Source organism: Pantoea sp. nfd-35, from assembly GCF_056892255.1.
On sequence record NZ_CP122403.1, the window covers coordinates 3,739,508 to 3,854,850 of the forward strand.

Sequence of the window (115,343 nt, forward strand, 5' to 3'; positions counted from 1 at the left end):
GAGCAGCGACGCCAGCGTACGCCTGAGTGCGGCACAGCAGTTACAAAATGACGCCGCCGCCGATCTTCTCCCGCTGATTACGCAACGCCTGAGCCTCGAAAAGGATGCGCGCGTGCATGCCGCGCTGGCGATGGCGGCGGCCAGCCTGCAACTGTCCAGCCCTCAACCCATGGTTCGGCTGCGGGCGGTGAAATTGCTGGGCGAGTCCGGCGATCCTAACACCCAGGCCAGCCTGCAACGGCTGACCCAGCCCACAGTGGAGCCCGATGAAACCGTACGCGAGGCGGCAAAAGAAAGCCTGCAACAGATTAAAAGCCGCCTGATGTGGGGCGATCTGTTGGGCCAGGCGTTTAGCGGCCTGTCGCTGGGTTCGATACTGCTGCTTGCCGCCCTGGGCCTGGCGATTACCTACGGCCTGCTGGGCGTGATCAATATGGCGCACGGGGAAATGTTGATGCTGGGTGCCTACGCGACCTGGATGGTGCAAAACCTGTTTCAGCAGTTCGCGCCGCATTACATCGGCTGGTATCCGCTGCTGGCGCTCCCGGTCGCCTTTGGGTTAACGGCGGTTATCGGTATGGCGCTGGAGCGCACCATTATCCGTCACCTGTATGGCCGTCCACTGGAAACCCTGTTAGCCACCTGGGGCATCAGCCTGATGCTGATTCAGCTGGTGCGGATGCTGTTTGGCGCGCAGAACCTTGAGGTTGCGAACCCCGCCTGGCTGTCCGGCGGATTGCAGGTGCTGCCGAATCTGGTTCTGCCCTGGAACCGTATTGCGGTCATTCTGTTCGTGGTGTTTGTGCTGATCCTGACCTGGCTGCTGCTGAACCGCACGCGGCTGGGGATGAACGTGCGGGCGGTAACGCAAAACCGGGCCATGGCCGACTGCTGCGGCGTGCCAACAGGCCGAGTCGATATGCTGGCTTTTGGCCTGGGCTCCGGCATCGCCGGGCTGGGCGGCGTGGCCCTGTCCCAGTTGGGAAATGTCGGACCGGAACTGGGCCAGGGCTACATTATTGACTCTTTCCTGGTGGTGGTGCTCGGCGGTGTGGGGCAACTGGCCGGCACCGTCGTGGCTGCGCTGGGGCTGGGCATTCTCAATAAAGTGCTGGAACCGCAAATCGGCGCGGTGCTGGGGAAAATCCTGATTCTGGTCATGATCGTGCTGTTTATTCAAAAACGTCCGCAAGGGTTATTTGCGGTGAAAGGAAGGGTGACTGACTAATGACGCAACCCATCTCCTTACGTCTGGCTCGTCAGGCCCCGCGCCTGACGCTGGGTATTGGCGCACTGGTTACGCTGATGCTGCTGATCATGCCATTTCTGGCGCTGCTGCCGGCAACCCATCCGCTGGCGATATCGACCTATACCTTAACCCTGGTGGGTAAAATTCTGTGCTATGCGGTGGTCGCGGTGGCGCTGGATCTGGTCTGGGGTTATGCCGGTTTACTCTCTCTGGGACACGGCCTGTTTTTTGCGCTGGGCGGCTATGCGATGGGCATGTACCTGATGCGCCAGGCGGCGGGCGACGGCGTACCGGCCTTTATGGCCTTTCTCTCCTGGGATCGGCTGCCGTGGTTTTGGGCGGGCACCCAGCATTTTGCCTGGGCGCTGTGCCTGATTGTACTGGTTCCCGGCCTGCTGGCGCTGGTCTTTGGTTTTTTCGCCTTCCGCTCGAAAATTAAAGGGGTTTATTTCTCCATCATGACCCAGGCGCTGACCTATGCCGGCATGCTGCTGTTTTTCCGCAATGAAACCGGCTTTGGTGGCAACAACGGCTTTACCGGCTTCACCACCCTGCTGGGTTTTAATGTTACCGCCACGGGCACGCGCATCGGCCTGTTTGTCGCGACGGTGATATTGCTGTTAGTCAGTTTAGGCCTGGGTTTTGTCCTGGCACGCAGTAAATTCGGCCGGGTGCTGACGGCGGTCCGCGACGCGGAAAACCGTCTGATGTTCTGCGGTTACGATCCCCGTGGCTTTAAGCTGTTCGTCTGGACGCTGTCCGCCGTGTTATGCGGCATGGCGGGCGCACTTTATGTGCCTCAGGTCGGCATTATTAATCCTGGTGAAATGTCCCCCACCAACTCCATCGAAGCCGCTATCTGGGTCGCACTGGGTGGACGCGGCACCTTAATTGGCCCGCTGCTGGGCGCCGCGATTGTTAACGGCGCGAAGAGCCTGTTTACCGTTGCCTTCCCCGAGTACTGGCTGTTCTTTCTGGGGATGATGTTTATTCTGGTCACGCTGTTTCTGCCGCGTGGCGTGATTGGCTTACTCCGCCGGAGAAAAGATGACTGAGCACCCGTATACCCAATCATTTCCCGCCGATCGTCATCGTGTTCAGCGCGATCCGGTGCTGCAACTGGAAGCCGTCACCGTCTCTTTTGATGGCTTTCGCGCCCTGTCCGATCTGTCCTTACAGATAGGCGTGGGCGAACTGCGCTGTGTGATCGGCCCTAACGGCGCTGGAAAAACCACGCTAATGGATGTGATTACCGGTAAAACACGACCGGATAAGGGCCGGGTCATTTACGATCAGGATAATGACCTGACCAGCCACTCCCCCGTTGAGATTGCCCGTCGCGGTATCGGACGCAAATTTCAGAAACCCACGGTGTTTGAAGCGCTGACGGTGTTTGAAAATCTGGAAATTGCCCTGAAAACCACCAAAACCGTTTGGGCCAGCCTGCGCGCACGGCTTAACAGCGAGCAGCGGGATCGGATTGACGAGGTCCTCGTCCTGTTGCGGCTTACGGGTTCGCGTCACCGCCAGGCGGGCCTGTTGTCGCATGGACAGAAACAGTTTCTTGAGATCGGCATGCTGCTGGTGCAGGAGCCGCACCTGCTTCTGCTGGATGAACCTGCGGCCGGCATGACCGATGCGGAAACCGACTATACCGCCGAGCTGTTCCGTAGCCTGGCAGGGAAACACTCACTCATGGTGGTTGAACACGACATGGGCTTTGTGGAAACCATTGCCGACTACGTCACGGTTTTGCATCAAGGCAAGGTGCTGGCGGAAGGTTCGCTGCGCGAGGTTCAGGCCAACGAGCAGGTCATCGACGTTTATTTGGGGCGCTAAATGTTACAGGTATCTGAACTGCATCAGTATTACGGTGGCAGCCATATTCTACGCGGCCTGTCTTTTGAGGTAAAAACAGGCGAAATCACCTGCCTGCTGGGCCGTAACGGCGTGGGCAAAACCACGCTGCTGAAATGCCTGATGGGATTGATTCCGGCCAAATCGGGTGAGGTACGCTGGCAGGACAAGCCGATCGGGACGCGCAAGCCGCATCAGCGCGTGCAGTCCGGCATCGCTTACGTGCCACAGGGCCGCGAAATTTTCCCCCGTCTCACGGTTGAGGAGAATCTGCTAATGGGCCTGTCCCGCTTCTCCGCCTCACAGGCCAAACAGGTGCCTGATGAGATCTATCAGCTGTTTCCCGTGCTGTTCGACATGAAGTCGCGGCGCGGAGGCGACCTGTCCGGGGGACAACAGCAGCAGTTAGCGATTGGTCGCGCGCTGGCAAGTCGTCCGCAGTTGCTGATCCTCGACGAGCCGACGGAAGGGATCCAGCCGTCGGTGATCAAAGAGATTGGCATGGTGATCCGTCAGTTGGCGCAGCGCGGCGATATGGCGATTCTGCTGGTTGAGCAATTCTATGATTTCGCCGCTGAGTTGGCCGACAGCTATCTGGTGATGTCGCGCGGCGAGATTATCCAGCGCGGTCGTGGCAGTGACATGGAGGCGGAGAACGTGCGCGGTCTGGTCGCCATCTGACATCTCCTCCCCGGCAGGCCAGATCGCCTGGCCTGCCTTCACGTTGTACGTGAAGCGTGTTGAATGTTTCTCCCTCGCCCCGCCCGATACAACCTGCCCGAAAAGGCTTCCCTGACGCACGTTCCACGCGTGTTTACCCCGTTAGCCTGCAATTTCTTTAACAATAACGCTGTAGACATCTTGTAATGATTAACAGTAAAGGCAATAATTCTCATTTGCATTCAATGTAAATAACTTGTTCTTAACACCAATTTTCGCTCCTTTCCTCTGTCGGGAGCGGCGTATCTACCATTTGTAAGGGATAAACAATGAGAATGCCTTTCTGCCGGAAACGGTTAGCGTTGCTGTGTTCCATCGCCATTGCCACACCTGCAGTGACCTTTGCCGCCAACACGCTGGTGGTCACAGCAAAGCCCGAAGAAACGTCGACAACCCCGACAGAAGGCTATACGGCGACCGTCAGTAAAGGCGCAACCAAGACCGATCGTCCGCTGATCACCACCGGGCAGTCAGTCTCGGTGATCACGCGCCAGCAAATGGACGATCAGGGTGCGATGGATGTGAATCAGGCGCTGAATTACACTGCGGGCGCCTTTACGAACTTCGCCGGTGCGGCCACCCGCTACGATACGGTATCGTTGCGCGGTTTCCACGGCGGCGACGTTGATAATATTTTTCTGGACGGCCTGCGGCTGATGAGCGATCCGGGCAGCTACAACGTGCTGCAGGTTGATCCCTGGTTCCTCGAACGCATTGACGTGATCAAAGGCCCCTCTTCTGCCCTGTATGGCCAAACCGTTCCCGGTGGATTAGTGATGGAGACCTCTAAGCGTCCTCAATATGCGCCTGAAGGACATTTCCGTCTGTCCACCGGCACCCATAACACCAACAGCGCCGCATTTGATTACACCAACGCGATCAACGATCAGTGGGCTTTTCGTCTGACCGGCATCACGCGCAACAGCGATACGCAGTACGATCATACCCGCGAAGAAAAATATGCGATTTCGCCCTCGCTGCTGTGGCAACCGGATGAAGATACGTCACTGCTGTTACGCGCCTATCTGCAGAAGGATCCTTCCGGTGGCTATCACAGCGCCGTGCCGGGTGATGGCAGCATAACCGAGCATAACGGACGTAAGCTCAGCACCGGTTTTTATGACGGCGACAGTACACTGGATCAGTTCAAACGTCGCGAGCAAATTTACAGCGCGGAGTTCGCTCACCGCTTTAATGAAACCTGGGCCTTCCGCTCCAATGCCAGCTATTCCCACTCCAATGTCGATTTGGATCAGGTTTATCAGGCTGGCTGGGATTCTCCGCAGTCTGAACTGCTTAATCGCTACTATTCCGGTTCACGTTCTTCACTGAATGCGTACGCGATCGATAATCAACTGGAAGCCGATTTTGCCACGGGTCCGGTAGATCATAAGGTCGTACTGGGCGCGGAATATCATCAGTACACCAATGATTTGCGTGATGCCAGTGGCTTAGCCAGTCAGCTTAACGCGCTGACAGGCCAGGCCGTGGGGACGAATCCGGCTTACGTATTCCAGAACTCACAGCGCCGTTACTACCAAACCGGTATGTATCTGCAGGATGAGATGAAATGGGACAAGTGGCATCTGGATCTCTCCGGCCGCTACGATCGGATCGTGTCTGAAAACAGACAGTACAGCACGGATACGCAATATCGCCGTCAAGACGATCACGTCAGCGGTCGCGCGGCGCTGCTCTATGCATTTGATAACGGTATCTCTCCGTATGCCAGCTACAGTCAGGCCATTACGCCGCAATCGCTTTCCGGACAGGACGGCAACCTGCTGAAGCCGACCACGTCTGAGCAGTACGAGGCCGGGATTAAATACCAGCCCGTGGGCACGTCCGATCTCTACTCAGCAGCCGTGTACGACCTGACGCAAAATGATGTGGGTAACCGCGTGGTGGTAGGCTCTTATTACGAACCGGCCGGGAAAGTGCACTCTCAGGGCCTCGAACTGGAAGCCCATAATCAGCTCACTCCGCGCCTGAGCACGCTGGCGAGCTTTACGCTCAACCACGTGCGCTTCAAAGATTCTATCGACGGTAACAACGGTCATACGCCTTACGTGACGCCCAACTCGATGGCTTCCGCGTGGGCGAAATACCAGTTTGATGCCGGGATCAGCGTAGGTGCAGGCGTCCGTTACATTGGTCGGCAGTGGGCAGACAATGAAAACACCACTCGTCTGCCTTCCGCCACGCTGTTTGATGCCTCGGTACGTGCCGATTTAGGCGTCTGGAACAGCAGCCTGAAAGGGGCTTTTGTGCAGGTTAACGCAAATAACCTGACCGATCGCGACTATGTCTCCGCCTGCTATGGCACCGGCTTCTGCTACTGGGGGGCTGAACGCACCATCGTTGCCACCGTCGGCTACGATTTCTGATCCTTCCCACAGGCGGCACCTGGCCGCCTGTCTCACCTCAGGCCGTTACGGTGCTGTGTCGCCGCTGTTTTTCGCGCAGAAACGACCGCACCAGTGCCAGCCATAACAGCCCGCACAGCAGATTAATCAGGCTGAACCAGGCCGTTCCGCCTCCGAAGTACGCCGCTTTCACCGCCTCAATGCCCAGCGCAAACACCACCATACTGACCATCCCTAACATCGCCGCGACGCTGCCCTTGCCCGCCCGGCTGGAGAACAATGTCAGTCGGTACAGCCCGGCATTCACCATTCCGGTGCCGAATCCGTAAAGGCTCAGGCCCGCCGTCAGCCATGCCGCGTTGCCTGCATTGATAAAGGTGCCAACAGCGGCCACCGTCAAACCCGCCATAATCGGCCAGGCCCCCAGCCGCAGCGGCTGTTCAACCGGCAGACGGCTGGCAAGCCGCCCCAGCAGCAGATTTCCGGCGATCATCGCCAGAAAGACCGGTAACTGGAGCAGCGCATAATCCATGCGGCTCAGTCCCAGATCGTGAATCAGGATAACGGGAGAAAGCGCTACCCAGGCCAGACAGGGAATCGTCACCAGGCCGATGGCCAGTGAACCGCACATCACCTGGCGATCTTTTAACAAGGCGTAATAGCCGGCAGCCAGGGACTTCAGCGACACGGAGGTGTTTCTGTCGCCCGCCGTTTCCGGCATCGAGAGCCACAGGCCCGTCAATGCCAGAGCAGACAGGGCGGCAAAAAACAGAAACAGCGTGCGCCAGTCCGCAACAGCCAGAAACGCCGTGCCCGCCAGCGGCCCGGCCAGCGGTGCCAGCAGCGCCACGTTAGCCATCAGCGCCATCATCTTTACGCTGAGCGCTTCGTCAAATGCCTCCTGAATGGCGGCATAACCGACTGCACCGATGAAACACAGGCTGATGCCCTGAAGAAAGCGCAGCAGGATAAACTGCCCAATGCTCTGCACCCAGTGGGTTGCGAGGCAGGTCAGCATGAAAAAGGCAACGCCTGCCAGCAGCACCGGACGTCGTCCCAGCTTGTCGGATAGCGGGCCCAACAGCCACTGCAGCAGCATGCCGCCCATCAGGTAAGCGGTCAGTGACGTGGAGACCCACTCCGGACCCACGTGAAATGCCTGCGTGACCAGCAGCATGCCTGGCTGAATCATGTCGTGCGCCAGATAGGTGGCAAACTCAAATAACACCAGCGATAAGGGGAACAGGAAATGTCGACGCGTGAGGCGCGAGACCGGTTGAAAAAGAGCCATCGTGAATAATGTCCAGAAAAACGATAAAAAACGCGGTCGCCTGAGCGACCGCGCTGATGTGAAAGGAGGTCATTATCCCGTTACCGCCATTTGGCGATGGGATTCTCCAGCGTACCGGCAAACTTGAGGTTTTCTGCAGGATCGGACAGGTTAATCATCTGCTGATTGTTCGCCAGTTGCAGGCGATTCAGGCAAGAGCGGGTGAATTCGGGCGCAAACATATCGTAGCGGGCGAACTTACTGGCAAGCTGCGGATGGGCCTGCTGATAGTCCTTGACGCACTGCGCCACCCGCTGCCAGAACTGGGTTTCCGACAAGGTATCAGACTGATGCAAAATCGCGCTGATAAAGCGGAAAATGCAGTCGAAGACATCGGTAAAAATCGACAGCAGCTTCAGATGTTCAGGCACGTCCACCGCCAGCCGCTGCACCTTTTCAGGCAGAACCGCATCCGGATTCATCACCGCAATCTCCTCGCCGATGTCCTTCATGTAGGCGCTGACCGGCACATTGTTTTCCAGCAGCAGAATAAGGTTCTCACCGTGAGGCATAAACACCAGATCGTGTTGATAAAAGCAATGCAGCAGCGGGCTGAGATAGCAGTTCAGGTAACGGTCAATCCACTGTTCCGCTGGCAGCCCCGAATCGGCGATCAGCGCCGGTAATAACGGCTGCTGCTGATGATCGACATGCAGAAACGCCGCCATGGTCATTAAACGCTGGCCAGGCTGCAGGTCAGTGACCGGATTATCACGCCACAGGGCCGCAAACATTTTCTTGTAGGCAGAGTCGCCTTTGATCGCGCGTTCGTAATGTCGGTTGTGATAGCCCACTGCGGCCACTTCACGCAGGATGCGGAAATCACAGCGCTGGAGCCAGCTATCGTTTGCCACCAGCGTTTCCAGCCATTCGTTAATCGCGGGCGTGGTCGCCATATAGTAAGGCGAAAGACCGCGCATAAAGCCCATGTTCAGCACCGACAGCGCCGTTTTCACATAGCGTTTCTGCGGCTGGCTGCGGTTAAAGAAGGTGCGAATCGACTGTTGAGCCTGATAGTGGTCCTCACCGATTCCGAGATAAATAATGTCCTGGTTAGCAATATCCGCAGCAAACACCGTCAGCAGTTTATTCTGCCACTGCCAGGGATGGACCGGCATCAGGATATAGTCTTCGGCAACGACGTCTTTGCTCGCCAGCTGAGCGGCGAACTGGTCGAGGGCAGCCTGTCCTAACTCCTCCTGCAACAGCCGCGCATAGCTCAGCTCACTGATGCTGGAGAAGTGAGCATTACGTCGATGCACGGCGACCCAGATCAATCTCACCGGCGTCGCCGCCTCAGGCGCATAAGCGAGATAATCGCGTGCATCAAAACCAATACGGCCGTTATTGGCGACAAAGCAGGGATGCCCTTCCGTCATCGACGACTCCAGGGTCTGGAAGTCCGCCTTCACCAGCGCCTGGCTGTCTGGATTGTTCTTCTGCAGTTTAAACACGCTACTGCACAACGTGCTGCTAATCTCTTCCATATAGGTCGCCAACAGCGCCTGAGGGATGCCGATTTGGGCATTGAACTCTTCAATAAACTGCAGCGCATCCAGCGGTAAACGGTGGCCGTTTTCCTGTTTTTGCAGGGAAGCCACATCGATTTCCCAGTGGTCAAGCGCCAGCCGTTGTGCGGAAAAAACATATTCTGATTCGCCATTCGGCACGGCCAGCTGGTAACGGCCACTGCCGACATCAACAGGGGTGATCAGCTTCTCGTGCGCAAATTCGGCAATGGCTTTGCGAATCAGTAAACGGTTGGCCTGCAGCCAGTCATGTCCGGTGAGGTGTGAACCGTTCAACAGCGGTGTGGTGTTATTCATAAGTGAATCCTGCAGTAGGGCCTGCTGATAATCATCGCGCTGGCAGAAAGCCAACCAGGCCGTTTTATGTCCCATATCAATGGTGTGCTGATAGCGAAAACCCGCACGTTTATTCAGGCGATGAATTTTGTCATTGCGCACGTCCGGCTCGACCACCACGCGGTTAACCTCGGGGCGGCTGAACATGTAGTCCATGACCGTGCTGAACACCTGCCAGCTAAACTGGCTGACCGGTGTCACCGCGGGCGCGATCAGAATATGCATGCCGTAGTCGTCTGGCTGGGCGGGATAATGCCTGCCGACCTCATCCTCACTGGCACGATAACATTCGATAAGAAACGCCGGTTCGCCATCGCAGCAGCCGATTAACGCCGCATGGGGATCTTTTGCCGTCAGCTGTTGATAGAATTCGGCGACCTGCTCTGGCGCGTGATCCTGCATTCCCCAGAAGCGGGCGTAGTCGCGCGTGACCCAGCGGTGAATAAGCCTCACATCAGCGGGCAGCAGGGGACGAAGAGTAAACTGACCCGCTGGACGGGCCGCAGTGAAAAGTGTGGACTGTGACATATTAGTGTTCCGTTTGGGCCGGGAAAGTCTGGAAGGCGATTTGACGCTCAACGGGATAAACTTCCCGCCCGGTGAGTTCACGCAGGAGCACCGAGTTGCGATAGCAGGCCATGCCAAGATCCGGCGTCACAAAACCATGCGTATGCAGCTCCGCGTTCTGGACGAAGACCTGGTTGTGCAGGTCGATACTGTAATTGCGCTGGACGTCGTAACGGCCCTTCTCATCCCAGCGCAGACGCTGGCTGATGCCTTCGATAAACATCGGCGGGCGATACTGATAACCCGTTGCCATGACCAGGCCCTGAGTACGACGCGTGTAAGCACAATCCTGTTCCTGATGATGCAGCGCGAGTTCACATTCACCGCCTGGCAACCAGCGCATACCGGTAAGTTCAGAATGGGTGAACAGGTTAACGTCCAGCGCGCCATCCAGTTGCTTGACGTACATCAGGTCGTAGATGTCGTTGATTAACGTGCTGTTAATGCCTTTGTAGAGATTTTTGTGGCGCGCGTTCAGCGCATCGCGCTTCTCCCCCGGCAGCGCGTGGAAGTAGTCGACCCATTCTGGCGAGGTCATCTCCAGGGTCAGTTTGGTGTATTCCAGCGGATAAAAACGCGGCGCGCGGGTGATCCAGTTCAGCTGATAGCCAAACCGATCGATGTCCGTCAGCAGATCGTAATAGATCTCTGCAGCGCTCTGCCCGCTTCCCAGCACGGTGAGGGTGCTTTTTTTCTGCAATTCCGCTTTGTCTGCCAGATACTGGCTGGAATGGGTGAAACGCGACTGGTGCGGTCGGCTGCACGCCGGCAGCCAGGCGGTGGGTCCGGTGCCCAACACCAGCTTACGGGCCAGCCACTCTTGCTGCTGACCCGTGAGCGTATCCACCGAGCGAACGCAGTAACACTGTCGGGCATCGTCGTAGCTTACATAGTCTACGCGCGTGTTCCAGCGTAAATTACTCAGCTGTGAACAGGCCCACTGACAGTACTGGTTGTACTCTTTACGCATCAGGAAGAAGTCTTCGCGAATGTAAAACGAATAAATTTTCCCTTTCTGTTTCATATAATTGAGCAGGCTATAGGGATTGGTGGGATCGGCCAGCGTCACCAGGTCAGCCATAAAGGGCGTTTGCAGATGCGCACTCTCCAGCATCATGCCGGTGTGCCAGTCGAATCCCGAATTTTGATCCAGAAAAATCCCCTTCAGCCCCTCAACCGGTTCGCTCAGGCAGGCCAGGCTGAGATTAAAAGGACCGATACCAATACCGATAAAGTCATACACCTGGTTGTTCATTGCACCGTTCTCACTGGTTAGCCACGGGTAATGTCACGTCACGCGCCTGTTCTCGACCGTAATGGGCAATCAGGGCGATCACATCTTCAATGTCAGCCACCGAGGTGGTGGGATTCAGCAGGGTAAATTTCAGGTACTGCCGCCCCTCCACTTTGGTCCCGGCAATCACCGCATTACCGGATCGGAACAGCGCCTTGCGGATACCGGCGTTGATGGCATCCAGCTGTGCGGGATTCATGCCAGGGCGTGGCACGAAGCGGAAGATTTGGGTGGTCAGTTCAGGCGCATGCAGAACCTCAATCGCCGGATGGGCGTTCAGCCGCTGATGGGTTGCCTGAGTCAGCGTCAGAATGGTATCGAATGCCTCACCCAGTGCAGACGGCCCCATAATGCGTAAGGTCAGCCACATTTTCAGCGCGTCAAACCGACGCGTGGTCTGAATACTTTTATTGACCAGGTTTGGCGTCCCTTCCTGCTGGGCGCTAAGCGGATTGAGGTAATCAGCATGGTGCGTCACATGGCTAAGGTGCTGTTTCTCGCGCACAAAGAACGCGCCACAGCTTACGGTCTGGAAGAATGACTTGTGGTAATCCACCGTCACCGAGTCGGCTTTTTCAATGCCGTTGAGGCGCTGGCGATGCTGTTCGGAAACCAGGAGGCCGCAGCCGTATGCCGCGTCGACGTGCATCCAGATGCCGTGCTGCTGACAAAGTTTCGCGATGCTTTCCAGCGGATCGATACTGCCGAAATCGGTGGTGCCGCTGGTGGCAACGACGGCGATGGGGATCAGGCCCTGCTCATGACAGCGCTGAATCTCCTGCTCAAGCTGCACGCTGTCCATGCGGTAATGGTCGTCATACGCTACCGGGATGACCGCATCGTAGCCCAGGCCGAGAATGGCCATCGATTTCTGGATGCTGAAGTGGCTCAGTCTGGAGGTCAACACGCGCCATTTTGCCGCATCGGCAGGCAGGCCCTGATGTTTGATCAGGTGGCCCGGATGATGTGCGGCGCACCAGCTGTCGCGCGCCAGCAGCATCGCCATCAGGTTCGACTGCGTCCCGCCGCTGGTAAAGATGCCGTCTGCGCTCGCAGGCAGCCCGATGCGGCCCAGCGTCCAGTCAATCACCTTCTGTTCTATCAGCGTTCCGCCCGCACTCTGGTCCCACGTATCCACGGAGCTGTTGACTGCCGCCATGATCTGCTCGGCCAGCAGAGACGGCAGTACGACCGGGCAGTTAAGGTGCGCCACGTATTTGGGATGGTGGAACCAGACGGCATCGCGCAGATAAAGCGTCCGCAGCTCTTCCAGCGCGGCCTCGTTATTTCCCAGCGGCTGGTCAAGATCGACAGCGCTGAAAGCCGGAGCCAGCTCGTGGGGCAGAATACCGCTGAAGGGCTTTTCAACGCGCTGAACGGTGCTGGAGATCAGCGCCAGCGCCTCTTGCGTTTGCTGATGCCACGCAGGGATTTGCGCGTCGTTAAAGATAAAGTCCTGAGCAGTCAGGACCTCATCAGGCAGATGTCGGCGAGGCACCGACAGATTTTGCTTACGTAACACCATATCCTGTTCCTTTGTTAAAGACGTAGGCCGCCCGGCCACCGTGAAAACAGGGCAGCAGCATGCGCCAGACCGCGCGAGTCAGTTCAGATTCAGTAACCTTTAGCCGAGCTGGCTAACCCATGAGATCAAGAAAATTAAGAATTTATTTTTAAAAAAATCATTAAAAACTACATTTTATGTGGTTAATTTGCATTAAATATGCGCTTTTTAACGATAATGACAACATTAATAATAATCATTATCATTCAACTTTTAAAAGGGTAAGCATTCTCATAAAGGTGGCTAATGTCTTTTTATGTGATCTTGATCACATAAAACAGCTTATATTCGGCGCTGGAAGAGGAAGAGATGGCGAAAATCACCTCCATCGGTGCGAAAACAAAAGAAGAAGGGCTCTCAGCCGGGCAAAAAACAGGAGGCGTGACGGCGGGGTTCTGATATGACGCGGCATATCGGTGTGTTTATCCGGTCTGAAGAGGCTGGCTTCAGTAAGAAGCCAGCGCGAACGAAGATACCGACAGGCTATCCAGCGCGTTTCGCCACAGGGATTATCCGGGGCGCATGACGCTCCCGGAATCCCAGGGGAAAAAGACGATGCGGTAACAACAGCCTGTTTCACCCGGTAAGGTTGCGACCCCGAAGCGTCGCCTTACGGGTTTTACAGCAGACCGGTTTCGACCTGAAAATGGCGCTGCTCGCCGGGCATCAGCACGATTAACGTTCCGGCGCGCGTTGCCGCAGCAAAGCCTTCGGGACGGCAGGTGGCAGGCAGCACATAGGCAGCAACCTGTTGATCCGCATTATGCAGTATCCAGCGCGTGGCATGTGGGAACTGTGCAGTGGAAAAGCGGGTCATCAGGGCGTAACCGTCCGGAGAATGGAGTTCAAACTGAACGTTCTCCCCGTACTGCGTCAGACGATCGGCAAAGAAGACAATCTCTGGATCGTACATCTCGGGTTGATCCAACCGGCGTAAAGCGGCGGGATCGCCGGCAAGGGAAGCGGTAAAAGCGGTCCATTGCGGCGTGGGCCGCACATGTGCCGGTAGGGAGCGGCGCAGCTGAAATGCCTCATCCGGTATCGTCTGCCTGAACTGCCCTTGCGCCACCCACGCGCTGTTGATGTGGCACATGTACTGCAACGGCATCGGCGCGCCAGCCAGGTTGGTGACGCTCATCTCCAGCACCAGTCGTGCCTGACTGGCCCCTAATCTTACCGCCGGAGCCGCCCGATAGTGGTGACCAAACCCCTTGATGTATTCGGTTTCGCCCTCCACCGAAAGTCTGTCGCCCTCCAGCACAATCCATGCTGTATCCATGCGTGCGCAGGCCATTTCGCCGTGCAGCGCGTGCGTGTCTTCCGCAGCAGGGCAGCCATTCGCCAGCAGGCCAGAGTGAAAGGCAAAGCAGCCATAGGTATCGATAATCGAATCACCCGGCAGCGGCTGTTTAAAGCGATGTCCCATGGTTAATGCGCGGCCGTCAAAATTCACGTCCCACACCATCTGGCCCAGAAACGGCAACACAATTACCGTGCCCCGTCGGTTGTGAATGCGAATGGCTTCAATGCCCGCAGGATAACGAAACAGCTCGACGCTGAAGTCCTCGCTCTCCAGCAGCAGGCAAGGCGTGTAGGTGAACTGTTCGCGACAAAGCGGTAAACGGGTTTTCATCGCCCCTCCTCCGCCAGGTTTCCGCTAAGGCGAGGCTGCTTTTTGTGGCGCAGCTCGCCCCAAAAATAGAACCCAACCCATGCGAAACACAGCAGCGACACGCCGAATGCCAGCTGCATCGATCCCAGGTGATCGGAAACAAAGCCCTGCAGCGCGGGCACAAAGGCCGCACCCACAATGGACATCACAATAAATGCTCCCGCGACTTCGGTGTATTTACTGTCAACGGTCGCGAGCGTCCCGGCATAGATCGTCGCCCAGCACGGGCCAAACAGCACGCTGACAAACACCGCGGCGTAGACTGCTGTGAAATTGGGCACCAGCATCACGTAGCCCAGCGTTGCGATGCCAAGGAGTGAAAAGGCGATAAGCACTTTCTCTGGCCGGAAACGCGTCATTAAAATGTTGGCGACAAACTTGCCAATAAAGAAACAGATAAAGCTGTAAATCATAAAGCTGGATGCCTCGCGCTCATTGGCAGCTCCCAACGTAAGCGCCAGACGGATGGTAAAGGACCACACCGCCACCTGCATACCGACGTACAAAAACTGCGCCAGAATACCGCGTTTAAAATGGCGATTTTTAGCCAGATAGCGAAAGGTTTCCCCCAGCGTTGGCAGCGATTTTTCGTTGCTTTGCGGCTTGCAGCGTGGATAGCGGGTGAACATAAACAGCAGCATGACAACCACCAGCACCATCACCAGATATTTATAGGGTTCCAGGGTATGTTCCAGCATGGACAGGCGGAAAGCATGCGCCTGCGCCGCCGTCATGTTTGCCATTTGCGTTTCCAGGCTTTCTCCATCCTGAAACACCAGATATTTTCCCAGCACAATGCCCATCAGCGCCCCCACCGGATAAAACGTCTGACTGATGTTAAGACGCAGCGTGGCATGCTGACGCTGTCCGATCATTGAGCTGTAGGTGTTCGCCGCCGTCTCCAGAAAGCTTAACCCAATGGCAATGGCAAAAATCGCCGCCAGAAACATGGTGTAGGTTGCCATATGCGAGGCGGGATAAAACAGCAGGCAGCCCAGGATGTACAACGCCAGACCGGCTAATATAGCCAGCTTGTAACTGGTTTTACGGATCACCAGCGAGGCAGGAATCGCAATCAGAAAATAGCCGCCGTAAAAGGCGCTCTGCACCAGGGCGCTGGCAAAATCGCTCAGGGCGAAAACGCTTTTAAACTGCGTAATCAGAATGTCATTCAGGCTTGCCGCACAGCCCCACAAGGGGAACAGGCAGGAAAGCAGAATGAACTGGAACAGCGGAGTCTTATTTAGATAACCGTCATTTTGCTGAACAATGTTCTGGTGCATGGCTGTACCTCACTGAAGGTCAAGAAAGCGCTGAAATTCCGCTGTATCAGGATAAGAACGTTGTGTGCCGCGCGCCGTCACGCTACAGGCCGCGTAGGCGGAGGCTTTGGCCATCGCCGCAGGAATATCGCCCGTTTTCACCAGTTCATGAGCGAAGCAGCCGATAAACGCATCACCCGCACCGCTGGTATCCACTGCCTTAACCGGCACAGGCGCAACCTGGTGCTGTGTCTCTCCGGTCATCCACAACGATCCGCGACTGCCCAGCGTAACGATCAGGTTTTTCAGGCCACGTTTCAGCAAGGATGCACCGGCCAGCCTGACGTCATCATCCGTCCCCACCGGCATCCCGGTAAGAATTTCCAGCTCCGTCTCATTGGGCATAAAAAAGTCGCACTGGCAGGCATAGCGGATATCCAGGTCTGCCACGGCGGGCGCAGGGTTGAGGATGACGCGAATATCATGCTGACGGGCAAAATCGATAGCGTAGTACACCGTTTCCAGCGGAATTTCGAGCTGAAGAATGATCAACCGACAGCGTTTCAACGCATCACCCGCAGCATCAATATCCGCCGGCTTGAGGTGCTGATTCGCGCCTTTGATAATTAAAATGCGGTTTTGCGACTGATCATCAACAAAAATGGGGGCCACGCCGCTGGAAACCCTTTTTTCGGTTGTGACATAACGCGTATCCACGCCCTGCTGTTGCAAATTAGCCAACGTGGTGGGCGCAAACAGGTCATCGCCGACTTTACTGACCAGCATCACCTCGCCACCCAGTTTTGCTGCCGCCACAGCCTGATTGGCCCCTTTTCCCCCACAGCCAATCGCAAAATCGGGTGCCTCAAGCGTCTCTCCAGCTTTAGGAAAGCTGTTGGTATAGGTGATTAAATCCACCATGTTTGAACCAATAACGGCGATATCCATTTTTCCCCCGGTAATGAACAGCTAAAATGTTATAAAAATAACACTATCAATTCACCGGCGTTTAATATGTGATAAATTTCACATTTAACGTGACAAGATTCCGCGATATATCGGATTTCTCGCCCTCAAGATGTTACTATTATAACAAAGCAAGCTATCTGAACGGCGCGTTATTCTTAGCTTTAGTGCAGGTTTGCGGGGTAATAACATTGCGGGTAAGATGAAAAATCTTACCCGGTGAGCACGCAACACCTTATATTTTTTGAAATTTGTCACAGCCTCAATAAAACCACGGCGATTTCAGGTAAATTTAATTGCGCGATAACAATGTGACAGGCACTGACGTATGACGTCTTCTTCAAGGAATACAGGTTCAGAAATGACAATGGAAACCCGCCGCGACGAACGCATTCGCAAACTGGCTCTGGCACTTAAGCGCACCGATAAATTACATCTGAAAGATGCCGCACAGCTGCTGGACGTCTCCGAAATGACCGTGCGTCGGGACTTAAGTGAACCGACATCGAGCGTGGTATTGTTGGGCGGTTATATTGTGAGCGATCCCCGAAACCACGCCGGACACTATTTCATCTCCGATCAACATGGCCAAAATGCGGCCCGCAAGCAGCGGCTCGCTCAGGCAGCAGCCAGCCTGATTAGTGAAAACGACACGGTGTTTTTCGACTGCGGCACCACCCTGCCCTATGTCGTGGATGCGATTCCGGATGAGCTGCCCTTTACCGCCATCTGCTGTGCCATGAATACCTTTCTGGCGCTGAAAGAAAAACCCGCCTGCAACGTGATCCTGAGCGGCGGGGAATTTCATGCAGACAATGCCTTATTCACGCCCGTCGGCGGCCATTCCATTCTGGATGACCTGTGTCCCAGCCTGGCGTTTATCTCTGCGGCTGGCGTAGATCGGGATCAGGGAGCGACCTGCTACAACCTCAACGAGCTGCCGATGAAACACCATGCCATGCTGCGCGCCCGCCAACGTATTTTGGTTGCCGACAGCAGCAAATATGGCAAAGTGCTGCCCGCGCGCATTGGCGAGCTCGTCCGCTTTGATTTACTGGTCAGCGACAGCGCGCCCGAACCCGCCCTGCGTGAGTGGTTAACCCAACAGCACATTCCCGTCCGCCTTCCCTGACGCTTTTCTGTCACGCGGCGGCAACAGGCAGTTGCTAAATTCTCGTCGCGGACAGCAGACGCGCTGCGCTAAGGCGGCCGTTTGCTGCTCCGTCTGACAGCGGACACAAATCAAACAGTTACGCCCGACTGTGCGACTGCGCGGAATTATCCCGGCGCATCGGCTGTGAATAGGCGGCGAAAAAGGCTAAACTTCGACATCATCCAAACGACAAACAGACCCAGAGGCTCAATACAACGTGGCTCAATTCGTCTATAGCATGCATCGCGTCGGCAAAGTAGTTCCGCCCAAGCGACATATTCTCAAGAACATCTCCCTTAGCTTTTTCCCCGGCGCGAAAATTGGTGTACTCGGCCTGAACGGTGCGGGTAAATCTACGCTGCTGCGCATCATGGCCGGTATTGATAAAGATATCGAAGGTGAAGCTCGCCCACAGCCCGGTATTAAAATCGGCTACCTGCCACAGGAACCGCAGCTTAACCTTGAGCACACCGTGCGCGAGTCCGTTGAAGAAGCCTTGTCCGAAGTGGTTGGTGCGCTGAAACGTCTTGATGAGGTTTATGCCTTATACGCTGAAGAAGATGCGGATTTCGATAAGCTGGCTGCCGAGCAGGGACGTCTGGAAGAGATCATTCAGGCACATGATGGTCATAACCTGAACACGCAGCTGGAACGCGCCGCCGATGCCCTGCGCCTGCCGGACTGGGACGCAAAAGTCGCAAACCTGTCTGGTGGTGAACGTCGCCGTGTCGCGCTGTGCCGCCTGCTGTTGGAAAAGCCCGACATGCTGCTGCTGGACGAACCGACGAACCACCTGGATGCCGAATCTGTCGCCTGGCTGGAGCGCTTCCTGCACGACTTCGAAGGGACCGTGGTAGCGATTACGCACGACCGCTACTTCCTGGATAACGTTGCTGGCTGGATTCTGGAACTGGACCGCGGCGAAGGTATTCCGTGGGAAGGTAACTACTCCTCATGGCTGGAGCAGAAAGATGCCCGTCTGGCACAGGAAGCCTCTTCCGAAGCCGCACGTCGTAAATCCATCGAGAAAGAGCTGGAGTGGGTACGTAAAGGGCCAAAAGGCCAGCAGTCTAAAGGCAAAGCCCGTCTGGCTCGCTTTGAAGAACTGAACAACACCGACTACCAGAAACGTAACGAAACCAACGAGCTGTTTATTCCGCCGGGTGCCCGCCTGGGTGACAAAGTGCTGGAAGTCAGCAACCTGCGTAAATCCTACGGTGACCGCGTTCTGATTGACGGCCTGTCGTTCTCCGTACCGAAAGGCGCCATCGTCGGCATCATCGGCCCGAACGGCGCCGGTAAATCAACGCTGTTCCGCATGATGTCCGGTCAGGAACAGCCGGACTCCGGCGAGATTGTGCTGGGTGAAACCGTGAAGCTGGCTTCTGTCGATCAGTTCCGTGACAGCATGGATAATGCCAAAACCGTATGGGAAGAAGTCTCCGGAGGTCAGGACATTATGCGCATCGGCAACACTGAAATGCCAAGCCGTGCCTATGTCGGACGCTTTAACTTTAAAGGCGTGGATCAGGGCAAACGTGTCGGCGAGCTGTCCGGTGGTGAGCGTGGTCGTCTGCATCTGGCAAAACTGCTGCAGGTTGGCGGCAACATGCTGCTGCTCGATGAGCCAACCAACGACCTGGACATTGAAACCCTGCGCGCGCTGGAAAACGCCCTGCTTGAGTTCCCTGGCTGCGCCATGGTGATCTCGCATGACCGTTGGTTCCTTGACCGTATCGCGACCCACATTCTGGATTACCAGGATGAAGGCAAGATCGAGTTCTTCGAAGGTAACTTTACCGAATACGAAGAGTACAAGAAACGCACGCTGGGCGCGGATGCGCTGGAGCCGAAGCGTATTAAGTACAAGCGTATTATTAAGTAACACAGGGGCGGCAGCGATGCCGCCCTTCTCTTTTCTTCAGTGATAGAATTCGCGAAACACTGGCGACTGCAACGCAAATTCAATGTACTTCATCAGCGCAGGTGAGTTCAGTTTTCGGCTGGGATACACCAGCCACAGTTCATTCCCCTCCATTTCCCATTCCGGCAAGACCTGCACAAGGCGCGCATCATGCATCTCTCCGTCGATTAAAAAGCGCGGCAGAAGCGTAATACCGGCACTGCCCAACGCAGATTCGCGTGCATACAGTAAATTGTCAGTGAGGTGTGCAGGCGGGAGCAGCCAACGGTGATACTGATCGTGCCGTTTTAGCACCCACTCGTTCCAGGCCCGGTGCGCAATGCAACGGTGCGCGGCTAACTGCTGAGGATGGGTCACCGGAGGATGCTGATCGAGATAGGCTTGCGCGGCCACCAGCGAGCGCTGGCAGTAGCCAACGCGCCGACCAATCAGAGACGACTCCTGCGGCTGGCCAGTGCGCAAGGCCAGATCAAAACCGTCCTGCACCAGATCGCGGATATCATCCGAAATGGAAATATCCAGCGTCACATCCGGATAGCGCCGTAAAAACGCGGCGTTGCAGCGGGCCAGTAAGGTTGCGCCAATACCCGCCGGGCTGGTAATGCGCAGGCGACCGCTGGGATTTTCCCGCAGACTGGCAATAGCCTGCTCAGCACGTTCGCTGGCCTGCATCATCTCCTGGCAATGCAGCAGGTAGCGTTCGCCCGCAAACGTCAGGTTTAACTGGCGCGTGGTGCGGTTTAACAGGCGAATGCCCAGCCGCTGTTCAAGCTGGCTGATGCGCTGACTGACGCTGGATTTGGGTAAGCCCGCCCGTTCTGCCGCGGCGGTAAAACTGCCACACTCTGCCACTAACGCAAACAGCGCCATATCCTGCCACTGACGAAACGCCATTGTTCACCTCAGACGAACACGCTAATAACGATTGTCCATCTTATCAGTATCGCCTCAGGGTTCTACACTTGAGAAAACACTACAGGAGATAAACCATGTCTGTTCGCGCGATTGCCGTCGATCCCGAAAACCCAAAAAACTTCGTCGAAATTTTTCCAGAAACCCTCACGCCTGGCGAATATGACCTGCGCGTCCAGGTGAAAGCCGCCTCGGTCAACCCGGTGGATACCAAAGTCCACAAAGGGGCGATCAAAAATGGTTTACAGGTGCCGCGTATTCTTGGCTGGGATGCCAGCGGTGTGGTACTGGAAACCGGCAGCAAAGTCAGCGGCTTTAAGCCAGGCGATGAGGTTTACTACGCGGGCGATATTACCCGCCCGGGCAGCAACAGTACGGAGCAGTTGGTCGATTCACGCATCACCGGCCACAAACCGAAAACCCTCGACTGGGCGGCTTCTGCCGCTATTCCCCTGACGGCGCTGACCGCATGGGAAGGCCTGTTTGAACGGCTGGATATGGCCGCCGCACGTGAAGATCAAACACTGCTTGTCGTGGGCGGCGCTGGCGGCGTCGGTTCGCTGGCCATTCCGCTGGCAAAAATGCGCAGCAAAGCCAAAGTGATTGCCACCGCCTCACGGGGAAGATTCCGCCCAGTGGTGCCGCGATCGCGGGGCAGACCTTGTCATTAACTACAAAGACATGGTTGGGGAGCTGGAAAAGCACGGTATCAAACAGGTCGATTATATTTTCTGCCTTAACGACACCGACGGCCATTGGGAAACCATGAGCCAGCTCATCGCCCCTCAGGGCCATATCTGCACCATCGTCGAGAATGAACATCCGCTGTCGATGGATCAACTGAAGTTAAAAAGCGCCGCACTGCATTTTGAGTTCATGTATACGCGCAGCATGTACAACACGCCAGACATGGCGCAGCAGGGTGAAATCCTCAATACCGTCGCCAGCCTGCTGGACGAAGGCAAGCTGCAAAGTACACTCAACGAAACGCTTCATGGCCTGAGTGTGGAAACGCTTCAGACCGCTCACCAGCGCGTGCTGGAAGGCCATATGCGCGGCAAGGTTGTCATGGTTTACTGATCACTCGCGGGTGCCAGACAATAGGGGCACCCGCGTACGGTTATGTTACGGGGAAGCCGAAGCCTGGCTCAGCGTTGCCGTGAAAACCTGAGGATTCCCCTGATCGTCCAGCGCGGTAAAGTTAAGGCTGCCCTCACCTGTGGCTAAAGGCGGCGCATCACCCATGAGGGGATACGCTTTATGGGTGAAAGGTGCCAGCGTTTTATCCCCGTCCAGATAAACGGGATAACGTTTCCCCCCTGCCGTCACCGTCATTTTTCCCGGCGTAAAAAAGTAACGGCTATGATTCATGGCCTGAATAAAAAACTGTCCCTGCTTTTTTCTTACCTGAAAGGTGACCGCGTTTACCCGTGCCGCAAAGGGCGTAATGTCCGTGAACGGCCGGTTAATCACTTTAAGCTGAGTGTTCAGCGCCATGCTGATCTTGTCGTTGTCCGCCCGTAGCGTGCTTTTTTTCACTGCGCTGATCTCGTAAAGATTGAGCCAGTAAAGGGATTCCCGATCCTTTGGCAGCTGTGCGGCCAGCTCGGTGCGCAGAACCGCAATCTGCTTTTTTTCCTCTTTATTCAGCGTAAAAACGCCGGGAAGCGCAACAAAGGGAAAGGCTTTACTGCCGGGTGATCGTTCCGGTGAACCGCCGTCTATCCAGGTCTGGATCAGTACAGGCGCGTCACCACTGTTGACCAACAGCAACGGAATTTGTACCTCGCCAGGATGAAAGATGAGCCGGCTTTGCTGTGGAATCACTGCGGCATGGGCATGAATCGCGATAGACATAACTAACCAAAAAAACGTTTTCATGTTATTGCAGCCGAATAAGGATGGATGCGGTCGCATCGACACGGCCCGCCGTCACTGTTTGACCGGGAATCTTTGCAAGACGGGCACTGAACGTACGCTGGTACAGCTTTTCGTCACTCTGCTGGCCACCACTGATAACCTGCGCGTCTTCCAGTACCGGCCGCCAGCCCGCATTACTGCTGAAGCTGCTCCAGCTCAAAAAGGAGACAGGCTGACCACTGGACGTCTGTAACTGAATGCCGACGCCTTTTGCCAGTGAAGGATCGCTGTCATAGCGATCGGACACCAGGTAGCGCGAGATACCGCCTGCCGTCGTCAAACTCAGTTGCTCGGCCTGCAGCCAAGCCGCGTAACTTGGCTGGAAGCCCAGTGACAGCTGACCTGAATGAATACCGGAAATCTTGTCTGTCCCGTCGGCACAGGCCAGCGTAATGCTGAGCGGTGCCGTCACGCTCTGGCCTTCATTAAGCCCATTAATGCTGATGCCGGGGAAAATGACGTTTGCGGTATAATTTTCTACCCGGCAGCCCTGGGTCATATTTTGCGTCAGGGTGGCGACCGGCGCGGTATTCATCCCAAAGGCCATATAACGTCCGGAACCCCAGGTTTCAAAATGGTTCCAGCTGTCCTGACCCGCTTCGGGCACATTCATTCCCGGCCCCATAAACACCACATAGCCATTGGGCTGATTACAACTGTATGCGCCGGTATAATTATCGGCTGCCGCCCAGGGGCAGCCCCATGACGCGTAACCGGGCGTGCGGTTGTTGCTGTCGGTACGAATGAGCTCCGCGCTGATGGGGCTGAAATCGCGCCCCCTGATCTTGATTTTGTTCCCGTCTATCTCATACTGCGTGAGCGGCACTTTTTGCCAGATACGGGTAAAAGGCTTACCGCTGCGCACGTGAACCAGCTTTAATGCGGTAAAAGGAAAATAGGTCTGGAAATAGTTGTTCCCCATGTCCCAGGCACCGCCAACGTTGCTGTCACCGTTGGTGGCGAAGACTTCAAACAGTTGGTCTTTATCAGCAAGGTCACACTCGTACAACACGCGATCGGGATTGTTGTTAGCCACAGACGGCACCACCCGAAACACCGAACGGGCCAGCACGGTGCCGGCGGGCTGATAGCGAAGATTCATTAATCCGATATTGCCGAAATTCAGGGGCGCACCACAGGCATCACAGCCTTGATCGACCGGCTGTATACGCGTGCAGGTCGCGTGAGCCGGGAGCCACACCGTCCAAAAAAATACTGTTATTACCGCTAAAATGCGCTTCATCATTTATACCTCAGATTCTAAAAACGACAGACGGCATCCGCGTAGGTGATCACCGCATCGGGCTTGGGTTTCGGGATGCGGTAATCAATTAAACAGGATGACTGTGCGCCCTCTCCCCAGACGGCCTTCAGTTGCCCCTGAGTTTTAGCCACCCGCAACCAGGCATTGCCGCCCTGACCAAATGTCCCCACCCGATTGCCCGACGCGTCCAGCAGATCTGCGCCCATCGGCACCGTGTTATCGCGATTGGTGCGGGTCTTTAACATGAGCGGATAACCGCGTAAGGTTCTGAACGACACCTTCACCATCGCACCGGCATAGGGCGCGACGATTTTCTCGCTGTCCTGTATCTCAACATGGCTATCGCTGCCGCCGGCTCCCAACGAAATCCGGTTGTAGTGATAGGGGTTAAGCGACGGCACCAGGGCATAGCCGAAGCGGTCGATCTCGGTACCCTGGCTGTTGAGAACGTGGGCGTTCCTGGCGCCTTTCGCTTCGACAAGGGCGAAGGTGTCGCCGAGATAATTGCCCAACGTCACGCCGCCGCTGTGGATCACTGCTGCGCCCATCGCGTTAACGGACATCTGGTTAAACCGCGAAGAGGTCGATGCGGTACCGGTCACGCTGGCTTCTGAAAACTTTTTGCCCAGGCTGCCACTTAACGTCGTATCACGTTGCTGCTGATCGCGATTCACATTTACGCTATAGCTGGTGCCGCTCTCGCCGCTCAGTCCGCTGAGCGACGCGTTGTAGTTACTGCCGTTCTGGCTTCCCCGCGTGCCGCCCAGAGCCAGATAGGGTGAGGTGGCGTCCGAGCCCAACGGCACAGAGAGGCTGACCTGCAACTGGGTATCTTTATAAAAGGTATCGTCTGCATGCTGGGCCATCACCGCCATGCGCGGATCGGTTGAGTAGGCTCTGCGCGAATACTGGCGGGAGAGCGAAATATTCAGCGCGATATTTTTGGGCAGCACCGTGCCATAGCCGACCTGAAACTGGGTCGTCCGGGAGCGTCCATCATAGTAATTTTGCTTCGAGCCAGAGAGATAGACATTGCCCCACTGCCCCAGCGTTTGATTAAGGGTCATTTGCAGGCGGTTACGCTGCATATATTCGCTGTTGATAAGATTGCGGCCGGGCGTTTCTGCATTATTCAATGCAATCACGTCGTTAAGATCCCGGTAACCCTGAGTGGAATACTGGTATCCGGCAAAGGTCAGTGTGGTATTGGTAGGCTGAAAGGTTCGACTGTAACTCAGTGCGTAACGCCATCCCTGGGTCGACTCACCGCCGTTCAGATCGGCTTCAGAATACGCGCTGTTAAATCCCACTGCGCCGATGTCAGAGGCCCAGACGCCGCCGGCCAGCAAAGCATGATAGCGTTGGCCCAGCCGTACGCCGCCATTAAGGGTGATGGCGTTGGTCAGTCCGTGCTTAACGGTTAATTCGGTAAAGGCGTTGTCTTTACTGTAATCCCTGACTTTACCGGCAGCAAAGTTGTAGTCCGTCCGGCCAGGACGCAGCGACTGCGGTAACACCGCATAAGGCACGCTAAATCGATGAAGGCTGCCGTCAGACTCCTGAACCTCAACGCTGAGATCGCCGCCATAGCTCACCGGACTCAGGTCATTGATGATAAACGGACCCGGCGGCACGGTTGTCTGGTATATCCGCTGCTTGCCCTGCCAGATTGTTACCCGTGCATTACTGTTTGCCACGCCGCGCACCACCGGGGCATAACCCCGAACAGAATCCGGCAGCATACGATCGTCAGAGTCCAGACTGACGCCGTTAAAACTGACAGCAGTAAATAAGTCACCGTTACTGAAAAGTTCCCCTATCCCCGCCTCACTTCGTAAAGTGGGCAGCGCACGTTGCACCCAGGCCCGGGCGCTTTGCCAGCGATTGCCGAACTCGTCATGGGTGAAATTCCCCTGCTGACGGAAACGCCACATCCCGACGTTCATACCACTGTTAATGCCCAGATAGGTGGATTCAAAACGCTGCGCATTTTTATAATCGGAATAAAACTGGTTAAGGTTGTAATTCACGAATGCCATGGTATCGCCCGCCGTCAGGTTTTCGGGCGCGATATAGCCTACGGGCCGCTGGACCAGCATCGCCTGAGGAATGCTCACATCCACGCGTAAGCTTGCCGTATTCACGTTGACGGTCGCGCCGGGCAAAAACGCCTCAGGCCGTGCGCAGTCTTCCGCCTTCAGGGCGGACAGATAAGGGGTTTTGACGCCAAACGCCCGATAAAACGGCGAGGTAAGACACACGGAGAGCGGCCCCTCGGCGCGCACGATTTGCAGAGCCGTGGATTGCTGGAACTTACCATTGAGGTAAAGATCGACATCGTAACGGCCAGGCTGAAACCAGGCATCCTGTGAATCAACGGGCATCGCAACCTGTCCCGGCATCATTTCACGGATTAAAGCAGGATCAAACGTATAGTCATTTTGCGCATCAGCCGCCTGACTTACCCTGGCTGCAATCAGGCTTGAAGCGAAGAATAACAATAATGTGGCTTTATTCATTTCTGCTATTTTTCGTTTACGTTGATTTTTTCGTCGGCGCCAAAATCATTAATCAGGACGGCATTAAGCGCATATCCAGAGAGGGGTGAATGGCTTTTCAGCGTAATGCGCTGTTCACTAAAAGGTGCCAGCGTGACGGCATCGTCCCAGGGAAGCGTGCGATTACCTTTTACCAGGACAAACGAGCGAATATTGGCGTAAAAGGGAGACGCATTTTTAAGGAGGATTGTGTGCCCCTGGATACGCCAGGAAAGTGCCTGTCTGACTTTATCCACAGAGAAATCGAGATCCCCGGGACGAACGATGACTTTCACCCTGTTCTTGATAATCAGATAAAGTTTATTTTTATCTTCATCGCCCTTTTTAACAGAGGGGAGCTCCGTGTAGTCCAGATAAAACAGCGACTCTCTGTCCTGCGGCAAATTTTTTTCAGTGACGTTGACTTTCACCGTTTGACCGGCGACCGGTGCTATACGAAAAATTTGCGGCAGCGCCACAAAGGGCGGCGTTGAATTTGCATCAGGATTCACTGCCTGAATTTGAATAAGCGCAGGCTGATCGCCTGCGTTAGTAAACTGGATGGTCTTTTCATTTTTCGAACCATCAATAATTATCCGGGTACCGTTTAGTACCACACTCGCCTGACACAGAGTGGCTGACAGCATCAGCAACAAAATAACGCTAGATTTAAACACAGGTTTCTCCTGCCCTCTTAAATAAAGAGGGCCTGATAGTTATGGATAGCTGACAGAATATTGGACGCTACTCAAAACTGTACCTGCACCAGCGCTTCCAGAGTCGCTGTAATATTCGACCGAAAAATTTTGCGATGCACTGGTACTTCCGCTCGCCAGCGTCATGCCGCTGACCGTCGCCGCACCGCCAGATAAATCGATCGCTTTATCACTACTATCCAGCAAACGCAGTGCCACGTTTTTCGCTGTTCCGGTATTCAGTAAATCACCAGTCGATGAAATGTTGTTGCCGACCAGATTAATATTAATTGCCTGCGTTGATCCTGATGCCGGTGCAACACAACCGGTTAAGTTAATGGTAAAAGGCGTTTTTCCGGCGGTTGATTTTGCCGTACTCAGCGCGGTAGTGGAAACCGTTGGCAGCAGAATAATCGGGCTACCGGTTGCATCATTGACATTAACGTTACAGGTTTGTGCATTGACCTCGCCCTGAAAGCGAATGGTATTTTGTGATGCGGAAAAAGCATTAAAAGAAATAAAACTTGCACCGCATAAGGCAATTGTCATGCCGAGTGATAAAGACCTGGCTTTCATTGGTTCCCTCTTGTGATTCTGATTAATAAACATGCTCATTGGCGGCGAGAATCATAAGGGGCATGGGAGAGAAACTGTGTGTGAAGTGTTCTGACCTTATGTGAAGAAGGCTTTAGAAAACAAAAAATATATTTAAATTCAATATGATAATGTTAACCCTGTGTTGCTGAAGAGAGACATTTCATAAGATAACAACAGGCCAGGCCGTGCGTGCGACGACGGCGAACGCCACATTGACGACATCACTTTTCGCAAAGGTAAAGCGGTACCGGCCCAGAATAGAATACCCACGTCTGCAGGCCTGTCCTTTTAATGACAAACGGAAATGTCGCCCCGACGCTAATGAAAAATGCCGGCAGCCACTTTTGTTGCTCCTCTAAAGACATTTGATTATCCGGTGAGGGTTCTATTAATGTTGATCGCGCAAGATACAGATCACCCTCGCGCTGATAAGTAAAACGGATAATTTTACTCAGGCTGATAACCTTATGCGCGCTATCGGTGAGTCGGCCCGTAATCGCAATAATACCCTGACCGTTTCGCATATCGTGAGAGGCGATCACTGAAAATGTCTCACCGCCTCTGATGTAATTAATGTTTGCTATACAATGGACAGAATCCTGTCGAAACATAAATACGACAATGCCTGCTGCTGTCATCACGATTAAAGCTAACAGAAAGGTTAACTTCACCACTGACTCCTTATATAATAATACGAAACACAGTCCGGGGAGCCGAAAAGTGAAAGGGTATTTTTACACTGTAAAACTGAAATTCTTTCACCATTGGTGAACGCTGTAATAAAAATTTTTCGTCGCTCCGTACAACCGACTTTAATATCGACAGCGACTCGTGCCACCAGACTGTTATCCGCTTTTTCATTGCCATATATTTCGCATCCATTCATATCAAAGCGTTTAACAAAATCCATTTCCTGGCGGTAAAGTGAAAAGACCATGATGGCAAAACCACAAATCAGTATCGTCAACCCCGTCAGCCCTGTCACAAACAGATGACGGGGGGAAATCGCATAGCGATTTGCGCTTTTTCTGAGTGTTAATATAGCAGATTCAGGATCGCCGATCGGTTTTTTTGATTTTGGTTCAGAATGCGGCATGTCATTAATGAGGTTTTCTGAAATATTCTCATCATCCTGAATAACGGGCTGCGTCGTATTTGGCAAAACCTCATCTTCACTGGCCGAAGGTAAGAGCGGAATGCGCTGTTCTTCTTCCTGGGCACATTTACCAGCCACTGCTTCCTCATCAGAAATACGCTTTTCAGGCGCAGTCGTCGATTCCTCAATGAGGATTGCGTTTGAAAGCATAAAGCCGCGACGCGGAATTGTTCTGATCACGTCCTGGCGGATATCGCATGCCAGCAGCGCTTTTCTGATCAGGGAAATACTTTGATATAAGGCATTGGCACTGACTTCCATACCGAACCTGCGCCAGGCATATTGATAAAATGCTTCATGATCGACAATTTCGCCCTGGCGCGCGATCAGCAATTCAAAACAATAGGAGGCCGATGAGTGCAACTTCACCGTCTGATCATGACTAATAATTTCCCTTTTCCCAGGATAAAAAACCACATCGCTACCAATACTAATCTTTTTCATCTTATTACATCCGGGTATATCATTATTTCTATCTTAAGAACATTCCCTCAATATAAACCAGTTAAAAATATTGAACTTACATTTAACAGCAACACACAGAAGAAATGAAATAATATCAGTTTTTAAATACGTAATAATGTTACCTGAGAATTCAAAATCTCTTTTTTTGTTTTCTAATGTTACGCGCGTTATTTGGCTGCACGTGGTTTTTCACGAGCCATTATTTCTCATGTTCAGGTTAGAGAGGGCGCAAATAATATGAATAAAAAATAGCCATTAAAGGGGCGACGTCTTGTTCCTTCCCCGCCCCGGTATGAAGGTAAAAGCCTTAGAGCGGGCCCTGTTCGCCCAGCATTCCTTTCACCAGTTCAATACAGCGCAGGAAACGCGTATCGTAGTCTTCTTCCTGCACATGAACGAAATCGATGTGGTTTTCACCCAGCATCGAGATCAGCATGCTCTGGAACTCACGGCGATCGACAGAGCTGCCCAGGCTGCGCAATCCGTCCGCCACCCAGGGCACGTTATTCTCCAGCAAAATGACCAGGTCAAAGCGATACTCATCAATCATTGCCTGAACAAAAGGATGCTCGCGTCCCTCATACTTTTTGCAAAAGGCCTGGGTGGTGACAAAGTCGGTATCGATAAACGCCACTTTATTGGCATATTTCACCGCAAAATCGATGTACTGTGCATGGCCCAGCGCGATCTTATCGTAGTCAGAATACTGCAGTGCCATCTCATCGCCGCCCAGATGGGAAAAAACATAGTCACGGCCATATTCCCACGCACTGGACGTATTAAAGATGTTCGCCAGCTTGTTCACCAGCATCGACTTTCCGCTCGACTCACCGCCCAGAATGGCCACGGTGCGTACAAAGAAAGGCTTCACTTCGGTGGGAATATACTCCCAGAAGCGGAAGGGATCCTGACGAATCTGCGCGCCGCTGATATTCATAAACGATCGTTTTGGATCGATCAGTATCGTCTCAATGCCCAGGTGCTGTTGATACATTTCGGCATCGGGTGCTTCACTGGTATAGATGCAGTCTGCGGCAATCCCCTGCTCGTCCAGGAAGGTTTTCACCCCTGCACTCCACACATCCCAGCCGTGTGGATAGGGTTCAATGCCCTCTTCATCGAAGGCATGAATGCGAATATTTTTCTGGTACTTGAAGGTTTGCAGTAACCAACGCAGACGATCGCTAACGGTAGGCTGCTGCGACATGGCGCTGTTTTCAAACAGGCTCAGATCGCGCGGCTCGTCGTAGCCCATAATGATATGCAGCTCATCGACCTGACTACAGGCACGCTGGATCAGATAGATATGGCCGGTATGTAGCGGATAAAACTTACCAAATATCACCCCAATTTTTTTGTCGCGACGTGGAAACTCCAGACCGAGAAAACGGTGCAGGGCTTCCAGCTTTTGTGCACTGGGGCTTTTAATTTTCGCGTTAAGCAGTTGGCTTAAGTACCCTTTGGTCATGCCACTGGCATCGGCCACCTGTTGTAGCGTGTGGCCCTGCTGGCGAATGGCCGTTTTTAAATAATCAAACGCCGACATGTGGTGCCTCCTGCAAAAAATGATCAACGACGTGAGGACAGTTGTCCCTCACCGGCCCTTTTGCGCAACGGCAAAAGGGCATTGGGGAAAGCTTAAAGATCATCGAGAATCGCCAGCGCATCCGCCAACTTTTTCGCGCTGTAGACGCGCATGCCCTCAATCGGCTTTTTCGGCGCGTTACCGGCAGGCACAATCGCCCGTTTGAAGCCATGTTTAGCCGCTTCTGAAATCCGTTCCTGGCCGCTGGGCACCGGGCGAATTTCGCCGGCCAGCCCGACTTCGCCAAAGATAACCAGATCCTGCGGCAAGGGGCGATCGCGCAGGCTGGAAACCATTGACAGCATCAGCGCCAGGTCGGCGCTGGTTTCTGTGACTTTCACGCCGCCCACGACGTTGACGAACACATCCTGATCCGCCATTTGCAATCCACCGTGACGATGCAGTACCGCCAGCAGAATTGCCAGGCGGTTTTGTTCAAGCCCGACGGCAACACGACGGGGATTCCCCATCATCGAATGGTCCACCAGCGCCTGAATCTCGACCAGCAATGGCCGGGTTCCTTCCCACAGCACCATGACCGAACTGCCCGACGTAATCTCTTCACCGCGCGACAGGAAAATGGCGGAAGGATTGCTCACCTCACGCATGCCCTGCTCCGTCATGGCAAAAACCCCCAGTTCATTCACGGCACCAAAACGGTTTTTATGGCTGCGCAAGGTGCGGAAGCGCGAATCGGCATCGCCATCCAGCAGCACCGAACAGTCGATACAGTGCTCAAGGACCTTCGGCCCGGCCAGCGATCCGTCTTTGGTGACATGGCCCACCATGATAATCGCCACGCCGCGGGTTTTGGCAAAGCGCGTCAGATAAGCGGCGGTTTCGCGCACCTGGGCGACGCTGCCGGGTGAAGACTGGATATCGGCCATGTGCATCACCTGGATGGAGTCGATGACCATGATTTGCGGCGCTTCCTGCTCGGCGATCAGGCAGATCTGTTCGATGCTGGTTTCCGACAGCATGTTCAGGTTTTCAGTCGGCAAACCCAGCCGATGGGCGCGCATTGCCACCTGCTGTAAAGATTCTTCGCCGGTGACATACAGCGTTTTCATGTTCTGCGCTAAGCGGCACATGACCTGCAGCAACAAAGTGGATTTACCGGCCCCGGGATTACCACCAATCAAAATGGCACTGCCGGGCACCACGCCACCGCCCAGCACACGGTCAAACTCTTTAAAGCTGGTCGAGAAACGGGGCAAGGCTTCCAGGCTGATTTCGGACAGCTTTTGCACCCGACTGGTCCCGGCACTGCCCGCATAACCGCTGAGGCGCTCATTGCGCGCTGCAGCGGGTGAGGCGGCAATCCGTACCTCGGTAATGGTGTTCCAGGCGTGACAGGCGCTGCATTGCCCCTGCCAGCGCGGATAATCTGCGCCACACTCGTTACAAACAAATGCGCGTTTTGCCGCTTTGGCCAAAACAACTCCTCAGTTAACGCTCTTCGTGAATCAGGCTTCCGGTCAGTATGCAAAACACGCCCATTAAATCGGCATGGCGAATGGTGACGGCCGTTTGCTCATTGACCTTCGGTTTGGCGTGGTAAGCAATGCCCAGCGCCGAGGCTTTGATCATCGGCAAATCATTCGCCCCGTCACCCACGGCGACGGTTTGTTCTGGCGCAATCCCGAACCGCTTCGCCAGTTTTTTTAACGTCTCGGCTTTGTACTGGGCATCCACAATCTGGCCCAGCACTTCACCCGTGAGTTTACCGTCGCGGATTTCCAGTTCGTTAGCCGCGATGGACGACAGATGCAGCTTGTCGCGCAGGAACTCCGCAAAATAGGTAAAGCCGCCAGAGGCGATAGCCACCTGCCAGCCCAGCGCCTGCAATTTTTTGGTCAGCGTGGTTAAGCCTGGCATTAACGGCAGCTCATCGCGTACCTGTTTAAGAATATTGGCGTCGGCATCTTTCAGCTTGCCCACGCGCTGGCGCAGGCTGGCGGTAAAATCCAGCTCGCCGCGCATCGCCCGCTCGGTGACCTCTGCCACCTGCTCGCCGCAGCCCGCCAGTCTGGCTATCTCGTCGATACATTCGATTTGGATCGCGGTGGAGTCCATGTCCATGACCAGCAGGCCCGGCGTTTTCAGATGCGGGATTTTCCCGAGCGGTGCCACATCCAGCGCCAGATCGTGCGCCAGTTTGCTGGCAAACGGCGTCAGGGAACCTGCCAGACGAATCACCTGGTAGTCGTCTACGTTCCAGGCACTGACGATCACCATCGCGGCGCCAAGCTGGTGCTGATAATCGGTCAAACGCTGTTTATCCAGGCCGCGACCATAGAGTAACCAGCCGGTTCGACCCGCACGATAGTCCAGCGGCATGACTTCGTCACCGCTGAGTGAAAGGGGCAACCCCGGCCAGAGAGAGACATCAGCAGGCAGATCGCACCAGGTAAGATGATTTGACATCAGGGCTCCTGTAGGAACAACAAAACCACGCAAGAGGCTACCTTGTCTGCGCTGCTTCTGGCAACATAATATCCAGGCTTTCTGTCGTAACGTGATTCGGATAATTAATGGCTAAAACCGCACTGAAATTTCGCTTACATCGCACGGTGATCGTTTTGATTTCGCTGGCGCTGTTAGTGGTGCTTATGCAAGGCGCATCCTGGTTTAGCCTTGGCCATCAGATGGCGCGTTCTGAACAGGCAGAAGAGCTGGCTCAAACGCTGACCCGCCAGGTGGCGTTCAGTCTTAAGCCCCTGATGGATAACAGCGAAGACAACCGCAGTCAGATTGAAGCCATTATTAATCAGATGACCGAAAACAGCCGTATTCTGGATGCGTCCGTCTATGCAGGCGATGGCAGCCTGGTGGCGCACAGCGGCGAAAATATTAACGTGCGCGATCGGCTGGCGCTGGATGGCAAACGCGCGGGAAGCTACTTCAATCACCAAATCGTTCAACCGCTCACCGGCGGCAACGGCCCCGCAGGGTTTCTGCGGGTGACGCTGGATACGCACGTGCTGGTCACCGAATCGCGTCAGGTGGATAACACCACGAATATTCTGCGCCTGATGATGCTGCTGGCGCTGGCGATTGGCATCATCCTCAGCCGTACGTTACTGCGTGACCGCCGCACGCGCTGGCAGCAGTCTCCGTTCCTGCTCACGGCCAGTACGCCTGTGAAAGAGGATGATGATGAGGACGAGAAAAAGGACGATACCGCAACCCCCTCGGTCTGACGCGACGGCCCGGCGCGGTTTACTTTACCGCCTGCCAGACATTGCTCTCATGCCTCACCAACCCACTCGATGAAAAAAGGCCCGTCTTAAGGGCCTTTTCCTTTCCAGATCCGCGTGACGCGCCAGGATCAGCCTTTTAGCAGCGCTTCCAGCTCGGATAACGTATTCACCCGCCAGTCCGGTTTGATCGCTTCGGGCAGCGGGCGCGAGCCGTGGTCGATCCAGCAGGTTTTAACGCCCGCATTCATGCCGCCGAGGATGTCTGATTCTGGCGTATCGCCAACCATCAACACGCGATCGCGTTGCGGATGTCCCATCTGTTCGAGCGCATAGTCAAAAATCCTGGCGTCAGGTTTAGGCACGCCCACTTCTTCTGACACCACCAGTGCAGAGAAGTACTCGAGAAAGCCGGTACGCTCCAGACGACGCTGCTGCAGCGCGGTAAAGCCGTTGGTGATGATGCCCATTTTGACGCGGCCGTGCAGCAGCGTCATCAGGCTGACTGCACCCTCGAGCGGCAGACAAATTTCCGCCATGGCTGACAAAAAGCCATCGTTAAGGATCGCCGGTGCCACGCTGAGTTTCTGCCCCCAGCCGACAAAACGGCGGGTCTGGAGCTCCAGTGCAGACAGCTGGCCATTTTGATACTCCACCCAGAGTGGCTTGTTGACCGCCTGGTAATCCGCAAAATCCTGGTCGGTGAACTGCACATCGTATCCGGCAAACAGACGCTGCAGGCCGGCAAACGAGTCAAAGTGAAACAGCGTGTCATCCGCATCAAACAGGATGCAATCCCAGTTATCTAACATCAAAACTCCTCAGAAACGGCTACAGCGTGAGCGCCATGATCAGTGCATCTTCACGGCCGCTGGCGGTGGGATAATAGTGGGGACGGCGGCTGACCTGGTTGAAATCCAGCTGTTCGTACAGCGCGATGGCGGGTGCATTTGACGCACGCACCTCCAGCCACAATGTCATGACATCGCGCGCAATCAGTTGATCGATTAAATGCTGCAGCAGCGCCCGGCCAAGGCCGCGCCGCTGATAAGCCGGGTCGACAGCAATATTAAACAGCGACGCTTCATCCAGAACCACCTGGGTGATCGCGAAGGCGGCCATCTGGTTATCGACATCCAACCGCAGATTCAGAAAACGTTCGCCCTGATTGCTGTTAAAGGTCTCTTCGCGCCAGGGGAATGCATGGCTGCGACATTCAATAGCAAAGGCCTCGGGAATCGCGTCAGGCGTGAGGAAAGAAATGGCTGTCATGTTCACACATCTGTTGCCAGAGCGCGCGCCGGGCGGCACCGCTGCTAAGCAGTTCATTAAAAGAAGCGCTGGTTAAGGCAACGCCATTAAAGGTTTGTTCGCTCTCAACGCCCAATAGCCAGCCCGCGCAGTTGAGCGTTTCCGGCAGCATTTGCAGCTGGTCAGGCGTCACGGTCATCACCTGTGTCGGTTTAAGACTGAGCGTGTGCAGGACATCACGCAGGATGGGTTCCTGCAAACCTGGCGGATTCTCCGCCACAATAATCAGCTGCGTATCCGGCAAAAGCCGTACGGCGATCTCGCCCTGGAGCACGCGCGGGCGGCGCAGTTGATACTGCGTAATCCCCATTTGCTGTAAAAGCCAGTCGCGCCTGGACGTCATGATATACCTGCTTTGCTCGCTGAATGCGACGCTATGCTAGCAAACCCATCGAACATGCGCCAACAAACCACTATAATCTCCGCTCAGATCTTACAGGAGCCCTACATGTCTGCTTTTACCCCGGCCAGCGAAGTCATTCTGCGCCACAGTGATGAATTTACCGCCCGCCACGTTTTATTTGCTGGCGATCTGCAGGATGACCTGCCCGCACAGCTTGAGACCGCCTCTTCACGCGTGCACACTCAGCAATATCATCACTGGCAAAACCTGAGCCGCCGTATGGGGGAACAGGCGCGTTATGGACTGGTCGCTCAGGCAGAGGATGTTCAGGGCTGCGATACGCTGGTTTACTTCTGGACCAAGAACAAACCGGAAGTGCAATTCCAGTTACAAAATCTGCTGTCTCTGCTGCCGGTTGGCTGCGATGTCTTTGTGGTAGGCGAAAACCGCAGCGGCGTGCGCAGTGCGGAAGGGATGCTGGAGCAGTGGGTGACCCTGGAAAAAATCGACAGTGCACGCCGCTGTGGTCTTTATCATGGTCGTCTGGAGAAGCAGCCTGCCTTTGATGCCTCGGCCTTTGGTAACAGCTACCAGCTGGATGATCTGACCGTTCATACGTTACCCGGCGTATTCAGTCGCGACGGTCTGGATGCGGGCAGCGCATTACTGCTATCCACGTTCACGCCGCACACCAAAGGGAAAGTGTTGGATATCGGCTGCGGCGCAGGCGTGATCGCCGCGTCGTTACCGGCGCATTCACCTAAAGTGCGCCTGTGGCTGTGTGACGTGCATGCCGCCGCCATCGAGGCCAGTAAAGCCACGCTGGCCGCTAACGGCCTGGAAGGCGAAGTCTTTGCCAGTAACGTCTTTTCCGACGTGACCGGGCGCTTTGATATGATTATCTCTAACCCGCCGTTCCATGAAGGCACGCAGACCAGCCTGGATGCCGCCCAAACGCTGATCCGGGGTGCCGTTAAGCACCTGAACAGCGGTGGAGAGCTGCGCATTGTCGCGAACGCCTTCCTGCCTTATCCCCAGGTGCTGGACGAAGCCTTTGGCAATCACGAAGTGCTGGCGCAAACCGGCCGCTTTAAAGTTTATCGTGCGGTTTACGGTCGCGGTGCCAAAGCCCGTTAATACATTTTCTCTGCCTTTTTCGCCGTTTTAGCGCGTCGCCAGGCTGAAAACGTTGCTTTTTGCAGCGATCGTTTCCGTCTGGCGAAATATGTGTTGACGCATTGAGTAAAATCTCTAAAATGCGCCTCCGTGGTTGTAATACGGTAACGTATTGCGGGTATGCGAAGGTGGCGGAATTGGTAGACGCGCTAGCTTCAGGTGTTAGTGTCCTAACGGACGTGAGGGTTCAAGTCCCTCTCTTCGCACCAAAATCACATATTTCATATCGCGAGCACTGCGCGAAGGTGGCGGAATTGGTAGACGCGCTAGCTTCAGGTGTTAGTGTCTTAACGGACGTGAGGGTTCAAGTCCCTCTCTTCGCACCATTGCGGTGATATGAAAAGACAACTCGATGCGAAGGTGGCGGAATTGGTAGACGCGCTAGCTTCAGGTGTTAGTGTCTTAACGGACGTGAGGGTTCAAGTCCCTCTCTTCGCACCAACGTTGTCATTCCCACTCTATTATCCCTGCATTTTCCTTTCCCTTGCGTTACCCGTTTCACTCCCCGGACAGACTACAGCCCGCTGAATTTGAAGCCTGTTGCCGCAATGCCGCCTGCCAGCGCGAGACAGGAAGGCAGCAATACATAGTGCCGCATGCGCTGATTAAACAACATAAGCAGAGTGAGCAATAACGCGATTAACATCACGATGCGCCACTGCTCAAAGGTAGGCTGCCATGCTGTTATTACCGGTATTGCCGCACATGCCAGCATACTTCCCCATGCACTATCCAGTTTGATACCGCGCATTATCTTCCCCCTGACCACCTGTGAGCCCTTTTAGTCAATCCGATATGATAACCATTCCCATTAGCATATGATAATAATTCTCAACTTTCAGCTTGTTTTTTTACAGGCGGGCGGGAAGATGACAGCTAAACAAGAAAATGTTAAATTGCAACCGATTACACTTTTTATAACAGCAATATAATGCCTGTCGACCGGCTGAAATCCTGCGCCGGTTTTTGCTTTGTTATTTCAGGGCCGTCACGAGTATGAATAATGAAAATAGAATCTTATGATGAATTGAAACACAGCAAATACCGCCTCTCGTTGATGCTCTTTTTGTTTTTAAACGCATCCGTTTCGCTATTTTGTCTGCTCCCTTTGGCCGAAAATAATGAAACACAAATCACCGTGCCGGTGATGATGGTGGCGTTCTTTAGCCTGACCATGCTGAGCACGTGTTTAATAAAAACTAAACTAAAATTACCGCTGTTAAATCCCGTCGCGCTCATCCTGGGCGGGCTATGGGCATGGCATATTCAGTATCGCTATCATTCTGTTTTAATTGACGATGGCGGTTTTTTGATTGTCAGTCTGCTGTGCGTTTTTTTTATCAGCGCCATTGCACTGAGCGATTATTTGGTCGCGTTTTGCCTGCACATAACCCCTTCCATGTTAACAGTGCTCATGCTGGATCACGGGCAACATCTGCCGTTGATTTTATTGACGATTGCCTTACCCTTGATTGGCTTTTCATTGCAACATCTGATGCGACGCCGTTCGGAAGACTTTACGCTGCGCTTAATGTATCAATTGTATGAAGAAAAAGAGTCATTCAGCGATCTCAGTATGCTCGATCCCTTAACAGGCTTATATAACCGACGCGGACTGAAAAATCGCCTTGATAACATTCTGGATAATCATGTCGGCAGTCATTATGTGTTGCTGTTAGATATCGATCACTTTAAGGCTTACAACGATAATTATGGTCATGCGATGGGTGATCAGGCGCTGGCACGCGTTTCGGTTGCCATTCGCGATGCGGTACGCTCACGCGATGTGGTAACACGTTACGGCGGAGAAGAGTTTTTAGTATTAATGACCAACGTCAATGCATCAATCGCTATGAAGCTGGCGGAAAGAATTCGCCAATATGTGGTGAATCTGGAAATTCCCCATTTGTTTAATGAGCGCGTTTCGACGCATGTCACCATTAGTGCAGGTATTGCGCCGATTTACGACAATGAATTTGATCAGGCCGTTGCCAATGCTGATCGCGCATTATACGTCGCAAAAAATCGGGGGCGAAATACGATTCTGGCCTGGGAAGATCTGCCCGGTGTTCCCAGCCCCGCGACGAGTGACGTCATATAAGTGCGTGCCGGATAGCCATGTTATCCGGCGGCACTTAGTGAAAACAGGAAGAGATAAAACCGTGCCAGCCCCTTAGCGCCCTCTCGTTTTGCCTCCGCCCTTCCCCAGCCCTCTCGCCGCTATGCATTCTGTTACCTATTCTTTCTCTCTCTCGTTTACACCGCTGCGGGCTTGTGGCAATTTTTACGCCTTCAATTAGCATGGAGAGAAAAATGAGCCTGGAGTCTGTACGCCAGTTTTTTGCCGAGCGTGCGCCGGAAATCGACATCATTGAGATGCCTTACAGTACGGCAACGGTAGAAATGGCGGCTCGCGTTCACGGTGTGGCGCCGGGACAAATCGCCAAAACCCTTTCCCTCAAGGTCAAGAATGAGGTGATCCTGGTGGTGACCCGTGGCGATGCGCGGCTAGACAACCGCAAACTCAAAGCCGTCCTGGGTGCCAAAGCGCGGATGTTAAGCGTGGACGAAGTGATCAACTGGACCGGGCATCCGGTTGGCGGGGTTTGCCCTTTTGGCCTGGAAAATCCGGTCACGGTATATTGTGATATCTCGTTAAAAAGCTTTGATGAAGTGTTGCCCGCCGCGGGCGCGGTTCACAGTGCCGTACGCATTTCGCCGCAGCAGATGGCTGAACTTACTGCGGCAAAATGGGTAGACGTCTGTGAAACGCGTTAATGTGTCTGCTTTGCCATCGCGCCGGAAATTTTAATTCCGCGCGTTTCGCGGCCAAAGGCGACAAAAACACAAATCAATACGGCCACGGTTCCCGCTACGATGGCCATACCGAGCCCGTAGTTGCCACCGTGCGCTTCAGCAATACGTGACTGCAGCGTCGCGTTGACGGACGCAATGAGATTACCTAACTGATAAACAAAGCCGGGCAATACCGCTCTTGCATTCCCCGGCACCAGTTCGTTCAGGTAAGTCGGTATCACGCCCCATGCGCCCTGCACCATAAACTGCATCAAAAAGGCACCAAGACCAATAGCCCATGAACCGCTGGAAAAGGCCCACAGCGGCAGCACCGGCAGCGTCAGCAATGCGGCGATAATAATGGCTTTCTTGCGGCCAATACGTTCAGACAGCGTGCCGAAGAAGATGCCACCCAGCATAGCGGCAATGTTATAGCTGATGGCAATAATACTCACGGTGTGGGCATCAAACTGGTGCTGCACTTTCAGGAAAGTCGGGTAAAGATCCTGCGTACCATGACTAAAGAAGTTAAAGCAGGCCATTAACAGCACCATGTAGATGCAGATTTTCCAGTGCTGGCGCAGTATCGGCATCAGTGCGCTGCTCTCTTTGCGCTCACGTGCCGCCAGCCACACGGGCGATTCAGGGACGTTGAAATAGATAAAGGGTAACAGCAGAATCGGAACAGCCCCGATGAGGAACATGCCGCGCCAGCCCACCGCATCAAAAAATAAACCAAAGACGATGGATGCAAGCAGGTAACCGCACGGATAGCCGGCCTGGAAAAGTCCCGACATCAGACCGCGGGAGCGATCGGGAATGGTTTCCATTGCCAGCGAAGAGGCTACGCCCCAAATGCCGCCCATGGCTATACCATAGAAAATGCGGAAAGCCAGAAATGCAGCGAAGGTCGGTGACCAGGCAGACAGCAGTTCGAACACGGAGAAAAAGACAATGTTCAGCATTAAGATCGGCTTACGGCCATATTTCTCCGCCATCCGCCCAAACAGTAGCGCGCCAATCGGGCGCACCGCCAGCGTTAGCATAATGGCGACGGACACATCGGTGACAGAATTGTGGAAGTACTGAGCAAGGTTACTCAGTACAAACACCAGAATAAAAAAATCGAATGCGTCCAACGTCCAACTGGCAAAACAGGCGAAAGCAACGTTGCGCTGGGTCGATGTCCAGTCAAGCATACACGTCTCCTCTGTGAGACACTCTGGCGCATCGCCCATAACGTTCCTGGCCGCTGTCGGAGAGTGATGTAATTGTTAATCAAATGTATACATCATGTTCTAGAGGAGAGCGTACCGCGCAATTGTCAGGCAGTGGATCAGGCTGTAAGAAAGCGTGTCTGACGGCAGAGAATCCAGGCGACGAATCGCCTGGGTTTTACTCGGGAAGGTGGTTAAAGGCCTGCTCAATGATTGACAGCAGGAGCGCGTTATCCACACTGTGCAACACATGCACCAGCGCGCCGGCGTCAGGCGGAATACCCACGTCCAGACGCAGTGGTTGCCGATAGCGCCAGGTTTTACCGCGCGTCGCGCCCGGACGAAGCTCAATATCAACACGGTAGTCCGTTCCCCATGCCACGCGCTGATTAAGCAGCCAGGCGACGACCAGCGCATCATGGATCCAGCATCCGGCCAGGCGACGGGTTTGCATTGAGTAGTCGATCCAGGGCTGCAAGGTGTCATGCACAAAGCGCGTCAGCGGATGTTCGCGACAGGTCATGCGCGTCAGATCGTCCTGAGTCAGCAGCGTTTGCGTGGTGACATCCATGGGGAGCAGCGTAATGGCGGCGCCGCTGTGTAATACCTGATGAGCAGCTTCCGGATCGATGCCGAAATTGGTGTCTTTGATGTAATCATCCAGCGCAAAAACGCCGCCCATAATCACTATCTCTGCCACCGATTCCGCCATGTCCGGAAAACGCTGCATGGCCAGCGCCACATTGGTGAGTGGGCCAATCGCAATCAGCGTGATTTCGCCGGGGTTATCGCAGATGAGTTGCCCCATCGCCTGCGCGGCATCCGTTGCATCGGCCTCTAACATGGCAGGCTGAGGAACGCCCTGCCAGAGTGACAGCAGATTGAGCTGTTCAACCCGCTTGTCCAGCACAGCGCGCCAGGGGCCGGGATCTTCACACAATGCCTGACGGGCCCCCTGCACGACAGGCACGGCACAGCCCAGCCGTGTCACCAAATCTTTGGCGACCCGCGCACCGACATCACTCGGCGTATTCCCTGCTACGGTGGTAATTAATTCTAACGACAGCCCTGGTGAGGCTAATGCCAGAGAAAGTGCAAGGCCGTCATCCGTGTTCGCCCCTGCAATACCATTCCCCGGATCACAATCAATAATCAGTCTTTTCATTATTTGGTTTATTTACTCTGGCCTGTGATGGCCGACAGCCACAAGATTCACCAATTTCAAGATGGTGTGGAAACGATTCAATGCGTGCCTCGCCATTCCACTGTTTCAACATATGGATAGCGCAGCGTGCCATCTCTTTTACCGGCTGACGCACGGTCGTTAATGCCGGAACGTGATAGGCAGACTGTTCTGTGCCATTAAAGCAGACCAGCGCGACATCTTTCGGCACGCGAATGCCGTGCTGACTCAAGGCGCGGATACAGCCAATGGCCTGGCCTTCGTTACTGGCAAACAGCGCGCGGGGCAGCTTCTGGCTGGCTATCATGCGCAGCGTTGCCTGATAACCGCCCTCACGGGTATAGGTAGTGGGGAAAATCAGTGATTCATCTATCTGTACATTGTGCGCCTGCATCGCGTCACGCCAGCCCTGAATACGATCCTGGGCATTGAGCATATCCAGCGGTCCGCTAATCATGCCGACCTGCTGATAACCATGGCTCAGCAAATGTGCGCACACCTGAAAGGCGGCTTGTCGCTCATCCACCCGTAACATGCTGACCCCGGGCTGCGCTTCAACCCGATCAAGCATAACCAGCGGTGTCCCGCTGGCTGTGATGATATCAATGAAAGGATGGCGATCCACGCTGTTATAAAACAGGCCGTCGACCTGACGATTCAGTAGCCCCTGAATCAGCTCCAGCTCCCGTTTGCGATCGTCGCCTGCATCACCAAGCAGCATTACATGCCCGTGATTGAGCGACTCCTGCAGCAGCATGTGCGCCATCGACGCGACAAAGGGGTTGCTGATATTCGGCACCACCAGCCCAAAGGTTTTGGTGTGGCCTGACGCCAGGGCGCGGGCGGCGGCATTCGGGCGATAGCCGGTTTGCTCGATGGCGGCAAGCACCCGCTGACGGGTGGCATCCGCGACCGGGCGTGGTCCGTTATTAATGACGTAACTGACCACGGCAACCGAGGTCCCTGCGGCTTTTGCCACGTCGTTGCGCGTGACCGTCGTTTTTACCGGTTTCGCCACTTCGCCCTCCTCATCTAATGCCGCTTGCCATGTAACTTCATCGTATTCAGATGGCGTCCTCTGGCAGATTAAGATCGCGCCCGCGCGTTTCCGGTGCCACAAAGGTAGTCAGGAAACCAATGGAAGCCATCGCAGAGAAATAGATCGCAATGGACCACCAGTGCCCGGTGTACGACAGCATCGCCGCCGCCACCAAAGGTGCAGTGCCACCTGAAATAATCGAGCCCAGCTCTTTGGCCACGGCCATCTTAGTATAACGGTGGTTCACGCCAAACAGTTCCACGCCCCAGGCCGCCTGAACGCCAAAGATGCCCAGAGAAGCCAGCGCCATGCCCACCACGATAACCGGGATAACAATCGCAGGTTCGCGCGTATCCAGCAGCGTAAAGGCTGGCCAGGCATAAATCATCAGCAACAGGCAAAAAACCCGATAAACGACCCGGCGACCGAAGCGGTCTGACAGCCAGCCGGCCAGGGGAATAATCAGGAAGCCGAGCAGCGAGGCAATAAAGACCGCCGTGGTCGGCACGGATTTATCGACCATCAGGACCTTAGCGACATACCCGACGATAAAACCCTGCGCCAGATAAGAGGGACCGTTTTCGCCAATACGTAAGCCGACCATGGTCCAGAAAGCACGGGTACGCTGAAAGAAGGGGCGCGTATCAACCGTCTGATGCTGCGTGGCGATAAGGTTCGCCCGCTCCGCTTCCAGTTGCGCTTTCTTGCGCTCGAACACCGGGGTTTCCCGCAGGTTGCGGCGGATCCACAGTGCCACAAGGGCAATGACGGCGCTGCTCAGGAAGGGAATACGCCATCCCCATTCCAGCAGGCTTTGTTTATCCATCTGCACCACCAGCAGCCAGACAAGCGATGCCAGCAGCGTGCCGCTGTTAGAGCCGAGGGCGATAACGGAAGACACCAGGCCACGCCGCTTAACCGGCGCATATTCTCCCAGCATCACGGTTCCGCCGGAAAGCTCAGCGCCTGCGCCAAACCCCTGACTGAAACGTAGCAGAACCAGACAGGCAGGCGCCCAGATGCCAATGGAGGCGTAGCTGGGAATCAAGCCGATTAGGGTTGTGGATGCGCCCATCAGAATAATGGTGGTTACCATGACGACTTTGCGACCTTTTCGATCGCCCAGCCAGCCAAAAAATAACGCGCCGATAGGGCGGGCAACAAATCCAACCGACCAGGTTGCAAAGCTGGCAAGCAGCGCCATGGCGGGGGTTTGTTCAGGAAAGAAAACATCACCGAAGATAATGCCGGCGGCGAGGCCATAGAGTGCGAAATCCGCGTACTCCATTGCCGTCCCTAACCAGCATGAAACCGTCGCGCGCCAAAAATCTTTGCGGCCGGCTGGGGTAATAAACCGCTCATCAGCGGCGGAGGTGGAAGGCTGTGCTGCCTGCTGCGTAACGGAGTGCTGTGGCGTCATAAACGCTGTCCCTTGAAAATATGCAGATCGATAAATGCCATTCCGAGAGACGGTTCCCTGACTACGAGCAGAACGCCCCGGTGGCGACATTCAGTTGGCTAACCATGATGAAAGGAAAGTTAAAGATTCCCTGGTGTTGGAATCCGCAGTATCGCGAGCTTCGCCGCTGTATATTTCAGCGGTCGTATTAATCTGGCGAATGTAACTTGATCCTCGATCGGCCTACCGTGCATCGAGCACCGTGAGCAATCACTGGAAGCTAGTGTATCTACGCGCGTAGATAAATCAATAGCCTTTGAGAAAATTTGTTAGATTTCCTTCACTATCAAGCTTCATTAATATGCCATTTTAAGCGCAAAATCAGGCGGTTAATCCCTACCCGGCGCACAAAAAAACAGCATACACCGGAACCAGAGGCACTTTTCTTTTAACATTAAGCCAAACTGGCTGTCTGACCCTTTCATCGCCTGATGTTGTCGCACATTGGTGTGACTGCCTGATGACAGCACAGGAAGCGATTGCCACATACCGCATCCTCAGATATACCTGACTGGCGCATAAACCGGAGAACGCCGTTAAATCATTATGACCATTATCCTGATGCGACATGGTAAACCTGACCACCCTTTTGCCGGACGTTTAAGCGCACAGGGGCTGGCAGACTGGTGTGAAGCCTATGATCTGTCACTGGTGAGCGATGGCCCGCCCGATCGCAGCATCAGCATCGCCAGAAAAGCGGCGGTTGTGGTCTGCAGTCCTCTGCCCCGCGCCCACTCTTCGCTGGAGCGCCTCGGACTGCATCCCCATCACGTTGATGCGCTGTTCAGTGAAGTCGGTATTCCTTTGCTCCGGGCTGATCGCATTCAGTTACCCACCTTTGTCTGGCAGGCCATCCTGCGCGCCATGTGGTTTTGTGGCTATGCCGGGGAGACCGAGTCGCTGCAGCATGCGCGCGCCCGCGCCTCGCGTGCCGCCGATCGCCTGATCGCCCTGTCGCAGCAGGGTACGGTTTTGCTGCTGGGGCACGGCATTATGAACAAGATGATTGCCCGTGAATTGCGTAAGCGCGGCTGGCAGGCGGAAAAACACGCCAGCAGCCGCCACTGGAGTTCGGCCATCTACCATCGCCCCTTTATTTAACCAATTTGAAAGTAGCTCAGCGTTTCGTAGCCAGCCCCCACCTCGGTTGTCGCAAGAACGGTTTTCTGTACCAGATCAATGACGCTCAGCGTCCGGTTATCATCATGGGTGATCAATAGCCGTTTCTTGTCCGGACTGAAACAGCCATCCAGCGGCTGGTGAGTCAGCGCTATATGCCCCAAAGGATTCAGTAATTCATCAAAAAGCGTGACGATGGGTTCCTGGTGCCCGATCGCCATCAGATACTCGCCATCCGGACTAAAGCGAACCTTCTGACAGGGCTGTTGATGGCCAGGAAGCGCCAGCCGCTGGCGGATTCGATGGCTCTGGCGATCGACGACATAGAGCAGCGGCACATCGGCGGCGCTGGCGATGAGATAGGGATGCCTGGGTGATGCAGTAAGGCCTGAAACCGGGCCGGGCATCAGGATGGTATCAATGACTCGCCCTTCCGCTTCGCACAGGTCAACGACGGTAATGGTGGCATCCTGCTCATTGTCGGTAAAGAGCTTGCGACCGCTGGGCGAAAGCGTCAGGCGATGGGTATTATCAAGCGGAATGGGAATCGTCTTTTCAACGCGGTGGGTAAGGGGATCGATCACCACCACGACAGTAGGATTTTCACAGCACAGATACACTTTGCCGTCGCGCCCTAACTGACCGCTGTGCGGCGCTTGTGACGGTGAGAGGTCGATATAGTCATTAATCGCCCGCTGTCGTAAATCAATGACCGCCACTTTATGGCCAGGATGAGGCGCATCGCCTTGCATATCGTCACCGTACAGAGGGAGAAAAGCCTTTTCCCAGGGCGCGAGCATCAAAAGCTCGTGCAGTCGCGTTGGGATAACGTCCACGGCCTGGCTGACGTCAAAGGTGTCAGGATCGAGAAACAGCGCCCGTCTGGTTTGCCTGTCAATCGCCAGTAATCCTCGAGATTCAAACGGCATGTCATCTCCTTTTCGTCTGTATAGCTAAAGCGTAGACAATGACTGTCAGGCTGCGCACATCTGTAAATTCATTAATCATGCTGAATATTTCACTTATCTCGATTCCGCACTGATGCTCATACTCGCGCACTGTTTATCGGTTTCATGACAGAAAAACGCCCCCTCTGTCGATATAAAGATATTGCCATAGCGGAATAAAACATTAGCGTAAATAAATATTTATTTTTATTTCAGGCGAATGCTTATTTCCGTTTTATCCTAAAGTTTCCATCAGGAATAGCGAATTGTTGAATTGTGTTCTATTAAATAAATGAGTCGCGGCCGCTCACGTCACGCTTGTGCACAGAAACTGTCGTGGCTCGCCATTGAACCATCACCAGGGAAATACAATAAAAATTGCGCAGCGCAGCATGTCTGCGTTTATGGCGGTTTATATACGGGATGACAGCTTAAGCCCTTATTTTGCCGACTGGCATAAACACTATAATCAAAATAACAGGTGAAACATGAATTCACACCGCCGTTCCTTGCATCATCTCTGGCGTCAATGGGAAAAACTTGCTTTCACCAGCCGCATGCTGTGGACGATTAAACAACACCGGGCCGTAAGCGCGCCTGAATACGATCCTACGCTGGAACAGGATGTGCTGCTGGAATCCGTACCTAAGACCCTGCCTGCCATTGCTAAAAAAGTCTGGCTGTACTGGCCCGGCGACCGGCTACCTGCTTCCGTTGCCCTTAACGCCAGTAAAATTTGCCGTGATAATCCGGATCATGAGATCCACCTGCTTACCCCTCAGACGCTGGGACAGTGGCTGCAGGATGTGCAATTTGTCTCTTCCGATCTGACTCCGCAGCTAAAAAGCGACATCATCCGGCTGGAGCTATTATTACGCTACGGTGGCATCAGCATCGACTGCAACACGTTGCTGTTCGAGGATCTTGCCTGGGTCCATCAGGCCCAAAGCGACCGCCCCATGGATGTGCTGGGATATTATCGTCAGCAAAACACGGTTAACCCACTCAGACCGATGATTGAAACCGGCTTTATCGCGGCGCCTGCTCAAAACCCCTTTATTCGTGAATGGCTGAAACAACTGGCCCCGGTAAAATACGTGGGGAGACAAAACTATCTGCTGGAGTTAATGAAACGCAGTGATTTCCCTGCAGTGCAACAGAATCTCAGCAACCCCGGTGACGAACTCACGGCGCTGGCACATCAGTTGGCTATGGATGAGCATCGTCGGGTTAATACCAGGTTACGTAAAGCGGAAGCCAGCGTCGGCTATTATCAGCAGGTGCATGCTGGCAGCAACGATGCCTGTGTGCGCTCTGTTCTGTTTCAGCAGCGTCCGCTCACGCCGCCGCCGGTCATCCGGCTCAGTGACAGTGCGCGCGCGCACCTCGATTTTAACCTGCGGTTACGCTTTTACAATCGTGCCAGCCTGGTCGGGGAAGCGATGCACGACAGCCCATCCTCTCCCGCCAGACTTTCAGCGCCGCAGGAACAACGCGCGTAATCCGCACCCTGCCCGGCCGTTTCATTAGAAATCGCCGGGCACTTCGCCCCTGTTTAACGTCGAATTGACTGTACTGTGAGTCTGCAGCCAAATCTGCGCAGAGATGTTGCAGCCTGATGACAGCCACTATAGATTGAGTCAAAAATCCATGGAATGTCCCCCTGTTGATAAGAGACATATTCATACGATAAGAGGATTTGACGTTGTCTGAATTCGTGTCAGTGATACTTTTTCTGACCGCGATTGCTGTTTATTCCTGTAAAGCAGGCCGAAGCAGAATCTGGTTTTCCCTCACCTTGTGCTTGTTAATGCTGTTCGTGCTGCTCAACGCCACGCTGTTCGCCAGTAATTATTTTACCGGCGACGGCATTACTGACGCTGTAGTGTATACCCTAACGAACAGCCTCACCGGTGCCGGCCTGAGTAAATACGTTGTGCCCGCCCTTGGGCTGGTCATCGTGCTGTTTTTACTGTTTTGTGCCCTGTCATGGCTGCTGCGCCGCCGTGAGCGGCCCTTTCATTCAGGCTGGAGCCTGGTGGCTTTTGCCTGTGCCGCAGGCGCGGTACAAACAACGCCAGCCTTTCAGCAAGTGAGTTCTCTCATTACCTCGCACTCACTGCGCGAAAACTCCGACTTTGCCACCGTCTATAAAGTCCCGAAAAAGCGCATTGCGCAGCCCGCACTTAACGTGGTGTATATTTATGCTGAAAGCCTGGAGCGGACCTACTTCGACCCGATTGCCTTCCCTGGGCTGGCTCCCGAACTCAGCCGGGAAAAAGAGCAAAGCATCGACTTCACCCAGACCGAGCAGCTTCCCGGCACGGATTACACCATTGCCGGTATGGTCGCATCGATGTGCGGTATCCCGCTTTTTGCCCCTTTCGACGGAAATGCTTCCGCCTCCCTTTCCAGTTTTTACCCACAGAACGTTTGCCTGGGCGATATTTTAAAAAATTCCGGTTATGAAAACTGGTTTATTCAGGGCGCTGACCTGCGCTTTGCGGGTAAAGATGTCTTTTTACGTTCTCACGGCTTTGACCCTGCGCGCCTGTACGGTTCACAGGAACTCAAAGACAAGGTTAGCGATCCCACCTACCGCAACAACTGGGGTTATTACGACGATACCGTGTTGGACGAGGTGTTTGAAACCTATGAGGCACTTTCGCGCCAGCAGAAACGTTTTGCGCTGTTTGCGCTCACGGTGGATACGCATCATCCTGATGGGTTTATTTCCCGAAGTTGCCAGCGCAAAAGTTACAGCTATGCGGGCAAGCCAAATCAGTCGTTCAGCGCCGTATCCTGCTCGCAGGAGCATATCGCACGCCTTATTGCCCGTATTAAGGCTTCTCCCTGGTTTAAGAATACCGTGATTGTGGTGGCATCCGATCATCTGGCCATGAACAACACGGCGCATCCCTTTCTGATCAAGCGTCCTCGTCACGATCTGTTTATGGTGATCCGTGGCGATCAACCGCAGGCAGAAGTGATAGATATGAAACGCAGTACGCTGGATAACGGCGCGACGTTACTGGATATTCTGGGCGGCGACAATACGATAGGTTTGGGACGTAGCAGCCTGTCTGCAGTGTCGTTGTCGAGCCAGTTTGAGGATATGAAAACCAAAGTGTTGAGCTGGAAAGCCGATATCATTCAGCTGTGGAACTTTCCCAAAAAGATCGACAGCATCACGCTGGATCAGACGAAAAATACGCTCAGCTTTTCCGGGGCCAGCTTTGCCTTGCCCATTCTGCTGCGGGTGACGGAGAAGCATGTAGAGCCACTGCCTGAGGGGGAATATTCGGCGCCTTTACGTTATCAGCTGGCCGACTTTACCTCGGCGGAAAAGTTTGTCTGGGTCGATCGCTGCTTTAAAATTGCCCGTATCTGGCAACCGGCGCTGGCCCTGTCCAGCGACTGGTGCCTGGCAATGGGCCAGCTCGCGGGCCATCCCTCCGTCATGCGTATGGATAGCCCCCTGTGGAAAGGAAAGGTGCAGTTCCCGGCAGGCCCCCAGAACGATGCAAACTATCAACATGCCGTGGCGCAGCTGCGCATCGACGATAATGCGATTCGTTATGATGCCGACAGCTTTCTGTTCGCGGTTCCCGGCGCACCCGCAAGCGTGAAGCAGTTCAGCGGCCTTTCCCGTACGGAAAACTGGGGCCGCTGGTCAAACGCCAATCTTGCCCCGGAAGTGACCATAGAATTCGTTAACCCTTTGCCCGCCAGATTTGATCTGGTGATTACCGCTCGCGCCTATGGCCCAAATGCGCACCGACCCACAAGGGTGCAGGTAGGCGACACAAAACAGCCCCTGATGCTGGGAGAAGAAGCATCAACCCAGACGCTGCGTTTTGATAACGCCCGCGGAAGCCATCGGTTAACGTTTACCCCACCAGAGCCGCAACTCAGCAATCTTAACAACATCGCAGGTCAGGACCCACGCAAACTCGGCATCGGTCTGATTACGTTAAAGGTTGTCCCCGTTCCCTGATGTTTATTCACGATGACGGTTAGCCCCCACCTTTTACACTGCCTGGTAAGCGGGCTGTGTAAAAGAGGCTAACTGACAACGTTTTTTTTGCGGCCCACCCCGCAAAAAGATGAAAACTACGCGTTTAACTAATTGATATAATGGAATTTATTTCGCAATATGTTTTTTATCTTCTGTGACCAGACCGGCTCTCCTGACATGATATTCAAATAACGTGATGAATCGGGAAGGCTCTTGAATGACACTCACCATGATGAATACACACAAAGCGTTTAAACGTTTACAGCGCGCAGGCATCAACGATCGCCAGGCAGAAGCGATGGTGGATATTTTTTCGGCATTAAAGCAGGACAATGCGCTGTCCCGTGCTGATGTCATGCAGGCTTTTCAGCGTCAGAATCAGCATATCTTTTCGCTAAGCACGCAACTGAAGAAAACGGAGTCGTGCCTCAGAACCGATGTGGATGAACTCAAGGCAGACGTCAGCGTACTCAAAACGGACGTTGCCGTGCTCAAGACCGATGTCAGCGTACTCAAGACCGACGTCGCCGAGCTCAAAACGGATGTCAGCGTACTCAAGACCGACGTCGGGAGTTTAAAAAACGATATGCGTTGGGTACAGCGTCTGCTGATGATCATGACCACCACGTTGCTTATGGCGACCATTAAATATGTGCTTGCCTGAGCCGTTACCCGCGCTTCAGGCCTTAACCTCGCAGAGTTTCCAGCTTTTCACGCTGTCGCCCGTCGGCTGTAAAGTTAGCCTCTGCCAGCCAGCGTTCCAGCCCATTTTTAACAGCTGGCCATTCACTGTCGATGATTGAGAACCAGCTTGTATCGCGCGTGCGGCCTTTATAAACGCGGGCCTGACGAAATTCACCTTCAAAGCAAAATCCCAGCCGAAGCGCGGCCCGACGCGAAGGCAGATTACAGCTGTCACATTTCCATTCATAACGCCGGTAGCCCAGTTGCTCAAAGGCATAACGCATCAGAAGAAAATGCGCTTCGGTCGCCATTCTTGTTTGCTTTAGCAATCGGGAAAAGGTGACATATCCCACTTCCATCACCCCATTTTGCGCATCAACACGCATCAGCGATAGCGTTCCGACGGCCTTACCGGTTTCAACATCAATGACGCTGAAATGCAACGGATCCTGACTCGCCTCCATCGTAGCAGCATGGGGGAGCCAGGCGGCTTCATCATTAAACGGCCCCTCAGAAAGATAGGTCCAGTCACGGCCATCTTCTGCCAGCGACCAGGCCTGCCAGAGTGCTTCAGCATGCGAAGCCACGCTAAAGGGCTCCAGACGGCAAACCTGACCTTGAAGCACCTCACGCTGAGGTAAGGGACGTGGCTGCCAGTCGGGCATGGATTGCCCTACAGGTTGACCATACTGATTGACGTGTTGCGACATCATGCCTTCTCCATTGCAGTGAATAAAAACACGTTGCCATGTTGCAAACACGTTGAGAAGTCATCACTGATAAAAAAGACAGAAATAGAAAACAGCCGCTTAACGCGGCCGTTGAAAGAAGAGATAACTAACAAAGCGCCGCAGGACTATCCGCGGAAGAAGATATCGCCGGATTTACCCATAACGATCTTACCGGTGTCGTTAGTAATCAGAATGTAATTGGCATTGATATAAGCCCAGTGGGTATCTGGCTGAGGCGCAGGCAAATTACGTTTCTGCCACTCTGTGATGGTGTAAGTCTTGCTGCGGTACTTATCAGGCACGGTATCACCGATTTTATGCTCTTTATAATCAATGATAATGGTGCTGAGATCGTAATTTGGCTTACCTGGATTGCCTGCTGACTGCGAAGGCGTTGTTGGGGTAATACCGTCGTTAGAGTCAGAACTCATCGGCGCCTGCGGCTGGGCATGTGCTGCAGCACCGGGCTGCGCGTTGTTATCGCCAGGTTGAGCGGTTGGATTGGCCGGTTGAATCTGCGGCGGCGGTGGCACATTGTCGGTGGTTTCACCCGCAGCCTGAGCGGCGGGGATCAGGCTCAGCGAGCCGAACAGTAAACCAGCTGAAATAAAAGCAATTTGAGTCCTGCGCATAATAATTTCCACATTGAATTGATTTTAATAACAGTAGACTACTCTGAAGACAATCTAAACAGGGCTGCGGTTCCGTCACTCATAAAGGTAAGTGTAAGGAATCACGACTCATTCTGGACCCAACCTACACCTTACCTGTCTTTCTCTGCCAGGTTAAGCAACAATGTGATACCAAGATAGTTGCTCCAGTTAAACGCGTTTTGCAGTACCACGATGGCATTGCCTGCCTGCTTGTCAAAACCGATAAAAGCGGAATAACCACCAATATAGCCGACCTGATAGGTAATGTTCCTTCCTGCCAGCCTGTCTGTAACCCAGGCGATATTCTGCGTCTGTGCGCCCTGCTGATACACGCCTTTATTGATCTCAGCAAAGGCACGATTACGCGCCGGATCGCTGCCCGCAGTGAGATGTGCACGCAGATAGACGCTCAGATCCCGTGCGTTGCTGTAAAGACTGCCCGCCGCGACCATATTACGCTGGAAACGCCAGTCCGGGGTGAGATCACCGCGCGGGATAAGCTTTGGCTGATCGCCAGCATGCCCTAACGCCCGTGTGGAAAAACCGCTTAAACGCTCAGGCACAAAGCTGGTGTTGTTCATTCCCAGCGGTCGGAAAATCCGTTGGTGGGCAAGCGTTTCAATATCACTATGGCAGCGTTCACGCAAAATATAGCCCAGCAGCGCATAGCCAAGGTTAGAGTATTGCGCTCCCCGCTGACGCGGCGCAGAAAAATCCGCCAGGTATTCCAGAACATCATCACTATCCAGGTTGCCATAAAAGTTCTGACCGCTGCGCAGATAGCCCATAAACTGCATAAACATCGGCAAATCCATATCCTGACGCGGCAAACCCGAGGTATGGGTCACTAACTGTAATAGCGTGATTTGACGTGCATCCTGGCTCAATCTGACGTCAGAGGGCAACAAATCGGCCAGCGTGTCACTCCAGTGCAGTTGGCCTTCGTTAACCAACTCAATAATCACCTCTGCGGTTACGCCTTTACTCAGTGAGCCGAGCGCAAATAAGGTTTCAGGCGTAATCGGATAGCGATGTACGTCATCGGTGACACCCGCGCTGTAAAACAAGGTGGGATTAAGATGATGGATAATTGCAATACTGATGCCGGACACCTGTTTACGCTGCATATAATGGCGCACCAGATCGTCCAGGTTGTCATGAAAATCGCTGTGCGTCAGATAAAGCTTGTCGCCTGCTGGCGCAGAGGTCTGCGACAGCGTGCCGCAGGCAGCCAATAACAGCGCGCTTATCATCAGAACTGCACTGCGTCTAAACAGGTGCCCGCATCCGCTCAACAGGCGGTGTAACCTCTGGGGTGAATACTCTTTTCTGGTCACGTCCTCGCGCCCATTTTATTGTTGTTATCAGGCACTGACGAACGTTCATATCAGCATCATGCCGGGGGATTATTCCGCTGTGCCTATATCGACACAGATTAGCCAAATCTTTATGCTTCTGGTCATCGTTTCCTACTGAAGGATGTCACCCCTGGCAGGACACACGTAGGGGAAACGAAGCAGGTTGGCGCCTGATATAGCCACGATCGTGCAGGAAAACGTATTGCAGGCCGCGAAGAGTAACATAGCAGGCCTGGTAATGCCTCTGCTGAGTCCGCTGCCGTTCAGGGCAACCCGACGACACTGCCATCAGCGCAATAAGCGTGTACACTGCGCGTTTTTACACGCAGAAAATTTTCTGCTGCACCAGACACGTCCGGAGATATCCCATGAAAGAAGGCCCGTTAAGCGAAAAAGAGCTGCAATGGCTCGAAGATATGCTGGAAAAATACGGTAGTGAAGCGTCGATTCTTGATGTTTCAGAACTGGATGGCCTGCTTACTGCCGTGCTTTCAGGTCCGACGACGGTAGAGCCAAGCCGCTGGCTGGTCGCGCTCTGGGGCGGCGAAAAGCATATTCCCAAATGGAGTAATGAGCGCGAAATGACGCGCTTTATGGAACTCAGTTTCCAGCACATGAATGACATTGCTGACCGCCTGTCTGAGTTTCCAGAACAGTTTGAACCCCTGTTTGGCGTGCGCGAAATGGAAGGTCTGGAATTTACCGTCGTTGAAGAGTGGTGCTACGGCTATATGCGCGGCGTGGCCTTAACCGACTGGTCTGCACTCCCTGCTGAACTCCAGGACTCACTGGACGCCATCGCCCTGCACGGCACAGAAGAGAATCTGGAAAAGGTTGATGCGCTGACGCCTGAAGAAATGGAAAGCAGCATTGATGCTATCCGCCCTGCCGCCCTGGCGCTTCATGATTACTGGATCTCCCAGCCCGAAGCGATTCCTCAGGTGCAGCAGCCGGTCACTGCGGAAAAACAGCCGGGCCGCAACGATCCCTGCCCCTGCGGCAGCGGAAGAAAATACAAGCAGTGCTGCCTGCATTGATTGAAGAGGGAGCCCGGTCCACTGGCTCCCTTGTTTATTCTGCCACCGTTAACTTCACCACTCACGTCGGAAGAGCCCTATGGCTAACCTGCCGCTTCGCCGTCATTTCTGACAGAATGCTGGATCGCTACGTGCTCATGACCCAGACCAGCGCGTTACTGGCGATAAAACGGACCAGCAGGGCAATGGCAATAAGAAGCCTGTCACGGTGAATCCTGTTTTCCTCAGCCTGCAGAAGGGGGTGGCTTTTTTCGCGTTCCCGCAGCGCGAAACAGCCTATTCCCCCTCTTCTTTTTTAATCATATCGATGGCGACCACGTTATGTTTCATCGCCTCATTCAGCACCTGTACCGCCGAGGACGCATCGCGGTTTTTAATCGCAATAAAGACTTTGATGTGCGCCTCAACACTTTCAAGCGTAATGCCCAGTGAGCGATTCAGTTCTTCAAGATAATAGTAATAAATATCTTTGATTGACTTCATCACGTTGTAAAACACGCTGTTATGAGAGGCGCGGATAATCGCCAGATGAAATTCGTAATCCGCTTCCGAATATTTCTTATAATCGCCTTTATTAATAAGCATGTTATTGAGCGCCTGCTCCAGCAGGCCAATATCCTCTTCTGTGGCATGTTCCACTGCCAGCTCAACACATTTAAACTCGACGGTCTGGCGAAAAACCATCATGTCGTTAAAGGCTTCCCGGCTCAGATGCATTAACGGTCTGGCATTGTGATTAAGCATCTGTGGCGAAAAGTCTTCACACACGTAACTGCCGCTGCCCTGACGGGTAATCACGATACCCAGATCGCGCAGGCGCTGCACCGCGCTGCGTATACTGACCCTGCTGACATTAAAAGAGTGCGTCAGCTCCGCTTCAGAAGGTAAACGCGTGCCTGCGGACCAGCTACCGTCCAGTAGCTTCGCCTTAATTTGCTCGAACACTTCGTTAACGACGTTCTGTTTCTGAATGGATTTTATGCTCACAACACCTTCTCATATGATGTCCTACATGACGCCATTCTATCTTATCCTTTCCAGCAAAGTCCTGCGCTAACGCAGTGACAGACAGGGTTCAACCTTGCCTTACTCGCCGCTTCCTGCCCGGATCGAGGGGGCAACAGGATGACAACCATCCGGCACGCCGCCCGAGGCATCGGCCTCTGCGGTAAGATCCCGATCCACCACCTCTGGCATTATCAGTGAAGCCAGCAGGCCGATACAGGAATAGCCGATCAGCATGATCACAATCGGATACCAGGTGCCCGTGAGCTGGCAGAAAATACCGGCCAGGAGCGGCCCTAAGCCAGTGGCAAACAGCCCACCGATCTCCTTAGAGATGGCCATTTGCGCGAAACGGTTTCTGGAACCAAACATCTCTGCCATGGTGATCCCTTCAATCGCCGCCTGGCCCAACACTGCGATATTGTGAATGACGATCAGGCAAACCATGATGGTACTCACCGCCTGCGCGTTATCGACGATGAGTGAAATCATCGGATAAGCCAGAATAATCGAGCCCAGCGTCAGAATGCGGTAAGGAATACGGCGCCCTATCCGGTCTGAGAGCCAGCCGATAAGAGGAATTGTCATAAATCCTATTACCGAGCTCACCATGATGGCATCGGTGGGAACCGCCTTATTGAACAACAGCGTCTGAACCATATAACCCGCCAGAAAGGTCTGGATGATGCCCGAGTTACCCGCCTGACCAAATCGCAGCCCGGTAGCAATCCAGAAGGCTTTGCCTTTGATTAACTGGAAAACAGACTGTGCCGGCTGATCGTGGGGCTTGACGGTGGCAGATTCGGCAACGTTTTCAAACACCGGACTTTCTTTCAGGTTGAAGCGCAGCCAGATAGCAAATCCCATCACGACGAAACTGGCCAGGAAAGGAATACGCCATGCCCAGGCAATGACTTCGTCATTGGTGAAGAAAAAGAACATAGCCGCCCAGATGGCGGTTGCACTCAACGTGCCGCAGTTGGTGCCCATGGCAACCAGCGAGGCAATAATGCCCTTTTTCCCTTTGGGCGCATATTCAGCCAGCATAGTGCTGGCACCCGATATTTCTGCACCGGCACCTAATCCCTGAATAATACGCAGCGCCACCAGCAGCAAGGGCGCTAAAATACCCACCTGCTGGTAAGTGGGTAATACGCCAATTAAGGTGGTACAAACGCCCATTAAGGCGATAGTGATAAACAGGACTTTTTTTCGGCCAACACGGTCGCCCATTTTCCCAAAAAAAACGGCGCCGACGATTCGCGCGATATAACCTGCACCGTAGGTTCCCATTGCCAGAATCAGCGCCATCGCACCCGACTGTTCGGGAAAAAAGACTTCATGAAAAACTAACGCCGCACCAAGAGAATAGAGCTGGAAATCCATAAATTCTAACGTTGTACCCAGCCATCCTGATACAGATGCCCGGACCAGATCAGAGGTATTACGTTCTGTGGTGTTGGTATTTAAATGACTCATGTTTTCACCCTGAGGTCGACGATGCGTTAACAGGCGACTAAATGACAGGCGAGTGCCGCTTACGCGGAGCGTGAGGATCTCTTCACCCGCGACAATCACCGATGTTTTAAGCCAGAGTAATAACTACAGGTTCTGAGATATTTTATGAAAACTGAACTAATACTTTTGAATGTTGTGTTTTATCACTGGCCGCCTTTAATGCCGCTTCAATATCGTGATAGGCATAATTGCCGGAAAGAATCGGACGCGGATCGATAATGCCTTTTTCCAGCCATTTCACCGCCACATCAAATTCATCGATAAAACGGAAGGAGCCTTTCCAGCTAATTTCTTTTACCAGCATCTGCGCTACCGGGAAATTAAGCGGACTTTTTCCCATCCCAATTTGAACCACAACGCCGCCCGGCCGCGTAACCAGAATACTGGATTCAATCGCCGCTTCGGCTCCGCTGGCTTCCAGCGTAACGTCGAAATATCCCCGATTTTCACCGTAGCGGGCAACGGCGGCACGATCGCTCGCATCCACTGCCGCATCAGCCCCCATTTCTACCGCGATGCGGCGGCAGCGCTCGCTCGGATCGAACGCCACGATCTCTGCCGCGCCGGAAGCGCTTGCGGCGGCAATCGCTAAGGCGCCGATGGGGCCCGCGCCCATCACCAGCACCCTTTTCCCGACGATGCTGCCTGCCACGTTGAGCGCATGGATCACGACGGCGGTAGGCTCAGCAACGGCCATGACGCTGGCCGGAACCTGCTCATCATAAGCCACGCACTGCTTCGCAGGCACCACGACATATTGTGCAAATCCACCATTCACGTGCGGAGTGAACTGGGCGCTCCCCATAAAGCGCATGGTGGCGCAGGCATTCTGTTTACCTGCCCGACAATACTCACACTGACCACATGGATGTGATGGATTAATCGCGACTTTTTGTCCCGGTTCTAACCCTGATGCTGCCGGCGCCTGGAAAATCCGCCCCACAAATTCGTGACCTATCACCAGCGGTTGCTTAATCACGGATAATCCGGCACGTCCTTCATGGTAATAATGAATATCCGAGCCGCAGATGCCGCCGCACTCCACTTGAACAACGACATCATCATCCGAATACTTCAGTTCGCGCTGCTCAACCGCGATCTCTTTTTTACCCTTTGCCACGCAGGCATGCGTCATTATGCTGTGCACATGTTTTTCCTCTTCCGGGTCAATAACGCTTACAGCACGGCCAGCCAGCCGCCATCCACGTAGATAATCTGACCATTGATATAATCTGAGGCAGGCGATGAAAGAAAAACGGCCGTACCGGCCACTTCTTCTGGCCGTCCCCAGCGCTGCGAAGGGTTACTGCTTTTCACCCAACTGTCGAACCGGGCATCGTCCACCAGCGCACTGTTCATGTCCGTCAGGATATATCCCGGCCCAATCGCATTGGTCTGGATATTAAACTGCGCCCATTCGGCCGCCATTGAGCAGGTCAGCATCTTAATGCCGCCCTTGGCAGCGGTATAAGGTGCAACGGTTGGCCTGGCCGCCTGGCTGGTCAACGAACCGACATTGATGATTTTGCCGCCCCGATCGCGGGCAATCATGCGTTTGGCTGCCGCGCGCGAAACCAGAAAGGCGCTGGTGAGGTTGGTATCAATCACCTTTTGCCAGTTTTCCAGTTCCAGCTCCAGCATGGGTTTGCGGTACTGGATCCCGGCATTATTTATTACGATATCGACTGCGATGCCCTGCTCATCCAGACTGGCGAACACCTGCTCTATCGCGCTTTCACAGGTCACATCAAACACCCGGCCGGAGACGCGATAGCCTTTATTTTTAAGCTGTTCAACGGCCTCGTTCAGCACCGCTTCACGCGTGCCGTTCAAAATAACCTCTGCCCCGGCAGCGGCTAATGCTTCGGCGTAGGCAAACCCCAGGCCGCGGGAGGACCCCGTTATCAAAGCCGTTTTACCAGTCAGATCGAACATTGCAGTCATAATCCACCTTTAAATATGTATGACAACTATCTTATTAAGGTGAATTTGCCGACAGATTAAATCAATACACAAAGCGTATTTATGAGGCACATATCACAAATGCTTAACAGAAAAAACCATCAAATCATTGTATTTAATAGACATAAAAACAATGCATTTAGCCTGAGACGTTTCATTAGATCGCCGTCACAAAAATAGCAGTGCAGAATTCAAGCCGGATAAATTTATGATAGAAAGGAAATGTTGTATGACAACATACCATTAAACCCTGCGTAGCAGCGATGAGTACGGTGCGGTTAATGTTCTGAATAATAAGGAGCTAGTGTGAGCAATCTGTTCATCACCAATGTAAAAACAATTTTGACTGCGCCGGGCGGCATCGATCTGGTGGTGGTTAAAATTGAAACTAATGAGCCCGGACTGTACGGTTTGGGTTGCGCCACCTTTACCCAGCGCATTTACGCCGTACAAAGTGCCATTGATGAGTACCTTGCCCCGTTTCTGATTGGCAAAGATCCCGCCAGAATAGAAGATATATGGCAGTCCGCCACAGTGAGTGGCTACTGGCGCAATGGTCCGGTAATGAATAATGCCCTTTCCGGCATTGATATGGCGCTATGGGATATCAAAGGTAAACAGGCTGGCCTGCCGGTTTATGAACTGTTGGGTGGGAAATGTCGCGACGGTATTGCGCTCTATGTGCACACCGATGGCGCCGATGAAGTTGAAGTGGAAGACAGCGCTCGCGCCAAAATGGAAGAAGGCTACCAGTATATTCGCTGCCAGATGGGCATGTACGGCGGTGCCGGTACTGATGACCTGCGACTGATTGCCAATCGCATGGTGAAAGCGAAAAATATTCAACCCAAGCGCTCGCCTCGCACCAAAGCCCCGGGGATCTATTTTGATCCGGAAGCCTATGCGAAAAGCATTCCGCGTCTGTTTGATCATCTGCGCAATAAACTGGGTTTCAGCGTGGAGCTACTCCATGATGCCCATGAACGTATTACGCCGATTAATGCCATTCATATGGCTAAAGCGCTGGAGCCTTATCAGCTTTTCTTCCTTGAAGATCCGGTTGCTCCCGAGAATACGGAGTGGCTGAAAATGTTGCGCCAGCAGTCTTCCACGCCGATCGCAATGGGCGAGCTGTTCGTTAACGTGAATGAGTGGAAGCCGTTGATCGACAATAAGCTGATTGATTATATCCGCTGTCATATCAGCTCGATTGGCGGTATCACACCGGCGAAAAAAATCGCCATCTACAGTGAATTAAACGGTGTTCGCACCGCCTGGCACAGCCCTGGGGATATCTCCCCGATTGGGGTTTGCGCAAACATGCATCTGGATCTGAGCTCGCCTAATTTCGGCATTCAGGAATACACGCCAATGAATGATGCGCTGCGTGAAGTCTTCCCGGGCTGTCCTGAAGTGGATCAGGGCTATGCTTACGTCAATGACAAGCCGGGGTTAGGGATTGATATCAACGAAGCGCTGGCGGCGAAATTCCCCTGCGAGGGCGGCAATCCGACCTGGACGATGGCCAGGACTCCGGATGGCACAGTCTGGCGTCCCTGAGTCATCAGGTCTTTTTGCAGAGGCTCAGCAATGGGCCTTTTTGCTTTTCCCTGGCATTGTTGGCCTGGCCGGCCTGGACCACAACAGGCCGTTCAGGTCGGCTTTACTGTGTTCAGGGACAGATAAATAGCCAACAAGAACACGCTTCTCTGCTTTTTTAAGCCTGGTCTGCGCGCTGTTTAAACCTCCCGTCCCCTCGCGAACATTCCCTCTGTTATGGCGATTATTCTTCGGGTTTATTCACGATATTATTGTCCTCATCCATCTGGTAAGGCATATCCGCTTCTATTCCTCCCTTTCCGGTTTTAGCGACCACGTTAGTGTAGCGCTTTCCATCCCAGCAGCGAAAAATCAGAACTGAGTTTTCCCCGGCGGTGAGGGTTGAACCATTGCTTCCTATCAGCTTGCTACGGCATCCGGCGGTGAGAATGCTGTTGATGCCCGCCGTCAGCTTGCTTCGGTCTCCCGCCATGAGGATGCAGTCATTGCCTGCCGTGAGTTTGCTGCGATCGCCAGCGGTGAGGTAGCTGTTGTTGCCTGCCAGAAGCTTGCTGCGATCCCCGGCGGTCTGGGTGCTGCCGTAGCCCGCAATCAGGGAGCTGTCGGCACCGGCGGTTGAGGTACTGCCATAACCTGCGGTGAGATCGCTGCCCTCCTGCGCCGTCTGGGTGCTGCCATAACCGGCCGTCAGAATACTGTTGTAACCGGCTGTCTGCGTGCTGCCGTAGCCTGCAATCAGGGAGCTGTCGGCACCGGCGGTTGAGGTACTGCCATAACCTGCGGTGAGATCGCTGCCCTCCTGCGCCGTCTGGGTGCTGCCATAACCGGCCGTCAGAATACTGTTGTAACCGGCTGTCTGCGTGCTGCCATAGCCTGCAATCAGGGAACTGTCGGCGCCGGCGGTTGAGGTGCTGCCGTAGCCGGTCGTCAGCACACTCTGTTCGCGCGCCGTCTGCGTACTGCCGTAGCCCGCCGTCAGGCTACTGTGATAACTGGCGGTCTGGGTGCTGCCGTAACCTGCAATGATTGAGCTGTCCGAGCCTGCCGTGCCGGTGCTGCCGTACCCGGCAGTGAGGTCACTGCCTTCTCTCGCCGTCTGGGTACTGCCGTAGCCCGCCGTTAGCACACTGTTGTAGCTGGCTGTCTGCGTGCTGCCATAGCCTGCGATCAGTGAACTATTTGCCCCGGCTGTAGACGTACTGCCATAGCCGGTGATGAGATCGCTTTCGTTCTGCGCGGTCTGCGTACTGCCGTAACCCGCTGTCAGCGTGCTACCGTAACCCGCTGTCTGGGTACTGCCATAGCCCGCGATCAATGAACTTTCATAGCCTGCCGTAGAGGTACTGCCATAACCTGCAGTAAGATCGCTGCCCTTCTGGGCGGTCTGGGTACTGCCGTAACCGGCTGTCAGCGAGCTGTCTTCGCCCGCCGTCTGGGTACTGCCGTAACCGGCGATCAGGGAGCTGTCGTCACCCGCCGTACCGGTACTGCCGTAACCGGCCGTAAGGTCGCTGCCCTTCTGCGCGGTCTGGGTGCTGCCGTAACCGGCTGTCTGAGTGCTTTCTTCCCCGGCCGTCTGGGTGCTGCCGTAGCCCGCGATTAATGAACTGTCGGCACCCGCCGTGCCGGTACTGCCATAACCCGCGGTAAGATCGCTGCCCTTCTGCGCGGTCTGCGTGCTGCCGTAACCGGCTGTCAGCGAGCTGTCTTCGCCCGCCGTCTGGGTACTGCCGTAACCGGCGATCAGGGAGCTGTCGTCACCCGCCGTACCGGTACTGCCGTAACCGGCCGTAAGGTCGCTGCCCTTCTGCGCGGTCTGGGTGCTGCCATAACCGGCTGTCTGGGTGCTTTCTTCCCCGGCCGTCTGGGTGCTGCCGTAGCCCGCGATTAATGAACTGTCGGCACCCGCCGTGCCGGTACTGCCATAACCCGCGGTAAGATCGCTGCCCTTCTGCGCGGTCTGCGTGCTGCCGTAACCGGCTGTCAGCGAGCTGTCTTCGCCCGCCGTCTGGGTACTGCCGTAACCGGCGATCAGGGAGCTGTCGTCACCCGCCGTGCCGGTACTGCCGTAACCGGCGGTGAGATCGCTGCCTTTCATGCCGGTCTGCGTGCTGCCGTAACCCGCCATCTGGCTGCTCTCTTCACCTGCGGTTTGGGTACTGCCGTAGCCCGCGACTAATGTGCTGTCTGCTCCCGCTGTACCGGTGCTACCATAACCGGCAATTAATGTGCTGCTATCACCCGCCGTCTCAGTACTGCCATATCCGGCAATCAGCTGACTCTGATGCGTGCCGCTGAGCGTACTGCCATAGGTTGCGATTTCAATCGTTTGTGTCGGCTGCGTACTGCCTGATTCGATGGTCGCATCAATATCATCTGTTACAGGCAGCGATCGATTGCCTACCTTTACCTCTGAAGTGACATCAGGCGATCCAGGCCCGGCCTGCATTTCCGTACAGGCAACGTAATCAGCCCGATGGTGCAGGATAAATTGCATCGCACTGGTTTTCGTTCCAACGTGAAGAACCTCAGCACGGGGAAATTTAATCCAGCCATGAGTTTCAATAGCGATACACTCATCGGCATCCACTTCAGCGACGACCCACCTGGCATCAGCGTGCAGGCTCAGCGGTGAATCCGATCCTTTTCCCCAGATTAGCCCCGTTAGTCCGTTCTCAAAGCCTTTAACCGGCTTCCAGTATTTACACTCTACGATACCGCTTAACGGCCAGATGATTCCGCCGTGATCGGCCATATTATTAGCACAGGTACGTAATATTAAAACCTTGTCTTCTATCATGTCTAAACCTTCATTTCATTAGGGCATGAAAACAGTCTTACTCCTCTGGTTCTAAAAGAACCTAATCCTAATTGTTTAACCATCGCCCAACTCACAAACATTAATGAGATCACGAAATATTAATAAATAATAAATTACCGCCACTTAATTTTCAGAAACCATAAAATTAATAAATAAAACAGAATTAAATATTCACCAATAATCAATTCACCCCAAAATAATAAGAGAAAAAAACACGAACAAGCCAGTTAAACAACTGGCTTTCAATGTGCAGGCAATGAATTATAGTCATCAAATACCACAATAAACCATTTACCTCTGCGGAATAAGAACAGTGTAAACCGCGTTTATTTATCTTTCAGAAAGGATTATTGCCTTGAGAATCTTTCAGGCACCATCCCGTGCAGAGTAACGGGATGGTGTAAGGGATAGCGCAACGTTTTGCTGAGCGAGCAGAATTAAAACTCAACGTCTTCCAGACTAAAATATTCGGTCTGATCGTTATAAGAGAAGATCTCTGCATAGCGGCCCCAGTTGATCACGCTGTCCAGCGTCTCTTTGGCGGCGCTGTCAGCCAGTGAGTCTTCCAGCTCCTGCTCGAAACGCATGCGTGGCGCACGATGACCGGGACGTTCATCCAGCACGGTTTTAATCAAGGCGGCCAGCGGCACATAGCGCAGCAGATGATCGGCAAACATGACTTTGCGCTGCTGGGTATCCGATTCGGCAAAAACCCGGGCAGGTGGCGTCAGGAAAATATCCCCTTCCCTGACGTCGGCAAAGCCCAGTGACTGTAGCACTTCGGCTATCGGGAACAGCTCATCGACCTCCAGATGCAGCGAACGCGCAACATCCGGCATGTCTGCACGACCGTGATAGGGCGCGGCCGCCAGGGTTTCAATCAGGCCGGCCATCAGGTTAGTTGATACCTGCGGCAGGTGCGTGCCCAGCCTGAGGCTCTTTTTCACATTATCGCTGGTTGGCCTGGCGGTCATCTGCGTGTACACATCATCAACCAGACGACGGAATGCGGGATCAAGGCGATTGCGGGGATGGCCAAAGGGCACTTTGATTTCAGCCACCACGCGTCCGGGATTCGACGACAGCACCAGAATGCGGTCGCACATAAACACGGCTTCTTCGATATTGTGAGTGACAATCAGCACCGACTTCATCGGCATCTGCCCTTCGTTCCACAAATCGAGTAAATCCGTACGCAGCGTTTCGGCGGTTAATACATCCAGTGCAGAGAAAGGCTCATCCATTAATAAGAGAGTGGGATCAACCACCAGCGCGCGAGCAAAACCGACACGCTGACGCATTCCGCCTGACAGCTCGCGTGGGTAGGCGTTTTCAAAACCGTCCAGGCCGATCAGGTCGATGGCTGCCAGGGCGCGTTTTCTGCGCTCCGCTTTTTCCACGCCCAGCGCCTCCAGGCCAGCTTCCACGTTTTGCAGTACCGTCAGCCAGGGAAACAGCGCAAAGGTCTGGAACACCATCGCCACGCCTTTGGCCGGCCCGTTAAGCGGCTTGCCCAGATACTCAACCGCGCCCGAACCTGGCGTGATCAGGCCAGAAATGATGCGTAACAACGTGGATTTCCCTGAGCCTGAGCGGCCCAGCAGACCGACAATTTCCCCTTCCTGCAGGGTGAGATTAACGTCATCCAGAATCAGTACTTCACCATGCGTTTTATCATAACCGTGCTTAATGTCTTTCACCGTCAGGACCGCTTTGCGCCCTTCTGGTTTCCTGTTCGACACGTCTGGGTTCAGTGTGGGTGGATTATTTAACATCAGGTGTCCCTTAATTGGCACGGAATTTTGATTCGGCGTACACGTACAGCGGTCGCCACAACAGACGGTTGAACAGGGTGACAAACAGCGACATCACCGCGATACCGAGAATGATTTTGGGGAAATCCCCGGCGGCGGTGGTTTGTGCGATGTAGGCACCTAAACCGTGCGCCGTGACCTGCGTATTCCCCCACTGCACAAATTCAGACACGATGCTGGCGTTCCACGCGCCTCCGGAAGCGGTAATCGCGCCCGTAATGTAATAAGGAAAAATGCCGGGCAACATCACCTGGCGCCACCATTGCCAGCCGCGGATATGAAAGTTCGCTGCGGCCTCTTTGTAGTCATTCGGAAACGCAGTAGTCCCTGCCACAACGTTAAACAGAATGTACCACTGGGTGCCAAGCACAATGAGCGGTGACAGCCAGATATCGGGATTGAGATGAAAATGCACAATCATAATCACGAAAACCGGGAACATCAGGTTTGCCGGGAAGGCTGCCAGAAACTGAGCCACAGGCTGAATCTTGCCCGCCAGAGCAGGCCGCAGGCCAATCATTACGCCTAACGGCACCCATATCAGCGACGAAATCAGAATCAGCACCGTCACGCGCAATAAGGTAATCAGCCCCAGCGTGAAAACGTGTTTCACCTCATTCAGCGTCACGCCGATCTGAACGTAAGTAATGACCCGGTACACCACATACAGGGTCAGTAAAATGACGAACGCGCCCCAGACAATGTCACCCAACCTTGAAGCACGGCGAGTATTGTTCTCGAAACGCACGGGTGCCGCTGTCGGCCAGCGCCATGAGATACGCGCCAGCGCTGACAGCAGCAGCCGTAACGGCGTGAAGATCTGATGAATCAGACGGGTTCGACGCATTAAATCGCGCACCCAGGAGGTTGGCGCATTGCCTGAGCGGGTGTTTTCCATGCGGAACTTATCTGCCCAGGCGACCAGCGGTCTGAACAGCAACTGGTCGTAAGCCAGAATCACAATCACCATGGTGAGTAACACCCAGCCTACCGCGTGGATATCTTTATGCAGAATAGCCTGCGCCAGATAGCCACCGACACCGGGCAAGGTAAAAGTGTTATTGCCGACCGTGATCGCTTCAGAGGCGACAATAAAGAACCAGCCGCCTGACATCGACATCATCATGTTCCATACCAGCCCCGGCACAGCAAAAGGCGCATCCAGCTTCCAGAAGCGTTGCCATCCTGTCAGATGAAATCCGCGCGAGACTTCTACCAAATCGGCTGGCACGGTGCGCAACGACTGATAGAAGCTAAAGGTCATGTTCCACGCCTGGCTGGTGAACAGGGCAAAGATGGCCGCCAGTTCTACGCCCAGCACCTGCCCCGGAAAAAGCGCAATAAAGAAGGTGACGGTAAAGGAGATGTATCCCAGCACCGGCACGGACTGCAGGATATCCAGAATCGGCACCAGCACCTTTTCAGCACGGCGGCTTTTGGCGGCCAGCGTGCCGTAAATCAGGCTGAACACCAGGGAAGCCAGCATTGCCACCAGCATGCGCAGCGTGGTGCGCATGGCATATTCCGGCAGATTAGTGGGATCGAGCGAGATAGCCTGGGTTTTTAAACTGTCTATCGGCATCAACGTTTGATGAAAGCCGACCGCGACCATAGCAATCAGACAAATGATCAAGGGAAAAGCCACGGCATCCCAGACGTTAGGCAATAACCGTCTGTTGGCCGCCAGCATGGTGAATCGGAAGTTCATGAACCCTCTCTTCTTTTCATCACGGGAGCGACTGAATTATTTCAGGTGAGGGATTATCAGGCAGGATTGTTAAACGTATGCTCACCTGATGACCGGGTTTTTATTAATTTTTTGTGAAAGCAATACTGGGCGCTTATCGCCCATCCTGAAATGCATTAATTTCCCATGAAAAACCGGATCCTAATGTCGTCAGGACGCTTCAAACCCCAGATGGTTAGTGAATCACAGATTAGCTTTATCACTATGATTAACCCGTTACAAGAGTGTTAATGACCCCCGAGGATTCATCATATCCTGCTACATCACCCCTGATGGATGAATGCCGCGTCAGGCCTTATTCAGGTGATAACAATCAGGGAGGTGCCGACATAAAATATTAGAAAAATTGAAGCAGAGATTGCTTGCCTGCGTGTTGATAAATATGGCGCTAAATCAGGCTTAAAATCTTACCTCAAAAAATGAGGCCTGTTCACTTTTGTAAGATCCACGCCTTGCGACGGGATGACAACACTGGAGGCCATAAACTTCCCGCTCAAGTAATGCAGGCGATTTCCACATTGATGTTCAAATGAAGACCGAGTCTTAAACGTTACGATGTGTAAACCTGATGAAAAGAACCCGCTTTAAAGGCAGGACGCAACGAGATAAAGGCTTTCTTGAAATAACGCTGGATATAAAACGGATATTCCCTGTCCGACGGACAGACAGGGAAACGCTTTTTAGTTATGTACTTTGACGGGTGTACATTTTGGCACGGTTACAACGGGTTCCTGCCCCAGGATCCCGGGGATCATCTGAGACTGACAGTCAAAAATGCGACCTTTATCTGTAGTGGCGCGATAAGAGAGCATTTGAGAGCCCAAGGTATCTGGTTTAGTCGCGGATACATTAGTTACAGTGATTTCATCGGAAGAGCTCAGACCCAGCATTTTTGCTGTCTCAGCCTGAAGGGGAGGAATGGCTTCATTAGATGACATCGTGCTACAGCCACTCAGCGCAAGCAGAGAAAAAGCAACAAGTACCCTGTTTTTCATGATTTTGTTTATCCCAAACATAGTAAAAGGAGAGGTTAAAAAAACTCAAGCATTTGATTAATTCCTGCACGATAGTTTTAAACCTTTCTGCCACATTAAAGCAACATATTATGTAGGCCGGGTTTGACCCGTTTGGCTGAAAAAAGGCGTTTAACCGAGCGCCCTGTAAACAAGTCGCCGCCTGGACATGCTGGATTGTCATGAAATGTAAAGCCGGATTAATCACTTGATAAGCAACAGACTTCTGACAGAGGGATGACTGACAAGGACGGGGGCAGTAACACATTGATGGCTCTAATGGATCATTAAGACTATTCTTAATTAATTCGTTTCCGCTGCGCTTTACCCTTGACGCTTCGCAATCCGGTTTTCATCAGCAAGGAGTGAGCTAATGGCCTTACCAGGACAGTCTTCAAACAACCTTCCTGACTACAATATCGCACGACGTCTGGGCATGGTGTCCGCAGATGACATTGATTTCAATGCTCTGGCAAATCGTTTAGATTGCACGCGGGACTTCAGTCAGGTCGGCATTATTTACTCTGATGGTCTTGCACAATGGCTGGTTCGCCCTTCACGTCGTCACGCTCAAGCCAGTAAGAGTAGTGTGAGCCATGTAATCATTACCAAGGTTAATGCCACAAATCCTCAGGTTGCTGCAAAGGCGCTGACGGAAACGCTTAGCAAACCGTCATTGGCTAGCGAGATTACATCGACGATGTTTTCATGTGGTGCTTTAGTGGTGACGGGATTCCTTGCATTTGGTTCTGCTGCAGCCGTGCCATTGACAGCAGGCGCATCGGGTGTTGTCGCGGGTATGATTATCGCAGGCGGATTGGCTACAGGTATGCAATGCGCTATCGGCACTGCACGGTTGTATGCTATCTATGAAGGCAACGAAGATTATGTCGCGTGGCTTGATTCACAATCCTGGTACGTTGCAACAACGACTGCGCTGGATGTGATATCGCTTGCAGGAGCGGGAGCCGGTCTGAAGAGCGCAATTGAAACATACAAGGTAATGAAAGCATCCTCTTCTGCAAAGGCCTTCGAATGGCTTAAAACGTTAAGTCGCGCTGAGAGAAAAAGAATTACAGAAGAAATAATACGCGCTCAAAATCCCGGTATTTCAAACGGGGGTATTAAGGCAGCGATGAAAGCAGGTGTTTACCCTAAACGTTACCCTGCTGAGGCTATACAAAAATCTCTGCAGCGCGAATTAACGTCAGCGCTGGTTAATTCATCGGCGTTTGCTGGTAGTGCGTTGACAGGCACATTAAGAAATCCACAAAACATTGTTCAATCGGGAAAGTATGTTATCGGCGTTATTCAGTCACTTTCCTCTACATAAGTTATAAAAATGAAATACATTAATAAAATAATCAAATTAAGCGAAAAAACAAATAAAAAAATAGAGGTTAGTGGTGTTGATGAACTAGAGAAAATTAAAGATGATATGAAAGAAAAAATGGGCATGCCAATTGGATTACATACCTTTGGCGCACCATTAATCATTAGTATGGTGCTTACTGTGATCAGTTTTTCCCTGCCTCAATTTTCATTCTGGTTATTTATCTATGACCTGATGGGATGGGAACAACACGCCGTTTTTATCGGTATTATTGCCGCAGCCTTTATCTATGTACTCGTATTGTTTACGACAATGATGATGGTTTCGCGCGGAATATATTTGGCGCTAAGGGCTTATATTTTCATATTAATTCTGGCATTGATTACCGCTTTATTTTTTCTACTTATCACTATGATTTCATCAATAAGCGGCAACAATAATTACTCTCTTTCTTTTACTGGCGCATTATTAAGCATCGGGTTAAGTTTGATCGCTCTTAAGTGTCTTAATAGCGAGATGTTTTATAAGTCCTGCGCTTTTATTCTTCACAATCGAGCCTGGAGAAAACAGTTGGACTTGCAAAGAAAAACAACTGCTTTCCGATAGTGAAAATTTACCTAATTTAAATATATGGCCCCTTGCATGGGGCCCTGACAGGAAAAAGGACTTTCTTTCAAAAATTAACTTTATAAATAGAAAATTTAACATCATATACCCCTCCCTTTAATGAACTTTCTCTTCCCCTTCGGATAGTACTTATTTAAATTAACAATTAAATAAAACCGTCCTAATACACTACTTTTAAAAAATAAGAAGAATGCTGCAAAGTTAGCTATTACACTTACAAAAATCATTAATTCACCCCAAAAAACCAGAGCCATCTCACCAATTCAATTTAAAAATAAAACATTGTTTCAATTTTAATTGAAAAGAGATTTTTTGCCGAATAGGATGCACAAAAATGAATTCATGCTGCTTTAATTCATTACTGAATAAATTTACTTGCACCACTAACGGGAGGTTAACGTGGAAGTTAGACAAAGCATTCATAGCGCCCACGCCAACGCGCTGGATACACAAGGATTACGCGATGAATTCTTGATTGAGAAGATCTTTGTGCCCGATGAGTTCACCATGGTGTACAGCCATATCGACCGTATCATTGTTGGCGGCGTGATGCCGGTCGGCCAGGCTGTCGCGATAGGTAACGATGTGGGTAAGCAACTTGGCGTCAGCTATTTTCTGGAGCGTCGCGAACTCGGCATGATTAATATCGGCGGGCCCGGTCAGGTCACCATTGATGGCGAAGACTATGAGATCGGTCATCGTGAAGCGCTGTATATCGGCAAAGGTGCCCGAGAAGTCCTGTTCAGCAGCCTGGCCCCACATCGCCCCGCGAAGTTTTATTACAACTGCGCACCGGCGCATAAAACATTGCCCATCCGCAAAGTGACGGCTGGCGATGCCGCTGCCGTCACGCTCGGCGATAACCTCACGAGCAATCGCCGCACGATCAACAAGTATCTGGTTCCTGACGTCCTGGAAACCTGCCAGCTCAGTATGGGGTTAACGCAGCTTGAACCCGGCAACCTCTGGAATACCATGCCGTGTCATACCCACGAACGCCGTATGGAAGTCTATCTCTATTTCGATATGGATGATGATGCCTGCGTTTTTCATATGATGGGTGAGCCGCAGGAAACGCGTCATCTTCTGGTTCACAACGAGCAGGCCGTCATTTCACCGGCCTGGTCGATCCATTCAGGTGTCGGTACGAAAGCCTATACCTTTATCTGGGGAACAGTCGGTGAAAACCAGGTGTTTGATGATATGGACCACGTATCGGTCAAGGATCTGCGCTAATCCTCACCAATGCGCCGCCTGTCAGAAGCAGGTAGCGCGTGAATAAGGAGTCCACATGATACTGAATGCGTTTTCTCTTCAAGACAAAATCGCGGTGGTTTCGGGCTGCAATACCGGCCTGGGTCAGGCTATGGCATTGGGACTGGCTGAAGCCGGTTGCAATATTGTTGGTATTAATCAGGTTGAACCCGACGAAACGATTAAACAGGTGACCGCGCTGGGACGTCGCTTCCTTAGCCTGAAAGCTGATTTGCGTAACATTGATGCTATTCCTGCCCTGCTGGACAGCGCCATCGCCTACTTTGACCGCATTGATATTCTGGTGAATAACGCGGGCATGATTCGCCGTGAGGATGCCATCAACTTCAGCGAACAGGACTGGGATGATGTGATGGATCTGAATATCAAGAGCCTGTTCTTTATGTCGCAGGCCGCCGCCCGACATTTTATTGCCCAAGGGAATGGGGGCAAGATCATCAACATCGCCTCAATGCTCTCTTTTCAGGGCGGGATCCGCGTGCCTTCTTACACCGCGTCTAAAAGTGGCGTAATGGGCATAACCCGCTTGCTGGCCAACGAGTGGGCGAAGCACCGTATTAATGTCAACGCAATTGCCCCGGGCTAAATGGCAACCGATAACACACAGCAACTGCGCGCTGATGCAAAGCGAAGTGCCGAAATCCTCGATCGCATTCCCGCCGGTCGCTGGGGAAAACCAGAGGACCTGATGGGGCCGGTGGTATTTCTTGCCTCACGGGCTTCTGACTATATGAATGGCTATACGATTGCCGTCGATGGCGGCTGGCTCTCGCGTTAAGGCTGAGCATTAAGCCTTTACGTCTGCCCGGGCGAGCCTGTCGTTATGCGTGAATAATGATGGCAGGCAGCCCGATTAATCAGGCAGGCAATCGCATCATTAAAGCCGGTTTTACTCTCTTATGAGAAAGAATAATGATTGAGGCCACAATAGTGACCCTGAACGCCAACCGTATGAATAAGTCAATATATCTGGTTAATGTAAAACTGGCTTCTTGAGGCCAGCCGATAATGATGACGTCATGGGATTTCATTTCCCAGAGAAACCTATGGATAACCGTTACTCCCGCCTGTCGAGGCGAATAAGGACGTCAAGGTTACAGTGAATAATCACAGAAATATAAAAAACGAGTAAGGATTTATACAGCATTGAGGGAAATATAATGGAATTATTATCAACAGCCCGCCAACTTGATCTGTTACTGAATGGATTTACACAGCTAAAAGACGAAGGCAAATTTAACGAACCCAATATAGATGGCACAGCGGGGGATTACATCTCATTTGCTCACTGGGAATGGCCGCAGGGCGTTGGCCTGTTCGGTCTGGTGAGATTATGGGAGTTGACCCGTCGCGACGATATTTACCAAATCATTGAAAACTGGTTTCAGCAAAATATTAAAAAAGGCCTGCCCCCGTTAAATATTAATACCACCGCCCCCATGCTGCCGTTATCCCTGCTGTGGGCACATAACCGGGCACCACATTATCAAGCGGTGCTGGATAGCTGGGCCGACAGGGTGATGACAGAACTGCCGCGCACCCCGGAACAAGGCTTCCAGCACGTGGTGTCCGACGGCATTAACCCCATGGAGATATGGGATGACACGCTGTTTATGGTGGTGCTGTTTCTCGGCCATTACGGTGTAGCTTCCGGACGACAGGCGCTGGTCGATGAGGCCGTACGCCAGTTTTTACTGCATGCCCGTTATCTTAACGATCCGCAGACCGGTTTATGGTTTCACGGCTGGAGCTTTGCCGAGAAGAGCCATTTTGCTCAGGCCCGCTGGGCGCGGGGAAATGCCTGGATAACTGTCGGCATTATTGAGTTTCTGGAACTGACCCAGCTTCGCGGCGGCGTCCGTGACTATTTACTCGAATGCCTGAAAACGCAAATTAATTCATTAATCACGCTGCAATCTGAGAGCGGTGCATGGCACACGCTGCTCGACCATCCAGACAGCTATGAAGAAATATCGGCTACCGCCGGATTTGGCTATGGCTTATTAAAAGGCGTTCGTCTTGGCTATGGCGATGAACGTTGGTTGCAGGCAGGTTTACAAGCCCTGGGCGCGGTACGGCGAAATATTGACAGCAGCGGCACAGTCCACAACGTCTCTTATGGCACACGCATGGGAAGAACCCTGCAGTTCTATAAAGACATTCCGCTACAGCCAACCGGTTATGGCCAGGCGCTGGCTATTTTATGCCTGACCGAAGGGTTAAGACATTTAAAAAAATAACAGGACGTCGACACCAGGAGAATATCATCATGGACCAGAACCATTATTGTTACTTCCCCCCTTAACCAGAATGAAGCCGTTCGCTACTGGCAGTTATCCGCGATTTCTTCACAGCGCTATGATGTGCCCAATGCGCCGATGTCCGGTGAAATGGATCCGTTTTTCTTTCTGAGCCAACATAAAAACTTTATTCCCCATACCTATCCCTGTCGTACGCAGTTTCAGCAACACTATGCCGGAAAAAAGCCCACTCCTTTCGGCGATACTACCCTGAAAAACTGGTGGTTCCCTTTTGGTTCCGATCGGGTCGATTTATCAGGTTTCTGGTTCCGGGCCACGCGCATCGGCGCTCAGGCAGAAACCTGCCTTGTTGCGGAACAACGTGGCCTGTACCGTTTTCGGCTGACCACCTGCGGTGCCGCCTGTATTACGCTGAACGGCGGTGATGTGGCATGGCAGGCAGACTATCAGCGTAATCTGGAAAGCACCGTTGAGTTCGCGCTCATGCTGGATGCCGGGGTGAACGCTATCGCGGTCTGGTTCGATGACCTGGCCGAACGCGATGTGCGCTTCTTTTTTCAACTGGACTATGTTGAAGGTGCGCCGCTGCAGGTGGCACTGGCAACACCGATTGAGGCAGATCGGGTGCGGCAAATGGAAGCCCTGCTCGAAGGCATGGCGTTTGAACAGCCGACCTACACAGGCGGCACCGTTCGCCTGTGCTTCCCAATCCCAGCCCCGGAAACGCTGAACCTGAATATCCGCGTGCAGGGCGACTTTATTTCGCTAGACCAGCCCGTACTGATCAACGCGGTTTTACATCAAGGCGAAACGGTGGCAGAGATTGCCGAAAGCGACGCGTTGCCGGCTGATTTTCGTCATTTCGTTATCAGCATGGAAAAAGACAACTTTCATATCAGGCGCACCCTGGGCGTGGAGATCTGCCATGCAGAGCAACAGGCGCAGGTGCCGAAAACGGCAGACGCGCGTGCAGACGAAGCGCTAATGCATGTTGCCCTGCACGGCGAATACAGCAGCGTAAAAGCGCTGGCCCGGCTAGCCTGCGGGATGGATGACACCGAAACCCAGAACATGCTGGAGGGCGTTTTAACACCGGTTGAAGATTGCCATGACTGCGCCGACTTTACGCTTGTACCGCTGCTGTGGTGTCGGATCCAGTGGGCGGATCGCATTGCCGCTCCCGTTCGCGAGAAAATGGATCGGGCGATTTTAGCCTTTCGTTACTGGATGGATGAGCCGGGAAATGACGTGCAGTGGTATTTTTCTGAAAACCACGCGCTGCTGTTTCATACCGCCGCCTACCTGGCGGGAAGCACCTTTCCGGATAAAACCTTTGTGCGATCCGGCCGCCTGGGCTATGAGCAGGCAGAAGCAGGCCGTCAGCGCGTGCTGGCATGGCTGGATCACTTTGAACAATGCGAGATGGCCGAATGGAATTCCGCGCCTTACTTCCCTATCGATCTCAAGGGATTAACCGCCCTCGCCGCCCTGGCACCGGATGCCGATATCGTTGCCCGCAGCCAGCGCGCTATCCTCCGCCTGCTGGAGCAGATTGCACGATCCAGCCATCAGGGCATGCTCACCGCATCGCAAGGTCGTTCATACGAGCATACGCTGCGCGCAGGTCGCTCGCTGGAGCTGTCCGCTATCTCGCGCCTGTTGTGGGGCAAAGGCAACGTTGGCTGTCGCTTTCATGCCTTACCGCAGCTGGCGCTACTGTTAAAGCAGGGCAAACTGACGCTCTCAGCTGAACTGGCAAAGGTGGCGGTATGGCAAGGTGACAGCGCGCTGGAATGGTATTTCGCTCAGGGGCTTAACCGCATTGCGCGCCTTTACCACTATAAAACCCGCGACGTGGCAATGGGTTCCCTTGCCGGATACCGCTGGGGCGAATGGGGCTATCAGGAAACCCCGATTCATCTGAGGATCGGCGAGACGCCGGAGGCGCAGATCTGGATCAACCATCCAGGTGAACGCCTGCACAGTGGCTTCGGGCGGCCTTCCTACTGGGGAGGATGTGGCACGCTACCGCGCGTGCAGCAGTATCGCGGCCTGGCGATCGTTCTGTTTCGTGTTCATGAAGGGCAGCCTGATTTTTCTCACGCCTGGCTGCCGCAGCGCTATTTTGATGACGTGCGTTGCTACGATAAACGCATTCTGCTGCGCAGTGGTAAAGGTATGGTACAGATCTCCGGCAACCGCGCGTTCCAGCGGATCGCTCATGGCCCGACACAGCACTGTGAAGTCCGCTTGCCGGGGCAGGAAACCTGCTGGCTGATTCGCCTGAATGACGATCCGCGGCTGGATAACCTGGCGGATTTTGAGGCGCGATTTGCACAGCTCACCGTTGAGCGGCGCGAAGACGGCACCTTTTACGTCAACGATCCGCAATATGGCGAGGTGTTTTTCCAGCCAAACGGCTGTGTTTTCGGGCAGGGGAGGTTACTGGATCCTGACAGCTGGACAATTTCCGGCGACAGCCACGAACTCCCCTTGTAATTCTGCCGTGCCAATCCCTGGCATCAGGTTTTACGAATATCGCCAGCCCGGCTGACGTCGGGCTTTATCCGTGCAGTGATGACGGGCGTTATGCGACGCGTGCAGCATTCAGCAAAATCATCCCGTTACCGCCCTGTCCTGTGCCCGGCAGCGGCCTATCCCTGCAGTTTTTTCAGGCAGCGATCCATCGCGCTGACTACCCAGTCGATATCATGCGTCTGGAAGCACAGCGGCGGCCGAATCTTCAGCACGTTGCCGTAAGGTCCGGCGACAGACGTCAGCACACACTCTTCGCGCAGCGCCTCGACCAAATCGAGCGCCAGCCGTTTGTCAGGCTGCTTCGTCTCTCTGTCCGTGACCAGCTCAAAGCCAATAAACAGGCCAGCACCGCGCACGTCGCCTACGCAGGCATAGGTATCCTGAAGGGACTGCAGAGCCGCTAACAAAGCCTGCCCGGTTTTCAGGCTGTGCGCCTGAAGCGATTCCTGCTCGATCACATCCATTACCGCATGCGCCGCCGCCATCGACACCGGATTGCCACCAAAGGTATTAAAATACGGGAGCGAGTCGCTGAAGGCCGCCATAACCGGGGCTTTCGCCATCAGACCGGATACGGGAATACCGTTGCCCATCGGTTTACCCGTGGTCACCACGTCGGGCACCACACCGTGGCGCGCAAATCCCCAGAATGATTCCCCTGTACGGGCAAAGCCGGGCTGAACTTCATCGGCAATAAAAATTCCGCCGTTTTGATGGACGACGTCGATCGCCTGCTTTAAAAAGCCCGGCTGGCCGGGCAATACGCCGTCCGAAGAGAAAATTGAATCCGCCAGAAAGCCCGCAAACTTGATGCCGTGCGCGGCCATATCATCGATCTGTTTCTGAATTTCGTGGGCAAACCAGGCCCCCTGATCGGCGGGCTGAATGCGGTAAAAATCTGGCGATGCCACCAGCCGGGTATGCGAAGACAGCGGCTGGCCGCTGCCCAGAGCCGGTGATACGCCGGACGTCAGCGCGCTGGTGCCGTGATAGGCCTCTTTCGAAACGATAATGCCCGTGCCGCCGCTCCACGCATGCGCCATACGAATCGCCAGATCGTTTGCCTCGGACCCTGTGCACATGTACATGGCCCGATCGATGGCCGCCGGCATCGTTGCCAAAATGCGCTCGCTGTAGTCCAGAATAGACTCATGCAGATAACGGGTGTGCGTATTCAGCCGCATCATCTGCTGGTGCACGGCTTCCACGACCGCCGGATGACAGTGGCCGATGCTGGCGACGTTGTTATACATATCCAGGTACTGTTTGCCCGCCTGGTCCCAGAGATACTGCCCCTGCCCACGTACCAGATGCACGGGGTTACGGTAAAACAGCCGATATGACTCGCCCAGCACCTTGCTGCGTTTGTCGGTTAACTGGCGAATCGCCGGGGCCAGCCCTTCCGCGTTTTCTGCACGAAAGCTGTTGGTATCCATAATGGTTGAACGTACCGTCATCATCACTCCTCGGATTCAATACTGTCGCTGCCGTACATCAGTGCGCGGCAGCGTCTGTCTGCGTTAGTCGATCTCCGCCGCGACAGAGGTTTGCGCGATCGTGCCGCGCCGGGACTGGGTCGTCAGGAAATAGAGGTAACCCACGACCATAAAGGCCATAAACAGCGCGCCAATCTCCGGGTTAAACCACAGCATCGCCGCCAGGCAGATCAGCGATCCGCACAGGGCAATGGCAGGGATCACCGGATAACCCGGCGCACGGTAACTGCGCTCCAGCGTGGGAGCGGTACGACGCAGCTTAAACAGGCTCAGCATGCTCATGATGTACATCACAATGGCGCCAAACACCGACATCGTGATCATGGCGGCGGTCAGGCTCATGCCCTGAAAGCTGATCCCGTCAGAGAAAATGGCCAGAATGCCCACTACGCCACCGGCCAGAATGGCGCGGTGCGGTGTGTTAAAGCGTGAAAGCTTCGCCAGGGCGGGCGGCAGATACCCTTCGCGGGCCAGCGCAAAGAACTGGCGGGAATAGCCCATGATGATGCCATGAAAACTGGCGATCAGGCCGAATAAGCCAATCCACACCAGCATGTGCATCCAGCGCGAGTCATTCCCGACCAGCATTTTCATCGCCTGAGGCAGCGGATCGTTAATGCCCGATAACGTACGCCAGTCGCCTGCTCCACCGGCAAACACCATCACGCCAATCGCCAGCACCACCAGCGTTAAAATACCGCTGATATAGGCGCGGGGAATGGTGCGGCGGGGATCTTTTGCCTCTTCTGCCGCCATCGCGACGCCTTCAATCGCCAGAAAAAACCAGATGGCAAAGGGGATCGCAGCGAACATACCGGACACGGAAGCCAGCGAGAAGGTTCCCTGGCCCGCCCAGCCGTTCGCGACGAAATTCGCCAGGCTAAAGCCGGGCGCCACAACGCCCATAAACACCAGTAATTCAATCACGGCAAGCAGCGTAACCAGCAGTTCAAAGGTCGCGGCGATGCTCACGCCGATGATATTCAGCCCCATAAACACCAGATAGGCGCACACGGCGATAAGCTTGGGATTAATTTCAGGAAACTGTACGTTGAGATAGGCGCCAATGGCCATCGCGATAGCGGGAGGCGCAAACACAAACTCAATCAGCGTGGCGATTCCGGCAATCAGCCCGCCGGTGTCGCCGAACGCCCGGCGGCTATAGGCGAACGGGCCGCCCGCCTGAGGAATAGCCGTTGTCAGTTCGGTAAAGCTGAAGATAAAACAGGTATACATGACGGCAACAAAAAACGTCGTGACCAGAAAGCCCAGCGTGCCCGCTGCGCCCCAGCCGTAGCTCCAGCCGAAATACTCACCCGATATCACCAGCCCCACGGCAATGCCCCAAAGTCGCAGGGTGCCCAGGGTGGGTTTCAGTTTCTCTTTCATCACTGCGTTCCCCGTCTGTGTTAATTGAAAAATGCTGCACAAAAGCTGTCGGGTAGATGATGGACACAGTGGGAAGGGAAAAACTTGACCGCAGAAAACAGAACGCCGTGATTTAAGGTCAACTTGCCCCTGACCTGGCTGCCAGGTGCCTGCCAAAGTCAATTTTCCCCTGCTTTCAGGTCAAGCGTGCAGGCAGGGTTCAGCGCCATGCTGGCCCTACACGCAGAAACCCGGGAGCCGGACATGAGCCATAAACAGTACGATACGCTGAGTAACGACACCATCCTTCAGCTTGCCCACCGGGCATTAGTGAACTATCCCGCCTGTGCACAGGCTGAGGTCAGGCTGCTGTGTCGCTCAGAAAACGCGACGTTATCTGTCAGCACGCCGCAGGGCCGCTACGCGCTGCGCATTCACCGGGGCGATTACCACGCGAAGCAGGATATTGAAAGTGAGCTGCTCTGGCTGGACGCGCTTCAGGCGGCGGACATCAGCGTCCCCGCTGCCGTAGAAGATCGTCAGGGTGAACGCATTCAGGTCCTGCCGCTGCCCGATGGCGGCGAACGCTATGCGGTGCTGTTTCACTGGATAGAGGGCGATATGCTGACCGACAGCGTCGATCCGGCTGCGTTTCGTCAGCTCGGTGCCATTACTGCCCGTCTGCACCATCACAGCCGGAAATGGCAGAAGCCGCAGGGGTTTCGCCGCATCATCTGGGATCATCATACGATGGTGTCTCCGGCAGGCCACTGGGGCGACTGGCGGGACGTTGCGTGGTTACCCACCGCTGAACACGCGGTGGTAGAAGAAACGCTGGAACACGTGCGCCGCCAGATGCTGGACTTCGGACAGTCACCTGAACGCTATGGGCTGATTCATGCCGACCTGCGCCTGACCAACCTGCTGGTGCATAAAGGCGAAACCCGGGTGATCGACTTTGATGACTGCGGCATGGGCTGGTACCTGCACGATCTTGCCGCAGCCATCAGTTTTGTTGAGCATCATCCGAGTGCGCCGCAGTGGGTGGAAAACTGGTTACGCGGTTACGAACAGGTCGCACACATCAGCGATCGGGAACTGGCTATGATCCCTGCCATGCTGATCCAGCGGCGTATCCAGTTGACGGCCTGGGTGGCTTCCCACCGCGAAACCGAGATGGCGCGCAGCCTGGGCGATCGCTGGGCCAGCCACACCGTCCGGCTGTGCCAGCGCTATCTTGAAGGTGCCGCGCTGCCGATTGGCGTTTAACGCACCGCCGCAGTGCCTGATCGCGGTGCAACACGGAAAGCGAATCGGGTAAGCGATTGTTATCGCGTGGTTTCCAGCTGGTACGTTTTTTGCAGAACTTTAAGACGTTCACTTTTTGCGGAAAACAAGATGACCAGCAGAGTTCCAGAGGCCGCGTTAACGGCCATCTCCGGCGCAGGCGGCCATCGCGGTGTGTTGTCTGCCGCCGCAACGGGCTTAGGCGAATTTATCAATGCACAGGGCGGCGATGTCGATCGCATTTTCGGGATCAGCGGGATCGATCCCGATATGCTCGCCTGCCCAACGCTGAGCCTGGACCTGGTCAGCTATTGCCGGGTGCTGGAGGAAGCCGCAAGCCAGGCAGGCGTGGACAACTTTGGTCTGCAATACGGTCATCAGTTCCGACCCCAGTCACTGGGGCTGATCGGCTATATTGGCTTGTGTTCAGCCACGCTGGAACAGGCGCTGCGGAACGTCGTCAATGCCTTTCCCTTTCATCAACACAACACCTGCATCCGGCTGACCGAACGCGGCGACTGCTGGCAACTGGATTATCAGGTTCGCCATGGCGTGATCCTGATGCGCCGCCAGGATGCCGAGTTAACGCTGGGCATGTTCCTCAACCTGATCCGCCATGCCGCAGGTCGGCACTGGGCGCCGCGCGAAGTGCATTTTGAGCATCCGCGCCCTGAGCACTGGCACGAACACTGTAAAGTGTTTGATGCCCCGGTTTACTTCGATCAACCCTTTAACTCGATGATCATCGCGAAAGCGGATCTGAACCGGAGAATGCCGGATCATGATCCGATGCTGCTGCTGGTGATGCAGGATGCCATCCGTCGGCTCAGCCCGCCCGTGGTGCGTCAGGACACCGTTAACCAAACCCGAACGGACATTCATCTGCAACTGCTGAACGGCGAACCTTCACTGGAAATCATCGCGGAAAAACAGGGGTTATCCGCCTGGTCATTGCAACGGCGCTTACGTGATGAGCAAACCAGCTTCTCGGCGCTGGTGGACAGCGTACGCAAAGAAATGGCCACGCATTATCTCAAACAGCATCATCTTTCTGTTTCCGAGATGGCGCTGCTGCTGGGCTACTCTGAAGTCAGCGCTTTTTCACGCGCCTTTCGCCGCTGGTTCGGCTGCAGCCCGCGCGATTGCCGCAAGTCTCAGGACGGCCTGTTTCTGTAGTCACTCAATGACGGCGGTACAGGGGAGCGCCGTATCTTTCACAGCGCAGGCCTCCCCAGCACACATCTCAGAATGCGGAAAAACCGCAACGCTGCTTGTTATCGACGGCACAATGAAAAACGCACCGAGCCGTACGCGCAGGATCGGTGCCTTTCCCGAATTCAGCGGTTTGCCAGCGTTGGTTCACGGACGGAGCCAACATGACCACCTTGCCCTACCGTAAACAGGATTTTCCGCTGATGATTCACACAATTCGCTGATACGGCGTCATGCTCTGCTTTGCTGACGGGCAGTGGCGTTTCTGCCTCTCTCAGGATTACGCTGAGATACCTCACTTCGGCTCATCAATAATCAGCAGCAATACCAGCCCAATCACGGCGCAGATGCCGAAATACGTAAATACTGAACTAAATTGCCCGGTCTTATCCAGTAAATAGCCTGCCGCCATGGGTGATACAAACCCGCCCAGATTGCCGCCGCTGTTCACCAAAGAAATGGCAATAGGGTAATTTTTCCGGTCTACAACGCCCATGGGATAAGCAGTAAATGCAGGCCAGCCAATATTGAGTAACAGCCCCACCATAAATAATGCCCCCGCAACCATAGCAGTACTCTGCGGCACGTGGATCATCACAACCATCATGACAATGGTCGCCAGCGCAGTGAAAATCATCGTGGGCTTACGACGTCGTCCAAAAATCTTGTCCGATATCCAGCCACCAAAAATGGAGCCAATAAATCCACCGACAAACGGCATCGCGGCGACGAAGCCCATTTTTACAAAAGAGAATCCCTTCTCTGTCACCAGATAAGAGGGAATCCAGGTCAGGATACCGTACATGATGCTGACCATCATGAAATAGGCGATAGTATTTCCCCAGACATTACGCGAACGAAAAATTTTGGCTGCGGAATCAAGCGGCTTAATTTCCCTTACCCGAATGAGCTTATCTAATGTGGCAAAACGGGTATGTTGCACAATATTCTCAACGTTAACCTCATTGCCGGACGCTGTTTCAGATGCCCGGATATACTCCAGCTCACTGGGAGAAACAAATTGACTCTCTTCCGGTTTTGATTTGACCAGAAAATACCATATCACCGCCAGAAACAGGCCCGGTATGGCAAACAGGAAAAAGACCCAACGCCAGCCAAGAGTTAAAGAAATCCACACCACAAGAGGCGGGACGATGATCGGCGCAAACATGGTAGAGGCAATATAGATGCCGGTTGCCGTCGCCTTTTCTTTTGGTGGGAACCAGTTGTTAATGGTTGATGTTAATCCTACCGGCGTTGGTGCTTCGGTAACCCCTAACCCAAGCCGCATCCATTTTATGGAAAGCGCCGAGGACGCGGTACCGATTAACCAGGTAAATGCCGAGAAACCGAGAATAGAAAGTGTCACGATTCCACGTACGCCGCGTTTAGCCAGCAGAAAACCGGCTGGAATCTGGCACAGTGCATAACCCAGAAAGAACATACTTGCAATTTGACCCGCTTCGAAATTGGTCATATTAAATTCTTCAGTAATGAAGGGTAATACTGAGCCTATATTTGAACGATCTGCATAATTGACGGCATAAACAGCAAAAATTAATGCCAGCACCACCCAGCGAAAATTCGTGGCGGGTTTACCTTGTGACAGAGGAGACGTTTTCATAATTTTCCCTTTGGCAAAAGAAACAATAAAGAGACGTTATAAATAACGATTCTTGTTTAGTTATTATTTTAAAAAACTATTGCGTGCTTTTATTACCTGCTAACGAATGCATAGTTGATTTAAGTATCGGGTAAAGTGATTCGTAAATGCGGTAATGGTTGTGGTAAAGGGCGAGTAATTTTTTATCCTCACTGGGTTTAAAACTGGCCTCTTCCGTTTTTAAGATAGGCAGGTCGGGATCGTTAATACCGCAGAAAAAGCCGGCCCCGGTTGCGCCTGTCATTGCCGCACCAAATGCTGCCGCATCGCTGGTTTGGGCAAGGTTATATTCAATATGAAGAATGTCTGCCTTTATCTGAGTCCATAATGCATTACGAGAACCGCCTCCCACACTTAGGATTTCATCAAGTCTGACGCCCCACTTTTCATAAGCGATGTCCAGGATCTGTTTCATACCATAAGCCGTTCCCTCCATTGCCGCGCGGATTAAATCGTTTCGTTTGTGCGACAATCTTAACCCCAGCCAGGCACCTGAAGCCCGCGAGTCCCATAACGGACTGCGCTCTCCGGCCAGGTAAGGGAGATAAATCAGCCCATTTGCGCCAGGAGCAGACATCGCGGCCAGATTTTCCAGTTCGCTGATATCCTGTATTTCTGGCCATAACGCATGATTAAGCCAGCCAAAGGTGCCGCCGGTGGTGGACATCGCGCCATGAGCCAGCCACTGATTAGGAACAATGTGGTAACGATTCATGAAACGGCTGTCGAAGTTTGGCGTTTCAAGACAAAACGTTATCACGCCTGAGGTTCCGGTGGACTCAAAAGCCGTTCCACCATCAATGAGTCCTACAGAAAACGCGGCCGCAGCGGTGTCGGCAGAACCGAGAATCACAGGTACACCTTCCATTAAGCCGGTTCTTTTACTGACCACTGCGCTGATGTGCCCCACCACGGATGTGCATGGGTAGATTGGCGGCAGGATATTATGGTCAAACTGCCAAAACCTCAGAAGATCGCTTGACCATTTTGGTGCAGAAGACAAAACCACAGCGCCAGAATAGGCCGCCTGAGTGGGATCAATGCCCGTTTTCCTGGCCCCAAGCTGCAGCGCAAGATAGCCATTAAGCAGCACGACGTTGTGGACTTTTTTCATTAACTCAGGCTGTTCTTTCTGCAGCCAGCCCAACGTTCCCACCCAGCAGGCAGAAGGTCCGGGGCTGTTATGCGTCAATGAACGGACATACTCTTTTTCCTCGCCCAGCGTTTGGCTAATAAACGCGTCTGAACGTCCATCCAGATAAGTGATCGCGTTACACACGGGCTTACCTTGTTTATCCAGAAAGACCAGCGTTGGACACGCGACAGAGAAGCCAATGGAGACAATATGTTTAACTTGCGCCGTCACCTCTTTAATCGCGTCTTCAACCTGTAATCCGTACGCCTCAACGGCTATTTCATGGCTTAAGGCTGTCTCCGATATAATGTTTACCTCACGTGAGGCCTTAGCCAGCAACTCCCCGTGAAAATTGAATGCACAGACTTTAACGCCACTGCTTCCCGCATCAATACCAAGAAAGGCTTTATCCATCGCGACTACCTCCATTGGCTGACATTAATCGTTGTGAATAATGACCTTCACAGCATCACCCTTTTGCGCATAGCGAAGCGCTTCATTTATTTCGGATAAGCTAAAACGGTGAGTAATTAAGGCTTCGACATTGATTTGGCCCGATGAAATTAGCCCAAGTGCCTTTTCATAACCTTCCCGGCTTAGCGCACTGGCACCGGTAATGACCAGTTCGTTGTAGTGGATAAGATTGACAACCACATCGGCCGTATCCTCTTTTGAGAAACCGGCAAAGAGGTTGGCCCGACCGCCTTTTCGCAGTAATTCCAGCGACGGATTCACCAGCGCGGGAAGGCCGATAGCCATGATCGCCACATCCGCCCCCAGCCCAGCCGTCTCAGACATAACAATGGCTTTCAGATCCTGTTGGCTGGCGTCAACCGCATGGGAGGCACCGCATTGCAGGGCAACACTTCGCCTGTTTTCATTGAGGTCGCTAACAATGATTTTTGATGCACCTGACAGTTTCGCCAGCGCGACATGCATCAGTCCTATTGGGCCTGCGCCAAGAATCACCACCACATCACCCAGGTGGATACCCACGTTTTTCTGCCCGTTAATACAGCAGGCTAAAGGCTCGGCCAGAGCGGCAGCATCATAGGAAACGCTATCGGGTAATTTGAAAACATTGCCTGCCTCAAGGGCGATCGCCGGTATTTTGACGTACTCAGCGAATGCACCATCAAACTCGTAACCTATCGCCTGACGATGTTGGCAAACATTCTCTTTTCCACTGCGGCAATACAGGCAGGAACGACAAGGAATAACGGGATCAACAGCAATGCGATCCGAGATCGAAAAGCGCGTGACATCCTGCCCGACCTCAACCACTTCACCTGCAAACTCATGCCCGATAACCGAAGGAAAACGTACCCCTTTTGTTTTCCTGCCGGTTATGATGCGGCTGTCTGTACCGCAGATCGCCGCTGATTTAACACGCATGACCAACTCACCTTGCGCGGCCTTGGGCGCATCAACGTGAATCACGTCAAGTTTGTTGGCCTCGAATAGCACTGCTGCTTTCATACTCATATCCTCGTTTGTGCTGGCGCGACTCAGTTGCCGCCGGCTTGTTTGTAAACAGCAATCGCCTCATCTACGCTGCTGTCGTCATTAATCATGGCGTCCAGTGCGCGGATGACAGCCGTGGGATTGTCGTGCTGCCAGACAAAGCGGCCATAAGTCACCCCACCCACGCCGACATCCAGGGCTTTACGGGTGTTGGTCAGGAAGCTCACCAGATCGTTTCCCATGTCGCCCCCGGCCAGGGCAACCTTTGCCGGACAGGACGCTACGACCTCTTTAAAGGTGTCAGCCGAGCCGGACCACAGGGTTTTAATAATATCGACCCCCAGCTCAGCCCCCGCGCGGACGCAGTAAGCCAGATGTTTGGCATCGAACGGATTTTCCACCATCGGCCCTTTAGGATAGATATGGGCAACAACCGGCAGCCCTGCCGACCCCGCCGCTTTGGTTATTTGGCCCAAAAAGGTCAGTTGCTTTGCCTGCTCCGGCCCACCCAGAATGCAACCCACCGAGATGGCATCTGCTCCCACGCGAATCGCTTCGTCAACATCTGCGACTGGCGTATCAAACGCCTCGTGATAAGGGATGGCGTAACTGGTGGCTTTCATGATGATGGAGACATCCGTGTCGGCATAAGGCGCAAAGGATTTTTCGATGATGCCTTTGTGCATCGTAATCGCATCCGGTTTACCGGCGACAACCTTGCCCATGACCTCGTTTATCGGGCCAATTCCGGGTAAAACGCCGCGCGTTATGGGATGGTCCATGGTGATCGCCAGCAGGCGGCCTGATTTTTTATTTAGCAGTCGCTTTAAACGGATTTCTTTTCCCAAAAACATAATGACTCTCCTGGTGTTATATTGACTACGGATTAACGATATTCATTGGTTTACCCTCTAACCAGGCATTCACATTGTCGATGAGCTTGTCGGCTAACAACTGAATGGCTTCCTGGCTGGCCCATGAAATATGTGGCGTTAAGATAAAATTCGGGAGTTGCGTGAGTTTCATGATCGGCGAGTCCTTGTCTGGCGGCTCGTTTTTTGCCACGTCGAATGCGGCCCCGGCAATACGCCGAGTCATTAATGCACGGTATAAATCTTCTTCATTGACGATTCCACCGCGTGCCGTATTAATAAGCAGCACCTCTGGCTTCATGAGCGCAAATTCATTTTCAGCGATCATATTTTCCGTAGAAGGTAATAACGGACAATGAAGTGATAAAACGTCGCTGGTTTTCACTACCTCTTCGAAGTCGGTATAAAGCGGCCCCATATTGCTGACCCCTTTATAGGCAGCAAAAAGTACATTCATTCCCAGACTTTTGGCTATGTCGCCCACGCGTTTACCCAGCACGCCATCACCAATTATCCCCAGCGTTGAACCGGCCAGATTTTTAATGCTGAAATCGAAAAAACAAAACTGACCTGCCTGCTGCCAGCGCCCTTTCTGTACCGCCTGGTGATAGGCCGTAATGCTGCGGCGCAGGGCAAATATCAAGGCAAAGGTGTGCTCAGGTACGGTATCTAGCGCATAACCTCGAATATTCGAGACGGGAATGTTTCTGGCTTTACAGGCGTCGATATCAATCGCATCGAAGCCTGTTGCGGCAACGGCCACAAATTTGAGATTGGGTGCCTGCGCGATCAGCGCTTGCGTTAACTTTACTTTATTCGTAATAACAACGTCCGCTTTTGCAATGCGTTCAGCGCATTGCTCAGGTGACGTTCTTGCATGCAAAATTAAATTATGCGCGCCATGAATCGCCTTTAACCTCACGCTCCCGGGGAGCGTCGCGTAATCAAGAAAAACAATATTTTTATCATTCATTGCATGAGCATCCTGTGAATGTCTTGATACTCCATCATTATCCACACAGACATTCAGCAGGCTATATGCAAAAAAACATAATAAAGCACAATAATTATCATGCCTTCTGTGTAATTAAACAAAATGCTGCGAGACATCTCGCACAAACCGCTTTAAATTTCATTGAAGCCGTAATAAAAATGATCCGTCTGCACGTGTCGTTCAGATTCACCCTGAATTTTAATTACCGCTCACTTTATTTAGCCGAACACGTTAACGGAATACATTTTGACGCCGGATTCGTCACGGCGTTAAGCACGCTGTTGCTGTCAGGAAAGCAGGCTCAGGTAGCGGGAAAAATAATGAAAAATATCGTGAGAAGGGAGAGGATAGCTCGCCTGACTTATGGCGGGCCGGGATGCCGCCCAGAAAGGCTACAGAACAGGCACAGCCTGGTGAATGGAAGACTGGGGCGATCAGGCCGCGGGCTGAAACGATAATTTTGGGTCGACGGCTAAACGGGATCGTCAGCCCAATGCATCAAAATTAATGGCTTCGAACAGATAGCCCTGAAATGCCGCAGCATGCGGTTTTGCAAACTGAAAGTAGGTGTCCTTCTCTACGCCTTCGACAATGATAAACTGGCAGTAGTCTTTAATTTGCGCCAACGTCTCTTTCCAGAGTGGACGATTATGATGTTCCCAGAAAAAGTGCTTGTCGATTTTAACGGCTTCATACAGTCCTTTCTGTAAACAGGGAAAATGCGAGGAGGCACTCCCAAAATCATCCAGCCATAAGGTGTAATTATTATATAACTTTCGCAGTAAGGGATTATTTAGCCCTTCAGCCAGACTGGGGAAGCTTTCTGAGACTTCGATGCGAAGAAAAGAGTGCGCTGTGGCGAGCTCGTAAATATCCCGTTCTTCCAGCAGCGCAAAAGCCATCTCTACATCTACATTGACAGAACACAGCAACTGGTGACTTTCAAAAAAATGTCTTTTTTGGTGAATTAAGCACAACTGCTCTCTCAGGAGCCTTATTTTTTGTTCTTTATTCATTTTACTTATATGTAAAAAAGGCGTCCCTGGTGCGGCAAATCGGGTTAAGACTTCAACGGCAATACGTTCGGATTTCAGGTTTACGATGGGTTCAGCAATGAACCGCCAGGCACGGTTATTATTATCAAGATTCTGGATTTCCATTCCCATGCTCTGATTAACGATGTTGAAGTGGATTGATTATTGATCGCCTTTAGCTATCAATCAAATGAATTTTAACGGATTAAACTATGATTAAACCTATCAAATCCCAAAAATCGATCGTTAAACCCTTGTTATTTAATGATGAATGGCAAACTATAAAACTCCAGTTTTCCATGGACCGCATTTTTTGCCGGTCATCCCTGTTAGGCAATGTGTCCCGATTAATTCCTTTCAGAGTACAGGGGAAATGGGAACAGGGCTGGGTTCAATCGTCCCGGCGGCCTTAAGGCCAGCGTTAAACAGAAGAAATTGACAGACCGATGACAGCCGGATGCCAGCCAAATGAAAAAAATCGGGTTAAAAACCGCTTCCGGGAAATACAGAGGTCAACCCAAATATTGGCGACTTGAAATACCGCGGTCCAGACGATAATGTGTTCCGACTCCACCGTCATGTTATACAGAACGACCATGTCTCTTTCCTTTTTTAAACTTGAACCCCGGCACCTTAAAGAAATATATGAAATACGCTTTTCAGTAACGGAAAACCGGCTTCACGCGCATCAAATTCACTATTTACAGCGTGAGCAAGCGCTGGAGGATATATGTCAGGGCGGCGGCTGGATTTGCCAGGTCGGGGATGATTATGCAGGTTATGGATTGGGGATCTATGCGCCCGAACCGCTAATTGGCGGACTGTTTGTTAAACCTGAATATCAAAAAAAGGGCATCGGGACGCACCTGCTGAACGCGATCGTCCAGTGGTTTAGCGATCGGGGCGCAGAGACGATTATGCTGACCACCGATCCCGGCTCGAACGCGGAGGGGTTTTATCAGGCAAATGGCTGGGTCGCAGAAGGCAGTGATGCGTTTGGGCAGCGGGTGATGCGTAAGCGCTTACCGCGTGGCTGACATGACACAATCCGCCGCTAACGAAACAGCAGCGTTCCCGCCGCGTTGGGGAGAATGCGCACAGGATACACAGGATGCCCTGCTCATCCTGTGCGCGGTCAGCGTTGAAGCCAGAATTAGTGCGACTGTGGTTTAAACAGCTGCTGCACAAACTCCACATACGCAGGTCGCCAGACGTCCATCTCATGTCCCAGCCCCGGATACTGGGTGTAATGGAACTTCACGCCCTGCTTTTCCAGTTCGGTTTTCAGCCCGGCAATGTCTTTGCCTGTCACGATATCTTTATCGCCCACCACCAGCGTAAAGTTTTTCAGCTGTTTATTCACGGTCTGCGGCTGGCTCAGCTGACGCGTCACGAACTCATTAGGCACTGTACTGGTGGTTACGCCGCTAAAACTGGCCAGCCAGGCAAAGTCGTTCAGGTGCGTCATGCCGGACACCAGCGCCTGATAGCCGCCCTGGGATAGCCCGGCTATCGCCCTGTCAGCCGGTTTGCGACTCACGGTAAAGCGTTTTTCCACCAGCGGGATAATGTCCTGCATTAACTCTTTATCCGCAGCAGCGGCATTCAGCGGATAAAAGTCCTTGCGGCGATCGGCTGGCGGGAAGTTTTCGGGAATAGCCTGCACGATGTCGGTTTCGGTATCGGGCACCACCACCAGCATCGGCTTAATTTTGCCTTCTGCCAGCAGGTTATCCATGATCTGCGGCAGGCGGAGCTGAGAGATGGCCGACAGCCCAGTATCGCCAAAGCCATGGTAGAAGTAGAGCACCGGGAGCGGCTTGCTATCGGCCTTGTAACCCGGCGGTGCCCAGACAAACACCTGACGTTCAGACTTCAGGGCGGTGGAGTGATAGGTCAGGGTCAGTACATCGCCGTGCGGCACGTTGCGCTCATCCAGAATACTGCCCGGCACCAGAATCATACTGGTGTTTACCTGGCGCTGCGGTTTCGGGAAACGGCTGCCGGTATCCGGCGTGCGGAAACCGTCTACGTCAAAATAGTACTCATACAGGTTGGGCTTCATCGGCTCGCTGGTCCATGACCAGATCCCCGTGCTGTCCTTTTTCATGTCATGCGACTGCTGGCTCAGCGGCGTGGCGCCGGTCACCACGGCAACCTGCTTCGCGGCAGGGGCAAAAAGACGAAAGGTAATGGAGTGATCCGGATTCAGCGCCGTAATGTAGCGACTTACCGGGATGCTCGTGTCTGGCGTTAACGGCAAAGGGGCGGCAATCAGTGCAGGTGCATATCCCGTGAGCAGGCTGCCTGCCAGGAATGAAAAACAGGCTAAAGTTTTTTTCATCGTGGGTTCCGGTTGTATGTATGGCGAGGTAGTTATTGCATCTTTACGTTCAGGAAGAGAGCAAAGGGATACGCGAAAAACGCAGGGTGTGATGCGGTTCAAAAAATTCAGTCCCTCTCTGGCATGAAAAGTCCGTCGCTTTTTCTGCAACAGTCGCGCAACGACTCGCATTTTTTTATCCGCCCGCCTCACATTCGCGTTATCGTCGCAGCATGAACACTTTTCCCCCTTGATAAGGACTGAGTATTGATGCGTAAACTTCCCTTTCTGCTGGTCACGCTGGGCCTTTTGATGTCGGTTACCTCTCAGGCGCAGGCTGAAGGCTGCCTGAAAGGCGCGCTGGTGGGCGGCGTAGCGGGTCATCTTAAACATCATGCGGTTGCCGGTGCCGTGGCGGGTTGCGCAGCAGGCCATTACCTGGCGAAGAAGCATAAAGAAGAAGACAGCAAACAGAGTCACTAAACAATCAGGGCTGCCCGGTGAGAACGTGGCCAGCCCTTTATGCCAGCCGCCGCAGAGTGGTCGCGCTCAACTCAAACGGCGTCGGCGTGCAGACCGCCAGACTCAGGCCGCCCACCTGCAGCGCGCTGACCGACAACGCAGACGGTGCCGTACTGTCAATGCTGGCCATCTGCCAGGCGCTCTCACCGCGCTGCTTGATTATCGCCTCTTTTATCGTCCAGATGCGCCAAAAGACCGCTAACTGCTGCACCCCCGGTTGTGCGGCGATCAGGGCCTGTTCACCCGGACTGAACAGCTTTTCTGCCAGGCGCGGCCAGTTTGGTCGCGGTCGCAGGACTTCAATATCACATCCCACGTCCCTTTCGTCACTGAACAGCAGGGCAATGTCATCCCCGCTGTGGCTCAGACTAAAGCCGCGTTGCACCTCGGGGGGAAACGCGGGCTTGCCATTTACCCCGTACTGCATCGCGGGCACCGGCGCGATAGCAGCAGAGAGCATGACGCGCCCGGCAAGCCAACTGGCACGCCGCGCGCCCGAAGGTGCCCGATCTTTCAACTCGGGTGCTAACGCGCCAGCACTGAGTCGGGAAATCTTTCCCAGAAAGATCTGATACATATCAGTGCCAGCGTTTGATGATGATGGAGGTGTTAATGCCGCCAAACGCAAAGTTATTGCTCTGCAAAAACTCACAATCGATAGGGCGAGCCTGGCCCATGATGTAGTCCAGTTCGCCGCAGTTGGCGTCCGGTTGCGTCAGATTCAGCGTAGGAGCGAACCAGCCCTCGCGCATCATTTGCAGGCTCATCCAAGCTTCCAGCGCGCCGCAGGCCCCTAATGTGTGTCCGAAATAGCTTTTCAGGGACGAAATGGGCACCTGATTGCCGTAAATCGCCGCCGTCGCCTGACTTTCCGCCAGATCGCCGCGATCGGTGGCGGTGCCGTGCGCCGAAATATAGCCGATGTCCTGCGGGCTTAATCCCGCCATCTTCAATGCCTTCTCCATGCAAATCTGCATCGTTTCCCGCTGCGGCTGAGTGATATGGGCTGCGTCACAGTTGGTGTTGAAGCCGACGATCTCGCCATAGATTGTCGCGCCGCGCGCTTTCGCGTGTTCCAGCTCTTCCAGAATCAGCGTGCCTGCGCCCTCGCCAATCACCAGACCGTCCCGTTTTTCATCAAAGGGCGAAGGCGTGGTGGTCGGCGCATCGTTGCGCTGGCTGGTGGCGAAAAGCGTGTCAAACACCGCCGCTTCCGAGGGACACAGCTCTTCTGCGCCACCGGCCACCATCACCGTCTGATAACCGTGGCGGATCGCCTCCCACGCGTAGCCAATCGCCTGGCTACCCGAGGTACAGGCGCTGGAGGTGGGGATAACCCGACCGCGCAGGCCGAAAAACAGCCCGGTATTCACGGCGGTGGTGTGCGGCATCATCTGTACATAGGTGGTGCCGGTAATATTATTGGTGTGCTTTTCCGTCAGCATGGTCGCGAATTCGCTTACCGGTCCGGTGCTGCCAGTCGAGGAGCCGTAAGCAATGCCGGTTTCACCATTGGTGAGCACAAGATCGCCGATCAATCCCGCGTCCAACAGCGCCAGTTCGCTGGCGCGGGTCGACATTAATGAAACGCGCCCCATGGCGCGAATACGTTTGCGGGTGTAGTGTTCCGGCAAACTGAAATTATCAATCGGGGCACCCAGTAAGGTATGCAGCCCGTCGTAAACCTGCCACTCCGGCATTCTGCGTACGGCATTTTCATACGCCAGCAGCCTGGCTGAAACGTCCTGCCAGTTTTCGCCAAACGCGGTGACGCCGCCCATACCGGTAATGACCACGCGCCGTGTCATAACATGCCTCCGTTGATGGAAATCACCTGGCGCGTCACATAACCTGCGATATCCGACATCAGGTAACGGGCAAGCCCGGCCACTTCCTCGGTTTGTCCCATGCGTTTCATGGGGATCAGGGACATCGCCTCTTTCAGCGCCGTCTCTTCCATCTCGATCATTCCTGTATCGATCAGCCCCGGCGCAATACAGTTAACGGTAATTTTTCGTTTGGCCAGCTCAATCGCCAGCGCTTTGGTGGCGCCAATAATGCCTGCTTTCGCGGCACTGTAGTTCACCTGACCGCGATTGCCCATCAGGCCCGACACCGAGGAAAGCGTAATAATGCGTCCGCCCTGGCGGGCGCTGATCATTGGCATAATGCAGGGCTGAATCACGTTGTAAAAACTGTCCAGATTGGTATGAATCACCTTATCCCAGTCGTCGTCGCTCAACGCAGGAAAGGCCGCATCGCGGGCAATGCCGGCATTGCTGACCACGCCGTACCAGGCTCCGTGTGCGTCGATATCCTGCTCCAGCACCTCGCGGCACTGCTGACGGTTCGCCACATCAAACTGCAGCAGGCGGCCCGTGCCCCCTGCCGCCAGAATGGCATCCAGGGTTTGCTGCGCCCCGGCAGCATCATGGTGATAATGCACGCCAAGGGTGAAGCCGTCTGCCGCCAGCTGGCAGGCGATGGCGCGACCAATGCCTTTGCTGGCACCGGTAACCAATACTGAACGGCTCATGAGGTCGCTCCTTGTTGAAATAATGAATGAAGTTCTTCGGCGGTGGGCTGAAAGGTATTTACCCGGCCGGTTGCCAGCGTAGCGCTCCCCGCCTCGATGGCGCACTCAAAGCTGCCAAAGCGTTCATCCTGCATCAGCAGTTTGACCTTGACGATCAGCGTGGCATCCGCCGGTAGAATCCCTGCGCTACACACTAATTCGCGCGCACCCAGCACCATGCCTAACGAGATACTGGCCTGTCCCTGCTGATGCCGATGCCAGCCCGACCAGACGCCGACCGTCTGCGCCATTAACTCCAGGACATACCAGCCCGGCAGGTTGCCATCGGAATCGAGAAACGGGGCCAGCACGCCCTGCGGCGATACCGTGACGCAGCAGGTCGCGCTGTCGGCCGTCACGTCGCTGACCTTTTCCAGTAACAGCATCGGCGCATCGTGCGGCAGATAGTCCGTGGGGGATAAATAGTGGCTCATAAGATCTTCCCAAGCAGAATACTGGCGTTGTTACCGCCGAAGGCAAACGAGTTTGACAGAATCACCGGGCGCGCCAGCGGCTGAGGCCGGTCAATGATGCCACAGGGCGGCAAATCCGCATCGCGCGGCGACAGGCTAAAATCCTGCGGCGGCAGCGGCAGGTTGCGTTGCAGGATCAGCATGCTGAGCGCCGCTTCGGTAATGCCCGCCGCGCCCAACGTGTGCCCGGTCAGGTGTTTCGTTGAACTGCAGGGCACCTGCTCGCCAAACAGGGCGTTTACCACGCTGGATTCAATCTGATCGTTGAGCGTGGTTGCGGTGCCATGCAGGTTGATATAGCCCACCGCCTCAGGCGCAATACCGGCTTCGTTCAGGGCCTGATGGATGGCGCGAATCGCCCCTTCCCCCTCTGGATGCGGGGCTGAGATATGGTAGGCATCGCTGGATTCGCCCACGCCCAGCAGCGCAATCGGCTGCGGCTCACGGGTTAACAACATCAGCGCGGCACCTTCACCGATGGTAATGCCGCTGCGATCGCGGGCGAACGGCTGACACAGGGTGGGAGAAAGCGACTCCAGGCTGTGAAAGCCGTTGACCGGCATCCGGCTGAGCGTGTCTGCTCCACCAACGATCGCTACATCCGCCAGCCCCGCCTCAATCAGGCGACGTCCGCTTATCATCGCACGGGCGCTGGAGGAGCAGGCGGTGGACAGCGTAAACGCCGGACCGTCAAGTGCCAGCCAGTGGCTGAGAAAGCGCGAGGGATCGCCCAACTCCTGCTGCGGATAGCGCCATGCCGTGCTTGATTGCTGATTCAGCGACAGGCGGACGTGCATATCCCCTTCGTCCAGCCCGGATGTGCTGGTACCCAGCACGATGGCGACACGATCGCGGCCATACTGCGCAATCGCCTGATCCACGTCGGGCTGAATCTGGGCCAGCGCGGCCAGCAGCAGTTGATTATTGCGCGAACGATGCGCGCTGAAGGCGTCAGGGATCGCCGGCAGCGCCCCTTCCACGCCGGCCAGCACGGCGTGCGGATGCGCCTGCAACCAGCCGCTGCGGGCGCGCATACCAGGGGCCACGCCACGCACCAGGTTGAGAGCGACCTCATCGTTATCCTTGCCCAGCGCGTTAATCATGCCAACGGCAGAAACGTAGATCATCTCAGTCATCCAGATATTGAATGGTGATGTGGTATTTAAACGCGTGCTGCTCAATGCTGATGGGTTCGCGCTTACCCTGGCGGTTCAGATAAGTGATTTCCGTCACCAGCTTGCCGCTGGCATTACGCAGCTCGCGCTTATCCCCACGGTCTTTCAGCGTCCAGCCCTCTGGCAACTGGGGCAGCCAGGCGCTGATGGGCCAGTGGCTGAGCATCACGTCGGCCAGCACCTGACTGGCCGGTGGCAGCTGCGGCAGCACAATCGACTGTTCGGTGTGCAATCCCTGGCGATCGTAGGTCACCAGGAACAGACGAATACCCACCGACGACAGCCCTGCCAGAGAGATTTTTTTATCATCTGCGTTGAGCATCACCAGCAGCGACTGGGTCTTGCCGTGAAAACGGCCGGTCAGAAGCTGCTGGGAACGGATTGACGGCGCAATGCCCGGCGCAGGCAGCGTCACGCGTGCGCCCGGTGCCAGCCAGGCCTGCGGACGCTGCTGCGGGCTGTGCGTGGAATGACTGCACCCGGCCAGCATCAGCGTGGCGGCAATAATCAAACAGCCTCCAGTGGACACGCGGCGACCGCGTAGCGGCACCGACCTGGCACGCCATCGCGGCAGGCAATATTTCAGCATGCGTAAAGTCTGGTTGATCATCGTGTTTTTTTCTCTCTTTTCGTCGGCATCGCCAGCGGTGCCAGCAGCCAGGCGGTGAAAATACCGCTGATCAGTACGATACCAAAACTGCTAATGGCCTGGGTGGTGCTGAAAACCAGCATGCCCAGCGTCAGCAGCGTTGTCATCATTGCCAGTGTGATGGCCAGCATGGAGGTGAGCGGCGTACCGCGTGGATTACTGAAAAACAGCGTGTAGTTGATGCCGATACCGAGCACCAGTACCAGCGCCAGCAGGGAAAACAGGTTGACCGCATGGCCGGTAAAGGCCAGCACCGCCAGGCCGCAGCCCAGAGAAAGCACAGATGGCACCAGGCTGCGCGCGCCTTTGCGCCAGCCAAGCCGCATGATGGCACCGCAGGCAATCACGGCCAGAGCAACAAGCAGCAGGCCGGTCAGGATATGGCGATACAAGGCAAACAGCCCGTCAAACGTCGTTTTGCGATCCACCCAGGCGACGCCGGGATAGCCTTTACTTAGCGCATCAAGCGCGGCGCTGTGTGTTACGCCGTCTACCGGCACCAGCACGCCGCTCTCACCGCTCTTCAGCGTCAGCCACAGCAGGCGCCAGCCTTCGCTGGCCGGGCTGGCAAGCCAGGCCGCAACGCTGACCGGCATAGGATTGAGATCCGGCTTCACCGTCGTTACGCCCGCCTCGCTGAGCGCGCGCGTGACGGCAGGCGCAGCATTTTTCAACAGCGCCACATCCTGTGCCTGACGCGCCAGCGAGTTCAGAGGGAGCGTTCGATAACCGCCGATCAGCCCTTGCGCTTTGGCCCGTTCCAGCGCGGGCGTGAAGGCTTCCAGCCGCGTCAGCGTCTGCTGCGCACTGTTGCCGTATACCACAAACCATTTCTGATCGACGCTCTGCCCGGTCAGCGCAGTAATGGCTTTTTCCTGCGCCAGAAGGTGCTGCGGCAGCGCCTGAAGCTGTGAGATATCATCGTCCACGCGCAAGGTGGCGAGGCCCGCCAGCGAGAACAGCGCCAGCGCCACCGGCAGCCCCACCGACAGGGCTTTGTTACGCCGCCATGCGGCAAGCCAGCGCAGCATCAGCACCATGGCGGGGACCGGACGCACAGGCAAGCCGCGGCACAGCCACGGATGCCAGAACACGACCGTCAGGCAGGCGGCGCTCAGGCCCACCGCCGCAAAGAGCGCCATCTGGCGAATGCCCGGAAACGGTGCCAGCATCATGATCAGATAGGCGGCCACCGTGGTCAGCAGGGCCAGCAGCAGCGCATTGCGGACTTTCGCCAGGCTCTGCCAGGGCGAGGTATCGGCGCCATGCACCATGCGCTCGGTAAGGTAATAGAGCGTGTAATCGGCGGAGATACCGATGATGCTCATGCTCATCACCAGCGTCATCAGGTGCAGCTCGCCAAACACCAGCAACGTCACAACGGTGCCCGCCAGCGCGCCAATGGCAATCGAGAGCAGGCATAACAGGATTGGCCGTACCGAACGGAACACCACCAGAATCAGCATTAGTACGCCCAGCACGGTTGCCAGCCCCAGCGTGGACACATCATGCTTCGCCTGCTGGCTGGCGTAATCGCTGTAAAACACCGTGCCGCGCGAGAGCAGCCGGACCTGCGGGTACTGCGCCTTGAACGTTTTTTCCAGCGCGCCCAGCGTGGTGACCAGTTTGTGCGTCTGCTGCATATCAAACGAGGATCCAGCCAGTTCGCCGTGCAGCAAATACCAGTAATTCCCCTGGCTGTCCTGCGTCACCAGCCAGCCGTCCATCAGGCGCAGCCGCTGACCGTTTTTCGCCATCGCCAGCTGCGATCCGCGCGTCAGCATCAGCGGATCGTTCTGTAATTCTTTGCCACTGACGCCGGAAAAGGCGGAATAGAGCTGAGAGAGGATCCACTGCGCCTGCGCCTCGCCGCCGTTTTGCAGCCGCTGCCGCGTTTCGCTGTCGATCATGCCGTTACGGTGCTGCCAGAAAAACGTGCCCCACGCCTGCTGGCTGCGGGCATCCATCGGCCCTTTTACCTCGGCCAGCGCCCCGGATCGCTGTAACCGTGTCAGCCAGTCGCGCGCCACCTGGGGATCGGCCTGCTTACCGGGGCTCACCAGCCAGACCAGTTGCCGATCGAGCCGCTGCATAAAGCCGTCGTTCAGGGCGGGGGGAATCGCGCCCAGCGCCTGCTTTGGCAGCATCGCCAGCACGCTGCTGTTCAGCCGGGCCTGCGGCAGCAGCGTAAGCAGCACCAACAGCATGAGCAGGCAGACCAGCCCCCACAGCAGCGCGGGCCGTTTACGGGGCGGCAAAGCGTTGGCGTTCGTCATCAGTCAGTTGTGCTGGCGTCAGTTGATGTTGCGAAAGGGTAATGTCCGTGCGATCGCCCTGCTTATCGTTGAGTTGGATCTGCTCCAGATAGGTTTTGCCCGCCAGATCGATGCTGGAGAAGATCTTATCCAGCGGCGTGGTGATCGGCGTCAGGCGCAGCGTCCAGCGGCCTTCGCCCTTGTCGGCAAAGTCAACGCGAAAATTCTGCTCCAGCACCTTGCGATCCGCCTGAAACAGCGCGCGCAGCAGGTGATTAAACTGGAACATCTGCGGATTGTTTTCGGCGGTAATGGTCTGCGGTGGCTGGCCGTTGATCACCTGCACCATGCGTTTATCATCCAGCAGCAGCTGCATCGGGAACGGACGGGTTTGATCCCACAGCAGGCCCTTGTCGCGGGCGATCAGCATCGTGCCCTGCGATTTTAGCGGCTGCGGCATATCCTTAATGGTGCGCACCTGATCGAAGTGCGCACGGATCACCGGCTGAGCGGTGAAGCGCTGCTGCAGATCGTCGAGCGTCAGCGCGCTGACAAACGGGCTGATCAACAGCGCCAGGAATAGCAGGCCTCTCATGGCGTCACTCCCATACGTTCAAACAGAATGTCCGGGCAGACAAAGCACATCTCGCGACTTTGCTCTTCCACCGCCACCTGAATGGTATAGCCCGTGGTGGTGCGCTGGCCGCTGTCGGCATCGAAAATTTCATACCCAATGCGCAGACGGTTTTCACACTCTTCAATGCGCGCCCGCACGCGAATGCGTTGCTCAAAGGTGAGCGGATGGCGGTACTTTACCCGCGTATCCACTACCGGCCAGACGTAGCCAGAGGCCTTCATCTGCCGGTAGCCATAGTCAAACTGGTTCAGTAACGCCTCGCGGGCGATTTCGAAATAGCGAAAATAGTTACCGTGCCAGACCACGCCCATCACATCGACATCATGAAAGGGAATGGTCAGGTCTACGTCGACCGTAAAACGGGGATCGTTAAGCACCCTTTACTCCTTGTCTTTGCTATCCGGCAGTTGCCAGAAATCGAAAAAGTTAAACCAGTCGAGCGGCGACTGGAGCGCATAGTGCTCAAGGCGTTCAGCATAGCGATCAATTGTCTGCTGCAGGGCTTGCTGACGCTCGGCACGCGGCAACAGCAGCGGATCGGCGAACGGCTCGCAATGAATGTGCAGTTTTCCCTGCTGGCGCAGCGCGAAGATCAGGTGAACCGGGCAGCGCAGGATCGACGCCAGAATAAACGGCCCCTGCGGAAAGGGAGCAGGCTGGCCCATAAAGCGGCTCCAGCAAATACGCCATTCCCCACCGCGCTGCGGATTAACGGCAATGCGATCGCCCACAATCGCGATCCACTCGCCGCGATCCAGCTTTTCTTTCAGCAACATGGCGGTGTCCGGACCGATATCCGTTACCGGCATCAGGTTTAGCCCGGCCTGCGGGGCCATCTCTTCCATAATCTGCTTAAAGCGCTGGGCGTTATCGCTAAACACCAGAGCATTAATGGTTTTACTGCCGCTGCGCTGCACCAGCGCCCGGCAGGCCTCCACATCGCCCAGGTGCGAGGCCAGCAGCAGCCTGCCCTGCGGATGACTGAGGTCCAGCATCGCCTCCGCGCCCGGTGCAAAGACCACGTCGCTGCCGAAATGCAGCTCACCGCGCCAGCTGGCGATTTTGTCCAGCATGACGTTGCCAAAGCGCAGAAAATGCCGGTAGCTGGTCAGGTTATTCGGCACCGGCTGCTGGCGTATCCGCAGCTGCTCACGCACGCGGGTTATCCAGTTCTGCGAGGCTTTTCGTGCCGTTGCGGCTGTCAGCCAGTACGCGCCGACCACCGGATACAGCAAAAGAGAAAAGGCTTTACGGCCCAGCAGGCGCCACACCAGCAGCATCAGGCGCATGCCCCACAGCCCTTTGACCTCTTTCTGCCGCGCCCAGTGCTGGGGCGAGCGGCGAAACAGTAAAGAAGGGATACGCGGCAACATGCCAAAAAACAGCCGCGTGTGCATCAGGGAGATGCGCACGTTGTCTTTGACCGCGTCGAAATGCGAGAGGCCGTCCTGCGGATAGGTTACCCGGGTCGGCACAAAGTAGCTGTTGTTACCCTGCCAGTAGAGCCGCACCATCACTTCGGTATCAAAGTCCATGCGCCTGCCGATGGTGGCACGCTGTGCCAGCTGTAAGGTTGGCGCGATGGGATAGACGCGAAAGCCGCACATGCTGTCTTTCAGCTGCAATGACAGGGTTTCGATCCACACCCAGACGTGGGTGATCCAGCGCCCGTAAAGCCGCGAGCGGGGAATGGAGTCGTCATAAATGGGCTGGCCGGAAATCAGCGCATCGGGATGCTGCTGCGCCAGCGCCAGCAGCGCGGGAATATCTTCAATAGCATGCTGGCCGTCGGCATCGACCTGCACCGCATGGGTAAAACCAGCCTGCGCCGCCACCTGCATACCGCGCAGCACCGCCGCACCTTTTCCGGCGTTTTGCGCCAGCCGCACCAGCGTCAGCGTGCTGTTTTCTGCTGCCAGCCGATCCAGTACCGCCTGGGTAGCGGCATCGCTGCCGTCATCAACGACAATGCACGGCAGACCAAACGGCATCAGGCGCGCCAGCACCGCTGCCATCATGGCACCGTGGTTATAACAGGGGATCAGCACGCAGGGGGAAAAGGCTAGCGACATAACCGAATCTTACCGCTGCTGGCGACATGACGTGCCTCACCGTCGTGGCGCTGGTAGCTAAAGCTCAGCATCTGGCGCGCTTCCTGCCAGTTCAGCGTTAACGTAACGGTAGTGTCCGGCAGCAGCGGAGCCTGAAACTTCACGTTCTGAATGCTGTGAAAACGCCAGCCGGGTGCCAGCAGCGTCGTCGCGTACTGCATCACCCAGTCAAGTTGCGCCACGCCGGGCAGCAGTGGTTGAACGGCAAAATGCCCTTTGAACCAGAACAGCGACGGATCAAGGTGTAAAACCATCTCAGCCTGATCGGGCTGCGACTGATGGCGCTCAATTTCATGGGGTTTCATGAAACCACTCCTGTAACTGCGCATAAACACGCTTGTTCATACTGTTAACCGGGATCGCATCGATCACCCGCCAGTAACGCGGCACGGCGACAGGTTCCAGCCACGGCAACAACGCACGTCGCCAGGCCAGCTCTTGCTGTTTACCGCCGTGTTCCTGCCAGCGTTGCCGTGCTGCATCGTCCAACACCAGCAGAACGCCAATGCTCTGTCGGCCGCGACGTAAAACCGGCACCGCCGCCACCTCGCTGATCCCGTCCAGCGCCAGCAGCCGCTGTTCGACTTCGCTTAACGAAATACGCTTCTCTTCAATTTTAACCACTCTGCCCCGACGGCCCACCAGCCGGAACTGGCCGTTTTCTTCGATATGCAGAATATCGTCGAGCAACAAACCCTCTCTGTCGGCGATCAGCGGTGAAAACACACGCAACGTATCGCTTTCCTGATGAAAACGGACGCCGTCAAAGGGTTGCCAGGTGATATCTTCTTCCTGACGATAGCGCCAGGCGAGGATACCGGTTTCCGTGCTGCCATAAATTTCATCTGGCCAGATATGCATCCAGTCCGCCGCCTGAGAAACATCCTGCCAGGGTAACATGCCGCCGGCGGAAAAGACCATCGCGACCGGCGGTGCGGTGAGCTGGCGATCGAGGCGTTTCAGAAACGCCGGGCTGCTGATAAAAACATACTGATAATCGTGGCTTAAGGCGGCGAGCTGTTCGGCATACCAGAGCATCGCCGCATGCAGCGGTAATCCCAGCGCCATCGGCAGAATAATACGAAAGGTCAGACCGTACTGGTGCTGCGGCACAACCGAGGCCACGACCCGACAACCGGCCAGCCGCCCGGCAAAGCGGGCCGCCAGCAGGGCCGCTTCGTAATCAAGGGACTGAACGGACTTCACCACCCGCTTCGGCTGACCGGTGGAGCCGGAGGTAAACAGTTCGATGCTGGCCTCGTCAGGTATGGCCGGAAAAGACGGAGCAAAGGCGGCGAGGGTCATCGCACTGCTGACCACCAGCAGCGGCCCCTGCCAGCTCAGCGTTTTTTCACTCAGCACGCCGTCAAACAGGGCGTGTTGTTCGTTGAGCAAGGAAACACGACAGTGACCGGGGACAACCGGTGTTTTGCCCGCGTGCAGCGTTGCCAGCAGGGCCACGGTAAACAGGTAGCTGTCCTCAAAGCACAAGGCCCAGCGTTGGCCTGCCTGCTGCTGCAGTAAGGCGATTAAGCAGGCCACATCCTGCCGTAGATGTCCCAGCGTCCAGGTGCGGTCGTCCAGCCAGGCCACAGGCACGTCAGCCGGTCGCGGTGCAGTGAGCCACTGGGTCAGTGTAAGCGTCTGCTTCATCATGAATCTCGTTGTTTTGTTTTCCGGCGTACCAACCACTCGCCCGCCATCAGCGTGCCCATCAGCAGATAGGCAATCATTCCGTTCCAGGCGGTCCATAACGCCATATCGCCATACAGCGCGGTAAAGAGCGCCATGCTGCCGTTGAGGATGAAAAAGACGCACCAGATTTGCGTCACCCGGCGGGTATAACGCACGCCCTTTTCAGGCAGATCCGGCTCACTGACTCTGGCCAGACGTTCGACAATGGGCATGGCTGACCACAGGGAGCCACCAAACACCGTCAGCATGACGCCATTGACCACGACCGGGTAAAAAAGCAGGAGCTGGTGGGTTTTCAGCAGGTAGCTGGCCGCGCACAGGGCAATGCCGGCCACCGCCACCACCTGAGTGATGACACGCATCGGCCCCGTTTTGCGCCGGGTCTGGCGAAGACGGAGTAAAAGAACAAGCGCCATCAGTGGCAACAGCCAGTGCAGGCTGTTATGCGCCAGGCCGACGCTGATCAAAAAGGGCCACGCCACCAGCAGCAAGCCTGTCAGCAACGTAAGAACGGGCCGCGTGCGTTTGCCGGACATCGCGACTTACGCTTCTTTCAGCAGCCGTTCTACCGCATCGACAACGTCCTGCACGGTACGCACGGCTTTGAACTCTTCCGGCTTGATTTTCTTGCCGGTTTTCTTTTGCAGATGCACGATCATGTCGACCGCATCGATGCTGTCCAGCTCCAGATCCTCATACAGCCGCGCCTGTGGGGAGATATCCTGCGGGTCGATCTCAAACAGCTTAACCAACAGCGCAGTGACCTCTTCATAAATGGCGTTTTGTTCTGTCATGACGGACGCTCCTCAGGCACGTTGCGCGTGGATGAACGCTGCCAGCGTGGCAACGGAGAAAAAGTGCTGGCGCATCTCTTCGCTTTCCGACGAGAGAACCACACCGTAGGCATTTTTTACCGCCAGACCCAGCTCAAGCGCGTCGATGGAGTCCAGTCCTAAGCCGTCACCAAACAGCGGCGCATCGCTATCAATATCGTCGGCCGACAGTTCGTCGAGATTCAGCGTCGTTATAATGAGATTTTTGATTTCAAGGTAAAGCGCTTGCATCATTAATTCCTGAAAAAGGTGAAGAACCTGGTTGTAATTGAAGCAAAAGATGCCGGTTCAACTGTCTTGCCGCCAGTGCCGGTTCTTGTATGTCTGCATCGTAAAACTGATCGATAGATATCCGCTCCCGCACCTCAACGCTGAACAACGGTTTGGCGGGCGGCACGTTATACCATTTGCTCTGCTTGTCCAGCAGATGCTCGCTACAGTGAATGATCACTACGCGTAAATCACTGCCACAGCGCACAGCAATATTGGCCGCACCGCGTTGTAGCGTCATGGGTTCACCGGGCCGGGTTCGGGTGCCTTCCGGAAAAATCAAAATCGTGTCGCCCTGTGCCAGCCGCTGTCGGCAGGCAGGCAGAAGTGCATCGGCCTGGCTGTTAATCAGATAATCGGCTGCCCGGATAACGCCGCTGACGAACGGGTTTTTCAGGAGCGCCCCCTTTACCAGACAGTCGCTTTCCGGCATCACAGAGGCCAACAGCACATAATCGATGAGCGTCGGATGATTGGCGACCACCAGACAGCCGCGATCCTGACGCAGGTGCTCAAGCCCGCGCGTCCGGTAATCCAGTACGCCAACGCCTTTTGCCACCCTTAAGAAGAAGCGGAAACTGGCGGCGATACTGCGCCTGGCGATGCGGCGGCGGCGGCCTTTATCCCATACCGCGAGTAACAACAGGTTAAACCACACCATAGATAACAGCAGTCCGCCGATACCGAACAGGGCAAAACAAAAGCCGGTCATCGCGCATCGCCATGCCCGGTTGAGGCGCGAAACTATCCTGCTCATCCGCGGCTCCAGTGCCATTCCACTCTTTCCCCACTTAAGACAAAGGTGGCAGCATCTTGCAGGTAGTGCTGCAAAAAAAGTAGGCTTTGCGGCAGCGCGGGCGCTTTCGCGGTGTGCTGCGACCGGGTTTCACACTGCAAGGCATCACCGGCTTCAATCACCAGCGCGACCGCGAACGGCCACATCGGGGTTTCTGATGTGAGATGCGAGTGATAAAACGCCGGCATCGCCCCGTCAAAATCGACCATTAACACGCGCTGATAGCCCGCCTGGAGCAGACACAACACCTCACACAGCCCCTGCTGAAAGGTGTCTTTACCGGCAGAAAGCGACGAGGAGACGATCGGCTTCTTCGCGGCTATCGTCAGGCTGCCAACGGCGGAGTTGTGCACTGACAGGGCAAAATCGGTTGGTGAAAGCGCCTGGTCTGTCGCCAGCGCCTGCAGAATGCGGAAATTGCGTTCCAGCTCCCCGTGACGGCTGGTGTAAAGCACGGCATCGATTTCATGCTGACGCAGCATCGCCAGCCCGCACTCCACGGCCAGCTTACTGCCGGCGCTGAGGCGGCGCGCGGTCATCATCGGCAGTTCGGTCAGCTTTGCCTGCGGTGCCGCAGGATCGATGGCGTGCGACAGCCGAGCCCATTCCAGCCACTGTGCCGTTTCGCTTAATCCTGGGGCCCTGGCCTGCCAGTCAACAATGTTTAATGCAAATTTCATCAACGCGCGTCCGCGATATTCAGGTGATACTCAGGGCGCTTATCGCCGTGTTGTTATGGTTTCTTCTGGCACTGCAATAATGTATGCCCAACGCCCGGGCCGTCGTGGCGCTCATCGCTCTGGAACCCTGTCTTGTCCAGATAGTGATAAAACGTCTCTATGCTGTAGAAACGGCTGTTGCCGTTGGCCATACAGGTAAAATAAAGCGAAGACGCATTGAGACTAAATGAGGCCGCTTCAATGTTCTGCGCATCCCAGAACGGTTCCATGATGAACAGCTTCGCGCCGGGTTTTATCACGTCGGCAACAGGGTCCAGCATCGTGACGACTTGTTCAGGCGAAAAGCCGTCCAGAAACTGACTCATCCAACCGACATCGGCTTCTGCGGGTAAAGGCAGGTCGCCAAGCATATCGACTTCATGGCAGGCGATGCGATGAGAAAAGCCTGCATTTTCGATATTTTCCCGCGTCAGCGCAATCCGGGGCGGCAAATCTGACAGGCCACCGCCATTGCGTGGTCATACTGGCAGCAGCGTATGGCACATTTTCCGGTGTGATGGCTGAGAAAACCGGCTAAGTCATAAGCGGTTTATCGGGCCATCACTGGCCCGACTTTAGGCATAATTACAATTTTGTGCCTGCCGAGAGATTGGCCTGAATATCTTTATCCAGGTTTTCTACCCAGCGGTTGTAGGTTTTATGAATCTGCCCGCCCGATGCCAGCAGATTGGTGCTGTGGTCGTAGACGATATCGTAGCCTGTCGACGAGTAGTTGATTCGCACTTCAGCCATGTGATCACGAACCTGCTGACGCGCTTTAATCTCGCCCGGAGCCACCTGCGTCATCATCCACTGACGCTGAACACCGGCTCTTAAAATGGCATTTTTAACCTGATCCTGGGTATAACCCGCCGCGACGATAGTATGAATTTTCTCAAGCGGGGCGGTACGCGCACAACCTGCCAACGCCCCAACGACCGCAAGGGCGGCAAACCATTTCATAGACTTTTTCATTCAACATACCTGTCTGTGTGAAGTAAATAAGGACAACAATAATTAGCGTGAAAATGATTATTGAGATCATCATGCAGGGCTTATTTGCGTTAATTTAAACGCGGTGCCTCGTCTGTGATGCCATGATAAACGGCCGCAATGTTGTTATATTTTCTCTTTTAGTTCAACAGAATTTAATTAAAACGATTTATTGGCGGGAAGAGGAAAAACGATAATTACGCGCCGGGCAAAGAGGTTAACCCGAATAGAAAGAACGATGACAGACGGAGAAAACGCCCCCGTCTGGATGAATCATTTTCTTTAAGGGCAATCGATGCGCCGATAATCCTGAACCGGCGTTATCCCCCCTGCTCTGCCGATTACCGCGTTAAACCCTTTCGTACTGGTACATCTCACGTCAGCCCTCTTTAACAGAAGGTAAACCCTGTCAGCGATAACCGTCAGCGTGGGCTGCCATTTGGTACAACCCTGGCTGGCCGCCAGGGTTGGGCTTGTTAGCTTGCCTGCAGCGGCTTACGCACAAACAGGCCGTAGCTCAGCGCGCCCAGCATCAGGAGCGCTGCACCAAGCAAAAACACATTGGTGAATTTACCGGTGGTATCCAGAATAATGCCGGTAACGATCGGTGCCATTGCCGCCCCCAGGAAACCGCCAAAGTTCTGAATGGCGCCCAGCGAGGCCACCTGCGACTTCGGTGCGATGTCACTGGCCAGCGTCCAGAGCGCCCCCTGCGGCATCTGCGAGAAGAAATAGCCCAGCGCCAGCAGGCCAATGGCCAGCGGGGTGCTGTTTACAAACGGAATCGGCGCCACGAAGCAGGCCGCCAGGGCCGCACCCGATACGATTGGCACCTTACGCGCGGTGATGGCCCTGACGCCCCGGCGCACCAGGTTGTCTGAAAGCATCCCACCCACCAGCACGCCCAGAATACCGGCCAGAAACGGAATGGAGGCAATCCAGCCGGTGGCTTTGAGGCTAAAGCCCAGCGATTTTTCCAGATAGCCCGGCAGCCAGGTCAGATAGACCCAGATCGTGAACATAATGGAGAAGTTGCCGATCACCATAAACCAGGTGGTGCTGTGTCGGAACAGCGCACGCCAGCGCACCTCGCCCTTCTCTTGCGGCACTGCGACGCTGGGTTGTCCGGCATGCAGCAGCGCATCTTCCCGGGCATTGGGATCGCGATAAAACTTCCACCACGTCAGCAGCAGGGGAAGCCCCATTACGCCGATCGCCACAAACATGCCGCGCCAGCCTAAGGTCAGCAACAGCACGGTCAGAATGGGCGGCGCAATGGCGTTGGCAATTTGCGAACCGGTATTAATAATCGCAGTGGGTAAACCGCGTTCACTGTCGCCAAACCAGCGATGGGTGATTTTAATTCCCGAGGTAAAGAACGGGGATTCGGACACGCCCAGCAGCATACGCAGACCGTAGAAATAGCTGTAGCTGTTGGCAAACGCCGTCAGCACGGTAAAGCCCGACCACAGCCCCAGCGCCCAGGAGAACATCTTTTTGGGGCCTAACTTGTCCACCAGCCAGCCTGCGGGCAGGTTAGCCAGCGCATAGGGCCAGAGAAACGCCGACAACAGCAACCCCATTTCGGTTTGCGAAAAGCCAAATTCCGCCGCAATGGTGGTGTTGGCAATACTCAGGTTGGCGCGGTCCAGGTAATTCACTATCGCCGCCAGCAACAGCAGCGTGACAATGCCCCAGCGCAGCTTCCCTTTCAGCGTGACCTGCCCGCTCACCGTTGTTTCTGACATCGCCGCAGAGGGTTTCATGGTGCCTCCCGCCCGGCAAACAGATCGAGATGGATTTTAATCACTGCTTTACGGATAGTCTGCGCCACCGGCGACGCACAGCCAGGACGATGAATATCGTGAGGGAAAAACAGCGCAAACTGCCCCGGCGTCAGCGCGATGCTGTACTCATCCGTGATGTCCTGATAAAACACTACGTCATTTTCCTCCCGCCGGTCTTCCGCTATCACATGCTGCGGATGGGCACGCGTCACGCCGATGGTTTCGCGTCCGGCCAGCAGGTACTGAATATCGACATAGCGAAAATGGGATTCGGCCCGGCGGGCGCTGGCGGGCTCGGTCGTCATTTCCTGTAGCAGGCAGAACATCTGGTTGTCGGGCAGTAAATCGTATTTCCCCGTTTCCATCTGGCTGAAATCGCTGGCCGCTATCCAGCGAATCGCCTGGTCAACGATGGGATGAAACGCGTGACGCTCACGCGCCCAGTCAAGTTGATCGCATACAATCATGGTGTTTTCCCTTGAGGTAAAACGGTGCAGGAACAGACGGTGTCCGGTTTTTTTTATGAAAGACGGTGTTGCCACAGCGCACTGCCATCACGAATCTGGTCAAGCAACACGCCAAGCCCCCAGAACTTCTCCAGCACGTTGTCCCGGTTAACGCGGCAGTGCTCGCTGGCGAAGGTGCCGAGGCGCTGGTGATAAATTTTGGCGTTTTTGGGATAGCCAAGGGTTTCGGTGACGGCGCTCAGCGACAGGAACAGCGACAGCTCATGGGCTTTCTCAGGCTGCTGGGCGCCCTGGTGATAAAGCCAGACGTAGAGGTTCGGATGAAAGTTCGTGAACACGCCGCTGAAGCCGCGCGAGCCCGCCTGAATGGCCGGCCACGCAATGGCCGCATTGGCGTTAATCACCGCCAGCGGCGTGCCTTCCGCCAGCCTGACGCGGCGTTGCACCGTGGGCAGATCGCAGCTCACGTCTTTCAGCACCACAAAGCGGCCGCTGTTGGCACAGAAGCTGAACTCGTCGTCGCTCAGCAGACGACGATACGGCGCCGGGCACTCGTAGAGCCCTAGCGGCAGCCCGGCAGGCAGCGCGTCCAGAATGTGATTCAGGTGAGCATAAAAGGTCTCGCTTCCCTGATTGTGCGGATCGAGGTGATTGGTCACCAGCACCAGCGCATCAATGCCCGTTCCGGCCATCGCCTGCAATTCCTGAGTCTGCTCGCTTAACCCATCGCTGATGTGGCCGGAGGCAATCACCGGCACCCGGCCCTGCACTTTCTCCACCACAAAACGCGCCAGCGCAACGCGCTCGTCCAGGCTGAGAGACTGCATTTCGCTGGACTGGCACACGGCAAACAGCGCATCCACGCCCTGCGCCAGATACCAGTCGATCAGGCGTGACAGGCCGGGGTAATCGATCTGATTCTCTGCGGTGAATGGGGTCAGCATGACCGGGACAATACCTTCAATCTTTTTCATGGTTTCTCCTGCCAGCGCCAGCGCGCGGCTGTTGCGTTACGTCGGATTATCGTTGGTTAAGTCGGGTGATGACCTGATGCCGCTTGGGCATATTGCTTGCGCCTTCCCGCTCTACGGCCAGGGACGCAAAGGCCGATGCCCATGTGGCGGCCTGCAGTAACGGCTGCCCCTGCGCCAGCGCGGCGGCCAGCGCGCCGTTAAAGGCATCGCCCGCGCCGGTGGTGTCCACACTGAGCGCAGGAAAGGCGGGAATGACGTGACAATGCGGCGCGTCGAACAGCAGCGCGCCGCGCGCGCCCATGGTGATGATCACTCGCTGCGCCCCCTGCGCCACAATCGCCTGCGCCGCCTTACGCGCACTCGCCATGTCACAGATTTCAATGCCCGAGAGCCGCGAGGCCTCGGTTTCGTTGGGCGTCAGCACATCGATCATCGGCAGAACGTTCACGACCTCAGACGAGAACGGCGCCGGGTTCATGATGATGCGGACGCCCAGTGCGTGTGCCAGCCGGATAGCGCTGCGCGTGGCCTCGACGTTGTTTTCCAGCTGCAGTAACAACACATCCGCATCGGTGAGTTCATGGGTCAGCTCGGCAATTTCGGCATCCGTCAGGGTTTTATTGGCACCGGGGTAGATGGCAATCATGTTCTCGCCGTTTTCCTGCGAGACATAAATGATGGCGCTGCCTGTGGGTTCGGTATCCGTCTGGTATAAACGGAAAGAGTGAATGTCCGATGACGAAAGGTGATCAAACGCAAACTGGCTGAACCGATCGGTTCCGACCTTGGCAACAAAATGGACGCGCGCTCCGGCCCGGCTGGCGGCCATGGCCTGATTGGCCCCCTTGCCGCCGGGCCCGAGTGTGCTGCCGTGCGCCATCAGCGATTCACCACTTTGCGGAAAACGCGCCACCCTGGCGACGATATCAACATTGAATGCGCCAAGGATGCAGACTTTTCCCTGCCTGCTGGTGGTCTTTACGGTGGTTTTACGCGCCTGCAACCGCTTGAGTAAAACATCAAAATGGCCACTTTCGCTGATGAGCTTTTCCTGCAGATTACGGCGTTGCACTATGGCACCGCCGTAGCAGCGCTGAACCAGCCCCTGCTCTGCCAGCGCACGCAGATCGGTGCGAATCGTCTCCCGAGTAACACGCAACTGGCTCGCCAGCCCGTTAACGGTGACGCGTTCATGTTCGTCCAGCCATTGCAAAATTTGATTGCGTCGTTCTTCCAGAAACATCATCCCCCCTCCTGCCTGGCCGTTAAGCGTAAGGGAGCGCACGCAGCGTGAAAGTGATGCAGATCTCAGCACCTGGGGAAAAACGGAAGTAAACGGAAGTGAAGGGTTGTGTCGCTAAAGCGTTATCAAAGCGGGCATTGTGATGGCTGAAAAGCAGAAAATGTGAGTCGTGAAGGGCGCGAAACAAAGGGTCTGTGGACGGTAAACGCGCGTTGAATGCGGATGATCACCTTCAGGAAAGGCGTGGCTTATCGCGCTGAGCATCTGTCGTGCGTCCCCGCCAGGCACCTGAGCGCGGGCTAACGTTTTCGCTTTCTATATCCCCACGAGGCCAGGACAGCCAGCACGAGAGACAGTACGAACTTCACCACGATGAACGTAAACGAATAGCTGTTCATCGCCTCTTCGCCATCGCCTTCGATAGTGATATGGCTCATGAATAACGTGTTGATCCAGCTATCCGGGATCAGCACAAAAGCCGCCAGCAACACAATAATAAATATCGCAATTTTCATCTCACACCACACCGACTAAAATCTGGAATGCCGCGCACATCAAGGCGGCCATAAGCCATCAGGTCTTTCCCGCCGGGCACTTTTATCTTAGGTATCCGCAGCAAAGCATTTCTGAGGGTTTGAAAATCCGATGAACTGTACAGCGTTACGCAGCCCCACGAAACCCCGGTGCCGTCGCTGTTCAAGGGGTGAAGACGAAAGCTGCCCCGACGTGTGCCATTGACGTAAGCATGATCACTCATGGTTTCTGCGTTATATAAACCAAACCATTCGGAATGATGATTTCTGTACAAATGATACGCATCAATCACTTCTGCACGCAGTTGATTTAGCACGCTTCCTTTCGGGCGGTCGACTATCCAGTATGTGCCCGGCGGGATCGCGGCCTTCTCTCTATCTGAACAGTCAGGATTGTTGAGATAACGGTCAATTCCTGACAAAACATCAAATGAGCCGATGCCGTAACAGTCAAGCTTAACCCTTTTTCCGTCTGGCGAGAGACGAGCATAGTCCATCGTACAGATTTGCATCTCACATCCTTTGCGGGTGGCACAGGGTGAAAATAATACTGAATCCCTGTTCAACATCAAACGACGACCTTTTAAGATTCCTCTTATAAAGTTGCAACGTCTTACTTCACTCTCGTATTTCCATGAACGATTAACATCGCCATCATTTCTTTTTTTTTAGCAGGAATAAACGCTCCGCACCGGCAGCGTAAACGAACAAAAGAGAAAAGCGTCTGAGTAAAAAATATTTATAAAAGCGCGATCTTATTTACGTTAAAAACGACGGGCTGCCTTATTGACCATCAGGCATCCAACCCGCTGTGGTGATTAACATCACGTCTGAATCAGTCGAAATAAAAATCGCACCTCGCCTCTCAACCTGCAAGGGACATGCCCTTATGCACGCCAGCAAGTGGCTTCAGGCATAAAGATTTGGCTGCAACGTCTTAGTGTTAACCTGATTCCAGGCCATCTTGCCGCTATTTAATCTTTTTACCTGTGTGGGTTACGTTGATCACATTATTTACCAAAAGTGATTTTCACGGCATTAAACAATGCGCCTCATCACACCACGCAATTCCGTGTTTATTGCAAAATCGCTTACCTAATAATAACAAGGTGCAATCACGAGATTTACTAACACTCAATTAATTAACCTGCCTCTAATTTAAAAATCATGTCACCTGTTTAGCAAAGTCATAAGGAAAAGGTAACAATGAGGGAGCAATCATGAAAACAATCAAACATTACCGATGGCACATGATATTACTGGTGTGCTTTATTACGATTATTAATTACCTCGATCGCACTGCGTTGGGCGTTGCCGCCCCGACAATTATGAAGGAGCTGGATATTACCAAGGAGCAATATTCCTGGGTCGTCAGCGCCTTTCAGCTGGCTTATACCATCGGCCAGCCCGTGATGGGTTATTTCATTGATACCATTGGCCTGAAGCTGGGCTTTTTTATCTGCGCCATCGTCTGGGGGCTGGCCACCTTAGCGCACTCACTGACGGGTTCCTGGCAGGGCCTGGCGTTTATGCGCGCCATCATGGGCTTTAGTGAAGCCTCGGCGATTCCGGCCGGGGTGAAAACCGCTGCCACCTGGTTTCCGGCGAAGGAGCGCGGCATTGCCACTGGCGTCTTTAATATGGGCACCTCTTTTGGTGCCATGCTGGCACCGCCGCTGATCGCCTGGTGCATACTGTTTCACAGCTGGCAGTTTGCATTTCTGGTTGCCGGTGGACTGGCTATTGTGGCGGCCTTTATCTGGCTCATCTTTTATAAAGATCCCAAAGAGGCCAAACGGCTGTCGGCGGACGAGCGCGCCTATATTGAGGGCGGTCAGGAAAAACACCTTCATACCGAGCAGAAAGAGAAGACCTCTAAATTAGCCATCCTCAAACAGCGTAATTTCTGGGGCATTGGCCTCTCACGTTTTCTGGCCGATCCGGCCTGGGGCACCATCAATTTCTGGGTGCCGATCTTCTTTGTGGAAACCCTGCACTTCAGCCTGAAAGAGATTGCGATGTTTGTCTGGCTGCCGTTCCTGATGGCCGATCTGGGCTGCTTGGCCAGCGGCTTTGTGGCGAAGTTCCTGAACGATCGCGGCATCGGCCTGATCAATTCGCGCCGTATTACCTTTACGCTCGGGGCGGTGCTGATGACCACCATCGGCCTGGTCAGCATTGTTCAAAACCCCTATGTCGCCGTGTTGCTGATCAGCATTGGTGGCTTCTCGCACCAGTTGCTTTCTACCGTAGCTGCCACGCTGGGCGCAGACCTGTTCAGGAAGGATGAGGTCGCGACTGCCGTCGGCATGGCTGGCGCCTGTGCCTGGTCCGGTCAGTTGATCTTTAACCTGTTTATCGGCGCGTTTGTCAGCATCATCGGCTTTGGTCCGTTCTTTGTTGCGCTGGCGGTGTTTGACCTTATCGGTGCGGCGGCACTGTGGATATTGATTCGGGAGCGGAAGGAGGCCGATGATGCGGTTGTAAATCAATATAAACATAATTGATTTATAGCCAATCAATTAAGAAGCACGCTTCTGACGTGCTTATATTACATAGCTCTTCACATGAGCATTCCAGAAAAACATACTATTGAATTCAGAATGAAAATTTTTCCGTAAGATGGCGAAAGAGCTCGTATAAATAACGTTCCTGCCCTTACTAATCATTTTCACAGCAATATAAAAGCGAAATTAATCGCTCCATACATACATTAAAATAATACGGATAAAAATTCGGGGCGGAATCATGATCCATCATGAATTATATAATATACTTATAAACCAAAAGTAGAGGCTTTGACTCCAGTAAGACATTGCTTAACCGACTGCGCCAGCGATTCTATCATACCATCAGCATCGTAGAGATGCAGTGAGGAATAACTGAGTCTAAGTGATGAAGTAAAGCGCTTTTGTGGCGAAAACAATGTCCCCGGTGATATTTTAATTTTCTTTAATTCAAGTTGATTGCAAAGCTCATTAACGCGTAATTCAGTTGGTAAGTTTATCCATAGATGATAGCCACCTTTTGGCAAAATAAATTGTGTATCTGCAGGGAAATGTGCTGAAACTTTTTCTTGAGCAACAGTTAAGTGCTGTCGATACAGACGGCGCATTTTACGGA

Annotated in this window: 99 protein-coding genes, 3 tRNA genes and 4 pseudogenes (2 of these 106 running past the window's edge); 34 read left to right on the forward strand and 72 right to left on the reverse strand. The window is 54.2% G+C overall.

The genetic code is table 11. From position 1 onward, the window contains the following. The 5 genes from urtB to P9J57_RS17400 all read left to right on the forward strand — a co-directional run. On the forward strand, window positions 1–1,228 hold the 3' portion of the coding sequence (gene urtB, locus P9J57_RS17380; protein ID WP_013024538.1) for an urea ABC transporter permease subunit UrtB. 338 nt of this gene lie to the left of the window's left edge; 1,228 of the gene's 1,566 nt are visible here — the last part of the coding sequence; the start codon falls outside the window, past its left edge; the stop codon is at window positions 1,226–1,228. Further along, the gene (gene urtC, locus P9J57_RS17385) at window positions 1,228–2,304 is read left to right on the forward strand and encodes an urea ABC transporter permease subunit UrtC (RefSeq protein WP_013024537.1); all 1,077 of its coding nucleotides are present in this window, start codon (window positions 1,228–1,230) and stop codon (window positions 2,302–2,304) included. The genes urtB and urtC overlap by 1 nt, the downstream gene beginning before the upstream one ends. Continuing rightward, window positions 2,297–3,088 carry an urea ABC transporter ATP-binding protein UrtD gene (urtD, locus tag P9J57_RS17390; protein WP_014595297.1) on the forward strand — a complete coding sequence of 264 codons (792 nt, stop codon included), beginning with the start codon at window positions 2,297–2,299 and terminating at the stop codon, window positions 3,086–3,088. Before urtC ends, urtD begins: the two co-directional genes overlap by 8 nt. Beyond that, window positions 3,089–3,787 (forward strand): urea ABC transporter ATP-binding subunit UrtE, encoded by a 699-nt coding sequence (urtE, locus tag P9J57_RS17395; protein WP_013024535.1) that lies wholly within the window; start codon window positions 3,089–3,091, stop codon window positions 3,785–3,787. A gap of 308 nt (window positions 3,788–4,095) precedes the next feature. After that, on the forward strand, window positions 4,096–6,213 hold the full coding sequence (locus P9J57_RS17400) for a TonB-dependent siderophore receptor (RefSeq protein ID WP_015700994.1): 2,118 nt from the start codon (window positions 4,096–4,098) through the stop codon (window positions 6,211–6,213). Between the two features lie 37 nt (window positions 6,214–6,250). On the opposite strand, the gene P9J57_RS17405 is transcribed toward P9J57_RS17400, so the two are convergent. The 7 genes from P9J57_RS17405 to rbsK (P9J57_RS17435) all read right to left on the reverse strand — a co-directional run bounded on the left by P9J57_RS17405 (window position 6,251) and on the right by rbsK (P9J57_RS17435) (window position 16,694). Then, window positions 6,251–7,483, reverse strand: a complete 1,233-nt coding sequence (locus P9J57_RS17405) for an MFS transporter (protein ID WP_015700995.1) — start codon at window positions 7,481–7,483, stop codon at window positions 6,251–6,253. 80 nt (window positions 7,484–7,563) lie between these two features. Continuing rightward, a complete protein-coding gene (locus P9J57_RS17410) occupies window positions 7,564–9,915 on the reverse strand; it encodes a GNAT family N-acetyltransferase (RefSeq protein ID WP_022622273.1) in 2,352 nt (783 codons plus the stop codon). 1 nt (window position 9,916) lies between these two features. After that, the gene (locus tag P9J57_RS17415; RefSeq protein WP_013024531.1) at window positions 9,917–11,209 is read right to left on the reverse strand and encodes a lysine N(6)-hydroxylase/L-ornithine N(5)-oxygenase family protein; all 1,293 of its coding nucleotides are present in this window, start codon (window positions 11,207–11,209) and stop codon (window positions 9,917–9,919) included. Between the two features lie 10 nt (window positions 11,210–11,219). Further along, window positions 11,220–12,773 (reverse strand): pyridoxal phosphate-dependent decarboxylase family protein, encoded by a 1,554-nt coding sequence (locus tag P9J57_RS17420; RefSeq protein ID WP_029568443.1) that lies wholly within the window; start codon window positions 12,771–12,773, stop codon window positions 11,220–11,222. A 658-nt stretch (window positions 12,774–13,431) separates the two neighbouring features. Continuing rightward, window positions 13,432–14,445: an aldose 1-epimerase family protein gene (locus P9J57_RS17425; RefSeq protein ID WP_210476172.1), complete on the reverse strand. Its 1,014-nt coding sequence runs from the start codon at window positions 14,443–14,445 to the stop codon at window positions 13,432–13,434. After that, window positions 14,442–15,767, reverse strand: a complete 1,326-nt coding sequence (fucP, locus tag P9J57_RS17430; protein ID WP_013024528.1) for an L-fucose:H+ symporter permease — start codon at window positions 15,765–15,767, stop codon at window positions 14,442–14,444. Before fucP ends, P9J57_RS17425 begins: the two co-directional genes overlap by 4 nt. Before the next feature lie 9 nt (window positions 15,768–15,776). Next, window positions 15,777–16,694 (reverse strand): ribokinase, encoded by a 918-nt coding sequence (rbsK, locus tag P9J57_RS17435; protein WP_483279313.1) that lies wholly within the window; start codon window positions 16,692–16,694, stop codon window positions 15,777–15,779. Window positions 16,695–17,079: 385 nt separating this feature from the next. Here rbsK (P9J57_RS17435) and deoR point away from each other — a divergent pair, with 385 nt between their 5' ends. Continuing rightward, a complete protein-coding gene (gene deoR / locus P9J57_RS17440; protein WP_105078989.1) occupies window positions 17,080–17,844 on the forward strand; it encodes a DNA-binding transcriptional repressor DeoR in 765 nt (254 codons plus the stop codon). Between the two features lie 238 nt (window positions 17,845–18,082). Beyond that, a complete protein-coding gene (gene ettA / locus P9J57_RS17445; protein WP_013024525.1) occupies window positions 18,083–19,750 on the forward strand; it encodes an energy-dependent translational throttle protein EttA in 1,668 nt (555 codons plus the stop codon). Window positions 19,751–19,786: 36 nt separating this feature from the next. Here ettA and P9J57_RS17450 read toward each other — a convergent pair whose 3' ends face one another. Then, entirely contained in the window at window positions 19,787–20,683 is an 897-nt protein-coding gene (locus tag P9J57_RS17450; protein ID WP_013024524.1) for a LysR family transcriptional regulator, read from the reverse strand. Between the two features lie 95 nt (window positions 20,684–20,778). Here P9J57_RS17450 and P9J57_RS17455 point away from each other — a divergent pair. Then, a pseudogene (locus P9J57_RS17455) lies at window positions 20,779–21,781 on the forward strand (zinc-binding alcohol dehydrogenase family protein). A 45-nt stretch (window positions 21,782–21,826) separates the two neighbouring features. Here the strand turns inward: P9J57_RS17455 and P9J57_RS17460 are convergent. From P9J57_RS17460 to serB, 10 genes are all read right to left on the reverse strand, one after another. Further along, complete coding sequence (locus P9J57_RS17460; RefSeq protein ID WP_014606637.1) at window positions 21,827–22,582, reverse strand: fimbrial biogenesis chaperone; 756 nt, start codon at window positions 22,580–22,582, stop codon at window positions 21,827–21,829. A gap of 1 nt (window position 22,583) precedes the next feature. Next, complete coding sequence (locus tag P9J57_RS17465) at window positions 22,584–23,867, reverse strand: fimbrial protein (protein WP_029568439.1); 1,284 nt, start codon at window positions 23,865–23,867, stop codon at window positions 22,584–22,586. Between the two features lie 14 nt (window positions 23,868–23,881). Continuing rightward, window positions 23,882–26,404, reverse strand: a complete 2,523-nt coding sequence (locus tag P9J57_RS17470; RefSeq protein ID WP_105078987.1) for a fimbria/pilus outer membrane usher protein — start codon at window positions 26,402–26,404, stop codon at window positions 23,882–23,884. Between the two features lie 5 nt (window positions 26,405–26,409). Beyond that, window positions 26,410–27,099 (reverse strand): fimbrial biogenesis chaperone, encoded by a 690-nt coding sequence (locus tag P9J57_RS17475; protein ID WP_105078986.1) that lies wholly within the window; start codon window positions 27,097–27,099, stop codon window positions 26,410–26,412. Between the two features lie 39 nt (window positions 27,100–27,138). Further along, complete coding sequence (locus tag P9J57_RS17480; protein ID WP_013024518.1) at window positions 27,139–27,732, reverse strand: fimbrial protein; 594 nt, start codon at window positions 27,730–27,732, stop codon at window positions 27,139–27,141. Window positions 27,733–27,935: 203 nt separating this feature from the next. Further along, window positions 27,936–28,385: a hypothetical protein gene (locus tag P9J57_RS17485; protein WP_483279314.1), complete on the reverse strand. Its 450-nt coding sequence runs from the start codon at window positions 28,383–28,385 to the stop codon at window positions 27,936–27,938. After that, entirely contained in the window at window positions 28,382–29,314 is a 933-nt protein-coding gene (locus P9J57_RS17490) for a winged helix-turn-helix domain-containing protein (protein ID WP_105078984.1), read from the reverse strand. Before P9J57_RS17490 ends, P9J57_RS17485 begins: the two co-directional genes overlap by 4 nt. 328 nt (window positions 29,315–29,642) lie before the next feature. Further along, entirely contained in the window at window positions 29,643–30,881 is a 1,239-nt protein-coding gene (nadR, locus tag P9J57_RS17495) for a multifunctional transcriptional regulator/nicotinamide-nucleotide adenylyltransferase/ribosylnicotinamide kinase NadR (protein WP_014595284.1), read from the reverse strand. A 92-nt stretch (window positions 30,882–30,973) separates the two neighbouring features. Further along, on the reverse strand, window positions 30,974–32,356 hold the full coding sequence (radA, locus tag P9J57_RS17500) for a DNA repair protein RadA (RefSeq protein WP_013024514.1): 1,383 nt from the start codon (window positions 32,354–32,356) through the stop codon (window positions 30,974–30,976). A gap of 13 nt (window positions 32,357–32,369) precedes the next feature. Further along, entirely contained in the window at window positions 32,370–33,347 is a 978-nt protein-coding gene (gene serB / locus P9J57_RS17505) for a phosphoserine phosphatase (protein WP_022622281.1), read from the reverse strand. Window positions 33,348–33,454: 107 nt separating this feature from the next. On the opposite strand from serB, the gene P9J57_RS17510 reads away from it, so the two are divergent. Then, window positions 33,455–34,123, forward strand: coding sequence for a YtjB family periplasmic protein (locus P9J57_RS17510; protein ID WP_089517614.1), 669 nt, complete (start codon window positions 33,455–33,457; stop codon window positions 34,121–34,123). Between the two features lie 128 nt (window positions 34,124–34,251). Here P9J57_RS17510 and yjjG read toward each other — a convergent pair whose 3' ends face one another. From yjjG to P9J57_RS17525, 3 genes are read right to left on the reverse strand one after another with little or no spacing between them, the layout of a single operon-like run. Further along, entirely contained in the window at window positions 34,252–34,932 is a 681-nt protein-coding gene (gene yjjG, locus P9J57_RS17515; RefSeq protein ID WP_014595280.1) for a pyrimidine 5'-nucleotidase, read from the reverse strand. Window positions 34,933–34,951: 19 nt separating this feature from the next. Then, complete coding sequence (gene rimI, locus P9J57_RS17520; protein ID WP_014606647.1) at window positions 34,952–35,392, reverse strand: ribosomal protein S18-alanine N-acetyltransferase; 441 nt, start codon at window positions 35,390–35,392, stop codon at window positions 34,952–34,954. Continuing rightward, window positions 35,364–35,774 carry a DNA polymerase III subunit psi gene (locus P9J57_RS17525; RefSeq protein ID WP_013024509.1) on the reverse strand — a complete coding sequence of 137 codons (411 nt, stop codon included), beginning with the start codon at window positions 35,772–35,774 and terminating at the stop codon, window positions 35,364–35,366. The genes rimI and P9J57_RS17525 overlap by 29 nt, the downstream gene beginning before the upstream one ends. A gap of 105 nt (window positions 35,775–35,879) precedes the next feature. Between P9J57_RS17525 and rsmC the strand changes: the two genes are divergently transcribed. From rsmC to P9J57_RS17545, 4 genes are all read left to right on the forward strand, one after another. Next, window positions 35,880–36,911 carry a 16S rRNA (guanine(1207)-N(2))-methyltransferase RsmC gene (gene rsmC / locus P9J57_RS17530; RefSeq protein WP_029570981.1) on the forward strand — a complete coding sequence of 344 codons (1,032 nt, stop codon included), beginning with the start codon at window positions 35,880–35,882 and terminating at the stop codon, window positions 36,909–36,911. Between the two features lie 161 nt (window positions 36,912–37,072). Continuing rightward, window positions 37,073–37,159, forward strand: a tRNA-Leu gene (locus tag P9J57_RS17535). 30 nt (window positions 37,160–37,189) lie between these two features. Next, a tRNA-Leu gene (locus P9J57_RS17540) sits at window positions 37,190–37,276 on the forward strand. A gap of 28 nt (window positions 37,277–37,304) precedes the next feature. Then, a tRNA-Leu gene (locus P9J57_RS17545) sits at window positions 37,305–37,391 on the forward strand. 73 nt (window positions 37,392–37,464) lie between these two features. On the opposite strand, the gene P9J57_RS17550 is transcribed toward P9J57_RS17545, so the two are convergent. Continuing rightward, window positions 37,465–37,701, reverse strand: a complete 237-nt coding sequence (locus P9J57_RS17550; RefSeq protein ID WP_014606649.1) for a DUF1435 family protein — start codon at window positions 37,699–37,701, stop codon at window positions 37,465–37,467. A 252-nt stretch (window positions 37,702–37,953) separates the two neighbouring features. Here P9J57_RS17550 and P9J57_RS17555 point away from each other — a divergent pair, with 252 nt between their 5' ends. Both P9J57_RS17555 and P9J57_RS17560 read left to right on the forward strand, forming a co-directional pair. Then, on the forward strand, window positions 37,954–39,051 hold the full coding sequence (locus P9J57_RS17555; protein ID WP_029570980.1) for a GGDEF domain-containing protein: 1,098 nt from the start codon (window positions 37,954–37,956) through the stop codon (window positions 39,049–39,051). Between the two features lie 212 nt (window positions 39,052–39,263). Then, entirely contained in the window at window positions 39,264–39,728 is a 465-nt protein-coding gene (locus tag P9J57_RS17560) for a YbaK/EbsC family protein (protein WP_014606651.1), read from the forward strand. Here P9J57_RS17560 and P9J57_RS17565 read toward each other — a convergent pair. From P9J57_RS17565 to P9J57_RS17580, 4 genes are all read right to left on the reverse strand, one after another. Beyond that, the gene (locus tag P9J57_RS17565; protein WP_014606652.1) at window positions 39,725–40,945 is read right to left on the reverse strand and encodes an MFS transporter; all 1,221 of its coding nucleotides are present in this window, start codon (window positions 40,943–40,945) and stop codon (window positions 39,725–39,727) included. The genes P9J57_RS17560 and P9J57_RS17565 overlap by 4 nt on opposite strands. Window positions 40,946–41,141: 196 nt before the next feature. Then, entirely contained in the window at window positions 41,142–42,128 is a 987-nt protein-coding gene (locus P9J57_RS17570; protein ID WP_015701009.1) for a nucleoside hydrolase, read from the reverse strand. After that, complete coding sequence (locus P9J57_RS17575; protein WP_014595275.1) at window positions 42,109–43,164, reverse strand: LacI family DNA-binding transcriptional regulator; 1,056 nt, start codon at window positions 43,162–43,164, stop codon at window positions 42,109–42,111. Before P9J57_RS17575 ends, P9J57_RS17570 begins: the two co-directional genes overlap by 20 nt. A gap of 46 nt (window positions 43,165–43,210) precedes the next feature. Then, window positions 43,211–44,605, reverse strand: coding sequence for an MFS transporter (locus P9J57_RS17580; RefSeq protein WP_105087779.1), 1,395 nt, complete (start codon window positions 44,603–44,605; stop codon window positions 43,211–43,213). 585 nt (window positions 44,606–45,190) lie between these two features. On the opposite strand from P9J57_RS17580, the gene P9J57_RS17585 reads away from it, so the two are divergent. Then, on the forward strand, window positions 45,191–45,745 hold the full coding sequence (locus P9J57_RS17585; RefSeq protein ID WP_014595273.1) for a histidine phosphatase family protein: 555 nt from the start codon (window positions 45,191–45,193) through the stop codon (window positions 45,743–45,745). On the opposite strand, the gene P9J57_RS17590 is transcribed toward P9J57_RS17585, so the two are convergent. After that, window positions 45,742–46,692 carry a YncE family protein gene (locus P9J57_RS17590; RefSeq protein WP_014595272.1) on the reverse strand — a complete coding sequence of 317 codons (951 nt, stop codon included), beginning with the start codon at window positions 46,690–46,692 and terminating at the stop codon, window positions 45,742–45,744. The genes P9J57_RS17585 and P9J57_RS17590 overlap by 4 nt on opposite strands. Before the next feature lie 506 nt (window positions 46,693–47,198). Between P9J57_RS17590 and P9J57_RS17595 the strand changes: the two genes are divergently transcribed. From P9J57_RS17595 to P9J57_RS17605, 3 genes are all read left to right on the forward strand, one after another. Next, window positions 47,199–48,212 (forward strand): glycosyltransferase family 32 protein, encoded by a 1,014-nt coding sequence (locus P9J57_RS17595; RefSeq protein WP_042677832.1) that lies wholly within the window; start codon window positions 47,199–47,201, stop codon window positions 48,210–48,212. Window positions 48,213–48,415: 203 nt separating this feature from the next. Continuing rightward, the gene (opgB, locus tag P9J57_RS17600) at window positions 48,416–50,707 is read left to right on the forward strand and encodes a phosphatidylglycerol--membrane-oligosaccharide glycerophosphotransferase (RefSeq protein WP_279754643.1); all 2,292 of its coding nucleotides are present in this window, start codon (window positions 48,416–48,418) and stop codon (window positions 50,705–50,707) included. 250 nt (window positions 50,708–50,957) lie between these two features. Next, window positions 50,958–51,392: a CCDC90 family protein gene (locus P9J57_RS17605; protein WP_230957789.1), complete on the forward strand. Its 435-nt coding sequence runs from the start codon at window positions 50,958–50,960 to the stop codon at window positions 51,390–51,392. A gap of 22 nt (window positions 51,393–51,414) precedes the next feature. Here the strand turns inward: P9J57_RS17605 and P9J57_RS17610 are convergent, their stop codons facing one another. From P9J57_RS17610 to P9J57_RS17620, 3 genes are all read right to left on the reverse strand, one after another. Further along, entirely contained in the window at window positions 51,415–52,125 is a 711-nt protein-coding gene (locus P9J57_RS17610) for a GNAT family N-acetyltransferase (RefSeq protein ID WP_275269160.1), read from the reverse strand. 143 nt (window positions 52,126–52,268) lie between these two features. Then, complete coding sequence (locus P9J57_RS17615; RefSeq protein ID WP_116220008.1) at window positions 52,269–52,775, reverse strand: RcnB family protein; 507 nt, start codon at window positions 52,773–52,775, stop codon at window positions 52,269–52,271. A 131-nt stretch (window positions 52,776–52,906) separates the two neighbouring features. Continuing rightward, complete coding sequence (locus tag P9J57_RS17620) at window positions 52,907–54,049, reverse strand: serine hydrolase domain-containing protein (RefSeq protein WP_024472366.1); 1,143 nt, start codon at window positions 54,047–54,049, stop codon at window positions 52,907–52,909. Between the two features lie 473 nt (window positions 54,050–54,522). Here P9J57_RS17620 and P9J57_RS17625 point away from each other — a divergent pair, with 473 nt between their 5' ends. After that, a complete protein-coding gene (locus P9J57_RS17625; protein ID WP_014606658.1) occupies window positions 54,523–55,191 on the forward strand; it encodes a YecA/YgfB family protein in 669 nt (222 codons plus the stop codon). A gap of 276 nt (window positions 55,192–55,467) precedes the next feature. Here the strand turns inward: P9J57_RS17625 and P9J57_RS17630 are convergent, their stop codons facing one another. The 4 genes from P9J57_RS17630 to P9J57_RS17645 form a co-directional block, all read right to left on the reverse strand. Further along, window positions 55,468–56,178, reverse strand: coding sequence for a FadR/GntR family transcriptional regulator (locus P9J57_RS17630; RefSeq protein ID WP_483279315.1), 711 nt, complete (start codon window positions 56,176–56,178; stop codon window positions 55,468–55,470). Window positions 56,179–56,277: 99 nt separating this feature from the next. Beyond that, the gene (locus tag P9J57_RS17635; protein ID WP_483279316.1) at window positions 56,278–57,675 is read right to left on the reverse strand and encodes an MFS transporter; all 1,398 of its coding nucleotides are present in this window, start codon (window positions 57,673–57,675) and stop codon (window positions 56,278–56,280) included. A 142-nt stretch (window positions 57,676–57,817) separates the two neighbouring features. Next, window positions 57,818–58,849 carry an L-idonate 5-dehydrogenase gene (gene idnD, locus P9J57_RS17640; protein WP_483279512.1) on the reverse strand — a complete coding sequence of 344 codons (1,032 nt, stop codon included), beginning with the start codon at window positions 58,847–58,849 and terminating at the stop codon, window positions 57,818–57,820. Window positions 58,850–58,890: 41 nt separating this feature from the next. Continuing rightward, window positions 58,891–59,658, reverse strand: a complete 768-nt coding sequence (locus P9J57_RS17645; protein ID WP_014595262.1) for an SDR family oxidoreductase — start codon at window positions 59,656–59,658, stop codon at window positions 58,891–58,893. Window positions 59,659–59,982: 324 nt separating this feature from the next. Between P9J57_RS17645 and P9J57_RS17650 the strand changes: the two genes are divergently transcribed. Next, window positions 59,983–61,236 (forward strand): enolase C-terminal domain-like protein, encoded by a 1,254-nt coding sequence (locus tag P9J57_RS17650; RefSeq protein WP_109706979.1) that lies wholly within the window; start codon window positions 59,983–59,985, stop codon window positions 61,234–61,236. Between the two features lie 223 nt (window positions 61,237–61,459). Here P9J57_RS17650 and P9J57_RS17655 read toward each other — a convergent pair whose 3' ends face one another. The 3 genes from P9J57_RS17655 to P9J57_RS17665 all read right to left on the reverse strand — a co-directional run bounded on the left by P9J57_RS17655 (window position 61,460) and on the right by P9J57_RS17665 (window position 67,579). Further along, entirely contained in the window at window positions 61,460–64,036 is a 2,577-nt protein-coding gene (locus P9J57_RS17655) for a beta strand repeat-containing protein (RefSeq protein WP_483279317.1), read from the reverse strand. 458 nt (window positions 64,037–64,494) lie between these two features. After that, on the reverse strand, window positions 64,495–65,832 hold the full coding sequence (locus tag P9J57_RS17660; RefSeq protein WP_014595259.1) for an ABC transporter ATP-binding protein: 1,338 nt from the start codon (window positions 65,830–65,832) through the stop codon (window positions 64,495–64,497). Window positions 65,833–65,842: 10 nt separating this feature from the next. Then, a complete protein-coding gene (locus tag P9J57_RS17665; RefSeq protein WP_013024484.1) occupies window positions 65,843–67,579 on the reverse strand; it encodes an ABC transporter permease in 1,737 nt (578 codons plus the stop codon). A 957-nt stretch (window positions 67,580–68,536) separates the two neighbouring features. On the opposite strand from P9J57_RS17665, the gene P9J57_RS17670 reads away from it, so the two are divergent. From P9J57_RS17670 to P9J57_RS17700, 7 genes and pseudogenes are all read left to right on the forward strand, one after another. Then, window positions 68,537–68,674: a hypothetical protein gene (locus P9J57_RS17670; RefSeq protein ID WP_019105056.1), complete on the forward strand. Its 138-nt coding sequence runs from the start codon at window positions 68,537–68,539 to the stop codon at window positions 68,672–68,674. Between the two features lie 330 nt (window positions 68,675–69,004). Continuing rightward, on the forward strand, window positions 69,005–69,964 hold the full coding sequence (ssp4, locus tag P9J57_RS17675) for an Ssp4 family T6SS effector (RefSeq protein ID WP_019105055.1): 960 nt from the start codon (window positions 69,005–69,007) through the stop codon (window positions 69,962–69,964). Window positions 69,965–69,973: 9 nt separating this feature from the next. After that, a complete protein-coding gene (locus P9J57_RS17680; RefSeq protein WP_019105054.1) occupies window positions 69,974–70,570 on the forward strand; it encodes a hypothetical protein in 597 nt (198 codons plus the stop codon). Between the two features lie 420 nt (window positions 70,571–70,990). Then, entirely contained in the window at window positions 70,991–71,827 is an 837-nt protein-coding gene (kduI, locus tag P9J57_RS17685; RefSeq protein ID WP_019105053.1) for a 5-dehydro-4-deoxy-D-glucuronate isomerase, read from the forward strand. A 55-nt stretch (window positions 71,828–71,882) separates the two neighbouring features. Continuing rightward, window positions 71,883–72,644: pseudogene (gene kduD / locus P9J57_RS17690) on the forward strand (2-dehydro-3-deoxy-D-gluconate 5-dehydrogenase KduD). 382 nt (window positions 72,645–73,026) lie between these two features. Next, window positions 73,027–74,106 carry a beta-galactosidase BglB gene (bglB, locus tag P9J57_RS17695; protein ID WP_019105051.1) on the forward strand — a complete coding sequence of 360 codons (1,080 nt, stop codon included), beginning with the start codon at window positions 73,027–73,029 and terminating at the stop codon, window positions 74,104–74,106. 29 nt (window positions 74,107–74,135) lie between these two features. Then, window positions 74,136–76,626, forward strand: a pseudogene (locus P9J57_RS17700) (hypothetical protein). A gap of 155 nt (window positions 76,627–76,781) precedes the next feature. Here the strand turns inward: P9J57_RS17700 and P9J57_RS17705 are convergent. Both P9J57_RS17705 and eat read right to left on the reverse strand, forming a co-directional pair. Then, window positions 76,782–78,122, reverse strand: coding sequence for an aspartate aminotransferase family protein (locus tag P9J57_RS17705; RefSeq protein ID WP_483279513.1), 1,341 nt, complete (start codon window positions 78,120–78,122; stop codon window positions 76,782–76,784). Window positions 78,123–78,185: 63 nt separating this feature from the next. Then, window positions 78,186–79,550: an ethanolamine permease gene (eat, locus tag P9J57_RS17710; protein WP_014595250.1), complete on the reverse strand. Its 1,365-nt coding sequence runs from the start codon at window positions 79,548–79,550 to the stop codon at window positions 78,186–78,188. Between the two features lie 243 nt (window positions 79,551–79,793). Between eat and P9J57_RS17715 the strand changes: the two genes are divergently transcribed. Beyond that, window positions 79,794–80,798: a phosphotransferase enzyme family protein gene (locus P9J57_RS17715; protein ID WP_483279318.1), complete on the forward strand. Its 1,005-nt coding sequence runs from the start codon at window positions 79,794–79,796 to the stop codon at window positions 80,796–80,798. Between the two features lie 129 nt (window positions 80,799–80,927). Further along, on the forward strand, window positions 80,928–81,992 hold the full coding sequence (gene qhpR, locus P9J57_RS17720) for an AraC-like transcriptional regulator QhpR (protein ID WP_275269045.1): 1,065 nt from the start codon (window positions 80,928–80,930) through the stop codon (window positions 81,990–81,992). 331 nt (window positions 81,993–82,323) lie between these two features. Here qhpR and P9J57_RS17725 read toward each other — a convergent pair whose 3' ends face one another. From P9J57_RS17725 to P9J57_RS17745, 5 genes are all read right to left on the reverse strand, one after another. Further along, complete coding sequence (locus tag P9J57_RS17725) at window positions 82,324–83,652, reverse strand: MFS transporter (protein WP_210450028.1); 1,329 nt, start codon at window positions 83,650–83,652, stop codon at window positions 82,324–82,326. Between the two features lie 76 nt (window positions 83,653–83,728). After that, on the reverse strand, window positions 83,729–85,240 hold the full coding sequence (locus tag P9J57_RS17730; RefSeq protein WP_246873305.1) for a xylulokinase: 1,512 nt from the start codon (window positions 85,238–85,240) through the stop codon (window positions 83,729–83,731). A 24-nt stretch (window positions 85,241–85,264) separates the two neighbouring features. Then, window positions 85,265–86,305 carry a zinc-dependent dehydrogenase gene (locus P9J57_RS17735; RefSeq protein WP_275269043.1) on the reverse strand — a complete coding sequence of 347 codons (1,041 nt, stop codon included), beginning with the start codon at window positions 86,303–86,305 and terminating at the stop codon, window positions 85,265–85,267. 29 nt (window positions 86,306–86,334) lie between these two features. After that, window positions 86,335–87,144 carry a class I fructose-bisphosphate aldolase gene (locus P9J57_RS17740; protein ID WP_014595245.1) on the reverse strand — a complete coding sequence of 270 codons (810 nt, stop codon included), beginning with the start codon at window positions 87,142–87,144 and terminating at the stop codon, window positions 86,335–86,337. Between the two features lie 25 nt (window positions 87,145–87,169). Continuing rightward, window positions 87,170–88,180, reverse strand: a complete 1,011-nt coding sequence (locus P9J57_RS17745; RefSeq protein WP_013024465.1) for a D-2-hydroxyacid dehydrogenase — start codon at window positions 88,178–88,180, stop codon at window positions 87,170–87,172. Between the two features lie 20 nt (window positions 88,181–88,200). Between P9J57_RS17745 and P9J57_RS17750 the strand changes: the two genes are divergently transcribed. Then, window positions 88,201–88,614, forward strand: a complete 414-nt coding sequence (locus P9J57_RS17750) for a hypothetical protein (RefSeq protein ID WP_282476148.1) — start codon at window positions 88,201–88,203, stop codon at window positions 88,612–88,614. A 27-nt stretch (window positions 88,615–88,641) separates the two neighbouring features. On the opposite strand, the gene P9J57_RS17755 is transcribed toward P9J57_RS17750, so the two are convergent. Further along, window positions 88,642–89,316 (reverse strand): EAL domain-containing protein, encoded by a 675-nt coding sequence (locus P9J57_RS17755; RefSeq protein WP_273758184.1) that lies wholly within the window; start codon window positions 89,314–89,316, stop codon window positions 88,642–88,644. A 431-nt stretch (window positions 89,317–89,747) separates the two neighbouring features. On the opposite strand from P9J57_RS17755, the gene P9J57_RS17760 reads away from it, so the two are divergent. After that, on the forward strand, window positions 89,748–90,227 hold the full coding sequence (locus P9J57_RS17760) for a GNAT family N-acetyltransferase (protein WP_081091672.1): 480 nt from the start codon (window positions 89,748–89,750) through the stop codon (window positions 90,225–90,227). 116 nt (window positions 90,228–90,343) lie between these two features. Here the strand turns inward: P9J57_RS17760 and P9J57_RS17765 are convergent, their stop codons facing one another. Continuing rightward, the gene (locus P9J57_RS17765; RefSeq protein ID WP_019105046.1) at window positions 90,344–91,534 is read right to left on the reverse strand and encodes an alpha/beta hydrolase-fold protein; all 1,191 of its coding nucleotides are present in this window, start codon (window positions 91,532–91,534) and stop codon (window positions 90,344–90,346) included. A 249-nt stretch (window positions 91,535–91,783) separates the two neighbouring features. On the opposite strand from P9J57_RS17765, the gene P9J57_RS17770 reads away from it, so the two are divergent. Continuing rightward, window positions 91,784–91,996 (forward strand): hypothetical protein, encoded by a 213-nt coding sequence (locus tag P9J57_RS17770; protein ID WP_014606673.1) that lies wholly within the window; start codon window positions 91,784–91,786, stop codon window positions 91,994–91,996. Window positions 91,997–92,033: 37 nt separating this feature from the next. On the opposite strand, the gene acpT is transcribed toward P9J57_RS17770, so the two are convergent. From acpT to P9J57_RS17895, 25 genes and pseudogenes are all read right to left on the reverse strand, one after another. Continuing rightward, a complete protein-coding gene (gene acpT, locus P9J57_RS17775) occupies window positions 92,034–92,612 on the reverse strand; it encodes a 4'-phosphopantetheinyl transferase AcpT (RefSeq protein WP_014595240.1) in 579 nt (192 codons plus the stop codon). Window position 92,613: 1 nt separating this feature from the next. Continuing rightward, a complete protein-coding gene (locus tag P9J57_RS17780) occupies window positions 92,614–93,843 on the reverse strand; it encodes a beta-ketoacyl-ACP synthase (RefSeq protein WP_013024459.1) in 1,230 nt (409 codons plus the stop codon). Then, window positions 93,840–94,571, reverse strand: a complete 732-nt coding sequence (locus P9J57_RS17785; RefSeq protein ID WP_013024458.1) for a 3-ketoacyl-ACP reductase FabG2 — start codon at window positions 94,569–94,571, stop codon at window positions 93,840–93,842. Before P9J57_RS17785 ends, P9J57_RS17780 begins: the two co-directional genes overlap by 4 nt. Further along, a complete protein-coding gene (locus P9J57_RS17790) occupies window positions 94,568–95,044 on the reverse strand; it encodes a hotdog family protein (protein ID WP_013024457.1) in 477 nt (158 codons plus the stop codon). The genes P9J57_RS17785 and P9J57_RS17790 overlap by 4 nt, the downstream gene beginning before the upstream one ends. Further along, complete coding sequence (locus P9J57_RS17795) at window positions 95,041–96,210, reverse strand: beta-ketoacyl-[acyl-carrier-protein] synthase family protein (protein WP_019105044.1); 1,170 nt, start codon at window positions 96,208–96,210, stop codon at window positions 95,041–95,043. The genes P9J57_RS17790 and P9J57_RS17795 overlap by 4 nt, the downstream gene beginning before the upstream one ends. A 1-nt stretch (window position 96,211) precedes the next feature. Further along, window positions 96,212–96,748, reverse strand: coding sequence for a DUF3261 domain-containing protein (locus P9J57_RS17800; RefSeq protein ID WP_042677869.1), 537 nt, complete (start codon window positions 96,746–96,748; stop codon window positions 96,212–96,214). A 116-nt stretch (window positions 96,749–96,864) separates the two neighbouring features. Then, window positions 96,865–99,183, reverse strand: a complete 2,319-nt coding sequence (locus P9J57_RS17805; protein ID WP_483279319.1) for an MMPL family transporter — start codon at window positions 99,181–99,183, stop codon at window positions 96,865–96,867. Beyond that, on the reverse strand, window positions 99,152–99,757 hold the full coding sequence (locus P9J57_RS17810) for a LolA family protein (RefSeq protein ID WP_013024453.1): 606 nt from the start codon (window positions 99,755–99,757) through the stop codon (window positions 99,152–99,154). The genes P9J57_RS17805 and P9J57_RS17810 overlap by 32 nt, the downstream gene beginning before the upstream one ends. After that, window positions 99,754–100,176: an acyl-CoA thioesterase gene (locus P9J57_RS17815; protein WP_013024452.1), complete on the reverse strand. Its 423-nt coding sequence runs from the start codon at window positions 100,174–100,176 to the stop codon at window positions 99,754–99,756. Before P9J57_RS17815 ends, P9J57_RS17810 begins: the two co-directional genes overlap by 4 nt. A 3-nt stretch (window positions 100,177–100,179) precedes the next feature. Continuing rightward, window positions 100,180–101,871, reverse strand: a complete 1,692-nt coding sequence (locus P9J57_RS17820; RefSeq protein WP_013024451.1) for a glycosyltransferase family 2 protein — start codon at window positions 101,869–101,871, stop codon at window positions 100,180–100,182. Continuing rightward, the gene (locus P9J57_RS17825; protein WP_019105040.1) at window positions 101,862–102,215 is read right to left on the reverse strand and encodes an ApeI family dehydratase; all 354 of its coding nucleotides are present in this window, start codon (window positions 102,213–102,215) and stop codon (window positions 101,862–101,864) included. The genes P9J57_RS17820 and P9J57_RS17825 overlap by 10 nt, the downstream gene beginning before the upstream one ends. Beyond that, entirely contained in the window at window positions 102,202–103,563 is a 1,362-nt protein-coding gene (locus P9J57_RS17830) for an AMP-binding protein (RefSeq protein WP_041457939.1), read from the reverse strand. Before P9J57_RS17830 ends, P9J57_RS17825 begins: the two co-directional genes overlap by 14 nt. Further along, on the reverse strand, window positions 103,563–104,141 hold the full coding sequence (locus P9J57_RS17835) for a COG4648 family protein (RefSeq protein WP_072137781.1): 579 nt from the start codon (window positions 104,139–104,141) through the stop codon (window positions 103,563–103,565). Before P9J57_RS17835 ends, P9J57_RS17830 begins: the two co-directional genes overlap by 1 nt. Window positions 104,142–104,147: 6 nt before the next feature. Further along, entirely contained in the window at window positions 104,148–104,399 is a 252-nt protein-coding gene (locus tag P9J57_RS17840) for an acyl carrier protein (RefSeq protein ID WP_019105037.1), read from the reverse strand. 12 nt (window positions 104,400–104,411) lie between these two features. Beyond that, on the reverse strand, window positions 104,412–104,669 hold the full coding sequence (locus P9J57_RS17845; RefSeq protein WP_019105036.1) for a phosphopantetheine-binding protein: 258 nt from the start codon (window positions 104,667–104,669) through the stop codon (window positions 104,412–104,414). After that, window positions 104,650–105,483 (reverse strand): lysophospholipid acyltransferase family protein, encoded by an 834-nt coding sequence (locus tag P9J57_RS17850; RefSeq protein ID WP_483279320.1) that lies wholly within the window; start codon window positions 105,481–105,483, stop codon window positions 104,650–104,652. Before P9J57_RS17850 ends, P9J57_RS17845 begins: the two co-directional genes overlap by 20 nt. After that, entirely contained in the window at window positions 105,462–106,184 is a 723-nt protein-coding gene (locus tag P9J57_RS17855; RefSeq protein ID WP_014595231.1) for a beta-ketoacyl synthase chain length factor, read from the reverse strand. The genes P9J57_RS17850 and P9J57_RS17855 overlap by 22 nt, the downstream gene beginning before the upstream one ends. A 53-nt stretch (window positions 106,185–106,237) precedes the next feature. Continuing rightward, window positions 106,238–106,773 (reverse strand): annotated as a pseudogene (locus P9J57_RS17860) (methyltransferase); the annotation flags it as partial. Window positions 106,774–106,808: 35 nt separating this feature from the next. Then, window positions 106,809–107,198: a hypothetical protein gene (locus tag P9J57_RS17865; RefSeq protein WP_013024442.1), complete on the reverse strand. Its 390-nt coding sequence runs from the start codon at window positions 107,196–107,198 to the stop codon at window positions 106,809–106,811. 494 nt (window positions 107,199–107,692) lie between these two features. Continuing rightward, a complete protein-coding gene (locus tag P9J57_RS17870; protein ID WP_210531441.1) occupies window positions 107,693–108,982 on the reverse strand; it encodes an MFS transporter in 1,290 nt (429 codons plus the stop codon). Further along, the gene (locus P9J57_RS17875; RefSeq protein ID WP_028716010.1) at window positions 108,979–109,470 is read right to left on the reverse strand and encodes a NanQ anomerase/TabA/YiaL family protein; all 492 of its coding nucleotides are present in this window, start codon (window positions 109,468–109,470) and stop codon (window positions 108,979–108,981) included. The genes P9J57_RS17870 and P9J57_RS17875 overlap by 4 nt, the downstream gene beginning before the upstream one ends. Window positions 109,471–109,523: 53 nt before the next feature. After that, window positions 109,524–110,444, reverse strand: a complete 921-nt coding sequence (locus P9J57_RS17880; protein WP_014606677.1) for a dihydrodipicolinate synthase family protein — start codon at window positions 110,442–110,444, stop codon at window positions 109,524–109,526. A 46-nt stretch (window positions 110,445–110,490) separates the two neighbouring features. Then, window positions 110,491–111,687, reverse strand: coding sequence for a ribokinase (gene rbsK / locus P9J57_RS17885; protein WP_029570955.1), 1,197 nt, complete (start codon window positions 111,685–111,687; stop codon window positions 110,491–110,493). A 299-nt stretch (window positions 111,688–111,986) separates the two neighbouring features. Further along, window positions 111,987–112,202 (reverse strand): hypothetical protein, encoded by a 216-nt coding sequence (locus P9J57_RS17890; RefSeq protein WP_014606679.1) that lies wholly within the window; start codon window positions 112,200–112,202, stop codon window positions 111,987–111,989. Further along, the gene (locus P9J57_RS17895) at window positions 112,199–112,732 is read right to left on the reverse strand and encodes a DUF2778 domain-containing protein (RefSeq protein WP_022622305.1); all 534 of its coding nucleotides are present in this window, start codon (window positions 112,730–112,732) and stop codon (window positions 112,199–112,201) included. Before P9J57_RS17895 ends, P9J57_RS17890 begins: the two co-directional genes overlap by 4 nt. A 708-nt stretch (window positions 112,733–113,440) precedes the next feature. Between P9J57_RS17895 and P9J57_RS17900 the strand changes: the two genes are divergently transcribed. Continuing rightward, the gene (locus tag P9J57_RS17900) at window positions 113,441–114,727 is read left to right on the forward strand and encodes an MFS transporter (RefSeq protein WP_483279321.1); all 1,287 of its coding nucleotides are present in this window, start codon (window positions 113,441–113,443) and stop codon (window positions 114,725–114,727) included. A gap of 269 nt (window positions 114,728–114,996) precedes the next feature. Here P9J57_RS17900 and P9J57_RS17905 read toward each other — a convergent pair whose 3' ends face one another. Continuing rightward, on the reverse strand, window positions 114,997–115,343 hold the 3' portion of the coding sequence (locus P9J57_RS17905; protein ID WP_031283447.1) for an aminotransferase-like domain-containing protein. 1,090 nt of this gene lie beyond the right edge of the window; 347 of the gene's 1,437 nt are visible here — the last part of the coding sequence; the start codon falls outside the window, past its right edge — the gene reads right to left on this strand; it ends in the stop codon at window positions 114,997–114,999.

Bases quoted from the DNA above. Each gene is read 5' to 3' on its own strand.
- ssp4 (WP_019105055.1), top strand. From the start codon at position 69,005: ATGGCCTTACCAGGACAGTCTTCAAACAACCTTCCTGACTACAATATC.
- P9J57_RS17760 (WP_081091672.1), top strand. From the start codon at position 89,748: ATGTGTTCCGACTCCACCGTCATGTTATACAGAACGACCATGTCTCTT.
- P9J57_RS17510 (WP_089517614.1), top strand. From the start codon at position 33,455: ATGGCTAAAACCGCACTGAAATTTCGCTTACATCGCACGGTGATCGTT.
- P9J57_RS17735 (WP_275269043.1), bottom strand. From the start codon at position 86,305: ATGAAAGCAGCAGTGCTATTCGAGGCCAACAAACTTGACGTGATTCAC.
- P9J57_RS17850 (WP_483279320.1), bottom strand. From the start codon at position 105,483: ATGGCACTGGAGCCGCGGATGAGCAGGATAGTTTCGCGCCTCAACCGG.
- P9J57_RS17830 (WP_041457939.1), bottom strand. From the start codon at position 103,563: ATGAAGCAGACGCTTACACTGACCCAGTGGCTCACTGCACCGCGACCG.
- P9J57_RS17725 (WP_210450028.1), bottom strand. From the start codon at position 83,652: ATGAAAACGTCTCCTCTGTCACAAGGTAAACCCGCCACGAATTTTCGC.
- P9J57_RS17565 (WP_014606652.1), bottom strand. From the start codon at position 40,945: ATGCTTGACTGGACATCGACCCAGCGCAACGTTGCTTTCGCCTGTTTT.
- P9J57_RS17780 (WP_013024459.1), bottom strand. From the start codon at position 93,843: ATGACACGGCGCGTGGTCATTACCGGTATGGGCGGCGTCACCGCGTTT.
- P9J57_RS17415 (WP_013024531.1), bottom strand. From the start codon at position 11,209: ATGAACAACCAGGTGTATGACTTTATCGGTATTGGTATCGGTCCTTTT.
- rbsK (WP_029570955.1), bottom strand. From the start codon at position 111,687: ATGTTTCTGGAAGAACGACGCAATCAAATTTTGCAATGGCTGGACGAA.
- P9J57_RS17410 (WP_022622273.1), bottom strand. From the start codon at position 9,915: ATGTCACAGTCCACACTTTTCACTGCGGCCCGTCCAGCGGGTCAGTTT.
- P9J57_RS17610 (WP_275269160.1), bottom strand. From the start codon at position 52,125: ATGATGTCGCAACACGTCAATCAGTATGGTCAACCTGTAGGGCAATCC.
- fucP (WP_013024528.1), bottom strand. From the start codon at position 15,767: ATGCACCAGAACATTGTTCAGCAAAATGACGGTTATCTAAATAAGACT.
- P9J57_RS17730 (WP_246873305.1), bottom strand. From the start codon at position 85,240: ATGGATAAAGCCTTTCTTGGTATTGATGCGGGAAGCAGTGGCGTTAAA.
- bglB (WP_019105051.1), top strand. From the start codon at position 73,027: ATGGAATTATTATCAACAGCCCGCCAACTTGATCTGTTACTGAATGGA.
- P9J57_RS17855 (WP_014595231.1), bottom strand. From the start codon at position 106,184: ATGAAATTTGCATTAAACATTGTTGACTGGCAGGCCAGGGCCCCAGGA.
- P9J57_RS17895 (WP_022622305.1), bottom strand. From the start codon at position 112,732: ATGCAAATCTGTACGATGGACTATGCTCGTCTCTCGCCAGACGGAAAA.
- P9J57_RS17790 (WP_013024457.1), bottom strand. From the start codon at position 95,044: ATGAGCCACTATTTATCCCCCACGGACTATCTGCCGCACGATGCGCCG.
- P9J57_RS17660 (WP_014595259.1), bottom strand. From the start codon at position 65,832: ATGTTAAATAATCCACCCACACTGAACCCAGACGTGTCGAACAGGAAA.
- P9J57_RS17835 (WP_072137781.1), bottom strand. From the start codon at position 104,141: ATGTCCGGCAAACGCACGCGGCCCGTTCTTACGTTGCTGACAGGCTTG.
- P9J57_RS17840 (WP_019105037.1), bottom strand. From the start codon at position 104,399: ATGACAGAACAAAACGCCATTTATGAAGAGGTCACTGCGCTGTTGGTT.
- P9J57_RS17585 (WP_014595273.1), top strand. From the start codon at position 45,191: ATGACCATTATCCTGATGCGACATGGTAAACCTGACCACCCTTTTGCC.
- P9J57_RS17405 (WP_015700995.1), bottom strand. From the start codon at position 7,483: ATGGCTCTTTTTCAACCGGTCTCGCGCCTCACGCGTCGACATTTCCTG.
- P9J57_RS17870 (WP_210531441.1), bottom strand. From the start codon at position 108,982: ATGAAACCCTCTGCGGCGATGTCAGAAACAACGGTGAGCGGGCAGGTC.
- P9J57_RS17755 (WP_273758184.1), bottom strand. From the start codon at position 89,316: ATGGAAATCCAGAATCTTGATAATAATAACCGTGCCTGGCGGTTCATT.
- urtC (WP_013024537.1), top strand. From the start codon at position 1,228: ATGACGCAACCCATCTCCTTACGTCTGGCTCGTCAGGCCCCGCGCCTG.
- P9J57_RS17670 (WP_019105056.1), top strand. From the start codon at position 68,537: ATGGCTTCATTAGATGACATCGTGCTACAGCCACTCAGCGCAAGCAGA.
- P9J57_RS17810 (WP_013024453.1), bottom strand. From the start codon at position 99,757: ATGAGAGGCCTGCTATTCCTGGCGCTGTTGATCAGCCCGTTTGTCAGC.
- P9J57_RS17880 (WP_014606677.1), bottom strand. From the start codon at position 110,444: ATGAAAAAGATTGAAGGTATTGTCCCGGTCATGCTGACCCCATTCACC.
- P9J57_RS17770 (WP_014606673.1), top strand. From the start codon at position 91,784: ATGCGTAAACTTCCCTTTCTGCTGGTCACGCTGGGCCTTTTGATGTCG.
- P9J57_RS17555 (WP_029570980.1), top strand. From the start codon at position 37,954: ATGAAAATAGAATCTTATGATGAATTGAAACACAGCAAATACCGCCTC.
- P9J57_RS17560 (WP_014606651.1), top strand. From the start codon at position 39,264: ATGAGCCTGGAGTCTGTACGCCAGTTTTTTGCCGAGCGTGCGCCGGAA.
- P9J57_RS17750 (WP_282476148.1), top strand. From the start codon at position 88,201: ATGCAAAAAAACATAATAAAGCACAATAATTATCATGCCTTCTGTGTA.
- urtD (WP_014595297.1), top strand. From the start codon at position 2,297: ATGACTGAGCACCCGTATACCCAATCATTTCCCGCCGATCGTCATCGT.
- P9J57_RS17400 (WP_015700994.1), top strand. From the start codon at position 4,096: ATGAGAATGCCTTTCTGCCGGAAACGGTTAGCGTTGCTGTGTTCCATC.
- qhpR (WP_275269045.1), top strand. From the start codon at position 80,928: ATGACCAGCAGAGTTCCAGAGGCCGCGTTAACGGCCATCTCCGGCGCA.
- P9J57_RS17420 (WP_029568443.1), bottom strand. From the start codon at position 12,773: ATGGTGTTACGTAAGCAAAATCTGTCGGTGCCTCGCCGACATCTGCCT.
- yjjG (WP_014595280.1), bottom strand. From the start codon at position 34,932: ATGTTAGATAACTGGGATTGCATCCTGTTTGATGCGGATGACACGCTG.
- P9J57_RS17655 (WP_483279317.1), bottom strand. From the start codon at position 64,036: ATGATAGAAGACAAGGTTTTAATATTACGTACCTGTGCTAATAATATG.
- P9J57_RS17425 (WP_210476172.1), bottom strand. From the start codon at position 14,445: ATGAAAACCCGTTTACCGCTTTGTCGCGAACAGTTCACCTACACGCCT.
- P9J57_RS17680 (WP_019105054.1), top strand. From the start codon at position 69,974: ATGAAATACATTAATAAAATAATCAAATTAAGCGAAAAAACAAATAAA.
- P9J57_RS17845 (WP_019105036.1), bottom strand. From the start codon at position 104,669: ATGCAAGCGCTTTACCTTGAAATCAAAAATCTCATTATAACGACGCTG.
- urtE (WP_013024535.1), top strand. From the start codon at position 3,089: ATGTTACAGGTATCTGAACTGCATCAGTATTACGGTGGCAGCCATATT.
- P9J57_RS17595 (WP_042677832.1), top strand. From the start codon at position 47,199: ATGAATTCACACCGCCGTTCCTTGCATCATCTCTGGCGTCAATGGGAA.
- P9J57_RS17645 (WP_014595262.1), bottom strand. From the start codon at position 59,658: ATGACTGCAATGTTCGATCTGACTGGTAAAACGGCTTTGATAACGGGG.
- P9J57_RS17635 (WP_483279316.1), bottom strand. From the start codon at position 57,675: ATGAGTCATTTAAATACCAACACCACAGAACGTAATACCTCTGATCTG.
- P9J57_RS17465 (WP_029568439.1), bottom strand. From the start codon at position 23,867: ATGATGAAGCGCATTTTAGCGGTAATAACAGTATTTTTTTGGACGGTG.
- P9J57_RS17875 (WP_028716010.1), bottom strand. From the start codon at position 109,470: ATGATTGTATGCGATCAACTTGACTGGGCGCGTGAGCGTCACGCGTTT.
- P9J57_RS17525 (WP_013024509.1), bottom strand. From the start codon at position 35,774: ATGACGTCCAGGCGCGACTGGCTTTTACAGCAAATGGGGATTACGCAG.
- P9J57_RS17550 (WP_014606649.1), bottom strand. From the start codon at position 37,701: ATGCGCGGTATCAAACTGGATAGTGCATGGGGAAGTATGCTGGCATGT.
- P9J57_RS17740 (WP_014595245.1), bottom strand. From the start codon at position 87,144: ATGTTTTTGGGAAAAGAAATCCGTTTAAAGCGACTGCTAAATAAAAAA.
- P9J57_RS17460 (WP_014606637.1), bottom strand. From the start codon at position 22,582: ATGAAAACGTTTTTTTGGTTAGTTATGTCTATCGCGATTCATGCCCAT.
- P9J57_RS17625 (WP_014606658.1), top strand. From the start codon at position 54,523: ATGAAAGAAGGCCCGTTAAGCGAAAAAGAGCTGCAATGGCTCGAAGAT.
- P9J57_RS17580 (WP_105087779.1), bottom strand. From the start codon at position 44,605: ATGACGCCACAGCACTCCGTTACGCAGCAGGCAGCACAGCCTTCCACC.
- P9J57_RS17825 (WP_019105040.1), bottom strand. From the start codon at position 102,215: ATGAAACCCCATGAAATTGAGCGCCATCAGTCGCAGCCCGATCAGGCT.
- P9J57_RS17450 (WP_013024524.1), bottom strand. From the start codon at position 20,683: ATGGCGTTTCGTCAGTGGCAGGATATGGCGCTGTTTGCGTTAGTGGCA.
- P9J57_RS17805 (WP_483279319.1), bottom strand. From the start codon at position 99,183: ATGACGAACGCCAACGCTTTGCCGCCCCGTAAACGGCCCGCGCTGCTG.
- P9J57_RS17480 (WP_013024518.1), bottom strand. From the start codon at position 27,732: ATGAGCATGTTTATTAATCAGAATCACAAGAGGGAACCAATGAAAGCC.
- eat (WP_014595250.1), bottom strand. From the start codon at position 79,550: ATGAAAGAGAAACTGAAACCCACCCTGGGCACCCTGCGACTTTGGGGC.
- rbsK (WP_483279313.1), bottom strand. From the start codon at position 16,694: ATGGATATCGCCGTTATTGGTTCAAACATGGTGGATTTAATCACCTAT.
- P9J57_RS17590 (WP_014595272.1), bottom strand. From the start codon at position 46,692: ATGCCGTTTGAATCTCGAGGATTACTGGCGATTGACAGGCAAACCAGA.
- P9J57_RS17620 (WP_024472366.1), bottom strand. From the start codon at position 54,049: ATGATAAGCGCGCTGTTATTGGCTGCCTGCGGCACGCTGTCGCAGACC.
- P9J57_RS17470 (WP_105078987.1), bottom strand. From the start codon at position 26,404: ATGAATAAAGCCACATTATTGTTATTCTTCGCTTCAAGCCTGATTGCA.
- P9J57_RS17820 (WP_013024451.1), bottom strand. From the start codon at position 101,871: ATGTCGCTAGCCTTTTCCCCCTGCGTGCTGATCCCCTGTTATAACCAC.
- serB (WP_022622281.1), bottom strand. From the start codon at position 33,347: ATGTCAAATCATCTTACCTGGTGCGATCTGCCTGCTGATGTCTCTCTC.
- P9J57_RS17795 (WP_019105044.1), bottom strand. From the start codon at position 96,210: ATGATCTACGTTTCTGCCGTTGGCATGATTAACGCGCTGGGCAAGGAT.
- P9J57_RS17605 (WP_230957789.1), top strand. From the start codon at position 50,958: ATGATGAATACACACAAAGCGTTTAAACGTTTACAGCGCGCAGGCATC.
- P9J57_RS17785 (WP_013024458.1), bottom strand. From the start codon at position 94,571: ATGAGCCGTTCAGTATTGGTTACCGGTGCCAGCAAAGGCATTGGTCGC.
- rsmC (WP_029570981.1), top strand. From the start codon at position 35,880: ATGTCTGCTTTTACCCCGGCCAGCGAAGTCATTCTGCGCCACAGTGAT.
- P9J57_RS17570 (WP_015701009.1), bottom strand. From the start codon at position 42,128: ATGAAAAGACTGATTATTGATTGTGATCCGGGGAATGGTATTGCAGGG.
- acpT (WP_014595240.1), bottom strand. From the start codon at position 92,612: ATGTATCAGATCTTTCTGGGAAAGATTTCCCGACTCAGTGCTGGCGCG.
- P9J57_RS17900 (WP_483279321.1), top strand. From the start codon at position 113,441: ATGAAAACAATCAAACATTACCGATGGCACATGATATTACTGGTGTGC.
- P9J57_RS17765 (WP_019105046.1), bottom strand. From the start codon at position 91,534: ATGAAAAAAACTTTAGCCTGTTTTTCATTCCTGGCAGGCAGCCTGCTC.
- P9J57_RS17890 (WP_014606679.1), bottom strand. From the start codon at position 112,202: ATGAAAATTGCGATATTTATTATTGTGTTGCTGGCGGCTTTTGTGCTG.
- P9J57_RS17865 (WP_013024442.1), bottom strand. From the start codon at position 107,198: ATGAAAAAGTCTATGAAATGGTTTGCCGCCCTTGCGGTCGTTGGGGCG.
- idnD (WP_483279512.1), bottom strand. From the start codon at position 58,849: ATGACGCATGCCTGCGTGGCAAAGGGTAAAAAAGAGATCGCGGTTGAG.
- P9J57_RS17490 (WP_105078984.1), bottom strand. From the start codon at position 29,314: ATGAAAAAGATTAGTATTGGTAGCGATGTGGTTTTTTATCCTGGGAAA.
- P9J57_RS17705 (WP_483279513.1), bottom strand. From the start codon at position 78,122: ATGACGGTACGTTCAACCATTATGGATACCAACAGCTTTCGTGCAGAA.
- rimI (WP_014606647.1), bottom strand. From the start codon at position 35,392: ATGACAGCCATTTCTTTCCTCACGCCTGACGCGATTCCCGAGGCCTTT.
- deoR (WP_105078989.1), top strand. From the start codon at position 17,080: ATGGAAACCCGCCGCGACGAACGCATTCGCAAACTGGCTCTGGCACTT.
- P9J57_RS17665 (WP_013024484.1), bottom strand. From the start codon at position 67,579: ATGAACTTCCGATTCACCATGCTGGCGGCCAACAGACGGTTATTGCCT.
- P9J57_RS17800 (WP_042677869.1), bottom strand. From the start codon at position 96,748: ATGCTGGCCGGGTGCAGTCATTCCACGCACAGCCCGCAGCAGCGTCCG.
- P9J57_RS17615 (WP_116220008.1), bottom strand. From the start codon at position 52,775: ATGCGCAGGACTCAAATTGCTTTTATTTCAGCTGGTTTACTGTTCGGC.
- nadR (WP_014595284.1), bottom strand. From the start codon at position 30,881: ATGTCGGCGTTTGATTATTTAAAAACGGCCATTCGCCAGCAGGGCCAC.
- P9J57_RS17715 (WP_483279318.1), top strand. From the start codon at position 79,794: ATGAGCCATAAACAGTACGATACGCTGAGTAACGACACCATCCTTCAG.